This window comes from Varibaculum sp. (genome assembly GCF_008661855.1).
GTDB classification, from domain to species: Bacteria; Actinomycetota; Actinomycetes; order Actinomycetales; family Actinomycetaceae; genus Varibaculum; species Varibaculum timonense_A.
The window spans coordinates 1-115,343 of record NZ_RPZY01000027.1; the positions used below are offsets into that span (position 1 = coordinate 1).

Below are 115,343 nucleotides of genomic sequence, written 5' to 3' on the forward strand. Positions count from 1 at the left end.
CCCCCCCCCCCCCCCCCCCCCCACACTCACCCCCACCAACCACTACATACCACACCCCCCCACCCCCCTCCCCTACCCCCCCCCCCCCCCCCCCCGCCCGCCGCGGGGGGTGTCCGGGCTTTGCAAACCGCCAGTGGCAAGGGCGTTTAGTCGTCCCTCTGGGCGGTCTGGGAAATTTTTCCATTTAAATTGTGATTTTCACAAATTTGTCTTCTATATTCGCTGATTCTCGTTTATGCTGGGGGTATGGAACGGAGGTGTTAGAGATGGAAACCATTGGAGAGCGGATTGGAAGTGCTTGCAAGGATAGCGGTCTTAGTCAAAAGGCGTTGGCGGAGAGACTGGATTGGGATCAGGCGCGACTTAGCCGGGTGATTAGCGGTAGCCGCAAAGTTAGTGCTGGCGAGATTGCCGAAATTGCGACTATTTTGGACGTTTCTCTGGATTGGTTAATTACCGGCTCTGACCCTTATTGGGTGCCGAAAGATGTTGCTGCCCGCCACGATTGGGATGGGGAGACCAAAGAATACCGGCATAACCAGGAAGATCTGGATGTTTTCCGTTCTATCGCCTTGGTCTATAAGCAGGCATATGGATGAGCATTTTGGAAGGAAAGACCCCGGCGCAAGTCTTGGGGCTGCTTGGGGGGAGAATTGAGATTGACTTTTCTTCCCAAGTTGAAAAGTGCCTTGAGATCGACGTGGTGCAGATTGGACTCAAAGCAGGCGGTACCTGTTTATCTTTAGCTTCTCGCCCGGTCATTGTGGTTCCCAGAACCGATAACTGGTTTCGGCAAGTATTTGCGATTGCCCACGAAATCGGGCATATAGCTAACGACACTACGATTAAGTGGGACGACGAAATATCAGAGCAGGAACGGGGCGCTAATCGTTTTGCTGCCGACTTATTGATGCCAAAAGTACAGGTTGAAAGGCTGGTAGAGGACAAAGCTGAACCAGCAAGGTTCGCTAAGTTTTTGTGGGATTGGGGGGTATCAGTTGCGGCTTTGGTGAATCGGCTCAATAAGTTTGACTTACCTACCCCAGATTTTCTTTTCGAGGACGACAAAACAGTAGTTACCCAAAAATTCCTGGGTAAACATCTAAAAGAAATCGGGCTTACCTGGACTGATGTGCAACGGCGTGCCAGTTTATCGGGTGCGCAAAGATTTCCTGCGTATCTGCTTGCTAAGCTCTACGAACAAGTAAATAGTGGGAAAGCACCAGCTGGGACCTATGAGTGGGCTCTTGGGGTGAAAAATACAGCCACAACTGAGGAGGAATCTGTCCGGCAGACGCCCGAGTTGCTGTCGGCAGACGAGGTTCTTGAACTGCTGGAGCAATAAATCTTGGCTGCGCTATTTTTCCATGATGCCTGTACTGTTTATTCTTTAGCTTTGGTGGATCTACTCCCTCGTATAAAGCAGCTTTTTGGAGATAAGCTTCGCTTAGCGCCTACGGTAATGCGAGAAGTCCAGTATCTTTTGCGTAATCAGCAAGATTTATTATCGCAGGTGCAGGAGGTCTTCTTTACTGTTGATATGCCCAATCCCAGTGAGCTCGCTCAAACTCAGGTATTTAAAAGTTATTTCGACACCCCTGGGCATGACGGTAATACGGACAATCTAGGAGAAGCAGAAACCCTAGCGATTATTGTCTGTCGTTACACCTGTAGTGACAATGTTTTGTTCGTAAGCGACGATGAGGATGCGGTTGTAATTGCGCAGGAACAGGAAGTGGTAAAAGGCGCTTTCGGGACGAGGATACTTCTGGAGCTGTTAGAAAAGAAAAGGCTAGTTTCTTCGCAGGAAAGAGCAGATATTCTTGCCCAGCTTAGGGAACAGGGCCGCTATATTCTGTAACGTTCCGAGCCTTACTACTCGAATATAGACACTCAGTATTATTTCCGAGAGTGCAGGTGAGATGCGGTAAGGTCAAGAGCATGTCTAAGCGTAAGAACACTATTGATGATTTTTTGGTTTGGGCGGGGATTATCCTGGTCGCGCTCTCGGCTATTTTGGACTTCTTTTTGCTTTTTACTGCTAACTATCTGCGGAATATGCTGTTTACCCTTCCGATCTGGGTTTTAGGCTTTGCTTGTTTTGTGATAATTGGGAATCGGGAAAAGAATAAAAAGACCCGTGGCAAGAAAAATAAGCGATAGGGTGTCGGTGACAGGGCTTGCCGGTTGGGGTTACATCCCGAAGAGATCCGCGTGTGAGCCAGTTCGGTTTAAGAACAATATGAGGTCATCGCCGTCTATGCGATAGACCAATAGCCAATCTGGTTTTATATGGCATTCGCGAAAGCCTCGGAAATTACCTCCGAGGTCGTGATCTCGATGTTTAGGGGCGAGAGGTTTTCTTTGGGCTAGACGCTTGATAACGGAGTTCAGTAGTTCCAGATCCAAACCGCGTTTTTTCGCAAATTTCAAGTCCTTTTTGAAACGGTTGGAAAGAACAATGTTTAGCCTCATGCAAAAACGTCTTTCATTGCTTCTTCGAAGCTAGTATAGCGTGGGTACTTTTCGGGGTGTTCCTTCATTTCCTCGTATTCTTGCAAGGCAGATAGGGTCTGGGCATTGGGGATATCACGCGATATTTGAAACGGGATTGCCTGATCTCGTACGGTTTGCCGCAAGAATATGGTGACCGCAGTGGTTAAATCCATACCCAGGTCTTTAAGCAAGAGCTGCGCGGAGCGTTTGAGATCCGCGTCCAAATTGATGTTGGTACTAACTTTAGCCATCGTTACTCCTCCTGTTCTTACATAAATCCTAGAAATATTGGGGTTAAAAATCAATGGTTATATGCGTAATATAGGCGTGATACGCATATGTTTATTGTTCTTTGTGGTTCACGCCCTGGACACGGAAACTTTGGAACTGGATGAGGACGCCTGGGCGGTTGCCGCTAACTTACAGGCGCTGTTTTATTCTTGGGCGCGCGGCGGGGGCTTGACGGATGTCAGCCTCGGTAAGCTATTACCTACTTCTTTACCTAGGGGTGCTAGTGGCGGCATCAGATCAACGCGCTGATTTACACCGGTCGGTATGGAGGCTTGCCAATGATTTGCGTGGCAGCGTAGATGGATGGGATTTCAAAGCCATAGGTTTGACCCCACTGAGATAGCAGTGGCATACAGTGATATTTTCGCTAGTTATCATTCAGCCCATGTTCTCGGGTAGCAAGCACCCGTCTCCAATATGACTCGCGACTTATAATGTCTTCGACTTTTGTTTTTGTGTCGAAAATTTCCAGGATCGAATACTGGAAATTATCAATAATGTACTGGCTGCCTTTTTCAGCTTTAAGCTGCTTAAGTTTTTGATTTCCGCCGGTGAGGTTATTTAGGTCAGCATATGCAGCTCAGCGTTGCCACAGCCCTGTGTTTTTTCCGGAGGCGGAACCAATGTAGAGCTTTCCGGTATGGCGGTCAGTAATGACGTAGACAGCCTTGACGTTTGAAAGCGCTTGCTTCCAGTTTGCTTCCCCATTCTCGATGATTGTTCTTAATCTTTGTGTTTAAGTGAAACTTGGTCATAACCCGGGAAAGCACCGAGTTTAGTAGCTGGGGCAAGCTCATAAACCACAGGGTTCAGGCTGCTAGTTTGCAGAGTTCCATACCACTGGGTATATGTAGTATGCCTGATTGATTTTTCCAGTTTAATGATGAGCCGCTTACGGCATTCCAAACACTTATCCATTAGCTCAAGGCGGTAGCCACGCCCCTCGCTAATTTCAGGTTGTATTTTAGTTACTTGATACATTCCTCCAAAGATGTAGTAGTTCGAACCGTACGGATAATATTGCGCGAATGTGATTAGGTAATCGGCTTTATCTAAGTCGTGGTTGCTACCTCTTTTCGAGCGCCACTCATTCATCTCTAACCATCTATCAGAGTCATCAAGCAGGAGATCCCAGGCTGGCAATGATGGGTCATTCGGATGTACATTGAACTTTACTTTGGTTCTCGTGGGGTCTGGTGGAACGATACAGTCCGGAAACCGATTCTCGGAATCTTCTTTTTGGCTAGCATCATTCATTGCTTCCTCCTAATCGTAAATCACCTGTTAATGCGCGTTGGCAATAATCCTAATTTACTTTCCCAGATTCCGGGTTTAGATGATTGGGGTGTTAAAGCATAGGTGCGGGGAATGTTGTTTTCCCGTTTTATTTCTGAACGCATTAACAACTGGGTAAATAAGATACAGGCCGAGGGCGGGGAAGTAGTATTAGCTACGCCCGAAGATTAAGGTGAGCGGGAAAAATACGAATATTCCCCAATCTTCTAAGCGGAGCTACTTGCAGATTTTAAGTTTTTACGGGCGTTGAGGAGGGTGCGATAACACCCCATTTATTTTGGGAGCTGCTTGCAGCGTATCTTATTACCCCAGTCGTTAGTAGTAGCGCTTGTATGCAGTTACGTTTGCTGTATTGCCTATTTCTTGCGTAATGTACCGATGCGTGGCGATTAAATTCGCGAGGAGGTTTGTCAGCGGTCCATGGACGGAAAGTTTTATGAGCGTTCCACACTGGTAGCCAAGTTAATAGTTGTCTAAGACTTTCTGTCTCCGCATTTAGTGGTGCATCAGCTTCGGGTGTGTGAATAGTTATTTTTTTCCTGGAAGGTTTATCGGGTATGAGCTTGATAATCAACGAATCAAGAGTCACGGTAAGTAAAGCCTGTGCTGGCTGCGGGAGTTCAGCTCGGATAGACTTTATCGCTTCTAACACAAACTCAGATTCTGGTACTCTACTTTTAACATTCTCGCTACTAATTACTTTTTCGCAGTCATCAACTATTTGCTCGTAATACCTGTTGAAAAGTATGCGTCGTTCTGCAGTGGTATTTGACCTAACTAGCCTTACTAATATCGATGCTCGTGGCGCGCCATAAACCCCGATTACTTCATCATTGGCAAATTGTGCCAGTTCATTTATTGTTAGCTCGTCAAGAGCATCCACTAGGTTATTGGGGAGCCAGGTTCTGCGGATCTTATCAACATGATCTAGTGTCCGTTGCAGGTCTTTTAATAGAGGCTTAAATAATTTATTAAAATGCTGCTGATCTGCAGTAAAGATATCCAAAGTCTGAATTTTAAACTGCGGAATGGATATTTTAAAAGCTAGATTATTTGCTTGAGCCTTAAGAGAATCTATTGAGCTTAAAGCAGGAACTAATAATCTTTTAAGGGGTTCCATCGTTGAGATCTGTTCACTTAAAGCTTTAACCGCCGGAGTAAGTGAACACATAGCTGTGGCACGGATCGTTTGACCAACGTTCCCCAAAAGTTTATCGAAGCTATCATTTTGGGATTCTGCACTCATATCTACTATCTACTAGCTTTCAGCTCTAGAACTAGCATCTCCGTTCATTACAAGCTTGCCGGGTACCGCCGAGTTAGCCGATCCTTGCTCACTGTTATTCCTGTTCTTCATCGATAATGAATTCGGGGAGTGCGCGCGTTAGCTCGAGGGTGCGCATCGATACTGTGACTAATGCCGGGATTAGTTTAGCGATATAAGCAGGATCGTTTACTTCATGACAATAATCATTGGGGTCATTGACAATGCCGCTCTTGGTGTCAGTCTTGATGCGATAGCGATCCACCACCCACTCTAGGGGACTGCGTCCACCAATCTTGTATTCATTAGCTTGTTCAGGAATCCCCGTGAAGGTCAGATACTCGTTATACACCAAGGTAGTGTAATCTTTGGAACGTTTACCGGGCTTTTTCCCCCAGGCAAGTTGTTTTAGGTGATACTTCTGCCACTCATCAGGGGGTGCAATCAGACTGGTTTTTGCGGTAACTCCTGGATAGGGAGCTACTTCTTCATAGTTCACGTGTAGTTCCGCTAGTTCCCGCCCAATATTTGCGTAGCTCCAAAAATCCTGAACCTTCGGAATTCGGGGTAGCATCTTCTTTAAATCAGCTTCATAACGTTCCCGGAACTGCGGGTGGTGCAGCAGGGCATAGATATAAAAGAAAATATCTTCTTTGCTGATTGCCTCTTCCTGATAATGATAGCGATAGGAGCTAAGCGTGGCATCGGTAATGTTATCCCGGCGGCAGTAGCCGTCAATTTCTGTCGGTACCTGCGAGCTGATGGGCTTATTGAAATCAAATCTCCCAGAGAACTCCTCAGGTGTATCAAAATCTTCCCAGTTAGCGGTAGACGCAAATAGTGAATGATTGTTCTCAGTCTTGTCTGCTTTGTACCAGGTATAGAGGGGGAATACTTGACTAGTACCGACTAAATGCAAATCAGGTAGGTGCGCAACTAAGAAACCTACTCCCTCTTTTACCGCATCGCTGTCTATGGATATTCCTAGATTCGGCTGCTTCGGGGTCGGGAAAATTTGTGGCATTTGATAGACACGCTCATTAATAACTCGTTCAAAATAAACGCTTTGCTTTGTAAAAGGTCGATAAATCGATTGTTGTAAACAATTTTTCCGGAGCGCCAGCTGTATTCCTCTTTCCAGTCCTTTGTCAAGCTCTCCGCCCCAGGAAACCCAGGTTTGATCTTCATTTACCTGAGAACGATTATTGCCGGAAGACACCTCGTGGTTGTAGTTATCAATCATTCGTTGCATATTTGATTCCACCGCTTGGCGTGAGAAGTTGTAGCACCAGGCATCCCGAGTAGTGGCGAGTCCGCGGGAATAATTCTGGAAAATGGCGTGCGTATTGTCTTTACCTTTGGTGCGTCTGTCACCGATTTCCTGGAACTCTAGGTACTTTTCGTCGCGTTGATTAATCCAGTCTCCGTGGGCGTTGGGGATAATTTGCTCAAATTCAGTTTCGGCTATAGAGGTTTCCCGCGTTAGCAGGTCTAATTTTTCCTGTCGCGCCAGATAATCATCCACCTCGGCGTAATGAATACGGCAGGGGCGCGAAAGATCATTTTTCTTCTTAACCAGGAGGGTAATCGCCACCCCGGTGCGCGAGCCGCTACCAAAGATCTTGCCTCCTTCTTGTCGGGAGCGTTCTCCTTGAGTGCGCTGGTTACCTTTCAAATTGTAGATATAAATATCGCTAAATTCTTGCGCCCAACTGAGCCGAACCCCATCGGCGGTATTACCGTCAATAAAGGAACTATTGGATACGAAAGCGATAATTCCTTCTTCTCCAATCCGGTCACTTGCCCAGCGCAGCGCCCGGAAGTAGGAATCATAGAGGCTGTTTTTATTCGTGGCGCTAGAGAGCGCCGCATAAGATTCTTCTATCCGCCCATCCAGTTGGGGATACTTCAAATTCTGATTATTATCGTTCGCACTCTTTTGCCCAGCAGAGTAGGGCGGATTCATTACCACCACCCGGATGGGAGCTTCTCGCTGTCGCTTCACGCGCTCCAGATTGGCCTGAAAATCACCAATACCAGCAAGCTGTCCTTCGCCCTCGCGTAGTTGGAAGGTGTCGGTCAAAGTTATGCCCGGGAATTCCAGGTACCCTTGGTTTTGTCCGCGATCTGCTTGTATCTGGTGATAAACCTGCTCGATATTGATACTGGCAATATAGTAGCTGAGCAGTACGATTTCATTAGCAAAAATTTCGTGTAGATATTTATGCTCGAGCTGTTCTGGAGGAATAATCTCGGATTGCAGCAGGCGGCTCACAAAGGTTCCGGTTCCCAAGAAGGGATCAATAATCGATACTCCGCTATCACCCAGGCTCTTGCCAAAGTGTTTTTTCATGGCGTACTCCGCCGATTTTAGGATGTAATCCACCACCGGCACCGGGGTAAACACTATCCCGAGGCGATCTTTAATCGCAGGGAACGCCTTTGAAAAGAACCGATCGTAAAGAGTGCGCATGATTTCTTGCTTGCCAGCAAGATTATCGATGCTAGTAATCTTCTCGGCCATAGTGGCATAGAATTTTGCCAGCGGTTTCCGCTCCTTTTCGAAAACCTGATTGGTAGCTAGGCGATCCAAAATAGCTTGCATTGCCTGGCTAACCGGGTTTTGGGCGGTGAAGTCCTGATTTGGGAACATGGCGTCAAATAGCGGCTTAGTAATCAGATGCTGTGCCAGCATCTCCACCGCCTCTGCGTTGTCAATAGCCGGATTCAAAGTAGTTTGCAGAGATTCCACGAACTTAGCGAAGTAATCTTGATTTAGCGGATCTTCCAGAAGATGATCAATCAGGTTAATATAGCGGCTGGCAATATCGGCTATGTCCTGGCTCCAGTCATCCCAGTAAAGCCGGTTACCAACTTTCTTCACGATTTTGGAATAAACCGCATCTCTCCATTCGGAACTCGGAATGTTTAGCATGGCTTGAACTCCGCTGACTGCGTTATCCGCAGGGATCCCGCCATCAGCGCCAACTTCAGTTCCTTCGATGTCGGTAGGAGAACCGGAGCCGTGCTCTTTTGATCTAGCGAGATTTACTACCTCCACCATGATGTTTTCGGGAGGATTTTCGTTGTACTCGATGGCGTTTATCGTGGAATCAAAGCGTTCGTCATGAGCACGAATAGCTTGTAGTACCTGCCAGACAACCGCAAAACGCTTATTGTCATCCATTGCCTTTTCCGGTTCAGTGCCAATCGGTACTGCAACCGGCAAAATAATATAGCCAAACTCTTTGCCCTCGGCTTTGCGCATAACCCTGCCAACTGCTTGGATTACATCCACCTGCGACCTACGAGGATTGAGGAAAAGTACCGCATCCAGGGTAGGTACATCTACTCCCTCAGAAAGACAGCGAGCATTGGTAAGAATGCGACAAACTGGGTGATCATCCGAGGTTTCTGACTTTAACCAATCGAGTGCTTCGCCGCGCTCAATAGCGTTCATGGAACCATCCACATGCTTACACTGTACTTCGAGGTTATCGCTCTCATCGGTGTTACTGAGGTCTTGTAGGTGAGAGCGTACTAACTCTGGGAACTCAGCAGTTACCTGTTTCGAGGTCTTGATATCTTTGGCAAAAGCCACGGCTCGGCGCATCGGTGATTTATCTTCGCCATACTGCACATCAAATAGGTCATTTTTACGTTTGGCAAGGGCATTCCAACATCCCACAAGTTTCGCGGCTTCGGGAATCGTTAGTTCTCCCTCAGGGAGATCCTGTTGGAAAAACTGGGTAATCTGATCTTCCGGTATTGCCAGTACCACCACTTTATAATCAGTGAGCAATCCCAAACTTACAGCTTGGCCGAATCCGAGTCGGTGAAACACCTTGCCGTAAAGAGAATCATCATCCATCGAAGCAAGAATCGCATCCTTTTCCTTCGCTACGTTCTTGACTCGAGGCTGGAAAATACGTGGAGTAGCAGTCATGTAAAGCCGTTTTTCCGCGCGTAAATAAGTATTGTCGTGTACCCGGGTAAAAGCAGACTCGTCCTCACCCGCAAGAGTAACGCCTGTGGTCCTATGTGCTTCATCGCAAATAATCAGATCGAAGTCACGCCATTGCTTTCCCGCGAGTTCTTGCGCCTGATGCACGATATCAATCGATTGATAGGTACAGAACACTACTTGCAGTCCTTCATTATCTTGGTGTTTTAAGAGAGAATCTGCAAGTTTCTTGGCATCGGTAGTGGGGGGAGTTTTCAAATCAACGGTGGCGATATCCACCAGGTCTTCGTGTTTCCTACGTTTGCGGTTAACTTTGGTGTCCGAGCAAACACTCCAAGCGGAAAAAGGAACCTGCACTTCAGATGCCCATTCGCTGAGAGTCTGACTCATTAGAGACAAAGAAGGAACCATAAACATGATGCGAGCATTTCCGCCAAGATTGTCGGTAAGCTGTTCAGCGATTTTTAGCGAGGTGAAGGTTTTCCCGGTACCGCAGGCCATCACCAAGGTTCCTCTATCGTGAGACTTGAATCCCTCGAACACATCATTAATTGCATTTACCTGATGGTCGCGCAAAATTTTAGGTTGCCGACGCTGAGGCGCATCGTCAGGGGAGTTAAAAGAATAGGTAGTCCAGTCGATATTTGAATTGCGTAAATCAGTAAGCCCAATTCGAGTAACTGGTTTACTTTGCCCTTCGATAGCTGTTTCGGCGTTATCACTCCAAGGCACGCCAGTGGTTTCCACAAAAATGCGACGCTTAAACGGTTCCTTACCAGAATCGGAAAGAAACGAATCGAGATTCCCTTTTTGGATGGTGTGACCCTGGCGGTAAAACTTACACTGAATCGCCACCGCCGGGGTGTTTGCTGTCGGTTCTGAGCCATCGGCAGGCATATCTTCGGTCTCAATCGCCACCAGATCAATCCCGGTATCTGGTTTTCCAGCCAAGCCACCACCAGGCCAGTCCCTCCACAGATATACGGCACCGAACTGTGGTCCCATCTGCGAATCATTGAGTAGATACGAACGAATTAGCTGCTCGAACAAGTTACCTTTATTGCGTTCCGAATCAGCGATTTCGCGATATTCAGTCAGCAACGCTTCAAAAGCGGCAACGCTACGGGCTGCTTCTTGCTGGGTATCTACCGCATTTAAGGAATCCGAGGCGGAGATACCTTCACCTTTTGGAGCGACTTGCTCTGAAAAAATATCGGTGTCCAAGGTATTTCTCCTTCGTTGAATTTAGTTCATCGAGAATTTTTTAGGGGCGGCATCATCGCGTTATCGCAGATTTTTACGGATGCATAGCCGCTGTCTATAAATAAGATATCGCTTGGTGAGCGCTTACGCTTTAAGCCCCGCTGGGTAGTTTCGGTTTTGTTGTCAATAGTTAATTTGATCTTGGTAGTAAGAAAGCCTTCTTCAATCGTTTTTACACCCTCGGATAAATCTTTACCTGTAAAGACCACAAAACTTAGCTACTCTGGCAACTTCCCAACCACGCGGGCAGGGCGTGTTTTAGGATTCTATCTGCCGGTTCTAAGGGGGGCTACCTGGGGGCATTAATGAAAACATCTTCCGGATTTGTATACCGACTATTAAAGTCGAGTTATGAACGATTTCTTTGACCTTGACTGCTTTCTGCTGAAACCCGAACTTTCTGAAGAAGTAAGTGATAAACGCGTCCGCACGTGGCTTGAGTACAAAATTGATGTACTGAAAGATAATAAAGGGAGGAAAGTTAAGGATCCTGAAGCTTCTGAAGACGCTCGAGATTTTTACCAGACAATATGGGAAAAGTTTCTAGAAAAATCAGGTCTTAGCCTACGCCCAGATGCAAAAAGGTTCAGTAAAAATCCAGACCACTATGTTCAAGGTGATTGGATGTGCTCGGTGGCTACTACTTTTCGAAATGGGTTAATCCTTTTCGTTGAGGGCAATGATGAGTGGGAATTGGAATTGAATACATTGCGGAAAAAGTATCACCTAAAAAGAAGACCAAATGACGGTGTTGGTGGACCTAATACCTATGGAGAGATTCTCCTCGACGATATGAAATCTGATGAACAGAAGTTCCGAGAGTTCTGGGGAGATGAGGTAGTTCAAAATTTTGTCCGATCTGCCTACACTCCTGCGAATCTGATTATTGTGCCCGACGGATTTAACGGAGCGAGATACAATCCCACCAAGGACTACTGGGATCTAACTTTAAAGAAGTACTACCACTATAAAGAGCCTCTTACAGCTGGAGGATGTGACGTGGCTACGCCTTTTCGGAAGCTCCTTAAGAAAAACCGGGAAGAGGGCGATTCGCTTTGTCTTTCTCCTTGGATAGACGAACAAGGTAATCCGATTCTTTTGCCACATTCGCCTAATGATGATAAGGACAATAAGGACAACTGGCGTGACTTGATGGCAGAAATGACTAGACGCATTAAGTGTCGGCGTGAGCAAATGGCTCAATATATAGCGCAGCTACAAAACGAGTAGCCGATAAGAATCGTTAATCGTTTTCTTCCAAGGTTTATTACCCCTCCTAGCCCCGCGCAGTTTAGTACCGCCTGAAACCATATTCTCTGCTTTGGCTTTTCCCGTTTACCCATTTGAGTAAACGGGAATCCTGGGGGAGGTTTTACCGCAATTTTTGATTCATCTTTTTTACTTCAGCGCGACCCACTAGCCAATTGAATAGCCAAATCAGTAGATAGATAAGCACTATGGTGATGATTACCCCGAGCATATCGAAGCTAGAGCCCCACCATTTAAGGTAACTGCCAGCTGCAATCCCACAGATAAGTATGATTCCGAAATGCAGGGCGGTATTGAGGATAAGCGGGCGGGTTTCGTTACGGTAAAGCAGCCCAGCGAAGCTACTGATTATGCCGTAGGCTGCGTAAATAAGCCGCTCAATTAATACTGCCACGTTTTCATTTCCAAAACTGTTTAAGAATTCTGGAACTCCCGGGTAATAGCTAGAGGAGGAAAGAGAAGAAAAAATAAGTTCAATACTGGTGCCGATAGTGATCCCAATGCAAGCCCCTACCAGGGTGAGACCAACTATTTTTTTAGTTTCCATGGGTTTTATCCTTCGTGTGAGTTAGAGGTTTTCTGCGGGGTTAGATTCCGAGCTTGGACTTGAAAGCTGGAAGTTGCCGGCGGGAAACGTAATAACGAGAGCCATCTTTTAGCTGCACACTAATCGTTCCCGCGAAAGAAAGATCAAGTTTCTTGATCGCGGAAATATTGACAATTTCCGATTGTGAAATACGTACAAAATCGCCTGCAGGTAGAGATTCTTCGAGTTCGTACATTCGGGCTTTAATCCGCCAATCACCCTTACTGGTGTGGGCAAACACCGCTTTCTTTCTGGTAAAGAACGCGAGTATCGCGCGCACTTCCAACACCGTGGCGTCATTGCCGCTTGTCCCGATGAGACGGCGAAGCGGGCGCTCGACTGCGGGGGAAGAAGAGCTATCCAAGCTACCGGAAGCGAGCCTTTGAATCGCTTGCACCTCAGCATCGACCTCCCGCGCCGTTACCGTCACGATAGTTTCGATTACGGTGGGATCAATCGTGAGCGTGAATTTCATTCCGTTCCGACTCCTTTCCTCTCGCACTTACCGGCAATATTGCGCAAAACCAGGACGTTTGAGTATCTGGTACTTACAGTTAAAAGCCTCATCGCCGACAGTACAAATAATCTGAACTAAGCGGTATAAAACCCGCGCCAAGCGGGAGGATTTCGAGCCTCCCGCCCCTCCTCAAAGGTAGATTTTCTACCCTGAAAGTATCCCCAGAAAATGTCCGTGGTTGCTGCTGCCCTGGGAACTTGCGTGCAGTCGTTGTGGCGAAGACGCTACCGGGTCTATCTGTAATTTGTAAATACTAATTCTGTCATGAAAAGTATTGATTTATTCGTGCGTTTAGCATACTATGCACGTAAAAGGAGGTCTTTTATGGCTACAACAAATATCAGTATTCGTATGGATGCAGCCTTGAAAAAAGAGGCGGATCAGCTGTTTAGCGAGATGGGAATGAATATTTCTACCGCGTTTAACGTTTTCGTGCGGCAAGCTATCCGCGAGCGTGCCATTCCTTTCCAGATTCAACTAGGCAACCCCAATAGGGAGACGATTGCCGCCATGTTAGAGGCGGAACAGATTGCCAAAGACCCTCGCGTTCCCGGCTACGCAAGCGCCCGTGAAGCATTTGCTGCCGCTCTTAGCGAGGACGACTAATGGCGCGCTATGTCATCAAATACTCCTCGCAGTTTCGCAAACAACTGAAAGCTGCTAAAAAGCGGGGAAAAGATCTCGGAAAACTAGAGAGAATCGTTGACCTTCTGGCGAGCGATGCCCCTTTACCGGAAAAGTGTCGAGACCATGCACTAACGGGTAACTGGGTAAAACATCGAGAGTGTCATATTGAACCAGACTGGTTGCTGATTTATTACAAGCAAGACGACGTGTTGGTGCTTTCCCTAGTTGCAACCGGAAGTCACGCAGATCTCTTTTAGGGGCTGAACTACTTATCTGCATCTCTTAAAGTCAGGTTTTCTGCGCTAAAAGCTCTACAGGAAAAAGGGGTGACAAATCGGGGGGAGGGTTCCTATAATCGAACACATGTTCGATAAGTTGGCTCAGTTGCAGCGCCTGGAAAAGGCGCGCCGAGTTTTGGCGAACCGTCCTCGCCCGGTAAAGCCACTGGCCAGCGCCTATCAACAGGTAGCGGGCGGGGCGGGGCTGCTAGAGATGGCCGCTGAAAAAATGGGGGAGAGCGGCTGGGCAGTATTCCTAGACTTCCCCAATCTAGGCTGGCAGCGCGCCTGGCAAATCGGCTTGGACTTAGGGCGGGTAATCAGCATTCCCTATACCGGCGGCAGCGCCCTGGCGTGCGCCCAACTTTTCGTACCCTGCGCGGCAGTCCTGGCTATCGGAATGGTAGATTACGGTCCGCAGCAACAACGGATTCTAACCGCAAAAGCACGCCGCTCCGGCTGCGTAATCTTGTCCGCACCTGCCTGGGCAGGCGCTATCTCCCTAGCAGCTAACCCCCGGCACTCGGAAAGTTCCCCTGGGACAGTTTCAGTCATAAAGGTGAGTGCGTAATGGATTTTTTGTGCTCTGCAACCCCGCCACCGGCGTTATTATCTGCGTGCCTGCCCCATATGCTCCTCCTAACTAGCCCTACAAAGCCAGGAGGGCGAGGTGAACGATAGATTACTAGCCCTCTACATCCCCGCCTGGCCAGCCCAAGTTGCCAAGCTCCCTCTAGATGAAGCAGTGGCGCTGTGCAGCGGCGGGCGGGTGCAGGCGGTTACTGCCCCGGCGAGAGCCGCCGGAATCAGGGAGCAGATGCGGCTAAAGCAAGCGCGCGTCCTCTGCCCCTCCCTGAAAGAAAAACCCTATTCACCGGCAGAGGCAGAACTGGCATTCCAACCGGTTATCGAGGCCGCGGTCCAGCAGCTTTATTCCCCCAAGTGTTGGTTTCCCGGGCTGATAACCGCCACTTTAAGTCGCAGTCAGCGCCGCGTAGAATCCGCCCTGGCCGCAGAATTAACCGAAGACTTAGCACAGATAGGATACGCAGTGCAGATCGGGATTGCTAGCGGCACTTTAGCGGCGTGCCTAGCTGCCCGCGAGCAGCTACTGATTGCCGACCCTGGGGTAATGCCTTTCCTTGGCGCGCAACCCCTAAGTAGCCTGGGCTTTTTCTTACGTCCGGGGATAAAAATAAGCGGATTTGATTTCTCTGACCAGTACCTAACAAAAATGACGGACAGCCTAACCCATCTGGGAATCACCAGCCTGGGGCAACTTACCGCCTTGGGACGTCCGGCGCTGATTCGCCGGTTCGGCACCCTGGGGGCGCTTAGTTACGACTTAGCTAGCGGGGAAAATCTAGAGGACGCGGCCAGAGTAAAAACCGCGCCCGCCTCACCCGGTCTCTACCAATTCTTCACCCCGCCTGCCAGCTCCCTCACCCAGCTGTTACTGCCAGCCCGGGCGTTAGTAGTGGAAATGTTTGCCCACTTGCGCGCAAACGGACTGGTGTGCACCCAGGTGCAGTTTACTTGTCGCTGCGAAAATGGAAAAGTACTTAGTCGCAGCTGGAACCTGGGGGTAACCGTTAGCAGCAAAGATCTAGTAGAACGAATAAAACACCAGTTAGATACGGTTACGGTCGGAGGTAGCAGCAGCGAAGCTCTGGGGGTAGTTAGCCAGATAGAACTCCACCCCTTACGGGTGGTGGATGCCCGCCAGGCAATGACCCCGCTTTGGGGACGAAACGCCGATCCTCCCCAAGAACTAGATCAGGCAGCCCGCAATGCCAGCTCTTTATTAGGTAAAAACGGGGTACGGGTACCTCATTTAACCAGCGGATATGACCCGCGGTCAGTGATTGAACTAAAAACTTGGCAAGAGCGAGGTGCTCAAAGGCGGCCGCGCCCTAGAGTCGGGGCGCTTAGTGGGGTAGCGCCGGAAATAGTGTTCATGCACCCCAAACCGGTCGGAATTATCGATAGTCGTGGACGGAAAATCCTGCCCGGACGTGACGGACAGTTAAAATCCCCGGTCAAATGGGTGCAGGTGGCTGGACGGAAAATCGAGGTGCAAAAAACCGAAGGTCCCTGGCCTATAAATGGACAGTGGTGGCGCCAGGATGCTCCCAGTCGGCTAGGACCGCGAATCTTTCTGCGGGTTTACGGCGAAGAAGAATCCTTACTGCTGGTGTACCGCAAATCCTCCTGGTGGCTAGACGCCTGGGAGGGGCAAAAATGAGCGGCTATATCGAGTTGCACGCCCATTCTGCCTATTCCTTTGCAGTGGGGGCGTGTTCGCCGCGCGAAATGGTGCGCGGGGCGAAAAAGCTGGGGCTATCTGGTCTAGCGCTGCTAGATTATGACGGAGTTTACGGTTTGATGGAGGCGCGCGCCGCTGCCCGCCAAGCCGAACTGCCCTTCCTGCCGGGGTGCGAATTTACTTTAGAGGACGAAACCCATCTGCCAATTATTTGCCGCTCTAGCCAGGGATATTCCGCTTTAACCGGGGCAATCAGTAGCCATCACCTAGCTGCCGGCAGACGCGAAGCAGACCGGCAAAACCTAGCCAAACTAGCCCAGTGGGCAAAAGGGCAGTGGCTAGTATTAACCGGCACCCGCGCCGGGCCGCTGCGGAGCGTGCTTTACCGCTTTGGAATCGCGGCGGCTACCCGCTTCCTCGAGCAACTAAAAGAACTGTTCGGGGCAGAAAACATAGCGGTAGAGGCCGCCTTAGCTGGTTTCGATGGGGAAGAGCGCCTAGCGGCGCAACTAGCTTACTTGGCGCGCAAAACCAAGTTGCCCCTGGTAGCCACCAGCGCTGCCCGCTGTGCTAACCCTGCCAGTCAACGCCTAGCAGATGTTATGACCGCTACCCGACTGGCGCGTCCTCTCGATAAAATCCAAGACGACTTGCCGGCTTGCCATGCCATGTTGCGTAGCGAAGCTGAGATGCTTCGGATTCATCGGCAATTTCCGGGCGCAGTCGATAACGCTGCCCAGATAGGTAAAGACCTGATTTTTGATTTTTCTACTCCCGCGCCGCATCTGCCTTTTAGCCCGGGTGCCGCCCGGTTATAGCGCCGACTCCTACCTGGAGCAGCTTTCCTGGCAGGGAGCGCGTAGCCGCTACGGGGATCCGGTGCCAGGAAAAGCCGCAGAGACAATTCAGCAAGAATTGAAAGTGATTTTCCAAAAAGGATTCTCCGGATATTTCCTGATCGTAAAAGAGATAGTGGATTATTGTTTTTCCTCCGGTATCTATGTGCAAGGACGCGGCTCCGCCGCCAACTCCGCAGTCTGTTACTGCCTGGGAATCACCGCGGTAGATGCGGTACGCCACCAAATGCTATTCGACCGCTTCCTAACCCCAGACCGTAAAGATCTACCCGATATTGACCTGGATATTGAATCTAACCAACGCGAAAAAGTACTTCAGCACGTCTACGCCAAATATGGACGGGAAAATGCTGCGCAAGTGGCTAATGTGATTACTTATCGCCCGCGAGCCGCCCTAAAAGACGCCGCCCGCGTCCTCGGATATGACGCGAGAACTGCCGCCAAATGGGCACGACTAGACCGCAACTCCTTACCGGAAAACGTACAAAAAATAGCGGGGCAGCTACAAAAACTTCCGCGCCACCTGGGGATCCACTGTGGTGGAATGGTGCTTTCCGATAAACCACTCACCGAAGTAGCCGCGATTAACTGGGCAAATATGCCAGGGCGAACCGTGGTGCAATGGGATAAAGACAGCTGCGCCGAAGCCGGGTTAGTGAAAATCGATTTACTGTCCCTGGGAATGATGGGGGCGCTACGTACCGCGTTTGAAACTTTGCAGGCTCATGGCGAAAAATCGCCCTCCGGAAAGCCCTGACGCCTGCATAACCTACCTCCGGAAGACCCGCGCGTGTACCAGCTATTACAGGCAGCCGACACGGTTGGGGTTTTTCAAGTAGAGTCCCGCGCCCAAATGTCTACCTTGCCGCGGCTAAAACCAAAATGTTTCTATGACCTGGTAGTCGAAGTTGCTTTGATACGCCCCGGCCCTATCCAAGGGCAAGCCGTAAACCCTTATCTGGCACGCCGCTTAAGGCGCGAAAAAGTCACCTACCTGCATCCGCTGCTAAAACCCGCCCTGGAACGCACCTTGGGGGTGCCACTTTTTCAAGAACAGCTAATGCGGATAGCTAAAGATGCCGCCGGGTTTAATGGTTCCCAATCAGATAACCTCCGCCGGGCGATGGGACGCAAAAACCCGGGGGAGCACCTGGCCGATTTGCGCGCCGAATTTTTTCGAGGCATGGAAAAGAACCAGATCCCGCCGCCGGTACAAGAAAAAATCTGGGCACAAATGTCCGGTTTCGCCGAGTTCGGTTTCCCAGAGTCCCACGCTTTTTCCTTCGCCTACCTGGTGTATGCCTCCGCCTGGCTAAAAGCCTATTATCCCGCAGTTTTTTACGCCGCGATCCTTGCAACCAGCCTATGGGATTTTATTCCCCGCAATCATTAATCTCCGATGCTCGCCGCCACGGAATAAAAATCTTACGCCCAGACGTGAACACCTCCCAGAAAGATTCCGTTCCTGGAGAGGGTCTCACCTGTCTAAACCTGGGACTATCAGAGATCTGCGGGATGCGTCCGGCATGGATAGAAAGCATTTTAGATGCCCGCGAAGCTGCTCGCTTTAAAACCCTGGAGGACTTTACTTCCCGTGTACCTTTGCCCACTGCCGCCCTAGAGCTGCTGGCTGGCGCGGGCGCGCTTTCTACCCTGGGAGTCACCCGCCGCGAAGGGCTGTGGCGCGCGCCTCTGCTATCTGCCCCGCAAAAACGCTTTTACCAGCCGGAACTGCCGGGGCTCGCCCTCACCGAGGCAACCCCATCTTTTACGCCCTTAAGTACCGGGGAACAAGTAAAATGGGACAGCTTTGCCTTGGGAATTAGCCTGTGGGGATACCCCACGAAACTGCTCAGGCCAGAACTTAAGCGGCGCGGAATCCTCCCAGCCGCTCAGTTGCGCCCGCATTTAGCCGGCAAGCGTATCCGGTGCGCCGGGATAGTTACTCACCGCCAGCGCCCCCACACTGCCAAAGGAGTAGTGTTTTTATCTTTAGAGGACGAAACCGGGATAGTAAACGTGATCTGCCAAGTTGGTTGCTGGCAGCGTTACCGCCGCCTCGCCCTCAGTCAAAATGCCCTAATCGTGCGGGGAGTGTTGCAAGGCAAAGACGGAGCCTTAGCCCTGCTAGCCGATAAAATCGAGCCGTTAAATTTGCCAGTCCCCACCAAATCCCGAGATTTTCGTTAGCGGCGGCTGACCGGATTTAGCTAAGTGCTCTAACCAGCCAGCCGCGCTAAGCGAAAAGCTTATTTACCAGTACGAGCATGGCGCGAACGCCGCGCCCCATCTAGTTCTTCTAGTACCAGGCGGCGCAGCGCTTTATCGGCATCCGGGTTCTCTGTCATCCAACGCTCCGTCCGCTCTACCAGGTCAAATCCTTCCCGACTTTGGAGAGCTAAGGGGTACAGTCCGCCAACTAGAGATTCAGCCATATGCAAAGTGCGCTGATCCCAAATATCGCCCAGCGCCGCAAAATAAGGCTCGATAATATCGGCACCATCTGCCGGTTGCAGCCAGAGGGAACGCGCAATCCCGGCAGTCAAGGCATCAATCTGCCCATTGGTCAAAGAAGTGTCTTCCAGAACCCGCTGCGCCCACTGCGCCTTGTTCTCCCGACCCGGCAGGGCAGCGCGCGCCAAGAAAGCGTTCTCCCGGCCGGTAATCGTGTCGTCACTTTCTGTCATTTTGCGAATCATGTCTGCGCTGACCTGCCCATTAGCCGCCAAAGCGAAAATCATATCCCAACGCAAATCCGTATCTACACTAACGCCTTCGAAAACTTTACCTTCCTCATACCAACGCTCAATTTCAGGTGCCTCTTTAGCTCCCGCAACCTGCAAGAATGCCCGCACCAATTGGCGTTGGCGATCCGAGGCCGGCTCTGCTTCCTCTGCCAAAGCCAAAAGCGCCGGAGCCAGCAGACGATGAGCACTGGCGGGATCAGCAGCATAGTAGATCAAAGCGCCCTGGATATGCCGTAAAATCCCGTTCAACACCGAAGAATTAGTTTCGTGTCTGAGCGCCCCCAGCGCCATTTCAAGATATTTAGAAGCCGACAAGTCCCCATCACGCACCATATCCCAGGCGGCACACATCACCACTGCTCGGGGCAGAGAATCCTCAAAATCACCAACATGCGCATGAAGTAGATTCCAAGATTCCTTATCGAACCTAATCTTGGCGTACGCCAAATCCTGGTCATTAAGCACATATACGTCATGTTTAGTGCCAACTAGCCCCGGAACCGCAGTTACCTCACCTTTAACATCCACATCGGCGCGACGCGCAAGACATAGTTTCCCGTTAGCATCAAAATCATAAGCACCCACGGTAGTGGCATGAGGACGTAGACTGGTTCCCTCCTGAGGCAGGGACTGTAGGATTTTAAAACTGCTAACTTTACCGTCTTTATCTCGCTCAATGCGAGATTCAAGTTGTGTAATACCGGCTTGAAGTAGCCAGACTTTACTCCAATCCTTAAGGGAGCGTTCGCTGGTTTTTTCTAACTCACCCAAGAAATCGGCAAGGGTCGCATTGGAATACTCGTGCTGGGCAAAATAGTTGTGGAGGGCGACCAAAAAGTTCTGTTCACCAACATAAGCAACCAATTGGCGCAGCACGCAAGCGCCTTTGGAATAGGTGATGCCATCGAAATTGACTTCCACATCCGCCAAATCGGTTATAGGAGCCACAATCGGGTGGGTAGTGGGCAGCTGATCGCAATTAACCCCCCAGACTTTGCGCATCGTAAACCCGGTCCAAGCGTCACTAAAAGAAGTCCCTTCTGCCATGCACCAGTACGACATGAACTCGGCAAATGATTCGTTTAGCCACAGGTCATCCCACCATTTCATAGTGACTAAATCCCCGAACCACATATGAGCCAGCTCGTGCAAAATCGTATTGGTAAGCTGCTCTAGCTGCGCCCCAGAAGGTTTAGTGCGGAAAATGTATTCATCTCTAAAAGTAATGCAGCCAGCATTTTCCATTGCCCCCGCGTTATATTCGGGAACAAAAATCTGGTCATATTTACTGAAAGGATAGGGGCGAGCAAAGCGGGATTCGTAAAAACGGAACCCCGCAATGGTTTGCTCGAATACAAAATCCGCGTCCAGATATTTAGCTAGCGATTGCCGGCAGTAAACCCCCAAGGGAATAGTGCGCCCATCAATACTGGTAAGTACCGATTTCACGCTATGGTAAGGACCGGCAACCAGGGCGGTAATGTAGCTAGACAGTAGGGGGGTGGGGGCGAAGCGGAAGAGATTTTTCTTCTCCTCTCCTGCCCGCTCTACTTTTAACGACTCCGGTTCGGGAGTGTCCATATTGGAAAGCACCGTCCAGCTTGCCGGTACGCTCACATTGAACTGGTAGGTAGCTTTCAGGTCGGGTTGTTCAAAACAGGCGAATACCCGGCGGGCATCGGGTACCTCGAACTGGGTATAAACATAGGTGAGGCCATCGGCCGGATCGGTAAAGCGGTGCGCGCCCTCGCCAGTATGCATATAAGCGCAGTCAGCCACCACTTCTAGATGGTTTTCCGCCTTCAGGTCGCTAAGCTCAATCCGGCTGTCGCGATAACAATCAGTCCCCAAATCTTGTCCATTTAGCTGGATGGAGCGCACTTTAGGGGCAATTAAATCCACGAAAGTGCTTGCGCCCGCTTCAGCTTCAAAATCAATCACGGTGCGGGAGGGAAAAGTTTCCCCATTTTCCGATAGCTCTACCTGGACGGTGTAAGCCACTTTCCCGATAACGTTCTGGCGTGTTTGTGCCTCAATTTTTGTCAGGTTCTTCCCCGGCATTTCCTCTCCTGTTTTTGAAACTATTGTATGGCTTGATTTTACGGGTTGATTGTATGAGTGGCTATTCCCAAATTCTTACCCGCTCGCCTGGCTCCATCCAGAGTTTATCGGTGGGCGTGGTCTGGAAAGTCTCGTGGAAAGCATCCAAGTTACGTACCACCCCGTTACAGCGGAATTCGGCAGGTGAATGTGGATCAATCACCAGGCGTTGGCGGGCAGCTTCCGGGCGGATAGCGGTGCGCCAAACCAGCGCCCACGAGAAGAAAAACTCTGGGGCTAGATTACCCTCGTCCGGATGGGCATTCTTCCAAGCCTGAAAAGCTATCGCTAGTCCTCCCAAATCACCGATATTTTCCCCAATGGTTAAAGCCCCATTTACGTGTACGTCCTCTCCAATAAGTTCCGTGGGGGTGTAACGGTCATATTGAGCAATGAGGGCGCTGGTCCGTTTGGTAAATTCCTCCCGGTCAGCTTCGGTCCACCATTCATTAAGTTTCCCGTCCCCGTCATAGTGAGAGCCTTGATCATCAAAACCGTGACCGATTTCGTGACCAATTACCGCGCCAATACCTCCAAAATTGGTAGCCCACGAAGCCTCCGGGTCAAAAAATGGAGGCTGCAATATCGCGGCAGGGAAAACGATTTCATTAGTGAGCGGCGAATAATAGGCGTTTACCGTCTGCGGGCTCATATGCCATTCTTCTCTATCAACCGGTTGCATTATTCGCCCGAGCTGAAAATCGGTTTCAAAAGCGCTAGCGGCGCGAATCATATCGACCAAAGTATCGCCGTCATTGAAGCTAAGACCACTATCGTCTCGCCAAACGGTGGGGTATCCGATTTTCGCAGTAAACTTTTCAAGTTTTTCAAGGGCGCGCTCGCGGGTTTCTTGCCCCATCCAGTCCAGTTTTTGAATCGCGCTGGCGTAGGCTTTTAGCAGTTCATCTACCAGTTTTTCCATTGTGGCGCGGTGTTCGGGCGGGAAATGATAGGTCACCCAGGCGCGCCCTAATGCTTGGTCGAGGACGCTCTCAACCGTACCAACAGCGCGTTTCCACAGCTCCGGGCGCTCAGGAGTGCCAGAAAGAATAGTTCCGTAGAATGAAAAACGCAGTTCTTGCAAGGTCTCAGTTAGATAGGGCGCAAAGGCGAGCACAATCTTCATTTCCAGGTAGTGCTTTAGGGTTGTTAAATCAGTTTTGGCCCATAAGCTCGAAAATCCTTCCTGGTAGGAAGGCATATAAAGATTAATTGGGGAGGCTTTATTTTCGAGTTTAAGACCAAGCCCCTGCGCCCAAGCAGCGTAAGCGAACCCGCTATTTTTATCGCTAAATTCCTCGAAAGTAGTGGGGTTATTGGTAGCTTGCGCGTCCCGGCTACGCACACTGTCCCAATGATGAGCCGCTAGCTTAGTCTCAAAATCGAACACTTCCTGCGCAAAGTCGGTTTCTTCCCCGCTTTGGCAAACTTTGCTTTCTAAGGCCATTTTAGCCAAAAATTCCCGGTATTTTTCCCGAATTTCCTGGTGTTCATCCTGATGGTAATAGGATTCATCGGGTAAGCCGAGGCCGCCCTGGTAAAACTGTGCAATATAGCGAGAGGGATTCTCGGCATCTACGCTGACCAAGAAAGCCACCGGGGAGTCAATTCCCTCTCGTTCCAACTCACCTAAGATTTTGGCTAGTTCATCGTGACTGTCAGCTGCTAAGAGTTTTGATAATAGGGGGGCGATGGGCTCTGTCCCTTGGGCGTTAAGGGAATCTAAATCCTGGTAGGCAGCAAACAGTTTCCCGATACGCGCACTATCAAAGTCCCAGCGTTCCTGACTGATTTCGCTGTTCTCCAGGCGAGCTAGCGTTCCTAAAGCAGCTTGTTCACATAGTTTGCGACACTTAAGCAGCGAATCTTCAACCAGGTTGCGAAAGGCACCATCTACTGCGCGGTCAGGTGGAATTTCGTAAGTGTCTAGCCATTTTCCATTTATATAGCGGTATAGGTCGTCTTGCACGAGAGGGGTTTTCCCCAGGGTAGTTTCACTCATGTTTTAAGCCTAAATAATTCAAGCGGTTTGGCAAACGGAAGCTGACAGGAAAGAATCATAATATGCCAGAGGGACATTCTATTCACCGTTTAGCCATCGCATTTACCGAGCTATCGAAACTCGGTATCGTGCGCGCATCTTCCCCGCAAGGACGCTTTTCTGAGGGTGCAGCTGCCCTCGATAACGCAATAATTACTCGCCCCTGGGCGTGGGGTAAACACCTGTTCCTAGATTTTGAGGTTCCGCAGCCAGCGACTTTACATGTCCATCTGGGGTTATATGGTTCTTGGAAGTTTCAGGCAGGGCAGGGGATAACCCTACCTGGCCATATCGGAGCGCCCCGGATGCCCGGCGAACACCCCGGCGATACCTATTCGGAAGTTAAAGGAGATTTTAAGCCTTTACCTCCCGGCGAAAATGTGCGGCTGCGGCTAGAGTTTTCGCGAGCGGTAGCCGATTTGTCTGGTCCTAACCAGTGCGAACTGCTAGATAAAGAGCGGGTAGATAAAATTTTAGCCCGCCTCGGCCCTGATCCGCTGGTGGATTCTTGCACAGATGAGGATTTTATTGAGCGTGCCCGCAAAACTGCTCGCCGGATAGGCGAAGTAGTAATGGATCAATCCTTTATTGCGGGCCCGGGCAATATTTACCGCGCCGAATGCCTGTTTCGTTGCCGGATTAACCCGAACCGGCAGGCGGCTAAAGTCTCGGTCAAACGATTGCAAGCTCTATGGGAAGACCTGCGTTCCCAAATGCGTAGGGGGTTAAAAGAGGGATTAATTTGTACTACTGATGATCCCTCTCAAGGGCGTTTTTGGGTTTACCAGCGTTCGAGGCAGCCCTGTCGGCGTTGCGGAACAACAATTCGCGAACAGGTTCTAGCAGGTAGACGCAGCTATTGGTGCCCGAAGTGCCAAAAGTAGGCAAGGTTTCTTCTTCTGGTAAATCGTCCTCGAATGCGGTTGCCTGCAAATGGGTTTAGCTATACGAAAATAGCCTAATCTGTGCGCAAAAACGCAGGGCACTCCCTATCTGTAGGCACGCCCTATTCAAAAACCACGGTGCGGTTACCGTTTAGCAGGATTCGCCGCTGGGAATACCAAGTCACTGCCTGAGCCAACACCCTACGCTCTACATCCTGCCCCTTTTGCACCATGGAAGCAGTAGAGTCCCGGTGCGAAACCGGAATCACCTCTTGGGCAATAATCGGGCCTTCGTCTAAATCGGGGGTTACGAAATGAGCAGTTGCCCCAATCAGTTTCACTCCCCGCTGATGCGCCTGGTGATAGGGACGTGCTCCCTTGAAAGAAGGCAAGAAAGAGTGGTGGATATTGATTACTTGGCCGTGCAGGCGCTCGCAAACCTTATCGGAAAGAATCTGCATATAGCGAGCCAGCACCACCAGTTCCACATTTTCCGCATCGATGAGGGCGAGCAGTTCTTCCTCTGCCTTTGCTTTAGTGTCTTTTGTCACCGGGATACACAGGAAGGGCGCATCATAGAACTGGGCGAGAGGCGCCAAATCCGGGTGGTTACCGATTACTGCCACCACTTCGAGCGGTAGATTCAGATTGCGGCGGCGATATAGCAGGTCGGACAGGCAATGCCCCTCTTTAGAAACCATAATGATGGTGCGAACCTTCTTGCCGACCTCATTGACGGACCAACGCATCGAGTACTGCTGCGCCAAGGGGGTAAAAGCCTCCCTAACTTCCTGGACGCTACACCGGGTGTGGATTTCTACCCGCATAAAGAAACTTTCGGTTTCGGGATCATCGAACTGTTGAGAATCGACAATGTTGCCCTCTACCTCGACAATCACTTTCGTTACGTCATGGACAATTCCAGGACGGTCAGGACAGGACAAGGTTAAGACCAGATGCGATACGGGTTCGTTCATGGCGCAAACTATATCAGCGACTGGGTGCTTCCTGCTTTTTGACACCAAAATTTTCGTTATCAAGATGTGATAAAGCGGTGACGTGAATGAAACTTTGCGCTAACATTGAAAGGTCTAAGTGGCAATCTGACCACCCGAACGATTCCAACAGGAGAACTCCATGAGCGAAAACAACTTGGCAGATCCCATAACCACCGCCGTTATCGGCGCCATCAGGGATGATGACCTGCCAGGTAACAGTTCTCTGTCGGAAGATGCCCGTAAAACAATTGCGGAGCTTCCTGAGGGGTCGTCCCTGCTGGTAGTAGTACGCGGGCCGAACCTAGGTGCGCGTTTCCTGCTTAACTCCGAGAAAATCTCGGTAGGACGCAAACCCAAGTGCGATATTTTCCTAGATGACGTGACCGTTTCGCGGAAACACGCCAACTTTGTGCGCGAAGGTAACGGTTATGCGGTACGGGATGCTGGTTCTTTGAACGGTACCTACGTAAACCGGGAGCGGGTTGAATCTGCTCAGCTAACGACCGGCGATAGTGTACAGATAGGCAAGTACCGGATGGTTTACTATGCTTCACGGAGGGACTCCTAAAGTTGCAGTCCCCAGCGTCCCAGCGTCGCTTAGAGCCAGAGCCTACCACCGGTATTTGGCCGGTCGGCGTATCCACTAAACCGGTGTTTTCTATCGGTAAAGTGGTTGAGCAGGTAAAGGGCGAGTTTCCTACCGTTTCGGTATCGAAACTGCGGTTCTTAGAAGATCAGGGAATAGTTTCCCCAGCCCGAACCGCCAGCGGTTACCGAAAGTATTCTGCTGCCGATATCGAGAGAGTTCGCTACTGTCTGTCTCGTCAGCGTGATTCTTTCTTGCCGCTGCGTCTGATTCGGGAACAGCTTGCACAACTGGATGCGGGGCGAACCTTAAATGAGGTGGAACCAGAACAAAAGGTTGCGCGCCTGATTGCTTCCGAGGGTAAATTTGTTGCTGCTACCAGCATGGATGGAACTCTTTCCGCCCGAGAACTTCTGGATTTAACCGGGATTTCTACTGCTGAGCTTGATAGTTTCGTACAGGCTGGTTTAGTAGCCCCCGATCTTTCGGGGCGTTTTTCTGCTCGCAGCCACCAGATTGTCAAACTTGCGAGTCTTTTAGTTGATGAGGGGATTCCTCCGCGCCAGTTGCGATTTTTGAAAACTACGGCTCTGCGTTTGCTTGACCTAGTAGAGAGGGCGTCTAGCCCGGTGGGTTATCGTGGGGGTACAGTGGCTAAGGCGCGACATTTAGCACAGACCCAAGAACTTTCTGAAGTAGCAGCTCAACTATTCTTGCAGATGGTACGGCTTTCGGCAGAAAAACTTAACTAAACCTCAAGTAAAGCTTGAGACTTTCCGAAAAAGGTTCTTGACCGGTCAGGGGAAAGAAAATACCGTTAGTTACAGTAGTTAATCAATCGTCAGGGAGTTCCCCCATGGATAGGCATCCGCGCCCGCAGCGTTCACAAGGAATGCTATTTGGAGATACCTTAGCAGATCTCGATACCGAGACCGGATACCGCGGGCCAATTGCCTGTAAAGCAGCGGGCATCACCTACCGGCAGCTTGACTACTGGGCACGAACCGGCTTGGTGGAACCCACAATTCGCTCTGCAAAAGGCTCAGGCTCTCATCGCCTCTATTCTTTCCGCGATATTTTGGTGCTAAAAATCGTTAAACGGCTGCTAGATACCGGGGTATCTTTGCAGCAAATCCGGATAGCGGTGGATGCGCTTTCTAAACGAGGGGTGGAATCCCTCTCGGCAATTACCCTAATGTCTGATGGGGCTTCCGTTTACGAATGCACTTCCACTGACGAGGTAATTGACCTGGTACAAGGGGGACAAGGGGTATTTGGAATCGCGGTAGGTCGTGTCTGGCGGGAAATCGAAGGGACTTTAGCAGCCTTACCGGTAGAATCCATTAAGGATGAACTGATAGTTCCGGATGAACTCGCTGCTGCGCGGGCGCGGCGAAACGCCGGATAGTAAATCTACTACTCCTAGGAGCCATCTAAAGCTAATAAAGTAGATGGATTTATTAGCTAAGGGGTTAGGCAAGTATATTTAAGGAAGTTTCGCTGTCTTAGGCGCTATTAGATATTTGCAGCTAGACCAGCATCCTAGATAAAGGAGTAGTACGCTATGCCGATTTTTACCTCTAAAGAGTCTCTAAGTACCTTTGAAAAGGTAAATGAAACTATCTCTGCCGTTTTGGACACCATCTACGCAAACTCACTGGTATGGCTACTGATGGTCACCTTGCTGGGAGTGGGAATCTGGCTCACTATTTGCACTAGGGGTATGCAGCTGAGCATGTTTTCTCAGATGCTGAAAGTTGTTACTCGCTCTCGATCCGGTAGCGAGGGCGGGGTTTCCTCTTTCCAAGCGTTTGCGATTGGGCTAGCTGACCGGGTAGGTACCGGTTCTATTACCGGGGTAGCTCTCGCGGTGGTGGCGGGCGGTCCCGGCTCTGTTTTCTGGATGTGGGTGGTCGCGCTAGTCGGAATGGCTACTGCCTTTATAGAGGCGACTTTGGCGCAGATGTTTAAGGTATGCAATGGTGACGGCACTTTTAGGGGAGGACCGGCATTCTATATTCAGCGCGGTCTCGGCTCTCGTGCCTGGGGGATTGTATTCGCGGTACTGCTTATTTTTGCTTATGGTTTCAGTTTCGAAATGATTCAAGCGAATTCTATTTCTCAGCTTGCCAGCTCTGATTATCTAGGTTTTCCGGTTTGGGCAACTGCGTTAATTCTGGTGCTTTTAACTTTGCCCCTAGTGGTCGGTGGGGTACGGAAAATCGCTAAACTATCCGAATATCTCGCTCCTGCTATGGCGCTGCTATATGTAGGTATGGGAATTTTAGTTATTATCCTGAACTACGAGCGGATTCCCTTTGTCTTCCGAGAGATTTTCTTAGGAGCCTTTGGGCAAAGCAATACTTATCTTCCCCCGGCAGTAGCCGGAGCTGGGGGAGCGTTTATTGCCGCGATTACCACCGGAACTAAGCGGGGGTTATTCACTAATGAAGCCGGCATGGGTTCAGCTCCTAACGCCGCCGCGATTGCTACGGTGCGCCACCCCGCCACCCAAGGCATGATTCAAGCGCTGGGGGTATTCGTAGACACGATGTTGGTATGTACCTCTACTGCGTTCATTATTTTAATGTCGGCACCGTTTTGGGATAGACAAAGCCAGGATGATGGGGCAGTGCTGACGATGGAATCGATTATTACTTCTCTAGGCTCTAATAACACCACCCAAAACGTGGTGTTTGTGTTTGTAATGTTGATGATGGTTTGCTTTGGCTATTCCACCATTTTAGGTAACTATACCTACGCGGAAACCAACTATAAATTCATTGTTGGTGTGGAGCGTTCAGCTTTACCATTGAAACTGTTGGTGATTGCCTCTACCGCAATCGGAGCAGTCTTGCCCTTGAAATCGGTGTGGTCTATTGCCGATTGGGCGACTGCGCTAATGGCGGTGGTAAATCTGGTAGCCCTGCTATTCCTAGGTAAATGGGCAGTAGGAGCTTTGCGGGATTACCGTGCCCAAATGAAGAATCCAGATATTCCCGATCCGATATTTTGCTCAAAAGACAATACTTATCTGCCGGGGGAGCTTCCCACTGAGGTGTGGACCACTCCTGGCGGTTATGATGCGAAATGGGATAAATCGCCAAAATCTTAGTGTTTAGCTAGCTCACCACCCTCGAATAGGGAAATAAAAAGGCAAGCAAAAAGAACAGTATTTACGCGATACGAAACCAAAACTTCCGGTAAATGTAAATGTTAAATCCTGGGGAAGCACTAGGCGCTTCCCCAGGATTTAACACCGGTTAATCAAGTTGCTCGAACTTACGGCTCCAGGCCGATCGAATCGGGTTCGCATCCGCCATCATAATCTCGAAACGATCATTGGCGATTTCCACCACCTGCCCTAAAGCAACCACCCGCTCTAAGCGCGGAGAGTTCTCTAGGCGGCGCAGCCCGTCCTTAATAATTTCCTCTACCGAGCCCATCCGAGAAAGTAACGCCACCAAAGGTAGATTGAATTTCTCGTGGTAGGAAGTCTCTAAAGTTTGCAACTGGCTGCGCTGGTGCTCAGAGAGCTCTCCCAGCGCTAGCGAGCCTACATCTTGAGAAATCTTCTTGGCATCATGATCGCTGACCGTAAGCATCATGGTGACATCGGGATAAGCTGAAATTAGCTGGTTTTGTAGCTCTTTGTCGGCTAGCAGCACCGCGTCTTGCAAGGCTTCTTTGAGCTCGCCCGTATCCCTAAAAGGACGCATTTGTGCTGCTGAAAGCAGCGGCCAGGTAACCCCATTAAACAGACCCGAGAAGGTCTTAACAAAATCTTGGTCGCTCATGGCATTAACTTCCTGTAGCGAACGCCGTTTACCACTAGCCCCCAGTGCCACGTCCTCGCCCTTAGATTGTGGTCCAACATGGAAGAATAACAAGTTCAAAACAATCGCGGTGATTGAACCAACGGTTACCCCCGAGGCAAAGAAAATCTGTGCCCAAGCCGGAAAAGCCCCGGCAATCGCTGGTTTGAAAGACACCAGCATGGCAAGACCGATAGAGGTAGTCAAAATAATCGCGTTGCGGGTATCGGATAGGTCTACCCTTGACAGGGTTTGAATTCCGACCAAAGCCAGGTTGGCAAATAGCGCCAAGGAAGCTCCACCCAGCACCGGAGAGGGGATAGAGGCAACGATTGCTCCCGCCTTCGGGATAATCCCTAGTACAATCATGATTACCCCGGCACATGCTACTACCCAGCGGGAATGAACCTTAGTTAAACGCACTAAACCAATGTTTTGAGCAAAACAGGTGTAGGGGAAGGAATTTAGAATTCCCCCCAAAGTGGTTGAAAGCCCATCGGCGCGCAGAGCAGCCGAAATCTCTTTTTTACCGGTGCGTTTACCGACAATCTCCCCGGTAGCAAACACGTCCCCGGTGGTTTCCACCATGGTGAGCAGCATTACCACAATCATGGAGATACAGGCGGTTAAAGAAAACTTTGGCCAACCAAAATAGAATGGGGTAGTAACTGCTACCCATGAAGAGTTGGAGACTTCGCTGAAAGAGGCATCTCCTAAGGCTACCGCCACCCCGGTACCGATTATCAGACCGGCAAGTACGGCCAGCGTCCCCATAAAACCTTTAAAGAAACGCTGAATTAGGACGATTATCGCTAAAGTACCTAAAGCGTAAGCCAGGTTTCGTAAGGAAACCGGCAGGGGAGGAACCTGCTCGTCGGCGTGTCCGATAACGTCAGCTGCCGATACTCCCAACAAGGTGGTACCCATAGTGGTAAGCACAATCCCGATTACTAAAGGTGGGAAAAATCTAATCAGCCTAGCGAAAATGGGGGCGGCGAAGAAAGTAAATAGACCAGCAACGATTACTGCACCATAGATGGTTGGCAGCACCGCTACGCCGCCGCCTTGATTTACTGCCAGACCGATGGCAATCATGGGGGAGATTGCCATCGTAGTTACCCCTTGAATGATTGGCAGGCGCACACCAATTTTCCAAAAGCCGATTGACTGAATCAAGGTCGCGATGCCGCAAGTAAATAAATCAGCGTTAATCAGATGCACAGTAGTGGTGGGGTCTAATTTTAATCCGCCCGCAACCACCAAGGGAACTACCACTGCACCGGCGTAAAAAGCGAGTACATGCTGCACTGATAACAGCGCGGTTCGCGGCGGCGAGGGCATCTGGTTTACTGGGTGTTTTGCGCTAGTTCTTTGCTTATTTTTTAAGGTGGAATCTGCTTGGGAAGCATTAAGAGGTGGGTTGTGTGGATTGCCAGCTGCCATGGCAGTTTTCTCCTTTAATACCGAGAAATGTTTCTGTCGTTATTCAAACTCTTAAGGGGTAGAAACTGCAAACTACGTAGTTATTTAGCATAAGCATTTTGGGTTTTCACTGCTGGCGAGGGCGTAGAGGAGTGGGCGCTTGAGTGGCGGAACAAAAGGTAAGGCTACTTCATCTCTTTACTTGACATAATGTACATTATCGGATTGAGGTTTGGGGGGGTTAGAACAAATGCGTCACCAAATTTACTTATCTGCACTTTTGCTACTGGAGGCTATTTAGAAGTATTTTCGTTTTACAAACTGTTACCATCAAAGACGGAGAAAAATCCACGCGCAATAATGTCGGAAGGGACAGACAACGAATGGCACTTCAGTGGAACAACCTGGATCAAAAAGCAGTCGATATGGCGAAAATATTGGCTGGTGACGCTGTAGAAAAAGCCGGTAGCGGACATCCGGGAACTCCGATTTCTTTAGCGGCCGCCGCCTATTTGCTCTATCAACGCCATCTTCGTTTTGACCCGCAAGATTCACGTTGGCTAGGGCGAGATCGCTTTGTACTTTCCGCTGGTCACGCCTCACTTTTGCAATATATTCAGCTCTATCTGGCTGGTCAAAGCATGGAGCTAGAAGATTTGAAAAATTTCCGCACTTTTGGTTCCTATACCCCAGGTCACCCCGAGTATGGGCACACAAAAGGGGTGGAAATCACTACCGGGCCACTAGGTTCTGGTTTTGCAGCGGGTGTCGGATTCGCTATGGCTTCAAGGCGTGCCCACGGGATGCTGGATCCGCAAGCGCCTCTTGGTGAGAGTCCCTTCGACTATAATGTTTATGTTATTGCTGGTGATGGCTGTCTCCAGGAGGGTATTTCCGGGGAAGCCTCTTCCCTAGCTGGTGTACAGGATTTGGGTAACCTTATCGTTATCTGGGATGACAATCATATTTCTATTGAAGATGACACTAATGTTTCTTTCCAAGAGGACGTGCTAAAACGCTATGAGGCTTACGGGTGGCACACTCAGCGGGTTGATTGGCTGAGTGCAGATGGTTCTTACCAAGAAGATGTTAATGCCCTAGATGAAGCGATTTGTGTGGCTAAAGCCGAGAAAACCAAGCCCTCTATTATTGCTTTACGGACCATAATCGGCTGGCCCTCCCCCTCTAAACAAAATACTGGAGTAATTCACGGAGCAAAGCTGGGGGCAGAAGAACTCAAGGGATTAAAGGAAGCCTTGGGTGCTGACCCTGAAAAGATGTTTGTCGTTGATGAGCAGGTCTTAAAACATACCCGCGAAAATGCTGCCTCACGCGCGGAAAACGCTCATCTAGATTGGGATAAACGCTTTGCAGAATGGAAACAAGCAAACCCGGATAAGAATCAGCTTTTAGAACGTATTTTAGCTGGAAAACTACCTGATGAAATTGAGGCAGTTCTCCCCGTGTTTCCTGCCGGGCAGGCGCTGGCCACGCGGGCGGCTTCCGGAAAAACTATCTCCGCCATCGGTTCGGTTATGCCGGAATATTGGGGCGGTTCAGCTGATTTAGCGGAATCAAATAACACGGTTATTGCCGGCTCAACCAGTTTTATCCCAGAATCTGCGCAAACTGGGAAATGGAAGGGTAATCCCTATGGTCGGATACTGCATTTTGGGGTGCGCGAACACGCGATGTCTGCGGTAATGAACGGGATAGCCGTTGATGGTTTAACCAGGGTTTTTGGAGGTACGTTCTTTGTATTCAGCGATTATATGCGCGGAGCGGTACGCCTTTCAGCCCTAATGAACATTCCGGTAACCTATGTGTGGAGTCATGACTCTATCGGGGTTGGCGAGGATGGGCCAACTCATCAACCAGTTGAACACTTAGCGTCCTATCGGGCTATTCCTAATCTGGCGATTGTTAGACCGATGGATGCTAACGAGACCGCAGCCGCGTGGCTTGCGATTTTGCGGCAAAGAGGACCGGTAGGGTTAATCCTTACCCGCCAGGTTGTTCCCACCTATGAACGCGAAGATATGGAGGGTGCGGGAAGCGATGCCTTGGCTAGCGCTGAAAACGTGGCAAAGGGGGCATATATTCTAGCTGATACCGATGGGCAGCCTGATGTTATCCTGATGGCTTCTGGTTCTGAAGTTCAACACGCTCTTACAGCCCGTAAAGAACTAGCTAAAGAAGATATAGCAGCTCGCGTAGTATCCGTTCCCTGTATGGAATGGTTTAAATCTCAGGATGCTTCCTATCGGGAACAGGTGTTACCGTCGGCAGTTAAAGCTCGAGTTTCGATTGAGGCAGGGATAGTAGATTCCTGGCGGACCTGGGTTGGCGATAATGGCGAAAGTATCGGGATAGACGGTTTTGGTCTGCCGGGCGCACCCGGTGAACTGTTTGAGCATTACGGTTTAGACAGTTCACAGGTGGTTGCGGCGGCTAAACGTTCCCTGGCGCGGGTACGGTCCTAAACATTTCCGAAAGAAGCTTTTGTAGACAAGCAGAACCTTAAAATATCCACCGATTTTTCGATGCCTCTATCTTCGGTTTCCTGTCTCGCTATGGGAAACAAATGGTTGCAACGAAGATGGTGACTAATTAAGTCTGTTTTTCAGCTATGCGAACACGCGCAATCTGAAACATAATTCTTGAGATTTCTTCTAGTATTCAAAAGGAAATGAACAGGGGTACCCAATGACCAAATTGTGCAGGTAGTCAGAGTGAAGAAAGCTAAATCGCCGTTAAAAGGTATTCCTAAAAGCAAATCTTTAGTTAAATCGGCGATGGCAATACCGGTGAAAATTTCAATAAATATAATGGAAATGAATTTGATAATAAAACCTGCAAAAGTTTCGCTAATTAAAGCAAAACATAACTAATAACTAGCGCCCCAAAATATTGTTATTAAAAACCAAAATATAGTGTTTGTATGCATTCCTATTAAATCGGGAAGATGGTAACGTAATCCGAAAAATACTCCCAGTATTACAATAATTCCAGAAACGAGCCAACCGATATTTATTTTTGCGTTCATGAGTACATCCTTGCTACATTCCTTATAGGATGTCTGCTATTTAGATATGGGAAACAGGTGACACGATAATTCTAGCAATAGCAAGTTAGCTGGTCTAGCATTTTAAGAAATATGTAGCTAAGATATTTTCTTTTCCGGCGTAACGGTGTCGAACTCTATTAGCTCTCCTGTTAGAATAGGGCAGGTATATCGGCTAGCACTTTGGCTGAGCAGCAAGGAGAATTATTTACTATGGCAGAGCGGGCACTACGCGGCACAAGTATCGGTTCAAAAAGCCTAGAGACAGAGGACGGCGTAGTATTCGCCCAAAGACGCGAAAGCCTCTATATATGCCCTAAAGGACACCGCTACCACATGACTTTTGCTGCCGAGGTAGCAGCTCCTGCCCAGTGGGAATGCAAATGCGGAGAAATGGGTGAGCTTCAATATGAAGAACCCGCCGAAGAAGAAGATTCTAAACCGCTGCGTCCCCAACGTACCCACTGGGATATGCTCATGGAGCGTCGCAGTGAAGAAGAGCTAGAAATACTATTAAAAGAACAACTCGAAGTACTTCATTCCGGAGCACTAATGGACGGGGTACATTACCGCTAGTCTTTGGGTATTAACCCTACCCTTTAGCGCCAACCATTTTGACTTATCGCGCACAAAACAAAGCAAAATAGCGGAGGAGCTCTCCCGTCTTATGGCTCTAGGCTTCGCTTTGCGCTCGTCCTAAGGCACTTAAACGGTCGTTGATTCCCCAACGGGTAACTTTAGTGAGCGCTTCTAGAATAATTGCGCTAGACATTTTCGACGATCCGGCCGCGCGTTCTTGAAAAGTAATCGGCACCTCGACAATATCTCCCCCACAGCGTACCGCCCGGCGGGTCATATCAATCTGAAAACAGTAACCACGAGAATCCAAATCCTCTAAACCCAAACCGGACAAAAAATCTAGACGATAAACCCGAAAACCAGCGGTAGCATCCCCGATGCCCAGATTTAACCAAGCCGCGATATAGGCATTGCCCGCTCTGGATAGGGCTTCGCGCATACGCGACCAGCCCTCAAGTCGTCCTCCCCGAATCCAGCGTGAACCAATCACCAAATCTGGCTTGCTCGGCCAAAACCGGCGGGCAAGCAACTTGTGTAAATCCCGCACCCGATGAGAACCATCTGCATCCATTTGCACTACCCAGGTATAGCCCGCTTGCTGCGCCCAGGAAAAAGCAGCCAAATATGCCCGGCCTAGACCAGCTTTTTCCGGTCGGTGCAAAACTCGCACTCCCCTGTCTTTAGCGGCAATTTCATCAGCAATCTGACCGGTACCATCCGGGGAATTATCGTCAATAATTAGTAAATCTACCTGGGGTACATTACGGCGTAACTTCTGTATCTGTTTAGCTAAGGTTGCGGCCTCGTTATAAGTGGGAATCGCGATTACTGTATCCTTCATTTCTTGCCTTTCCCTTTTGGACTTTTCTGTAAGCGTCCTCTGCGCCCTTTACCTGAATCTTTCGTATCATGAGCGCAACTATTTGCAGAAACAGATCGATAGCGGCCTCGCCAAAAGCGCAGCCCAAACCCGAAACTGAGCACGAGCACAGCTCCTAAAAACCCCCAACGAACCAAAGCATCTTGGAGCGCGCCAAAACGAGCCTGAAAAGTAAGCGTATCGCGCAGAGGCAGGGCGGCTTGCAAAGTATCGGTCCGAAAAAGCCCTGACTGAGCCAAAACTTTTCCCTCGGGGTTAATCAAAGCACTCACTCCCCCAATCGCAACCTGGGCTACGGAGCGATTATATTCGAGGGCGCGAAAGCGAGCTATTTGTAGCTGCTGGCGCGACTGGTAAGAGTAACCAAAAGAAGAATTATTAGTTGGGAAAAATAAAACATTAGCGCCGGAATTGACCGTCTGGCGTACCAGAGAATCTAACGCCACCTCAAAACAGATGTTCGTACCCAAACGTGCCTTACCCACCTTGGCTATTCCCACTCGGTTACCCGCCACCATATCGCGTGGCAACATTTTTACTTGCTCGGGGAAGAGTTTGGAAACCAGGGTTCTGCCGGGAAGGAACTCGCCAAAAGGAACCGGTTTACGTTTGGTATAAACCGGTTTAATTTCGCCGTTATTAACCTGTAATACCTGGTTAGAGGTATTTTTTTCGGAATAAGAGAGCATACCAAAAACAATTGGGACTTTTAAGGATTGCTGTAGTAGGTGAAGATCATCTGCCCAAGCGGAATCTTTACCCAAATCAACATCTGCTGCCTGCTCTCCCCATAAAATCACCTCAGTAGGTTGCAGTTTCGCCTGGCGAGCTTGCCTAATATGCCCAGATAAAATAGTTCCCGGGTGGGCATAAACCTGTTCAATCGGCCAAGAAACTCCCCCCTGCATGGCGGCAACCCTAATCTGAGCAGTGTCCCGGCTGTCCCCTAAGGCTGTAAGACCCATTCCAGATGCGATTATCACCGCCAAGGCCAAAGCAAGGGCCACCAGATTAGGCATAGTCACATTCCAAGTCACGCTAACTAGAGCGGCTAGAATAAAAACCATTAAGAAAGCCATACCGCTTTCCCCTAGCAGAGGAATCCAGCCTTTAAGGGGACTGTCTACCTGCGAAAACCCCAGTAATCCCCAAGGCATTCCCGTCCAGGGAAAACTCGCCCTCCAAGCCTCAAGACCGGCATAGGAAAAAGCCGCCCACAACGACCATAAGGGGCTAGACAAATGCCGGAGTGCCAGGGTCGAAGCCGCCCAGGTCGTTAAGAATAAAGACTCACAAAAGGTCAGTGCAATCCAAGGGGTATTAAACCCAAGTGAAGTTGATACCCAACGGAAAAGCAGCAAAAAGAATAAGAAAGCCACAAGCCCCGAAATCGCTAGTGCGTACTTTTTGTCTGCCCGGCGCAACACCAATAGCCACGCTCCCATAGCTAGCCAGGGCGCAAACCAATGACTTCCCCAAGACGAAGGAAATGCCAATAGTAAAGCGGCAGCAATAGCGACGGAAGCAAAAAAAGTCCAAAAACCGCGAACTAGAAATCGGACCACGCCACCACCCCTCGCAAAATCAGCTTTTGGGCTTTACGGGCGCTAGCAGAGGTTTCCACACTTCCAATCGTCTCTAATTGTCGAAGCACATCCAATAACTGTTTCATCGCCCGCACAAAATCACCAGCTTCCAAGCCGCCCGCTTCGATTGCCACTGCGAGCGGCTTACCCTTAGCCCAGGCATAGGTGGCAGCCACCAGTGCGCACGAAGATTGCGGAATCTTAGGCGCCCCCAACTCGCTTTGAATAGCTCGCAGATTCTCGGCCAAGGCTTCAATCCGATTAACCACCGGTTTAAGCGAGGACGGAACCGGAGCCCCGGACACCTCCCGCCGCGCCTCATAACTAGCAGCGCTGCAAGCGGCTGCCAGACGCGCCGGAGACAATCCCGCAAACACGTCTTGAAGCACGCATTGAGCAATCAATAAATCATATTCACTATAGATACGAGCAAGAACCTGCCCAGCTTCGCTAACCTTTCCATCAGCCGATAAATAATCCAAACGCTTCAAGACCGCCACAACCCGGTCAAAAGTATTCACCAGTTTCCCTTCGGAAATCTCAACCTGACGTCTGAGCTTAATGGCCTGCCGCTCGAGGCGAACCCACCGGGAAGCCTTCTTCAAATGCTCTCGCACCTTTGGGCAGTGAGCAACCTGGTGAGAAACCACCATCTCCTCTAAACGCTGTTCACTCAGATTACTAAGCTCGGTATCGATTATTTTCCCCTGAGTACCGGTGTTAGCCCCCAACTTATCCACCTGAGAAGAAGATGAAACTGCCGATGAGCCAGCTAAGGCTGGAAGCGATGGTAAAGAAGCGGAAGAAGTAGGCGGATCTGGAAACAAATTATCGCGCACCGCTAAACGCAGCTTCGATGCTAAGCGTTGCCGATCACGAGGTTTACGCTCCGAATAATCCTCGACCAGCATTTGCCCCACTAACGCCAAATCACCCGCCAGATAGTTACTAGAAAAATCTCTAAGCTTCGCGTTATCTTCAAGCACCCGCAAACTAATCTCCCCGCTGCGGGTAAACGATTTCTTCATCACTACCCCGTGGCGAGTTCTTTGACCATTGGGATAGACCAGAACATCTCCGCGTTTTAGACAGCGAAATAACTCATTGCGCTGCCTCAGCTGCTCGCGGGCAAGAGCTCTAGCCCGGTCAGCGTCCCGGGATTGCAATTCGGAATGTAGCCTGACGTATTCGTAAATATCTCCCTGGGAACACTCTAAAGTTCCCGAAGCAATAATTTTATCGGCTTCCTTTTGTTTTTCCTTAGCCTGCTGCGCTTTACCCACCAGGGAGCGGTCTGCTTGGAACTGTGCAAAAGAGCGCCGCAAAATATCGCGAGTTTCGCTTATCGAACCGCGACTTAGCAGATTAACCGCCATATTATAGGTGGGAGTAAAAGCCGACTTCAAGGGATAGGTACGTCTGGAAGCCAGACCAGCCACGATAGCCGGATCTATACCGGGACGATAAATAACAATCCCATGCCCCAAGGTGTCAATGCCGCGCCGACCTGCCCTTCCGGTTAGCTGAGTGTATTGCCCCGCTGTGAGCATTTGGAACTCATGCCCATCCCATTTGCGTAGCGATTCAATCGTCACCGAACGCGCTGGCATATTGATTCCTAGGGCGAGGGTCTCGGTTGCTAGCACCACTTTTAGCAGACCCGCTGCGAACATTTTCTCTACGGCCTCTTTAAGTACGGGTAGCAACCCGGCATGATGAACGGCAATTCCGCGTCTGAGACCAGCAAAAAGAGGGTCTAAACCTAAAGCAAAAAAATCATGCCCCGGAATATTTTCCGCAATATCGTCCAGATAGCTTTGGATTTGTTGCTTTTCCTGGGGATTAGTTAAATCCATTCCTGCTGCTATCAGCTGTTTTTGTCCCTGATCGCAACGAGAACGCGAAAAAATAAACACGATTGCCGGTAAGAGATTACTTTCCTGGAGCTGCGCTACTGCTGCCGGTAAACTGGTGTGACTTCCTGCCCTGCTCTCCCCTAGGCTCTGGCGGGTCTGGGCAAGCAATGCCGGGTTTAGCCGGCTTTTACCGCCTTTAGTTTTAGTTTCGAGGTCGAATAGACGTCCTCCCACAAACATATGTTGATAAAGTGGCACGGGACGTTTTTCGGAAACCACAATCTCAAGGTTCCCGCGTACTTCCCGTAACCACTGCCCGAATTCTTCCGCATTAGACACTGTGGCAGATAGGGCAATCACTTTGACCTGGCTGTCAAGATGTAAAATAACTTCTTCCCATACCGGACCGCGATAACGGTCAGCTAAGTAATGAACTTCGTCAAGAATAACGAAACCTAAATCCTCTAGGCGTTTATCTTGACGGTAAAGCATATTACGCAGCACTTCGGTAGTCATTACCACGATGGGAGCCGCGGGATTTACCGAAACATCTCCAGTCAGCAGCCCCACGTTTTCACTACCGTAGCTGGCAGAAAAATCCCGGAATTTTTGATTAGATAGCGCCTTGATTGGAGTGGTATAGAAGGCTCTCAGCCCCCTTTTTAACGCTAAAAATAGGGCGAAATCCCCTACCAGGGTTTTTCCTGATCCGGTGGGGGCGGCAACTAACACTGATTTGCCTGCCTGTAGAGCATCAATAGCGCGCAGCTGAAAATCATCTATAGGATAGTCGAAGCGACTAGCAAAGTCATTGACTTCCCCTCTTATTTGGTTGCGTTTAAAACTAGCTAGCTTTTGAGCCGGTGAAAGCTGCTCCCAATCTTGGGTCGGTAAGGAGGAAGAATGATTTTTACGCCTACGCTTGCGGGGCATCTATATCAGCCCCAGTTTCTCCCAGCGCTCCTTAGCGGAATCTAGGCGCCGGTAACGCCGAACCTGGCGGCTAAGTGCTACCTGCTGGCGAACTTGATGGGCTTGAGCTAAGGTGGCGGGGTCGCCGCTAGCTCCGGGGGCGCGTAGCGGGGTAAGCGGAGCTGCCTCCTGTAAATCATTTAGGGGATCAGATAGCCTTGATGCCTGTTCTCCAAATACCCGGAAAGTTGTATTGACCTTGCGGAACAGCCAGATAAACATGACGATTGGGCAGATTATCGCTGCCAGAATTCCGAGCGTCCACAACGCAAATAGTAACCAATACACATATATAAGCCTACCTGTTTATTATCCACGCGGTCACCTAGACTTCGCTTAGGATAAAAATATGATGCTACGTGAGGGACAGGTGGAAGCTGTCCATGACTTTAAGGGGTCTCAAGAGCTGACGGTGACCATAACCGCTTGCCCCGATAATGCGGAACAATTTTTTATAGGACAAAAAGTGCAGGTGCTTTCCTACCCGCAGCTAATCGGAAAAATTCTTTGCGGCGATAGGGTGCGTTTTGACTGTTCACCATTGCAGAGAAACCTGGGGACTGGTGGATTTGGACTGGTAACCTCCCTTTGTGAGCGTCTGCCCGCTGATGAACTTCCCGCCAATGACGGTCACATTATGAAAGCGCGCTATAGTCCCAGTCAATACCTGGTTTCGGCGCTGGAGGAGCAACAATCTCCCTGGCATGAATCAATGAGCCGGGCAGAAAACCTTGAGGGGATGCCGGTGGTGGGGATTGATTTACATTCCCAGTTACCGGCGGTAATCGCCGGAATCAGAGCAGAAAATCCCGGCGCAAAAATCGTCTATGTATATACCGATGGCGGCGCGCTTCCCGCATTTTTTTCGAGAAACATTTCGCTCTTACGCCAAAATCAATGGCTAGCCTCAGTAATTACTGCTGGGCAGGCTTTCGGTGGCGACTTAGAAGCAATCAATACCTTTTCCGCCCTCTTAGCCGCTCAGCACGTCGTAAACGCCGATAATGCGATTGTGGGGCAAGGGCCGGGTAACGCCGGTAGCGGCACTCCCTTTGGGTATTCCGGTTTCGACCTTTCTGCTTTCCTCACTCAGGCTGCTTTAGGAGGAGGGCGTCCTATCTGTGCCTTGCGGATTTCTAAGGCTGATGCTCGTCCTCGCCATCAGGGAATCTCTCATCATAGCCTCCGGATTTTGTCGGGGTTTGTGCCGGTTGCTCTCACGGTGCCATTTCCGGTGTTTTGTGGCGAGGGCGGGGGGCAAGCCGAACTGATTGAAGCGGATTTTTCAAAGCTACTAGAACAGCAAAGTCGGCTTATTAGCTCCCATCATGAGTTAAAACGGTGTTCTACGGTTGGGCTTTACGCAGCGCTATCGACCTGTCCGGTGAATCTTTCAACTATGGGGCGGTCACTAAATCAGGATAGCGCTCAGTTTTTATCGGCGGCGGTTGCCGGGCGAGTGGCAGCGCAAATGCTGTAATTGGCTCTTAGGCAAAGGTTATTGCTTTAGAAAACCCGCTACCCAAGGCGAAGCAAAACTATATTTAGATACGGGCGGAAAGTAGCTGGGTAACCAAAATCCCCTGTGCTCCTAAGGCGGCCAGCTTATCAACCACCCCATGTACTTCACTACGCTTACACATAGCGCGTACCGCTAACCAGTGAGAATCTTGCAGAGAAGAAATCGTAGGGGAAGAGATTCCGGGAGTAAAATATACTGCCTGTTCTAACTGATCCCTTTGTACATTGTAGTCAAGTAACACGTAGTTGCGGGCGGTTAATACCCCGCCCAGACGCTGCCGGAGAACCTCTAGACCTCGGCGAGTTACCGATTGCGGATTGGCAATTAGCACCGCCACCGACTTCATTACTGGTTCCCCAAAGACTTCCAGCCCCGCAGCTCGCAAGGTATTGCCAGTTTCTACCACATCAGCAATCGCATCTGCCACCCCCAAACGCACCGCTGACTCTACTGCTCCATCTAGATGAACAGTAGTTGCCTCCACCTGATGTTCAGCCAGGTAGTCTTGCATAATTCGGTCAAAAGAGGTGGCAATCCGTTTGCCTTGCAAATCGTGGACACTGCTCATAGTGCCTTTAGGGGCTGCTAGACGGAACGTAGAAGCCCCATAGCCCAGTTCGCACACCTCGGTAGCTTTAACCCCAGAGTCTGCTAATAAATCCCGTCCCGTGATGCCAGCATGGATATATCCAGCACCGACGTATTGGGCAATATCACGCGGCCGGAGGAAAAAAATCTCCACCTTATTGTTGTGATCAACAATATGTAGTTCCCGACCGCGTCTGCGGGTGCGATATCCGGCCTCGGAAAGAAGCTTTATTGCTGGTTCGGACAAACCACCCTTATTTGGGACAGCTATACGTAACATATTTTCCCTAGAGTTTACGGTAGACATCTTCGAGGCTAACCCCTTTAGCAATCATCATTACTTGCGCGTGATAGAGCAGCTGGGAAACTTCTAAACAAAAATCATCCCGGCTTTCATATTCGGCTGCCATCCAGGTTTCAGCGGCTTCCTCTACCAGTTTTTTGCCGATTGCATGTACCCCGGCATCGAGTTCTTTAACGGTTCCAGAACCTTCGGGACGTTCATTAGCTTTCAGTTTTAGCTCGGCAAATAGGTCTTCAAAACTTTTCATATCTTCAAGGTTAGTTGGTTTCTAAAAATAATGCGCAAACGATTCATTATCGTAGGTGAATAAGCGCTGTTCTAGTTTTCTAAACCGCTTATGTCGGATGCTTTACTTTAGAATCGTTAAAGAATAAATGTTTGATGCCCGTTAAGTTTATACCGATAAACCATTCCCAGCTTTAATGATTTATATGGTGATTAGCGATTTGACGCAACTGTTCGACCTCGTTAAAAGCATCATCAGCCTTATATACCGCTGAGCCAGCCACAAATACATCCGCCCCGGCTTCGGCGGCTTTAGTGATGGTTTCCCGATTGATTCCCCCATCTACTTGCAAAGCTACCTGCAAATTCGCCGCAGAAATAGCTTTGCGGGCACGACGTACTTTGCCCATCATGGATTCTAAAAAGGCCTGTCCCCCGAAGCCCGGCTCTACGGTCATCACCAAGAGCATATCCAGTTCACTAAGCAAATCAATATAGGGGGTAATATCGGTAGCGGGTCGCAGCGCCATTCCGACTTTCGCTCCCTGGGCACGAATTTCCCGAGCTAAACGGATAGGGGCGATAGCGGCTTCGGCATGAAAAGTAACCGAGGCACAGCCAGCCTCGGCATAGGCAGGAGCGTAGCGATCGGCGTCCTCAATCATTAAATGCGCATCTACCGGCAAAATATTTTCCCGAATAACTGCCTCTACTACCGGAAGTCCCCACGACAAATTAGGAACAAAATGGTTATCCATCACGTCCACATGGGCATAATCGGCGTTCCTAATTTTTTTGATTTCACTTGCCAGATTGGCGATATCACAGTTAAGTATTGATGGAGAAATAGTAACTGCCATAGTTAAACCCCTTTTCGATTTTTCGCGATTACCACAGCAAACATCGCGTCACTGCTGTGAATATGAGGCCAAAGTTGCAGGTATTTATCCGCGCACCCGAGCGAGCTTGGCCAGGCATCAGCTGCAATCAGCTGACCTATAGCATCCCCTAGATCTAAAAGTTGCCCGTCACCGCGTTCTTTCAAAACTCGCTCTACCAGGAAAGTGGTTTCCGCCGGATGCGGAGAACAAGTAGCGTAAATAACCAGGCCGCCCTCACGGCATACGTCCAGGGCACGACCAAGTAGTCGTGCCTGCAAGGCGGTGATTTCGGGAATCGTTTCATTGCGGGAACGGTAACGTGATTCTGGGTGACGGCGCAGCGCCCCCAATCCGGTACAGGGAGCATCCACGAGAACCCGGTCAAATCCCCCCTCACGGGAGGGAAAATCTGTACCATCTTTACATACAACTTCGACGTTATCTAGAGCCTTAACCGAATCTTCCACCAGTTTTGCGCGGTGAGGACTGATTTCGTTGGCGAAAACCTTTGCCCCGCGTTCTCGTCCTAAAGCCGCCATTAATGCGGTCTTACCACCCGGTCCGGCACATAAATCCAGCCAGATTTTATCGCGACCGCTCAGCGGATATTCAGCAGCTAAACCGGCTATTAACTGAGAACCCTGGTCTTCTACTGCTGCCTGTCCGTTAATAACTGCCTCTAAATCCGCTGGGTCTCCCCCGGACACAATTAACCCCCAGGGGCTAAGAGTAGAATAGGCTACGTCTTGTTCGCTTTCTTCAACCCTATCCGCCAAGTCTTCGCGCGCAATCAGTCCTGGTCTAGCCACTAGATTTATATAGGGAGGACGATTATTGGCTGCAAGCAGCGCCTCAAGGCTAGCGTCATCAGCGGGAATCTCGGCTCCCAGCTTCTGATGCTCGCTGAGCGCGGCGCGGTAGGCGGCGATAATCCAAGCTGGATGGGAATAGCGCCTTGCTAAGCGAGCAGTAGGACTTAAGGAATTGAGTCGGCGCTGCAGCTCGTCCTCGCCCAGGCGTAGAGCCCCCCGTAAAACCCCGTTTACCAGTCCCGCTGCTCCCTGATTGACTTCTTGTTTCGCCAAATTAACCGATTCACTAACCGCAGCATGGGTGGGAACTCGCATATTTAACAATTGATGTAGGCCCATTCGCAAAATCACCAATACCGGTTTTTCCAGTGCAGCTACTGGGCGCGAGGAGCATTGTTCAATTATCCAGTCATAGTAGCCCTGACAACGCAGAGTTCCATAGGTCAATTCGGTAGCAAACCCGGCATCTCGCCCGCCAATCTGGGCACGGGTTAGCCTGGGCGGAAGTAACAAATTAGCGTAGGATTCCCGGGTCTCGACCGCCAGTAACACTTGGTAAACCAGGGTACGTACCCGGTCGGTTTGTGCTTGCCATTGCGTTGAATTACTCGCTTTTCTTTGCGGGCGTTTGACATACCGATTGCCCCGCGAGTTGGAAGATTGGCGTTTTTGAGGATATTTTTGCCTCACAAATCCCCCTCTGAACAGCTCGGTAGGGCGAAGAAAAATTCGTTGCCGTAATGCTGCCCGCGTCCCCAAGCATCTGCAGCCATTTCTTTTTTCCCGGCTGGAGTCACAAAAGTCAGTTTCACATCGTTAGTTGCTGTCCCTACCGTGACCTCGTGTTTAGTTATCTGTACCTGTCCAGGCGATAAAGTATTGTGATCTTTCATTTCAATTGCCGGATAAATAGTAATCCGCTTGCCATCAGGCAATACCGTCCATGCCCCCGGTTGAGAAGTAAAGGCACAAATCATATCTAAAACTGCCCCTGCCTCTTTATTCCAGGGAATCTGGGCATCGGCTTTGCTGAGCAAAGGTGCATAGCTGACCCCTTGACTAGATTGGGGGTGAGCTTTGGGAGTTCCTCCCTCTAAAGCCTTAAGTACGTGCGGAAGCAATTTAATTCCACTGTCGGTAAGGCGTTGTAAAAGCAGGTCGGCAGTAGTTTGCGGAGCGACCCTAATCGGATCGACCGCGTAGATAGGGCCGGTGTCCATGCCCTCATCTATCTTGAAAATGCTGACCCCGGTTATTTCTTCCCCCGCAATTCTTGAATGTTGTACCGGGGAGGCTCCGCGCCATTTCGGTAGCAGGGAATAATGCAGGTTTAGCCATCCATAGGGAAAAACTTCCAGCAAATCTTTAGGAATCAGCAGACCATAAGCCACTACCACCGCCACATCTACCTGCATTTGCGCAAAATCGGGACGCTGCTGAGCGTCTTTTAGAGAGGAGGGGGTGTAGACCTTTATGCCAGAGCGTTCGGCTAACTGGGCAACCGGAGAAGGGGTGAGTCTGCGTCCTCGCCCCGATTTAGCGGGAGGACGAGTTAGCACTGCAACCACTTCATGCTCGCTGGAAAGCAAATATTCCAAGACAGGTACTGCACTGGCGGGAGTACCGGCAAATAAGACACGCATATTCTTAATGCTATCAGTTAAGAAACTTCCTCAGGACATAGGGCAAGGATGTTTGCAAGGGAAAGCTAGAAGTCATACGGATCAACCTGTACTTTGACAGGCTCCCATTTTTTTCGGGAAGCCAGAGCCTGTAGGCGGCTAAGCTCGGCGCGTAGCTCTTCGCCTTGGTCTAGACGGGCGCGCACTATTACCTGCCAATCATTTCCAAAGCGAACTGGCTCTATAACTTGCATATCCGGAAAGTTTGCGCAGGCTAATAGCTGATTAAGGGTGTCTTTACTGGCGCGAATGGCTGCCATAGCTGCGGTGGGAGGGATTCCCACTTCAGCTCGTTCTTGAAGTTCTTTACTTGCCCACTCGCGAAATGTTCGCCGCTTAAAAGTGGTAGCAAGATACTCCCCTGGGTCGCCGCTGAGCATGATTTTGCCCTTTGCTGCCACTTTAGCTCCCAGATTTGCCCAGCGGCGCAGGGTTTGTTCCCCCGCCCAAATACGGTCAAGACTTATGAGCATTCCCGCATCTAATAGCAGCGCTCCCGCGTATCCGTTGCTGGCAACCGGTTCTTGATCCACCGTGGCCACTACCAGGGTCGGTTTAGTCCCAATGGGAGGTAAAGAATTATCAGCGTCACAATTGATAACTGGAATTTTGGGGAACGCAGCGGCGAGTTCCCTGCCGATACGCTGATGCCCGCGCACAGCTGCTCGAGCTTGCTGCGCCCCGCAGTTAGGACAGCGGAAGAAGAATGAATGACCACAACTGGGGCACAGGTAGTCATCCCCTCTTTGTTCTACCTGCCCCAAGCATTTTGGACAGCGCAGCGGAGCTGAACAGCGGGCGCAACTTAAGGCTTTTCGTCCTCCTCTTCGCCCTACCTGCACTAAAACCGGGCCATTTTCCAGGCAGCTTCGCAAAAACTGGATAGCGGTGGAGGAAATAGGGGTACGCCCGATAGATAAATCATCGCGTTGTTCATAATCAGGGGTAAAAATCTTGGGGAGCAGCACTGGAGTATTATTCATAGCTAGCTCACTAGCCCAAGAAGATAGCACTAAGGCTTGAGCTTGGGGAGAACGAGAGTAGCTACCTAATATCAGTGAACATTTTTCACTGTTTGCCCTCATCATTGCGACTTGGCGGCTATGCCAGTAGGGCGCGGTTTGCTCTTGATAGGTTTGCGCATTCTCGTCCCAAATCAGTAGCAGCGAAATCCTTTTGAGGGGGGCAAAAATGGCTGAGCGGGTTCCTACCACTAGGCGCGGATGGTTAAAACGGCACTGAAGATATGCCTGGTAGTGCCTGCCGCTAGATTTTTCAAAAAAGTATTTTAGGGGTGAGGGCGCATTAGCACCCTGGCTGGCGCTCCAATAGGAGCAAAACTCGCTAGCTTGGCGAGCAGTAGGGAAAAGACACAGGACGCTTCCCTTCGCTTTCAAAGCCACGCTGACTAGCTCACTAATCTGGTTAAAAGGAGCTACCCTATTAGGTTCGGGAATCGCCGACCAGACTACTCGTGCCAGGCGTTTATTTGCCAGCGAATCTAGCAATCCTTTTCCTTGGGGATAGTTTTCTATTTTGGGTTCGTCTCTTACGCTAAGGCAGTTAGTCTCCTGGCAGGGGGCTTCTCGGCTGGTCAGCGGCATTACCGGGGCAAAGTTGTTAGTAAAAAACTCTTTTTCTATCCCTGCCCGGCGATTAGGAATCGCCTGGTTTAAGACTTGAGAGATATTTCCCGCGTAACGGCTGACCACCTGCTGAGCAAGCTGGAAGGTTTTAGGTGAAACTAGCCCTCTGTCGCTAAGCACGCGACTAATAGGACGCAGGCGTTGCGAGGTTGCTTCTGGAGGTCGAATGTCCTTTACCCAGGCGTGCACCAGTTTTTCTCCAATCTTCACGCTTACCAGGCTGCCAATACGGGTTTTGCCTGCTAGGCGGGGCGGAATGGTGTAGTCAAGACCAATTGCGAGATGAAATACGGGAGTATCAGGGATTACTCTGGCAATGGAATCAGTGTTTTTCCATTTCCCAGCGGGTTTATCCGGTAAAGGAAGTAGCTCTTGCTGGTGACCGCGCTTGGTTTTACCCTCCTGGCGACTGCGTATCTGGGCGAGGGGGTCAAGGCCGCTCCAGCGCGGCATTTGATCTTTCACTGGCTATGCTGACCAATCAGGGACACAATCTGCGGGGCTATCTCAGATTTTTCTCCCCGGAACTGTCCGATTTCATTGCCTAGTTGATCAACTGCGCTAACCTGGGTGGCGGTGTCGCCAAATCCAGCTGTTTGACCGACTTTGTTGATAAAGAGAATATCGGCTCCTTTACGGCGAGCCTTTTCTTTGCCTAAATCTAAAACTGTTTCCCAAGATCCGGTCTCGGCGGCAAAACCGGTAACTATTTGTCCTGGCTGTTTATGTTCTGCTAGGTAAGCCAAAATATCGACCGTGGGACACAGGGTTAAAGAAAACTCGCCTTTTTCAGGTGTTTTCTTGATTTTTTGGGTTTGAAACTCTGCCGGTTTATAGTCAGCTACCGCGGCCGCCATCACCACTACCTGCATATTGGGTAAATACTTTGTAGCCGCGTTATACATTTCGGTGGCGGTGGGGGTGGGTAGAACTCTCACGCTATTGGGTAAAGCAGCCAGCACCTGAGGCTCTATATTAGCGGCCAACAAGGTAACGTTCGCGCCTTGCAGTCCAAAATGGCGAGCAATTTGAACCCCAAAAATCCCGGAGGAACGATTACCTAAGAAACGTACGGGATCTAGAGGTTCGCGGGTTCCCCCAGCGCTAACTAATACGTTCTTTCCTTGCCAGGGTTTAGGTGAAAGCAGGGATAAAATCTGCTCTACTATGCGATCTTCGCTAACCAGCCTGCCTAAACCGACATCCCCACTGGAAAGCTCTCCTAGGTCTGGACCAATGAAATGGACTCCGCGCCTCTTTAACAACTTCACGTTTTCTTGGGTAGCCGGATTATTCCACATATTGGTATGCATGGCGGGAGCCAGCAACAAGGGACAATCAGCAGCTAAAACCACGTTAGTTAGCATGTCATTGGCTAGACCGTGGGCTATACGTGCCAAAACATTAGCAGTGGCTGGAACCACAGCAATTAAATCCGCGTCCCTGGCAAGTTCTATATGTCCAACCCCTGTGCCCGGTTCATTAACTTGAGTGTAAACCGGATTTCCCGAAAGCGCTTGCCAGGTGAGCGCTCCTACCATTTCGAGAGCAGCGGGCGTGGGTATCACCCATACGTCAAATCCGGATTTACTGAGGGCACGCACAACATTAGTTGCCTTATAGGCAGCGATTCCTGCTCCGACCCCAATAATAACCCGGCGGCGCTTAGACATAATCTAGCTCGTCCTTTTAGGACTCGTCATGCTCTTTCAGGTTGAGTGCACCCTTGTCTATTTCCCGCAGGGCAATACTTAAGGCTTTATCTTCGGGATTGCAATCAATCAGGGGACCGGGAGTAGAAAACATTCCATCAGCAATCTCGAGATTGTAGGTGTTAATCTGGCGTGCCCGCTTGGCAGCATAGACCACCAAGGCATATTTGGACTCAACCTTTTCCAATAGGTCATCTATTGGGGGGTTAGTAATCCCCTCCGGGCTAGCAACAGTACCCGACATATTGTCCTCTCATTTCTTAACTTCACGGCTAAGCCGCATCTTCACAAAAAATCTTACGCTATTCCCATCAGGGCTGCTAGTTCACGCGCCGCCTGTTCGGGTTGATTATTAATCACAATGTGTTCAAATTCGCCTGCCGCCGCCAATTCGGTTTTTGCGGTTTCAAGCCGACGAGCAACTTCAGCTTCATCTTCAGTACCTCTACCGCGGAGCCGCTCTTCGAGGACGTGCTCATTGGGTGGGCTAAGGAAAATGAAACAAGCCTGGGGATAGCTTTGGCGTATCTGGCGGGCACCCGCCAGGTCTATCTCTAAAATAACGTCCCGTCCCAAAGCGAAATGCCGGTTAATCTCAGAACGTAAAGTTCCATACCGCGCCTTACCGTGAACGGTGGCCCACTCTAAAAAGCCGTCTTGGGCAATAAGCTCCTCAAAACGCGCATCCGATAGAAAGTGATAATCAATGCCATCCGTCTCCCCGGGGCGGGGCTGGCGGGTTGTAGCAGAGATTGCCACCTGAAGGTGCGGATAAGCCTTCCTTAGCGCTTTGAGGACGGTTCCTTTCCCCACTCCGGACGGGCCGACCAATACATATAACTGAGAATTTGCCATAGCTGTCTGTTCCCCTGGTTTCTAACATAAGAGTGTGGGACCCAAAATATTTTTGGATCCCACACTCTTATTTGCTTTAGGGCTGTTCTTAGCCGAAGCGGCGAACTAGCTCAGCGCGCTGGTGCTCACCTAGACCGCGGATACGGCGAGACTTGGCGATACCAATCTCTTCCATGACGGCGGCAGCGGTGGTAGCGCCCACGCGAGGCAGAGCTTCAAGCAGAGCCTGAACTTTCATCTTGCCCAAGTAAGGATCATCTTGAGCTTTTTTGATTACTTCAGACAGGGTTAGTTCCCGGTTCTTCAGCTTCGCCTTCGTTTCCGCACGAGCTTTACGAGCCATAGCGGCTTTTTCCAAAGCCTGTGCACGCTGTTCGGGAGTTAAAGAAGGAAGTGCCATTTAGTATTTACCTCTTCATCTAGATTTATGGGATAACAACACGAAAAAGATTAGTTGTTTCTATCTATTTAAGCCAAACCAACAAGCGAGTTTTGCCAGTTCACTTGCGAAAAATATCACTCATTTGCTCGGTTATTTGTCTTGCAGCCGCCTGTAAAGCGGGAACTTTAGGACCGGCGGAAGATATTCCCCGCGAAGTCGATGCCAGAACGCGATAGGCGCTATCGCCGAAAATTCTTTGTATATCTGCTGGTTGTGCCCCTTGTGCTCCGATTCCAGGCGATAAAATAGATCCAGAAAAGGAAGAAAAATCTATTCCTAAATCTTTGGCAGCTTCTCCGGTGGTAGCGCCGACAACCAAACCAATATCCTCAATGTGACCTTGATTACTATTGAGGATATTTGTCTGTTCAGCCTGTGAAATTATGTCCGCCGCCACGCTTTTACCAGTGGCACACCTGGCGTGCTGCACTTGGAATCCCTCGGGATTAGAGGTTAGAGCGAGCACATAAACTCCCCGGTTATTTTCACGCGCTAACTCTAAAACCGGAGATAAAGATCCATAACCTAAATACGGAGAAACCGTAATCGCATCTGCCGAAAGCGCCGACCCGTCCTCTAAATAAGCCCTGGCATAACCGGCCATCGTAGAGCCGATGTCTCCGCGTTTAACATCTAGAATACTAAGCAGGCTCGCCTGCCGACAAGCTGCAAGTACCTCTTCAAGAACCGCGATTCCCCGCGAACCAAAGCGTTCAAAAAAAGCCGATTGCGGTTTAACCACCGGTACCTGCCCCGCCATCGCTTCCACCAAGGTTAAAGCAAAAGTACGCAGCCCCTGCACGTTATCTGACAAACCCCATGCTGCTAACTGGGAAGGGTGAGGATCAATCCCCACGCAAACATTACCTAACCTGGTCATTGCCTGCTCTAGGCGAACTCCATAACGGCTCATGTCTCCTCCTTAAAACTGTAACTGTCCGTTAGTAACTGTGAGTTTTCCGCGATAGCAGGTGTGCTGGATAGCCCCCACCAGTTCTTTACCTGCAAAGGGGGTGTTATTTGAGCTAGAAACCTGGCTATCGCGGCTAACCTGCCAGGAGGTATCCGGGGAAATAAAACACAGGTTTGCCCGTGAACCGGTCGCTATCATTTCACCTTGACCTAGAGCCTTCCCCACTTTTGCGGGAGTAATAGACATTACCCGAGCAACATCTGCCCAGGTCATTTGGTTAGTGTGTACCATCAAAGTCGATATCACCGGCAAGGCGGTTTCCAGCCCAATCATTCCGAAAGCGCCACATTCAAAATCGCAGTCTTTAAGCCGATCCGGATGCGGGGCATGATCGGTACCAACCAAATCAATAGTGCCATCAGCTAAAGCAGTGCGCAGCGCTTGAACATCACTTGCAGAGCGCAGAGGGGGATTAACTTTGAAAAGCGCCGCTCGCCCTTTTAGCTCATCTTCGCTAAGGAATAGGTGATGCGGGGTGACTTCCGCCGTAACCTTGGCTCCCTGTGCCTTACCCCAACGCACCAGCTCCACCGCGCGGGCGGTGGAAAGGTGGCAAATATGTACGCGAACATCCAAATAAAGAGAAAGCAAAATATCGCGGGCAATAATCATTTCTTCCGCTACGCCCGGCCAGCCTTTCAAGCCTAGTTCTTTCGCCAGGTAAGACTCGTTCATTTGAGAATCTTCCGTTAAACGTGGCTCTTGACAGTGCTGGGCGATTACTCCATCAAAATCGCGGAGAATCTCTAGAGCCTGACGCATCAAAAGCGGATCAAAAACGCATTTCCCATCATCACTAAAAACATTTACCTTTGCTCCGCACTCATGCATTGCTCGCAGCTGGGAAAGCTCTTTACCTGCCAAATCCTTGGTAACCGCTCCTACCGGATGAACGTCTACTCTACCCGCTTGCCGACCCAGGTTAAGAACCTGTTCTACAACCTGGGGACAATCTTGGGTGGGAGTGGTATTGGCCATAGCAAAAACGCAGGTATATCCACCTTTAGCGGCCGCAGCCGTACCGGTATCTACGGTTTCAGCATCTTCTCCGCCTGGTTCGCGCAAATGAGTATGTAAATCCACAAGTCCCGGCAGAGCAATTAGACCGTTGGTATCAATCTCTAGCGCAGTCGATTCTTTGGGCAGGGACAAATCGACACCTACCCGGCGGATTTTATCACCCTCCACCAAAATATCGGCGCGGTCTTTGCCCAGTATGCTTGCCCCGCGGAAAACTATTGCGCTCATGGCAACCTCCTAAAATCTATTCTCCCAGGTAGGTGAGGACGGATTCAGGTAGCTAACCGATAAGAAAGCCAATCACCTCAGCCGGTTTCACTGGCATGCCCGATCGCATCAAGCACTGCGTTGATAAAAGCCGGAGAGTCCGGAGTTGATATTGCCCGCGCAGTACCTACCGCCTCGTCTACCGCAATCTTCCAGGGTACATCGTCATTGTAGAGGATTTCCCAAACTGCACAGCGTAAAATCGCCAAATCCGGTTTAGGCATCCGATCCAAAGCCCAATCCTTTGAGTATTGGCTGAGGGTCATATCAATATCGAAAAGCCGATCAGCCACCCCATTAACAATTTCCGCTGAATAGTCAGGCAAGGTGGTTTGTGCCGTGCTTAGCTGCCTACGTTCAGCCACTAGCTGACGTAAATCTTCCGGGTCTTCATCAAGACCTTTTAGATTCGCTTCATAGACGGTATCAACTGCCCGTCGGCGCGCTTTAGTACGCCGAGATAGTCGATTCTTGGACACTGGCTGCTAGTCCTTGACCCGGGAAATGTAATCACCGGAACGAGTATCGATTTTAATCTTTTCGCCCTCTTCGATGAACAGAGGAACTTGCACTTCGTAACCGGTTTCTACGGTAGCTGGTTTAGTTCCTGCCGAGGAACGATTGCCTTGCAGCCAAGGTTCGGTGTGGGTAATTTGCATGACTACCGATGCCGGTAGCTCTAGGAACAGAACCTGCCCGTCATGGAAGGCCACTACTGCGCGTTGGTTTTCAATCAGGAAGTTCTTCGCATTTCCTACAATTTCAGTGGAAATCATTACCTGTTCATAGGTGTCATCGTCCATGAACACGAAATCGGTTCCATCTTGATACAGATAAGTCATATCCCGGCGATCAACGGTCGCGGTTTCTACCTTTACCCCGGCATTAAAGGTGCGATCTACAGTTTTACCGCTCAGTACATTCTTAATCTTGGTACGCACGAAAGCCGGACCTTTACCCGGTTTTACATGCTGAAACTCGACAACCTGCCACAACTGGTTATCAATTTTTAGTACCAGACCATTCTTCAAATCATTTGTTGTCGCCAACTTAACCCCCAAAAAGTCTCAATAAATCGTTTCTACTCTACTTCAGGAGGGCGGTTGATAAAAAATAGATACCTCTAGAAGGGTTTTTACTCCTTTATACCTAGGGCGGCAAGCACTTTTTCAAGCACCTGTTCAACTGATAAATCGCTAACTTCCAGGGGAAGGGCTTGCAATCGCTGCCAATTTTCGCGGCGAGCTTGTCCCATTTGCCTCAGCCAGGTTCTAGGCATCCCCAGTCCTAGGGAACGAGGACGATTCAGACCCGCTCTATCAGCCATAGTTGCTAAATCAATCACCAATTCGAGTATTTCCCGCCCCGGTAGCTCCTGTAGCTCGCGTAAAGTGAGGGGGTTGTCCAGTGCTCCAGAACCGCAATCTACGATGATATCTTCTCGCCTGTTCTCAGTTAATAGGGCGTGCATTATTTCTCGTTCTACCTGACGGAATCGCTCTTCTCCAGCTGAAATTAGTGCTGAGTGCCGGGGTAAACCCAGCTGGGCAGCAACTAAAGTATCAGTAGAAACCAGTTTCCACCCGAGTTTATCTGCCAAAAGACAAGCAATAGTGGATTTGCCGCTACCCGGTAAACCAATTAGGAATACTTTTCTGCCCACGGATTCCCCTATTTAGATACGACTGTGAGCGGAACACCGGTCGAGAAGTTCTGATTTACGGCATTGAATGCTGTTTGTAACAGCTCATAGTCGCGCAATGGTCTAACGTGCACTAGAGCGTCACTGCCGGTTAGCACCATTCGGACTACTCCCCCGCGGACTTTTTTATCGGAGGCCATGATTTTAACTAGCTGGTCGAAAGAATAATCTGGGCAACAAGTCGGTAATCCCAGAGCAGCTATTTGGCGGCGTTGCTCCTGCCCTTCCCGAGCTGACAGTAAACCTAATTCTTGGGCTACCTGGGAGGCAAATGCCATCCCGATAGCGACTGCTTCCCCATGTAACACCTGGTAGGAACTAGCTTTCTCGATAGCGTGAGCTAGGGTGTGCCCATAGTTAAGACATTCGCGCATTCCGCTTTCTTTCAAATCTTCGCTAACAACCTGGGCTTTGACCGAAATAGCTCTGCTAATAACCTCTTCAAAAACATCTGGTTGGCGGATAAGATTCTCAACTGAGTTTTCGCTCAATAGCTTCAGAATCAACTTGTCAGCAATGAAACCGCATTTAATTACCTCCGCTAAACCGGCACGCAGTTGCCGAGGAGGTAAAGAATTCAAATAATCTAACTCGCAAAGGACAGCGCGCGGCGGATAAAACGAACCCACCAGATTCTTACCCACCGAAGTGTTAATCCCGGTTTTTCCTCCAACCGCGGCATCAACCATTGCCAGCAAGGAGGTGGGAATGTTTATCAGGTCAATACCGCGCAGCCAGGTCGCCGCGCCAAAGCCTCCCATATCGGTGGTTGCTCCTCCCCCCAAAGCCACCACCGCGTCCTCACGCGAAAAATGGTTTTCCCCCAGGCAGCGCCAAACATCTTCAACTACCCGAATATTCTTTGCCCCCTCCCCATCAGGGTGTTCAAACATAACTACCGAGTGTCCCTCCTGAGTAAGCGCATTTTGGAGAAGACGGGCGTTAGCAGAAAGTGGGGGCGGAAACAGTAAAAAGACCTTACGAGCAGGATTTTCCAGCACTTGGCGAATCCTAAAGATAGCCCCGTGACCTACCGTAACCTCATATCCGTTAGCGGAAGTTACCGGGATTATGCGCTGACCATTTGCTTTAAGCGGTAGCAAATCTCGGGAAGACGATAAATCGTAATGGCAATCGGTGTTTGTATCGGTGGCGAGCCCTAAAGCCTTAATCACCTCATTAGCTACTTCCTCGATACTTCCATCAGCAAGAATCGTGAAGGTGGCAGTAGCTAAGTAGGTCTGCCGACGTTCATCTTGCAGTTTTGCTATCTTGGTGGCGGTATCAGCTGCGTGTGCTAATAGGGGACGTTTTGAATCTTTTCCGAGGCGAGCTGCTGCCTGCTGCGGGCTTACGTCTAAGAAAACTACCACTTTGTTTTTCAGGGCGTTGCAGGTTTCGCTGCGAGTAAGGGCTCCTCCCCCTAAGGAAACAACTCCGGTATCACTGCCTAATATCTGCCCGGTAACGGTTACTTCTAAATCCCGAAACCCCTCTTCGCCCCGCGAGGCAAATATCTGCGGAATCGACATCGATAATTGCTGGGAAATAACTTGGTCTACGTCCTTAAAAGAAAGCCCTAAGCGGGTTGCTACTGCCTGACCAACCGAAGTTTTTCCGCTGCCCGGCAGACCGGTAAATACTATTTGCTTTGGGTTGCTCATACTCTGGCCTCCACTCGCTGGCGGTATGCCCGCAGATTCTCACGAACTTGCTCCAGGGAATACCCGCCTATATGCTCTAAAAGTGCATCTGCAAGCACCAATGCTACCTGTGCCTGGGCGATTACCGCCCCGGGAACTACCGCGCAAGTATCGGAGCGCTGATGAATCGCTTGACAGGGCGTTCCGTTTGCTAAATCAACAGTGTTCAAAGCCCTAGGAACCGTCGAAATTGGTTTAAATTCGCAGCTAACGCGAACTATCTGTCCATTGGACATTCCGCCTTCAATTCCGCCGGCATGATTCGAGGTGCGGGTAATTTCGCCGGTTTGTCCCCGTATTATTTCGTCATGAGCCTCAGATCCCAGCAGATACGGCTGCGTACCATCCCCGATTTTCACAGTTTTTACAGAGGGAATCGACATTAGCGCTCCCGCAATGCGGGCATCTAGGCGACGATCTGCTTGTACGTGACTACCTAAACCTACCGGCACGGCGTAGGCGGCCACCTCAACCGTTCCCCCAATGGTGTCCCCATTTTGCTGTGCCCCATCTATCTGGGCAATCATTTCTTTACTGACCTGCGGGTCGGGGCAGCGCACCGGGTTATCTGCCAGCAGCGCGGCTTCTTCTACGGTTGGAATTGGGTGTTTAGCTGCTAGCGAGGCTTTACCTATCGAAGACACATAGGAGACCAGTTCAATCCCGGCTGCCTGTTTCAAAAACTCTTGGGCGAAAGCTCCCAGCCCTACCCGCATTGCGGTTTCCCGGGCACTGGCTCGTTCTAACACCGGTCGGGCATCATTAAGATCATAGGCGAGCATTCCCGCAAAATCGGCGTGTCCGGGGCGAGGGCGAGTCAAAGGTTTATTGCGGGCTATCTCGCGCTCATCGCCCTTTCCAGCGTCAATAGTTAGCGCTTGCGCGGATACCGGATCCGGGCTCATCACGGTTTCCCATTTTGGCCATTCGCTATTTTCTATTATCAGCGCAATCGGCGCACCAGTAGTTACTCCCCGAATGACTCCCCCTACCATCTGCGCTTTATCTTGCTCAAACTTTTGACGTGCACCCCGTCCGTATCCTGCCCGGCGAGCCGCCAGATAGTTTTGCACGGTGGCGGTAGTAATTTTTATCCCCGCGGGTAATCCGTCCAGGATTCCAACCAGGGCACGTCCATGGGATTCTCCCGCACTCATCCATCGCAACATGCCCCTATTTTGTCACGGAAGCTGCTATGCGAGCTTCAGCTTTCCACCAATAGGGAAATCATGGGAGCTATCCCCTTACAAACTGGGTCTTTTTTAATGAGGAATTAGCAGTAACGCAATATAGCTAGCGGTCAATACCCACGGGCCGAGCGCTAAACGCGTGCTAGCATTTGCCCCTCTTCGTAGCACCAGGTATATTGCCCAAAGTCCGCTACCAGCAATCGACAAAATCCCCATCAAGAGCAGACAATGCCAGGAAACGCAGGTAACTAAACCTACCAATACCGGAATAAGTCGCAAATCTCCTACTCCGATTCCGCGACGCACAAAAGTTCCCGGTAACAGCAGAATAAATGAACCTATAGAAACGATAAGAGCATATGCAGGTTTTTCCCACTGCCCCGTCATGAAACCCGACAAGATTACTGCCCCTATCGATAACGCCAGGAAAGCTATAGTCATCGAGCGGGGTAGCTTTTGGGTGGCAGCATCAATTACCAAAAGGACCGGACCGAGAGTTAAAAGAGGAAATAGCAGCAGCAGGTTAATCGAACCGAAACGTAAAATTACTGCGCTTCCTACGGCAACCGCGGATAGTAGACCGATTACCCAGGGTTTATTCCAGAATGCTCTCGCTCGCCCAGAAAGGCGAAAATACTTTTCTACCTTGGGTAATCCATAAGCTAGATTTCCAATTCCCGCACAGATTAGTGCCAATATGAAAACTAAAATCTGCATCTGTTCCCTTTCATCCCTAAAAGATTGCCTTTCGCATAGCTTCCAGGTTCGGGGTACGGGAGGTAAATAGTTTAACCTGCATTAATGCTTGATGTAGCAGCATTACTTTTCCTGATACGGTGCAGGCTTTGGCGCCTGAGGCTCTTTTCATTAGGAGCGTAGGAGACGGGTCGTAGACAATATCTAGCACGGTTTGAGCGGGGTTAAAAGTAACCGTTTCATAAAACTCATCTAGCACTTCGCGAGGAGTAGTAGAAATAATTAAATCTGCATTTTCAATGGTTTCGCGGGCTTTAGCCTTCGCGGATAACGGAATATAGCCAGGATTTATTCCCAAGCGGGTTGCTGCTTGCAACGCGTTACCAGCCTTGGATATTCTGCGGGCTAGTAGGTTAATCTTGGTTGCTCCCAGCTCTACTACTGCTGCAAGGGCAGAGGACGCGGTTGCCCCTGACCCCACAATTACGGCTTTTTCGGGGCTGAAATCTGGGCCCTTTACCTCTTTAATCGCTGCCACCAGACCATACACATCGGTGTTAAATCCGGCGGTGATTCCTCCGGGGAAAGGCACTACGGTATTGACCGCACCTACCGCTTTCGCCAGCCCATCAACTTGAGATAACAAGGGTATAACCGCCTGTTTCAGGGGCATAGTTACCGACAGCCCCACCAAGTTTCCTGGCCAGGGAGTTAGGAAAGATTCCAAGCTATCCTTAGTTATTTCCAAGCGGCGATAATCAATATCCAGCCCCAAATCTCGATAGGCAGCCAAATGCAAATTGGGTGAAAGTGAATGTTTAATCGGAGAACCGATTACCGCTGCCCAGGGACTTAGCGTTTGCATCTATCTGAGTTTTGGTCACACCACTGCTTGAGTTGCTCCACATTCTTGCGTTGTTCATCCAAGGTGAGAGCGAACTTGGTTTCTCCGGTATCTAGATTAACCGTGGCGAAATATAGCCACTTGCCGTCCGCTGGTTTCACCGCGGCTTTCAAGGCGGCATCGCCCACTGTGCCGATTGCACTGGGAGGAAGACCCTTATGCTTATAGGTATTGTAGGGCGTATCTTTAGCTAGGTCTTCTTTATTGGGAATACCGCCGGAGCGTCCTAGTCCGTAAACTACGGTCGAATCCATCTGTAAATATCCGTGGGTATCTGGGTTATCTTGCAGGCGGTTATCGATTACCCGGGCAACCTGTGCGTAATATTTTTCAAGATTTACTTCTTTTTCCAAGATTGAAGCTTTTATCAACACGGTGGCGCGTTCCTCGGGCGCTACCCCAGCAGTATCAAGCCGTTTAATCTGGGCTTTTACCATAATTGCGACTAAGTCTTTAGCGCTTTGATTAGTAGCCACAGTGTAGGTATCGGGAGCTAACCAGCCTTCAAAAGACTCTTCGCTTTGACCGGGAATCCCGTAATCTGCGGGATTAGCAAATGCTTCCTGTATTTGCTCGGTGCTAAAACCAGCGGTCTGTTTTAGTCGGGCTTTAATTTGTTTGAGGGTAAACCCGGGAGGAATTGTGACCTTAACATCGGCTTTTGATGCGGGATCCAGTAGCATAGCTAAAGCTTCCCTAGCAGACATCCGCTTGTGCATACGAAAACGTCCGGCCTGTACCCCTTGCGCTAGCGAGTTCTTCTTAAAAATACTCGCAAATACTTCCGCGTCTGCAATTACGCCTTGTTTTTGTAGAATTTGCCCGATGGTTTTACCGGATGCGCCCTCGGGAATTTCGATGATCACTTCCCCAGATCCCTTGCCTTCGTAATCCTCCCCACTGGAGAATATCCCGGAAACTCCCCCTAATTCTTGGGCAGCAATCACCGAAGCTCCCGTAATTAAACCGATAATCACTAAAATTACCGCGATAGTTATCGTGCGCTTCTTACGTTTAGCTTTACGCCTGGCGCTGCGACCCGAGGGCGGGGCGGGATGATTTGCCTGGTGCTCGGGTTCTTGCTCCCAATAGCTATCGAGCTCTGCGTCAGGCGCAGCTGTAGATAAAGAAGACCCTGTCGATTTTTCGGCACGACGGGAGGGAAAGTGCCGCGTTGGCGGATTAGGTTCTAACTCCCGACTCATTAGGCCTCCTCGCATTCGGGTACGCTACCGAGTGGCTTTCCGGGAGCTTTCCCGGTTTGTCGCTCGATATTTAGCGCTTGTTCCAGTATCACCACCGCAGCCTGTTGATCAACGACGCTCCGCTGTTTGCGTCCTCTCATGCCAGCAGACTGTAACTGTTGATGAGCACTTACGGTGGTGAGTCTCTCATCTACAAGTCTTATATTACAAGTCGGTAACAACTGTTCCAACTCGGCACCCCATGAGCGCACGTCAGCGGCATTTTTACCCTCTTTTCCGCTGAGTAAGCGAGGCAGACCAATTATGATTTCCTTGGCATCATATTCCGTTGCTAGCTGGGCAATCCGAAATAGTTCTTGTCCACCGTCACGGTAAACAGTCTCCACCGGCAATGCCAAGATACCTGCCGCATCGGAGCGAGCCACCCCGATGCGGTTAGTACCTAAATCAATCGCAAGTCTAACACCCGGCCGCATCAGCTATTGGCAATCTCGCGTTCAATGGCTTGCAGCGCCTCACCAAGTTTACCAGCATCTTTACCGCCACCTTGAGCCAAATCGGGGCGTCCTCCTCCCCCGCCTCCCATGGTTTGAGCAGCGACCTTCACCAAATTTCCGGCTTTAAGTCCCTTCTCCCGGGCACTAGGGGTAGTAGCAACTACCACTGAGGGACGGTCTTTAAAGATGCCTCCCACTGCCACTACCGCATTTGCGTCATGTAGATGTTGGCGCAGCGCTTCGGCTAGTACCCTCAGGGCTTCCCCCGGCACGTGACCGGCATTGAAGCTGATTACTCGCTTTCCTGCAATCTCTTTGGCAGAGGCTGCTAATTCCCCTACCCGCGATAAGAGATTTTCTTGCTGTAAGCGGTTTAGTTCTTTCTGTGCGTGGCGTAAGCGAAGTAGCGCATCATCAATTCGAGCCGGAATCATCTCCGGTTTAGTACCCATAATTTTGGCGATTTGGGTAATAAGTTCATGCTCTTTTGCCTGAAAATCAGCGGCTTTATCTGCTACTAGCGCCTCAATTCGTCTCACCCCTGACCCGATAGAGCTTTCAGACATGAGAACTACCTGTCCCAGGTATCCGGTGGTTGGCATATGGGTACCGCCGCAAAGCTCGCGATCCCAACCGTTGCCAATATCGACTACCCGCACTTCTTGACCATATTTTTCCCCGAATAACGCGGTAGCACCCGACTTTTTCGCGTCCTCTAAAGACATAATCTCGGTATTAACCGGCAGGTTCTCACGTAGCTGATCATTAATCCGGTCAAAAATCTGCTCGGTTTCACCATCGCTTAGAGATTTACCATGGTGGAAATCGAAACGTAGCCGGTTTTCGTTATTTTCACTGCCTGCCTGGGTGGCTTGAGCACCTAAAGTCTCTTGCAGAGCTTTATGGAGCATATGAGTTGCGGTATGGGAACGGGCAATGGCTTGACGGCGAGCGGTATCAATCGCGGCCACTACCTCGTCGCCCACGGTGAGCTGTCCCGAAACTAGCTGACCTCGATGTACCCGCAGACCCGCAACCGGGCTTTGCACGTCCTCTACCTTGAATTTTGCTCCTTGGAAAGAACGGATCGTGCCGTGGTCAGCAAGCTGTCCCCCCATTTCCGCATAGAATGGGGTGGCATCCAAAACGACTTCAACATTGCTTCCCGATTCGGCAGTCGGAACCGCCTGTCCATCGGCTAAAAGCCCGATAATTCTGGCGTTACAAGTGTCTTCTGAGTAGCCTACGAACTCTACTGCGTGCCCTAGTTCGTTTTCTAACTCGTGGTAAATACGAGCATCGACGTGACCGGTTTTCTTGGTACGGGCATCTTCGCGCGCCCGGTTCTTTTGTTCCTGCATCAAGGCAGTGAACTTCTCGCGATCGACCTTGATACCTCGCTCTTGCGCCATTTCGATGGTCAAATCAATCGGGAATCCATAAGTATCATGCAAAGTAAAGGCATCTTTACCTGAAAATAGCTTTTCGCCACTTTGTTTAACCTGGGATACCGCTTGATCAAAAATCATGGTACCCGATTCTAAAGTGCGCCTAAAAGCGTCTTCTTCCTCGTAGGCAACGGTAGAAATAGTTTTCCAGTCGCTGTCTAGATTCGGGTAGGATGACGCCATTACCTGCTTTGATACTGGCAGAAGCTCGGGGAATACTGGTTTTTCTACCCCCAAAAGGCGCATAGCCCGTACCACCCGGCGAATCAGGCGACGCAGCACGTAGCCGCGTCCATCATTTCCGGGACGCACCCCATCCCCAATCAGCATCAAAGCGCTGCGTACATGGTCAGCAACTACCCGCATCCGAATATCATCAGGGTTTTTAGAGGTTTCCCCTTGGGTGTATTGTTTCCCCGACAACTGTTGCGCCTTTTCAATCACCGGGAATACCTGGTCAATCTCGTACATATTGTCTTTGCCTTGCAGCAAGAACGCGAGACGTTCTAGACCTAACCCAGTATCAATGCATTTCTTATCTAGTTCACCCAGCAGCGGATAATCTTTTCCCGCTCCTTCACCGCGCAGGTATTGGTCAAATACCAAGTTCCACAGCTCTAGATAGCGATCGCCACCGGTATCAACTTCTGGACCGCCCTCGGGACCATAAGCGCTGCCTCGGTCATAGTGGATTTCTGCACACGGACCGGCAGGACCGGGCTGTCCGGTATCCCAGAATATCTCCTCTCGCGGAAGTTTTTGCAGGTGAGCGGGATCAATGCCGATTTGTTTTAGCCAAACGTCCTCGGCTTCGTCATCCTTTTCCCAAATCGTGACCCAAAGTTTGTCGCCATCTAGACCGTATTTTCCTTCGGCAACCGACCCAGTGAGCAAATCCCATGCCATTTTGGAAGCGCCCTGTTTGAAATAGTCGCCAAAACTAAAGTTGCCACACATTTGGAAGAAGGTGCCATGCCTGGTAGTTTTCCCAACTTCTTCAATGTCGTTGGTGCGGATACATTTTTGTACGCTGGCAACCCGCGGCCAAGGAGCCGGCTCGGTGCCCACAATATAGGGAATAAAGGGAACCATCCCAGCGATAGTGAACAGAATCGATTTATCTGGGGACACCAGGGGAACGGAATCTGCTAAATGATGATTTTGTTTTGCGAAATAGTTGAGCCAACGGGAACGAATCTCAGAAGTTTGCATTATGCCTCGTAATCTAGATAGGGAGGACGATTTTTAATATAAAACCAAATTTAACTAAGCGGAGTGGTCTGCGGCATTAAGGCTTCGCGCAGCTGGAATTCTCTGCCTTTAAAATCTTGCTGGAAGTTTTCATACGCGGTTTGCATCCGCTGACGTACCGGCGGAATCGAGTAGGCTATAGCTCCGAGCACCGCCACCGTAATTCCCAGTTTTACCAGTTTTTTCATTTCTTATTTGCCCTTCCGGTTGAACAGTTTGCGAGTGGCGTAGGAAAAGGCTGAAAGTTTAATTAGCGGTCCGGCAAAGGTGGAAGAAACCAAAGTAGAAACCGCCGACACATCTTGAGCAACCTGCGCCGCTGAAGTAGTGACGGCATCGACCCTAACCAGTTGGGCGTTGGCATCGCGCACCGTTTGAGTTACTTCTTTTACAGTGTCACCAGTATCGTTAGCGACCTGTTTGATTGAGCCTTGTAACTGGTCAAACACCTTTCCCAGTTTCCATAGCGGTATCGCTAAGAACAGCACTAGCAGCAAAAATGCTAGAGCGGCGATTAGTGAAGCAATCTCACCGATGCTCATAGTTTTCCTTCCGTAAAAATCCTTATATCGCTAAATTTTACCCTATCGAGCACCCAGCCTAGAACCAAGCCAGATATGCGAGATGCCTCCCGATAAATCGGGAGGCATCAGGCTGAAAGATATTTTGATTAACGCGAGTAGTGCTCAACAACCATCTGCAGGTCGCAGACCACGGGAATTTCTTCGCGCTGAGGCAGACGCACATAGGTCGCTTGGAGCTGTTCTAAGTTCACATCCAGGTAGCCAGGAACATCGGGCAATACATCGCGGTGGGAACCGGCAGCAGCCACAATGAAAGGATCCTTGGTTTGGGACTTCGGACAAATCTGGATAACCTGTCCCGGCTTTACCCGGTAAGAGGGGCAATCAACCGGTTTGCCGTCTACCAGAACGTGGCGATGTACCACGGTCTGACGAGCCTGAGGCATGGTGCGAGCAAATCCAGAGCGCAATACCAGGGCATCTAGGCGGGATTCTAGCAGCACAATCAGGTTTTCACCGGTCATGCCTTTCATCCGCCGGGCTTCCTCGAACAAGCGACGCATCTGAGCTTCGCGGATATTGTATTGGGCGCGTAGACGCTGCTTTTCCTTTAGACGAATGGCGTAGTCGGATTCGCTGCGGCGGCGAGCCCGCCCATGTTCACCCGGCCCATAGGGGCGACGTTCAAAGTAACGCTGTGCTTTAGGGGTTAAGGCAATCCCCAAAGCCCGAGATAGACGAACCTGCTTACGTGCACGCTTATTTCCCATTTAGTTTTCTCCTGTATGTTTCCGATATTTATCATTTCACCGGTCAGACCGGTGGGGTCACCACGCGGGCTAAGACCCCAGGGTTGTCTGGAGACAACTGTCTTAGGTTAGCTTATTTTTGTTCCCCATTGCCATTGGCCAAAATGCCACGAATGGTATGCAAACGCTTAGACACCAAATCTTCGTACCCGTTATCACTGGGGTGATAATACTGAGTACCAACTAAAGATGCAGGTAGATAAGTTTGCTTTACGATGTGGTGCGGATAATCATGCGCATATTTATATCCGGACACTCCCAATTTGCTAGCTCCAGGGTAATGAGAATCACGCAGCGGAGCAGGAACGCTGTCACTTTTTCCGGCGCGTACATCTTTAATGGCGGCTTCGATACCCAGATAGGAGGCATTAGATTTTGGGGCGGTAGCAACCGCGATAGCGGCCTGCGCCAAAATAATCCGTCCCTCCGGCATTCCGACCATCTGGACAGCCTGGGCAGCTGCTACCGCGACTTCCAGAGCCTTAGGATCTGCCATCCCTACGTCCTCGCTGGCGCAAATCATTATTCGCCGGGCAATAAAACGCGGATCTTCTCCCCCTTCAATCATGCGCGCCAAATAATGCAAGCTGGCATCTACATCTGAGCCCCGCATCGATTTAATAAAAGCACTAATCACGTCATAATGGTCATCACGGTCATATTTAACTACCGCAGCATCGGCGGCTAGCGAAACATCGTCAATGCTAATAGCGCTGCGGTTTTGCGCTAAAGCTCCCTCTGCCGCTGCCTCAAGTAAAGTAAGTGTCTTTCTGGCATCGGCTCCCCCCAAATCTGCCAGCGAACCTAAGACTTCTTCGCTAGCAGTAACTTTCCCGTCAAGACCGCGTTTATCTATTAGGGCGCGGCGGGAAAGCTCAATAACGTCCTGTTTAGTTAAGGGATTTAGGGTAAGCAGCAAAGAACGTGACAATAGCGGCGACACTATAGAAAAGGCGGGATTTTCAGTAGTAGCTGCCACCAGAATTACCCAAGAGTTTTCTACCGCTGGAAGCAGGGCATCTTGCTGAGATTTAGAAAAACGATGTACCTCATCTACAAACAATACGGTTTGCTTACCGGTGGCTCGTAGCTGCTGGCGTGCCTCCTTTATTACTGCCCGCACTTCTTTAACCCCGGCCGAAACCGCGCTTACCTCCACGAAATTTCGCTGCGAGGCGGTGGCAACCAGGTAGGCGAGTGTGGTTTTCCCAGTACCCGGCGGCCCGTAAAAAATAATCGAGCTAACCTGTCCGGAGCTACCTTGGGGTTTTAAAAGCCGCCGTAAGGGAGATGCCGGTTCTAGCAGGTGAGATTGCCCCACGACCTCGGCAACTGAAGTGGGACGCATTCTCACCGCTAAGGGCGCCGAGGACGTATATACAGGAATCCCCTGTTCGCTGTAAGAGGTCTGCTGGAAAAGATCCACTAGAGCATTACGTCCGAAAGATCACCGGCACCCTGGCGCACTACCTCGGGCACTTCTCCAGTGAGGTCAATAACCGTCGTAGGTAGGGGTTCTTCTACCGGTCCTTCAATAACTGCATCTAGCAGGTAACCGATTTCATCGCGAATTTCCCAGCCGTTAGCTTCTGGAACTTCCTTGTCCGGCAAAATCAAAGTAGAGGACATTAGGGGCTCCCCTAGTTCTTCTACCAGAGCCAAAGTAGTTACATGATTAGGAATTCGTGCCCCCACGGTTTTTTTCTTGGGATTAACCATAATCCGTGGCACCGCCTTGTCGCCCTTCATAATAAAGGTAAACGGCCCGGGGGTAAGCCGGTTTATCAGCTTAAACGCCGAATTATCAACGATTACCAGCTTGCCCAGTTGCTTAAAATCGTGGCAAATAAGGGTGAAGTTGTGGGTCTTGGGTAGCTTGCGGATAGTTTGAATCCGTTCCAGCCCCGCTTTATTTCCCAGTTTGCAGCCAAGGGCGTAACCGGAATCCGTGGGGTAAGCAATCACGCCTCCATCTCGAATAATGTCAGCAGCTTTCGTGATTAGCCGCGCTTGAGGATTTACGGGGTGAATATCTATATAGGCAACCATGTCTTTAGTCTAGCAACCTTAGAAAAATCGTTTGCCTGCCGTCCTATACAGCTGCCGATAAATCGTTGCCACAATGCTCTATTTTTCGTCTCCTTAACACTCTTAAAACTTTTAGCGTATTATTGACCAAGATCAGCCGGCCGGGCGGCCGCGGCTAGTGATAGTCGAGGAAAGTCCGGGCTCCATAGGACAGGATGATGGCTAACAGCCACCCGGGGTGACCCGCGGGCTAGTGCCGCAGAAAACAAACCGCCACGCCTCGCGTGGTAAGGGTGAAAAGGTGGTGTAAGAGACCACCAGGGGTCGAGGTGACTTGACTCGCTAGGTAAACCCCATCCGGAGCAAGACCAAGCAGCAAGCCAGGTTGTCCGCCTTTAGCTTGCGGGTAGGTTGCTTCAGGCGTGCGGTAACGTACGTCGTAGATAGATGGTCGCCACTGGCTTTGCCAGTACAGAACCCGGCTTATAGGCCGGCTGATCTACTATTTTTGTTCCCTCTTGGTAAACAAATCCTCGATTTGTTCCGCATAGGCAGCTCGAATCCGGTCGCGTTTGATTTTTAGCGAGGGCGTAAGCATCCCATTTTCGATAGTCCAATCGGTGGTAAGCACCTTGATCTTACGGATAGATTCCGCCCTTGATACCGCCCGATTGGTACGCTGAACCGCCCGCTGCAAGGCTTCCAGTACCCGGGTATCTCGAGCCGCGCGGGTAATGTCCATCTGCTCGATTCCATGATTCTTTAACCAGGTAGGAAGCATTTCTTTGTCGATAGTGACCAAGGCAGCAACGAAAGGTTTATTATCGCCAACTACCATAACCTGTGAAATCAGCGGGTGTCCTTTAAGACGTTCTTCTAGGACGGCGGGGGCAACATTCTTGCCGCCAGCAGTAACAATGATCTCTTTGGCGCGCCCGGTAATTTTGACATTCCCATCTGCATCGATTTGCCCAAGATCTCCGGTTTTGAACCAGCCGTCCTCGGTAAAAGCTTCCTTGGTGAGTTCTGGTTCCCCATGATAGCCCCGCATAATCGAGCCGCCCCGGGCTTGCAGCTCTCCGCCCTCTCCTAGGCGTACTTCGTTACAAAGAAGCGGCTGCCCCACATACCCGGTTTTGTTCCCTATCCGCTCGGACATGGTTAGCGGACCGGTGGTTTCCGTAGCACCGTATCCTTGCAGGACTTCGATTCCACATCCGATAAAGAAGCGACCGAGACGTTCAGCCATGGGTGCACCTCCAGAAACGATTCCCTGTAGGTTGCCCCCTAGCAGTTTACGGATTTTATTTAGAACTAGCTTACGTGCCAAAGCTATCTTTATTTTGTGAGCGAAAGTGATCTCTTTACCCGATTCTTGCAGGCGCGCCCAGTGTTCCGCAGTGCGGGCAGCCAGGCGGAAAATCCTAAGCTTAATTCCCGAACCAGCGGTGGCATCAGCAGCGTTATAGACTTTTTCTAAAACGCGAGGCACTACTAGCAAAGCATTGGGCTTAAAGGTTTGCATATCCTGGACGATGGTTTTGGAATTGGGCAAAAATGCGCCAGTTCCATGACCAACCAGCTGCTGATACCCCAAGAATCGCGCGAGTACATGGGCTACTGGCAGGAAGTAAATAACCCGCGCCCCCGGATCAAAAACCCATTCATTCCAGCTACGCTTTTCGATTACGGAATTCATAGGGCGAAGGAAGTTAGCGTGAGTCATTTCAACGCCTTTAGGACGTCCGGTTGTCCCGGAAGTAAACACAATCGTGCAAAGATCCTCTAGCTGTATCTGTTCCAGGCGCTGATCTAACTGGGCAGGGCTAAGCGCGCGACCGTGTTCCAATAATCTAGTTAAACCAGAATCATCTAAAGAGAAAACCTCCGAGATTTGTCCGGCAAGTTCTGGTTCTTTAGCTAATTGGCGCACCATTACAGCTTGCGCCGTAGTATCGGTAATTACCGCCTTTACCTGTGCTTTTTGGGTAATCCATTTGATTTGTTCATAGGAGTCAGTTTCATAAATGGGAACGGTAACTAGACCGGCAGCTTGGGCTCCCAAATCCATAATCATCCACTCGTAGCTGGTTGAACCTAAAATAGAGACCGCTTCTCCGGGTTTAAGCCCCAAGCCTATCCAGCCAAGACCGGCGGCACGAATATCGCTGGCTAATGCGGAAGCAGATATTTTTTCCCAGGCAGCCCCTAGGGCTGAGGGGCGCTCTACCGCAATTTCACGAGGGCGTTTGCGCCCACGGTCTAATACAGCTGCGACCACCGAGGTGAATTGCATTAAATCGATAAGCGGTGCTCCCATTGGCGAATCTCCAATTCATAATAGATTACGCTTCCGTAGGCTAGCATAGGAAACTTCATTTAGCCGCCTAAGTAGGTAGTTTACGGGACTTTTTTACCTTGCATATCCCAAAATACCTGCTAATCCTGTAGCTGCAAGAGATAGGATAATCATAACGTTTCTTAGGTTTCCTTCCTTAAGTAAAGAGGAAATAACTAACGATTGCTATCAAGAAATCGTCGGCGGTTTGTTAGGAAGCCTGCTAAACAGGTAATCAGACAGCTATTCCAAAACCTTAGAGAAGTTGCCGAAGATATTGCCCGGTGTAAGAAGTCTTCACTTTTGCTACTTGTTCCGGGGTTCCTTGGGCGACCAAAGTTCCCCCGCCGTCTCCGCCCTCGGGACCTAAATCAATTACCCAATCGGCACACTTAATCACATCCAGATTGTGTTCGATTACGATAACCGAGTTGCCCTTGTCCACCAAGGACTGCAGAACCAGCATTAATTTGCGAATATCTTCCAGGTGTAGCCCGGTGGTGGGTTCATCGAGGACATAAATAGTGCGTCCATTGGAGCGGCGCTGGAGTTCACTGGCTAGTTTTACCCGCTGGGCTTCCCCACCGGAAAGAGTGGTGGCGCTTTGTCCGAGACGCAAATACCCTAATCCCACCTCAACCAGGGTGTTCAAATGTCGGGATATCTTGTTGATTGGCGCAAAGAATTCTGCCGCTTCGCTGATTGGCATATCGAGCACTTCGGCTACTGATTTACCCCGGTATTTGATCTCTAAAGTTTCCTGGTTATAGCGCGCCCCCTCGCAGACTTCGCAAGGTACATACACGTCCGGCAGGAAGTTCATTTCAATCTTAAGCGTGCCATCTCCTTTACAAGCCTCGCAGCGCCCTCCTTTGACGTTGAAGGAAAAACGGCCCGGACCGTATCCGCGCAGCTGCGCCTCGGGAGTTTGGGCAAAGAGGGCGCGCACCGCGTCCCACACCCCGGTATAGGTGGCGGGGTTAGAACGGGGATTGCGTCCAATCGGACTTTGATCTACGTGCACCACCTTGTCCAAGTGTTCGATACCTTCAATTCCTTTATGGCGACCGGGAACTACTTTTTTGCGTTGCAACTTTGCCGCTAAAGCCTCATACATTATCTGGTTAATCAAAGTAGATTTTCCAGAACCAGATACCCCGGTGACCAGTACTAACTTACCTAGAGGGATCGAAACGTCGAGATTTTTCAGGTTATTTTCCCGCGCCCCAATAATTTTTATTTGTCGATCTTTTTCAATCTTGCGCCGTTTTTTGGGGACTGCAATCTGCTTTTTACCGGTTAGATACTGTCCGGTAAGAGAGCGCTTACAGTCAGCAATCCCCGCTACCGGCCCCGAGTAGAGAACCTCTCCCCCATGTTCTCCGGCAGCCGGACCAATATCGACTATCCAGTCGCTAGCGCGGATAGTGTCCTCGTCATGTTCTACCACCAATAAAGTGTTTCCGAGGTCGCGGAGCTTCTTTAGGGTTTCGATTAGCTTGTGGTTATCGCGCTGGTGCAAACCAATTGAGGGCTCATCCAGCACATAAAGTACCCCTACCAGGCCGGAACCAATCTGGGTAGCCAGGCGAATCCGCTGGGCTTCGCCCCCGGAGAGCGTGGCTGCTCCCCGCGCCAAAGTTAAATAGCCTAGGCCCACGTCTTTTAGGAACTGTAACCTGGCTTTTACCTCTTTAAGAATCGGTTCGGCAATCTTCTTCGCCGCCCCCTGTAAGCGCAATTTAGATAAGTAATCACTGGAGGCAGTGATAGACAGCTTCGTCAATTCTGCGATATTCAGGTCTCCGATTCTCACCGCCAATACTTCCGGCTTTAGACGGTCACCGTGACAGGTAGAGCAGGGAACTTGGCGCATATAACCCTCGTAACGCGCACGCATTACCTCGGATTCGGTTTCCTCCCGTTTGCGCATAATCCAAGGAATCGCGCCCTCGAACCCGGAAGAATAGGTGCGCATCCTGCCCCAACGATTCTTAAACTTTACTTTTACCTGGTAGTCGCGTCCTTTTAACAGTGCTTTCTTTTGGGAGGACGAGAGGTCGCGGAAAGGGGTGTCTAGGTCGAATCCAAGCTCTTTCCCTAGCGCGGAAACCATGCTGAGCAGATACTTATTCTTGGTGGACCAGGGGGCAATCGCGCCCTCAGAAATTGAAAGCTCCGGGTTGGGAACCACCAGTTCCGGATCAACTTCCAGGTGAGACCCTAGCCCTGAACAGTCTGGACACGCTCCATAGGGGGCATTGAAAGAGAAGGTGCGGGGCTCTATTTCTTCAAGCTGCAAGGGGTGATCATTGGGACAGGCACGATTTTCAGAAAAACGCCGATAACGATTTACATCCGTCTCCTCCAAGTCTACAAAATCGATTACCACCAGCCCTTGCGCTAATTTAAGCGCGGTTTCTATCGAGTCGGAAAGCCGGGTCCGCACCCCTTCTTTTATAACCAGGCGATCTACGCGCACAAAAATATCGTGCTTAATTTGGCGTTCTAGCTTGGGGGGCTGGGTCAGACGCACGGTTTCCCCATCCACCACTGCCGCCGAGAACCCCTGGGTTACCAAATCGGCAAATAGCTCGCTGTATTCGCCTTTGCGTCCGCGTACCAGTGGAGCTAAGACCTGAAATCTGGTTTTTTCCGGCAAAGTCAGCAGCTGATCAACGATTTGTCCCGCGGTTTGTGCCTGAATCTTTTCCCCGCACACCGGACAGTGGGCTTGCCCAGCGCGCGCATACAGCAAACGGAGATAATCATAGACCTCGGTAATTGTACCTACGGTAGAACGCGGATTACGGGAGGTGGATTTTTGGTCAATAGAGACTGCGGGGGAAAGACCGCCGATAAAATCCACATCCGGTTTATCCAGACGACCTAAAAACTGGCGGGCATAGGAGGAAAGAGATTCCACATAGCGGCGTTGTCCCTCGGCAAAAATGGTGTCAAATGCCAGCGAGGATTTCCCCGAGCCAGACAGCCCGGTAAACACCACCATCTTGTCACGCGGAATCTCAATGCCTACATTGCGCAGATTGTGTTCGCGTGCCCCTTTAACTACCAGTTTTTCATCCACACCTCTATCCTACGAACAAACGTTCTATTTTGCATTTTTGCAGATAGTTAAGCTTCCTTTTCTTTGGTGACGTCCCAGCTGGGATCAGATTCGATCCCTTTTTCGACGAGCTTGGGGTCAGCTGAAAGCGGAGTGCGCGGTTTCGGATAGCGCTTGTCCTGTTTCCACCAAGGCATCCACCCGACATATCCGTCTACTGGCGGCTGCTGCGATTCTGGTTCGAACCCCAGCTGGGAGGGGGTTTCGGGAATGAAATCAGTCAAGAAATACTTATCCTTATCATCCGCGTAGAGTTTCACCACTTTCCTAAAGGCTCCCAACTCGAAGAACAGGCAGTTTGTCCAGGGGTTACGGTGATGTTTCTTCATCTTGTAGAGCCAATAGACAAACAGTGCCACATTAGAGAGCAATGCCAACCAGGCACATACGATATTAGCCGTCGGGTTCATAGTGGCGTAGTTGGTCATGATAGAGGGGCGCACCAAGAGTTCCGGGAAGATATTATTAGCCGCAATCCAAAACATCAAAGTGAAACAACGGAACCAAATCCATTGCCCTTTCGCCCAGGTAAAGGCGGGAACCGTACAGGCGAGCAGTAACGCCAAAGTGCAATACCAGGTGTAATCCGCGAGCGAGTTGTACAGGAAAGAATGATTCCACAGGTCATAGGCAATAATCCACGGCCAGGCCATATCTGCCCAGATAAGCCCCTGTACTTTTCCTTTCTTCGACGAGGAAATAAAGATTTTACCCAGCCCGGTAATGGTGATAATGTTTAGCACTCCGGCGGCGGCTGATAGTAGGTTCCAGTAACCGCCGATGGTGCGGAATCCGGTGGAAGGATCGATTCCGACTCCGCTGGCTTTAAAGGCGTCGGCGGCGGCTTGATACCAGGCAACAGAACCACTAGCAGCGGTAATGTCACGGGTTTCTGGCAATCCTTCAATCATGGAGATCGAGCGGGAGGAATCAATATCCATTAGGCATTGGAAGTTGGTGGCGCAGGCGCGGTAGGTGTCGGCTTCAAAATAGATGGTGAGGTCGCGAATATTGGCTTCCATGATGTTTACTGCCAGCCCAATCCAGAGGGCTACCCCGAACCAGATGGCGTAGCGGCGAGCTTTTAGGGGGTTGTGTTTTCCCCAATGCAGCAGGAAAGCGGTCATAGTCGCGGTAGCGAGCATGATGATGAATTTTCCAAAGGGGAACCAACCCACCATGGGAACCCCATGGATAATCACGTAGGGAATCAGGAGGACACCACCAATAGTCCAGAGGGCAAAAGCAGTCAATGTCCAGCGGCGATGCATTTCTGCCACCAGCATTTGGAGAACGAATATTAGAATCCAGAACAGGTAGACCCAGATTGATCCTACTTCCCACAAAAATCCCATGAGAGTTCCTTTTGAACCGGGCGGCACTGCCTGGTCACTTTGAGCTTACTTATTACCTTTTATATTTGCCACTAGCTGCGAGTATGGCTTTTGGATATTCCTTTTCAAAAGACGTTACTATTCATCAGAAAGTGGTAAATTTAATGGTAACGCAGGACTGACGAAGATGTTACCTGTTTGGAAAAGTTAAGCTACGGAGAAGAAATATGTCTGTTTTTAACGCTCGTATTGGAAGTATTTTGCGCCTAGGCGCAATTGGGGGCAGTGTCGTCCTCGGCGGAATGCTCGGCTTCAGTCAGTTTTCGGGCAAAGCTACCAAAGAGGAAAATGAGTGGCACTATCCTTCCGATGACTTGATTGACCGCTGTTATTCCAATGGTCGCTCCTCCACTTACGCGATTAATATCGATGCTCCCGCCTATGCGGTGTACCGGCACCTAAAACAGCTAGGTTGCGACAAGGCGGGCTCTTATTCTTCCGAGTTTTTGGAACGTACTTTTGCCCGGCTACCTTTCTTTAATTCCTACGAAATTCAAGAACAGTGGCAAGGGTCAGACGCTTTAAAACCGGGTGATATAGCAGCTTTTGACTTCACGGGTATGTCTATGGAGTGGGCAGACGTAGTCCCTGGTAAATATCTTTCCCAGTGGGTAGATACCAAGCATCCACCGCGGGCACCGGGCTCTTTCGCTTTCCGCTACCCGGGAATGAAACACTATGCGGCTGCCTGGTGCTTCTATCTGATTCCCCTCCAAGGTAATCGTTGCCGGTTAATCAACCATTGGCGGATCGGATTTGAACCCGACACCAAGTTCGCAGCTGCGATTAACTGGATAAATATCGAGCTTATCGGGGGCTGTATGGCGCACCTACAGAACCTATATGTAAAGCGGGTTGCCGAGTTCCGTAAAAAGCCGCAGTGGCAAGGACGGATTAAGCGGGCAGTGCTGGGAGGTAAGCTCTTCGGCTACGACACTCCGGCAGGACGTTGGGATGGCACCGAACTTTACGAAGGTACTCACAACCAATGGCTGCGCTATGGACGGCAAGACCCGGCAGTGAACGAGGTACGTCCTCCAGTAACCGATAATCCCGCCTGGCCACCCTCTTCCGCTGACTCTCCCTGGGCCAAGGTAGTAGATAGTGACTATTTCACAGATTGGGAAGAACCAGAGTTCTCTTGGGAGGAACAGATTCGCCAAAAGAAAGAGAAAACTTATCTTCCCAACTGGGGTAAAAGGACGGCGAAATAACTGATGAAACCGGATTATCCTACCCTGTTCTTTTTTGAACTGGGGCAATGGTATGACTATTTGATGCTAGTGGTGGTGATTGCCGCCTTGGCGGTGATGGCCTGGTTGGCTATTCGCTATAAATGGGTCGCGATTGCCGTATTTATCGTGATTCCGGTGGCACTGACAATTTTTTGGTGGCCTACTTCGCGCGCCGGTACTAACTCGGACGGTTGGTTTCCGATAGTAAAACAGTACTCAGCGCTAATCGGCTCCCTATCACTGGTAGCGTTGCAATATTTCCCCAAGCTACGCACTAAACGCTGGTATTTATGTATTCCCCCGCTGATTTTGGCGGTGAATATTATCGAGGCCGTAATCCGCGATTTCCAGTGCTATTCGATTCACGGGGTGGATCCCTCCCAAGGAATGGTTACCTGGGGCGGACCTTGGAACATTATGAACGGAATCGCGGGAATCCTAAATTTCCTCATGATTTCGGGCTGGATGGGAATCTACGTATCCAAAGGTAAAAATAAGCAAATTATCTGGGGCGATCTGACTGTTGGTTGGATTATCGCCTACGATTTGTGGAATGTTGCCTACGTATATAACTGTCTAGCTGACCGCGCCTGGTATTCGGGGGTAGCTTTGCTCGCCGCTTGCACAATTCCCGCTTTCTTGCCCTTTGGGAAAGGGGCTTGGATTCAATACCGAGCCTATACCTTGACCTTCTGGTCGGCGATAGTGCTAACTTTCCCGCACTTTATGCAAGATTCCATGTTTGCTCACCGCAGCGCCCACAACCCGACTGCGATGCTATTGCTCTCGGCAGCAGCTTTAGTGGCTAATGTGGCGGTGTTCGGATACCACATTTATAAGGTACGTTCCACCAAACGTTCCCCTTTCACCCAGGAAGTTTATTGGGACACCCCCTACAACTTGCAGATTGCCCGCGAAAACGGAGGTAGAACCGAAAACTAAAAAACTTCTCCTCCCCAGGAGGATACCGTAGAGCCTGCCACTTCGATTATCTTAGCCATTTAGCTGATTTTAGTGGCAGGCTCTATTTATATATCCAACGGTTTATCTGTCTCAAGGAGGGGGAGGTATTTTTGAGATTGCCCTAGCAAACCGAGTAGTTTAGTAGGGTAGGCAAGCACCAGTTACCGCGCCCCCTATTAGCTCAAGCGCCGGTAGTTTGGAAATAATGAAACAGGAGATGGCCGATGAGTAATCCCCAAAACCACCGGGATTTAGAAGATATGAACTTACCTGCACCAAAAGTTCCTAATCGTGTAAGCGTTGATGGCCTTGAAGAACGCTGGGAACAGACCTGGGAAGAGCAACAGGTCTATGCTTTTGACCGCACGGCGCAGCGCCAAGAGGTGTTCTCAATCGACACTCCCCCGCCTACGGCTTCCGGCTCTTTGCACGTAGGGCACGTGTTCTCCTATACCCACACCGATTGCCTGGCTCGCTACCAGCGAATGCAGGGCAAAGCAGTGTTTTACCCCATGGGCTGGGACGATAACGGGCTACCTACCGAGCGGCGCGCCCAAAACTATTACGGAGTCCGTTGCGATCCCTCGCTGCCCTATGACCCAAATTTTGAGCCGCCTCATCATGGCGATTCCAAATCGGTTAAAGCCCGCGATCAGGTTCCGGTTTCCCGCAAAAACTTTATTGAACTGTGCGAACAGCTAACTAAAGAGGACGAAAAATCCTTTGAAGCGCTCTGGCGGCGCCTGGGGCTCAGCGTAGATTGGAAGCACCAATACCAAACTATTTCTAAAGACTCCCAAAAAGTGGCTCAAACTGCATTTTTACGCAATCTTAAACGCGGGGAAGCCTATCAGGCAGCAGCACCGGGGCTGTGGGATGTAACTTTCCAAACTGCGGTAGCGCAGGCCGAACTAGAGGCTCGTGACTACCCCGGTCTTTACCATGCCTTAGCTTTCCATCTTCCTGATGGGCAGGACGTAATTATTGAAACCACCCGTCCGGAACTATTGGCTGCTTGCTGCTGCTTGGTGGCTCACCCCGATGATCAGCGCTACCAGCATCTATTTGGTAAAACCGTGACCAGCCCGGGCTTTAACGTAGAGGTTCCGGTCTTAGCGCACCCAGCGGCCGAAATGGATAAAGGCGCTGGCATTGCCATGTGCTGTACTTTTGGTGACGTTACCGATGTGGAATGGTGGCGGGATTTAAACCTACCCACCAGGGTGATTTTAACTAAGGATGGTCGTATTACCCACGAAAACACCGATTGGATTACCGATACTTCCGGCAAACAGCTGATGGACGCTATTCGCGGAAAAACCACTTTCTCAGCACGGCAAATCGTAGTTGAGGCGCTTAAAGAAAGCGGAGAGCTAAAGGGCGAACCGCAAAAAACTATGCGGCAAACCAATTTCTTTGAAAAGGGAGATAAGCCGCTGGAAATAGTAATGTCGCGCCAATGGTATATCCGCAATGGCGGCAGTGACTATACGCTACCGGAACATCAAGAAAACCTTAATACTGAACTCCTCAAACGCGGAGAGGAATTGCGTTTCCACCCCGATTTTATGAAAGTACGCTATGCCAACTGGGTACATGGTCTGCATAATGACTGGTTGGTTTCTCGCCAGCGTTTCTTCGGGGTACCGATTCCGCTGTGGTACCGCATTAATCAGAACGGCGAAATCGATTACGACCAGGTGTTAATGCCTTCTGAAGAATCCTTGCCGATTGATCCCAGCAGTGATGTACCTGAGGGATTTACCGAAGATCAGCGGGGCAAAGCCGGCGGATTTGCCGGAGAAGTCGATATTTTAGACACCTGGGCAACCTCTTCCCTGACTCCCCAGATTGCAGGCGGTTGGCTGCGAGACGAGGATTTATTCCAGCGAGTATACCCCATGGATGTGCGTCCCCAAGGTCAAGACATTATCCGTACCTGGCTGTTCTCGACCGTGGTGCGTGCCCACCTAGAATTCGGCGCCCTTCCCTTCAAAAACGCCGCGATTTCCGGTTGGATTCTAGACCCCGATCGCAAAAAGATGTCCAAGTCCAAGGGGAATGTAGTAACCCCGATGGGACTGTTAGAAAAACATGGATCCGATGCAGTTCGTTATTGGGCCGCAGCTGCACGGCTGGGAACCGATACCGCTTTTGAAGAAGCCCAAATGAAAATTGGACGCCGCCTAGCGATGAAACTGCTAAACGCTTCCAAATTCGCACTTTCAATGACCGAGGACGCTGGTCTATGCCTAGATCCCGCAAAAGTAATCATTCCTTTAGATAAAGCGGTTATTGCCCGCCTCAGTGAGGTTATTACCGCTGCTACAGACGCATTTGAACGGTATGACCACACCCGCGCTCTAGAGCAAACCGAGTCCTTCTTCTGGGATTTTTGTGACAACTACCTAGAGCTAGTAAAAGACCGTGCCCACAATTTTTCCGGAAAATGGCAAGAGGACGCCCAAGATTCCGCTCGCTGCGCCCTCGCCATAGTGGTCGATAACGTAACCCGACTGCTAGCTCCGTTCCTACCTTATTCAGCCGAGGAAGTATGGTCTTGGTATCGCACCGGCTCCGTCCATATCGCGCCCTGGCCAAGCGTCTCCCCCGAGCTAAAACAGGTGGCAGGAGATAGCCAGCTCCTTAAACTCGCGGGCGACACGCTGAGCGTACTACGGAAAGTAAAATCCGAAGCCAAAGTAGGTCAGCGCACCCCATTTGAGCAGGTAACTATGGTTTACGCTGATGATTGGTCTGCCAATAATCTTCCGGCAGTTCGCGCCGATTTAGAGGCTGCTGCCTCACTCAACGGGACGGTAAATATCGAGGTAGATGCGGATGCCTCTGCTCCGGTATCTACCCGAAATGCGGTGCTGGGAACTCCTCCAGCCAAGAAACCCCGTAATTAAAAGTATAGGGTAGGCTAACTATCATGATGGACTGGTTTAAGGACAAACAAGTAAAGACCGAACCCGTTATCGGATTTCCCCCCGGAACAGTGGCGGTAGCAGGTAAAGCTCCCGGAACGCTTAAGGAGTTCTCAATGCCCGCCATCTCCCAGTGGGGAGAAAACGAAAACGTTGTCTCTCTATTTCGGCGGCGAGTAACTCAAGATCCCTCCCAGACCGTTATTGAACAAAAAACCCTACTCGGGGAACAGTGGAGAAAACTGTCCGCCGGAGAATTTTGGGATGAGATTAGCTCAGTGTCTCGCGGTCTGCTAGGGATTGGTCTAAAACCGGGAGATTGCTTGGCTTTGCACGGTCCAACTTCCTACGAGTGGACGCTAATCGATATGGCTTGCCTAGCTATTGGGGTCGTGACTGTCCCGATTTACGAAACTGACTCGGCAGCGCAAATCGAATGGATTTTACAGGACGCCGATATTCATTACGCAATCGTCTCTACCCAGTCCTCGGTGGAACTAATGCACGCGGTTGCTGGTCGCGCGGAACATAAATGCAAAATCTATTCCTTAGCGGCTGGAGATTTACTTTCTATTATCGAGGCCGGACGGCAAATAGCTCCGGCAGTTATCGATTCCTATAACAATCAGCTGACCGCCGATAGTGTCGCCACCATTATTTATACTTCTGGAACCACTGGACGCCCTAAAGGTACAGTAATAACCCAAGGTAATGCGACTTCCCTATTGCCTAATCTTTTAGACTATTTGACAGAAATCGGAATGCAAAAGACTACCCGCTGTTTATTGTTCTTACCGGTTGCCCATGCCTTGGCGCGGCTGGTGTCCTGGGGGGCGTTGCTAGGACCTGGGGTTCTCGGATTAGTACCTGACACCAAGAATCTATTAGCGGATTTAGCTTCCTTTAAGCCCTCATATATTTTGGCTGTACCGCGCGTCCTCGAAAAAGTTTACAATGCCGCCGATGCTTCTGCTGGACACGGCTTGAAGCTGCGGCTATTTAGACTAGCGGCTAAATCTGCCATCGACTATTCAAAAGCGCTCGATACGGCAGAAGGGCCGTCCCGAGCCCTCAAGGTTCGCAGACAAGTGTTTTACCAATTGATATTGTCGCGCCTGACCAACCTATTGGGCGGAAACGCGAAATATATTATTTCCGGGGGCGGCCCCCTATCGGTACGGCTAGGACATTTCTTCCGCGGGATTGGAGTCACCGTTTGTGAAGGCTACGGCTTGACGGAAACACTAGGGCCGGCAACAGTCAATGTTCCCCACCGGGCAAAAATTGGTTCTGTTGGGCAGCCGGTACCAGGAATTGCGGTTAGAACTTCTGACGTTGGTGAAATCCAGTTTAAAGGTAATCCCATGTCGAAGGGTTACCTGAATATCGACTCTAAAGACAACCCCCTCTACACCGAAGATGGTTGGCTACGAACCGGAGATAAAGGCTGGATTGATACCGACGGCTTTGTTTATATAACCGGTCGCATGAAAGAAATCATTGTTACTGCGGGAGGCAAAAATGTCTCTCCAGAAATACTAGAAGATGGGCTGCGCGGACACCCGCTAATCTCGAATGTGGTAGTCGTAGGCGATAGGCGTCCCTTTATCGCAGCATTAGTAACTTTAGATTCAGAAATGCTCCCCGGTTGGCTACGCAATCACAACCTACCTCCGATGGATATTTCAGATGCGGCGCGTCACCCGGCTGTACTAAAAGCCTTAGAGCGCGCGGTGGGCAGAGCTAATCAGAAGGTCTCGCGCGCCGAATCCATCCGCAAGATTCGCGTCCTCACCACCGATTTTTCTTTAGAAAACGGTACGATGACGCCCTCACTAAAGGTAAAACGTTCGGTAGTAATCAAACGTTTCGAGAACGAGATTAACGCCATTTACGGCGGTCCGCTGGAACAAGAATAGGGATAGTTATTATTTTTTATCTAGCCGATTCTTAAAAAGCTAGGCTCGCGGTATCCAAACGGTTCTCCCTCTAGAGGGATATAGATATTAGGATAGCTAGAGGTACTTTTGGCTATTCATTCCGATTTTTCTGCTCCGCTATTCCAATATGATGCCGGATAACTTCCTCCACAATAAATTTAAGGAACTTTTCGGCAAATACCGGATCAAGACCGGCTTCTTCCGCCAGATTACGTAGTCGCTTTACCTGCTGTTTCTCTCGGTTTTTATCTTCAGCTTTAAGCCCCAGTTCCGCCTTTAAATAACCAACCTTTTGAGTACATTTGAAACGCTCCGCCAAAATATGGATAAGCGCCGCATCTATATTGTCGATAGTGGCACGCGCCTTTAGTAACTGAGGGGGAATGTCCGGAAGATTATTATCCTGCTTGTTGTCCATGCCCTAAGGATAAAGCACTACAGCAGGGCTCAGCTATAAGTGTCCAAGCTCAGCACTATTACAGTTTTCCCTTAAAACCTGACTGCCTGGGTGTATTCACCTTTGCTGATAGCAGATGTTAGGCGGTCTTTGAACGGGGAATAGATTCTAACAAGGTGGGTTTAGCCCCCTGGTTCACCACTTCCTCAGTGATGGTAACCGAACGTACGTCCGGCTGGGAGGGAACCTCAAACATAGTTTCTTTAAGCACTGCCTCCATAATGGAAGAAAGCGCCCTGGCTCCCGTGCCTCTTTCCTTGGCCATCCGAGCCATAGCTCTGATAGCCCCATCGGTGAAATGTAAATCAACCCCATCTAGTTCAAACAGGGAACAATACTGGGTAACCAGGGAGTTTTCTGGCTCTACCAGTACCCGCACCAAATCTGATTCACTAAGTTCCTTAACCGAAGTTAGCACCGGCAAACGTCCAATAAACTCGGGGATAAGCCCAAAACGGTGCAAATCATCGGCACTGACCTGTGCGTAAAGATCCCCGTGTTCGGCAGAAGATTTAAGGGAAGAACCAAAACCGGTGGAATGTTGCCCGAGCCGGGACTTAACAATGTCATCTATACCGGCAAAAGCACCGGCAGCGATAAATAGGATGGAATTGGTATCAATCTCTAGATAGTCCTGGTGGGGGTGTTTGCGTCCGCCCTGGGGTGGTACCGAGGCTACCGTACCCTCTATAATTTTTAAGAGTGCCTGCTGAACGCCCTCCCCCGACACGTCCCGGGTAATCGAGGCATTCTCGGCTTTGCGGGAAATCTTATCAATCTCATCAATATAGATAATCCCGCGCTCTGCCCGTTTAATATCCCCATCAGCTGCGTTAATCAATTTGAGCAGAATGTTCTCTACGTCCTCACCTACGTAGCCCGCTTCAGTTAGCGCCGTAGCATCAACAATCGCAAATGGGACGTTAAGCAGTTTAGCTAAAGAGCGCGCCAAATGAGTTTTACCGCAGCCGGTAGGTCCGAGCAGTAAGATATTAGATTTGGTGAGCGACATATCAATGTTTTGACCGCGCTCTTTTGCTTGCACCCGCTTGTAATGGTTATAAACAGCAACGGAAAGCGCCCTTTTGGCTTGGTCTTGCCCAATAACGTAGTTATTAAGGAAGTCGTAGATTTCCTTAGGTTTAGGCAAAGGCTTGGCTTTGGAACGAGAGTGCTTTGCAGAGTCCTCTTCCATGATTTCATTGCAAAGATCAACGCATTCGTTGCAAATATAGACCGCCGGCCCGGCAATCAGTTTGCGTACCTGTCTTTGCGTTTTTCCGCAAAACGAGCATTTAAGCAGCTCGGCCTCTTCCTCCACCAAGGCTTCCTCCTAAATAAAATCCGCTTTTCTTAGCCTAAACGTATTTTCTAGCTTGTAGGCATCAACACGCTGACTGGCAGATTCTACTTTTTAAGGGAGGTTTTACGGGACTGTAAAACCTGGTCGATTAAACCATAGTCCTTTGCCGCCTGGGCAGTCAGAATCTTGTCTCGTTCGATATCTTTACGCACCTTTTCGGCGGTCTGACCGGAATGTTCAGCTATGGTTTCTTCTAACCAGGTACGCATCCGGTCAATTTCTTCCGCAATAATCTCGATATCGGTGGCTTGGCCTTGCGATCCCTGCATAGAGGGCTGATGAATCACGATACGTGCGTTCGGTAAGGCAAGACGAGAACCCGGTGAACCCCCAGCTAGCAGTACTGCTGCTGCCGAAGCAGCCTGACCCAGGCAGACCGTCTGAATCTGGGGTTTAACGTACTGCATAGTGTCATAGATTGCCGTCATGGCGGTGAAAGAGCCACCCGGAGAGTTAATGTACATGGTGATTAGAGAATCGGGGTCTTGAGATTCCAATACCAAAAGCTGCGCCATAATATCGTCAGCCGAAGAATCATCAACCTGCACCCCTAAGAAAATGATGCGCTCATCAAATAGCTTGGTATAGGGGTTTTGACGCTTAAATCCATAGGACGTGCGTTCTTCAAATTCGGGAAGCACGTAACGATTAGTAGGCATAGCTTTAGGTAAACGGGGGTTACCAGCCGGGTATAGCGGGGAAAACATCGGGTTAAAGTTCCTTTCCGTCGCTGCCCAGATTCCGAGCAGAAGTTATGACATGATCGATGAAACCATATTCCAAAGCTTCTTGAGCTGTGAACCAGTGGTCACGTTCGGAATCTTGGCGAATCTGTTCCACAGATTTACCGGTACGCTGGGCGATAATCTCGGCTAATTCCTTTTTCATTTGCAAAATCAGATTAGCGTTAATGCGAATATCGGAAGCAGTTCCCCCCACTCCTCCGGAGGGTTGATGCATCAAAATCCGAGCGTGTGGGGTCGCATAGCGTTTACCGGGAGCCCCGGCAGATAGTAGCAATTGCCCCATAGAGGCAGCCATCCCTAAGGCTACTGTAACTACCTCGGGTTCAATGTATTGCATGGTGTCGTAGATAGCCATGCCAGCTGTCACCGAGCCACCAGGGGAGTTGATATATAGGAAAATCGGCTTTTCGGAATCTTGGGCTGCCAATAACATCATCTGGGCACAAATCTGGTTAGCGTTTTCTTCGCCAACTTCTGACCCTAACCAAATAATCCGTTCTTTTAACAGTTTGTTGAAAACATGATCTCCTAAAGCCAAGGAGCCAGGGACATCTCCCTCATTTCTTACTGTCGAAGTTTGCACGTGTTTTTCCTTATCTGTGGAACTAAAACGATTCTCTATCAAACTACCGTCTTTAAGATGACTTTTCTTCTCTGCCATGCCCTTTTACGCTTTCAGCGCATGAAAACTTGTTTATCCGGATATGCTAGCCAGATTTGTAGCCGGTATATGTTGTTGGGGCGGGAAGCCAGTCCTTCCCGCCCCAACAAAACTGCTTCACCGCTGAGATACTTTCAGCTAGATACCCAGCAGAAATCTAGTCTTCGCTACCAGATACTTCCTCTTCGCTAGGGGCAGCTGTCTGTTCGGCGGCAGCCATAGCTGCTTGTTCCGCACGTGCCTCGGCCGGATCCTTGGTGAACTCCGAAAGATCAATTTCGGTGCCCTCTTCGTCCTTTACCGTTACTTCCCGCAGAGCCGATACCAGCGCACGGTTGCGACGCAAATCCTGCCCCATGGCAGCCACTTGACTTTGATCCTTAATCAGCTGCATCGGATCAACCCCATACATTTGCGCAATCTCGAAAATAGACTGGTAAAGCTCGTTGGGGTCGATTTCTACGTCACGCTCATTCGCAATCCGGTCTACAATAATCTGCTGTTTAGTTTGCTTCTTAACCGTCTCCGCTAGTTCGTCACGATCAGCCTCTTCTTTTCCGTCTGCCAGGCGATCGACTTCAGAGTCAATAAAGGCTTGCGGAAGCGGGAAATCAGTATTATCTACCAGGTAGTCCTGGAGCTTTTCACGGGCTTCCAAAGCCTGCTGCTGACGGCGCATCTTCTCTACATTAGCGCGCAAATCGCTGCGAAGCTCTCCGATAGTGTCGAACTCGGAAGCCATCTGGGCGAAATCATCGTCAGCTTCCGGCAGTTCCCGCTCTTTTACCTTATGGAGAGTAAGGGTGACATCAGCTTCTTCTCCCTCGTGGTCTCCACCCTTCAAAGTGGATTTAAACTCGGTGGTTTCCTCGGATTTCATGCCATTTAGGGCTTCATCCATCCCCTCTAGCATGGAGCCAGAACCAATCTGGTAGGAAACCCCAGAAACCGAATCGATTTCCTCGTCCCCAATCTTGGCAACCATATCAATCGAGGTAAAGTCACCATCTTGAGCCGGACGGTCTACGGTCTTTAGGGAAGCAAAACGATCACGCAGCTGATCAAGTTCTTTCTCTACGTCCTCGTCCGATACTTCCAGTTTAGAAACCTCTAAAGAAAGACCCTCAAGGGAAGGTAAATCGAAATCAGGAACAATATCAACCTCGGCAGTGAACTTTAAATCGCCACCGGGCTTACCTTCAACGGCGGGAGTTTCAACTACTTCAACCTCGGGTTGCCCCAGAGGAGTCAGGTCTGCTTCCCCAAGAGCGCGCCCGTAATAGTCTCCTAGACGTTCGTTAATAGCCTGTTCTAGTACGTAGCCGCGTCCGATCCGCTGGTCGATTATCCTCGTCGGTACATGACCAGGACGAAAACCAGGAATCGAAACCTGCTTTCCAACCTGCTTATAAACCTTATCTATTTCAGGTTTGAGATCCTCGTAAGGCACCTGAACGGTTAGTTTAGCCCTGGTTTCTTCCAGCTTTTCCACGTCTGTTTTCACGAAATACACTCCTGAAGCAGGTTGAACAACACTGACAAATAAATACTGCCATGCTGATTAGAATTACTTGCAACGTTGCTAATCTTATGGCACTAAGCGGGTTTGCGGAAATGCTAGGCACACAGTGTGAGGTAGCAAACTATGTACGCAATAGCAAGCATTATTGCTAATACTTCCCGATAGCTAAACCAGGTTAGCAGTTTGATTTTCCAGGTTTAGCTATCGAGGTATAACGCTATGAAGTCTTGCGTTTGTGACTTTGATATTTCAAGATGCTCAATCCCCCGGTAACTAATCCGACCGCGAGCACAATCCCCCATGACCAAAGAGTATTAGCGCCGGTATTTGCGATTGAACTAGAGGTCTTTCTCCCTGTATTGCTAGCTGAACTGCCAGAAGGGGGCATGGTAGTGTCTTGTCCGCCAGGTTTGGTTGCTAGATTAGTATCTTTACCAGGCTTGGAACCCGGGTTTGGATTCGTACCTGGATTAACCTGTGAATCTCCCCCAGGCTGCTGGGAAGACCCGGGGTTTTTCTTTAGCTTGATTTGGTATTGAGCACTCAACTGACCTTTGTGAGTATTGATGCCACTTACAGTGACCATCGCGGTACCTACCTGAGTATCAGCCACGTAGGTTAAACGGTAATTTACGCCCTCAATCAGGGTTTTGCCCTGTTTGTCTTTTACCGTGACCGTCTGAGGACGAGCCGGATGAGCAGCATCTACAGCATCGACTTCAATAACTGTGGGCTTAACGCTCACGCTATAACCTAGGGTGTCATCACTGAGGTCGATCCGTGGTTTCGGTTGTCGCAAACGCAGTTCAGCTGCACTTACAAACATATTTGGTTTCGTGTCGCTTACCGAGGAGGTAGGAACAAGTTTCACATATTTAGCGGTATGTACTTTATCGAATTGCGCGAGCTTCCAGTCGGAATTATCGTCCCACGAGCCTTGAGATACTAAAGTATATTGGTTCTCGGCGGGAAGTCGCACCCCGTCAGGGCGGGTAGAGCCCTGGGGATTGTCCGTGTTACTAACGTAAACTTTGTAACCGGTAATAGTACCGTTGTTTCCATCTTTGCGGGGAAGATACCACAGAGCCTCTAGGTCGGTGGGCTGTTTTAGAATCAATACTGCCCAACCGGCGCTTGCGAAATTATCGGCATTGCCATTAATCGGGTTGTCCGCCCCCCAAGGGGTATGCCAGAGCGTATTTGCATCGTTATCTATGGCGCTACCTTTGGAGTTGTTTCCTGTGGTTTTAGCTTGGCTTCCGACCTCAATGTTTAGCTGATTAACTGGTAGGTCTCTGCTAGCATCATCGGCAGGCTCTGGTTGTTCCTTCCCTAGATAAATCTTGAAAATATTAATTGTTTTGTGGTCTTCCGATTCGATAATCACCCGGGCTACGCCCTCGTATTCAGGAAGTACAGTTATCGCCGCGTTATCTTTCGCTAGTGCCTTTATCTGCGTTATTTTCTCGGCTGGGGTGGCATATTCAAAGGACTTAAGCACTGATTTCGAAAGGTTTTCCCCATTTACTTGCAGTGACGCTAGCTTAGCGGTACTGAAGGTAGAGGTAGTGTTGGAAGCGGTTTTTAATTCCACTTCGGTAATCCCGGTACAGGGATTATGACCACTAAGCTGTTCAGACTTATTAATTACTTCAAGTTTTACATAGGTGGCATTTACCGGCTTTTTCAAAGCATAGGAATACTTTTTAACGTTTTCAGGATGTTCGCTAGTGGCAATACTTTCGGTAGTTTCCACTGGTTTCCATTGGTCACCAGCGGCTTCTTTTACATAAAACTTGGTGGTTCCCCCATCGGGATAGCGGGCAGAATAAGAATCCTTAAAGAAATAAACATTGAACTCACCAAAAGTTTGCTGAGTAGCATATTTGAATTCTATAGCTGCACTGTTATCACCAGCTTGGGAATTAGTATAGTTTGTCCAGGCAGTTGGATTTGCCCCTCCCTGGGTATTTGAGCCTACTGCGGTATTACCGTCTTTAATCGCATCGAGGGTATCTGACTGTTTATCAGCAGGAATATCCTGGGAGAGAGTAGCAGCTCCACTGACACTATCTCCTATCTTCACTACTGCTTCTTGCACCCTGATGGTGGCGGTGACCGGAAGTTCTTTATCTAGGAACTTAGCTTTACCTTCAATAGTTACCGTTCCTGCCTTGGAATAAACTTTTTCGTTTGGTTTTTGCCAGGTAACGTCAAACTGTACATCCAAAATAGTGCCATCCGGTAAGACCGCCGGGCGGGTAGCGGGAATAGTGGGGACTATCCCCACCGGGGTAGTTGCTGAGTAGTTCAAAACCGCACCTACGCGGTTGAGCATCGTGACATTAGCGCTGACCTGATGACCGTGCTTAGTCTTTCCAAGGACAGTGAAAAATCCTGCCTTAGAATACTGTTCCTTGGGTACTTGATTCCAAGTAACTTCTACCGCATCTTGGCTGCCATCGGTAAAGATAGCATCGATTTTATCGGGGAAGCGCGGCTGGGTTCCTACCTGAACGTAGTAGTTTCGAGGATACGAGTAAGCATCAATTGCTCGGTCTTGGGAAGCGTTAGGCGCGGGCGTGACCGTAATGGTCTTCGTAACTTTGGGAAGGTTAGTCCCGGAAACGTTTATAGTGCACTGTCCAGCTATCTTTTTAGATTTAACAATTCCTAAAACCTTACCGTTATAGGTGTTGCGACTACTCGATAGATAGGAGGTGTGATCGTCTTGTTTGCCAGCATCTGTGCCCATCATTTCGCAGGCTCCGCTAGCATTAAAATCTACTTTTAGGTTGGCATCGGGTACGGGAGTCCCGTTATCATCTATGACTGTTACCTCGACGTATGCCAAATCTTGGTTATTCGCGCTTAGCTCAGTTCTGTTTAGGCTAACGTCAAGTTTCGCAGCTTTCCCGGCGGTGCTAACTGTGTCGCGACCTTGAGTATTAGTAATAACATTTCCGGATTCATCATAGGCAACTGCGCTCAACGTACCGTCTGCATATTGCACGTTCCAAGAAAGATACAGGTTTTCGGATTCGATGGAGCTCTTATCGCTTCCTTCATAAAGCTGATATTTATATCCTGCAGGAGTAGTTTTTTTCGCGAAAGTTTTCTTACCGAGAGATTTCTTTTTACCGTCTGTACCGGTAAAGAAAAGCTCTACTGCACTGGCATCCGAGTAAACAACAACTTTTTGATTTCCATTTCCTTGATTTTGCAGGATACTCCGGTTCCAGGCCGGTAAAACGTGGAGAGTGGTAACTTTGTCATTCCACTGACTTTGATACAGGTAATAGGAATCCTTGGGAAAACCAGCAGTATCGATAATACCGAAATAGGAATTCTTTGGAGATGGCCATTGTCCTTGCGGGCCGGGTGAAGTCCCATTCCAAAAGGTAGGCTCGCCCAGGTAATCGAATCCTGTCCAGACCGCAGTTCCGGCTACGAAATCTCGCTTAATCACGTCTAACCAGGCTTGAGCGGCGGTAGCTCCCCAGTTCACTTTAGAATTATCGTATGAGGTAAGCTGTTTATCCGCGGTTTGACGGTTATCGGTAGTTCTGGAATAAACTCCCCTACTGTTTACTGATGAGGCGGTTTCCGCTCCGTAGAGCATAGCTCCCGGAATCTGCCTATGGATAGAATCGTACTGTCCGCCATTGGCATAGTTAGCCCCGACCGCGCCAGTGGTACCAGATGTTTTCGCGGTAGATACCAAAGATTTCATAACGTTTATAGCCGAGTTATTATGCTTTATTGCATTATCACCCCGGGTAAGAGGGCGGGTATTGTCAATTTCCGCTGCCCACTTAATTAGATTTGTCTGCGGGCTTAAGAAACTGTCGATGCCACAGGTAGTACCCTCCTGGATTTCATTTCCCAGTGACCACATGATGATACTGGGGGCATTGATATCTCTGCGCATAGTTGTTTCTAAATCGAAACGTGCCCAGGTGCTACCAGCAGTAACGTTTTCTAGTTTGCTGTCTTTTGGTACGAGCTGATTGAAAAAGCGGGCATAATCCATCTGGTTACCATTTTTCGTACAATGCAAACCATCGAAGATTTCTTCAATCAGGAGCATTCCTTTTTGATTCGCTAAATCAATCAAATCTCGCGAAGCGGGATTATGGGTAATCCGAATGGTGTTAGCCCCCATTTTCTTGAGGATATCTATCTGCCGCGCGATAGCATCTCGATAGGCTTTTGCTCCTAGCGCCCCTTGGTCATGGTGCATAGAAACCCCTTTGAGTTTCATTTTCTTACCGTTTAGGGCAAAGCCGGTATTTGGATCAAAAGTCAGTTGGCGGAAGCCAGTATTAGTTTCGAGGGTATCTAGCAGTCTACTACCCTCAAATACTTCGGTTTTCACCAGGTACTGCACCGGTTTTTCTATCGTCCACAGCTGTGGAGACTGAGCAGAAAGAGCAGTTGAATTGGTTAAAGATTTTCCCGCTTCCACTGTTATAGGGGTACTTGTTACCGTACCGATACTGTTGCCCCCGGTTTTAGGGGAAATTGTATGTCTTAAGGTTATGGTCTTTGGGGAAGCAGCCGCATTGATAATCTTCGTGCTTAGATCGAGATCGAGCGACCCAGCTTCCGTATAGGTATCGATATTCTTGGGCGTAATTTTTACGCCACTAGAAGCAATGTGAATTGGGTCAGTTATCACTAAATCTACGTCGCGATAAATACCAGAACCTGAGTACCAGCGACTCGAAGGCGTTTGGTGGTTCACTTTAACAGCAATTACGTTATTTTCACCGAACTTTACGTTATCGGTGATGTCTATAGAAAAAGGCGTATATCCATATGGATGATTGGCTAGCTCAGTTCCGTTTACATAAATCGTGGCATCCATATAGATGCCGTCAAAGCTGAGTTTTATCCGTTTATGCTGTAGTTCAGAAGGAAGATTGAGGCTCTTGCGATACCAGCCGACACCTCCCGGCAGGTATCCACTTTCTCCTTCCATAGATTTAGAAAAAGGTTGTTCGATGCTGTAGTCATGAGGAATATCTACAGTTCGCCATTTTGCATCGTTATAGGCCGTAGCCTGAGCACCGGAAATATCTCCAAGATTGAATTTCCATCCGTTATTCAGGCTTTGGAATCTGGATTTTCCATCAATCGTGGTCAAAGGAACGCTCTGTGCACTAGATACCATCTGGGCGGAAGTGTTCAAATGTGAATAATCAGTATTACCAGCGGCAATAGCTTTAGGTAAGACCCCTAAAATACCAAGACTACCAGCCATCGTGACCACCAGGATACCTTTAATAATACTTTCGCATTTTTTGTTCATTATTTCCCCTACACATCATCGTGCTACCGCAATCATTATGCCATAAGAGACCTGATATATTCTTGCGGATTCATAATAGGTAGGTTTTATCTACTCATTAGCTTCTAAGATTTCTAATTTAGCAATACTCTACGAATAATTAGGGCGCAATCCCCCACTGAAATAGCGACTAGCTGAACAGGAAAATCACTGATTAAGTAATCGGAAATGTTAATTAGCTGTTAAATAAAGATACCTAAAGCAACCAATAATCTAGTTGATGAGGGTAATAGTGGTAATTGAATCGGCAGGGGGCGCGTCTTTTAGTTCAGTTGCTTGCGTCTCCGTAACTTTGCGCACATGAGCTAGATATTTTGCAGCAGTTGCCGGTGATAACCGAGTTCCGGTCTTACTGCCATTTTCATACAGATAACCCGGTAATACCTGGACGGTGGATCTATCAAGTACCAGAGGAATCCATCCGGCTTTGGAAACATAAGGACGGCCTTCGGCAGGAACAGTAATTGTAGGGAAAGCAATTTGCCCCACTTGACTGCCTATCCCATTTCTGGTGGGAGTCATGGCAGAAAGCAGATTACCAATGCCGTAATATACCCACATGCCTTGATTATCTACACCACCGGGTAGTTTACGGATTGGCTGGGGAACATGGGCATGATGCCCAATATATAAATCGACCTCACCGGAGCGAGCCAAGTTATGAGCTATCCGGTCTTGCTCTGTGGAGGGAGAGGAGTTGTACTCGATGCCGGAATGTACCGAGGCAACTACGAAATCGGCACCATCGGCGCGGGCTTGACGGGCAATATCTACAATAATTTGACCATCAGAACTAAGATTAACCCACCAGGGATTCTTGATTACCTCTGCTACCCTTCCCTGATTAAGCCCGTAAGCAGTGGAAATATGAGCTAATTTGAAGGAACGTCCCTCTTTATTCACCTCATACATTTGATAGCGTTTTTCGTCTGCGCTGGAGGCTGAGCCAGTAACTCCCAGACCTTGCGCTCGCAAAGTTTCGTTAGTGTGCTTGATTCCCTTAGTCCCCTGATCAATTGTGTGATTGGAGGAGGTAGAACAACCGTCATATCCCAGGGCTTTGGTATCGGCCGCCCAACCAATATGAGCTTTAAATACGGGGTAGCCCTTAGAATCTTTATCGGACTTTCCAAAAGGAACTTCTTGGTGGAAAAAAGCTATATCCGCCCCAACTATCCAAGGACGTATTTTTTCTACCATTGGCTTAAAATGAGAGCCTAATCCGTGACGCCAACTTTCTTTTACTATTGCGTCATGTGGTAATACATCTCCGGTAGCCGCTAAAGTTATCTGAACCTCCTTTTTAGGAGGAGGGGTAGAGGTAGTTTTAGGGGTAATTGGACTGGGGGGAGCCACACTAGCTTTAGGCTGATTGACTTTTCCCGCCTGATACATTGAATAACCAATCGCCCCTCCAACCGCAATCAATGCCAGGAGACAAGAAATACCTAAAGCCCCGAGAAGAATCTTCCAAGAAACCTTATACCCAGATTTTTGTGACTTTGAGGCATACCTAGCGCGCATCATGGGAAGTGCTATCGGTTAAGCCATGACCTGAAGATGGAGCTACGCAAACATACGAGGTAATAAGCCCAAAACAATTACGCTGATTAACCAAACAACTGCGGTAACGACAGTTATCCGGTTCAGGTTACGCATTGCCACCCCAGATGAGCCGGCGCTGGAGGAAAGACCGCCACCGAACATATCAGACAGACCCCCGCCTGATCCTTTATGCATCAAAATGGTAAGAATCAGAAACAAACTGGATAGTACCAGCACTACTTCAGCAATGATTTCAATTACGGTTTGCACTAAATTCTTCTCCCAATAAGTATGTTTACTGACTACTATAACCTATTGGCGGCGGGTCTATTGTGACCCGCCGCCAATAGTTAGGAACTTCACCGCTGAAAGCGGATTGAATTACCTAGTAAAATGCTAGCCATCAAAGCGAACTATCTTGGAGAATTCCTCGGCTTTCAGAGAGGCTCCGCCAACCAAAGCACCATCTACATTAGGTTTAGCCATGATTTCAGCTACGTTCGCCGATTTAACGGATCCTCCGTAAAGAACGCGAATCGACTCGGCAACATCGGCTGAATATAGCTGCGAGAGTTTTTCTCGAATTGCTGCACAAACCTCTTCGGCATCCTCGGGCGTAGCGGTTTCACCGGTGCCAATAGCCCAAATAGGTTCATAAGCAACTACGGTATTAACCGCATCATCAGCAGAAATGCCTTGATATGCGCCTTCAATTTGTTTTACAACATGATTTACATGCTCACCGGCTTTACGAACCTCTAGTCCTTCCCCACAACAGATAATTGGGGTCATACCAGCTTCTAAAGCCACCTGAGCTTTCTGCCCAACGAGCTCATCACTTTCGTTATGATATTCCCGTCTTTCAGAGTGACCGACAACCACCCAGGAGCAGCCCAGTTTAGTTAGCATCGAAGCGGCGATTTCACCGGTGTAGGCACCGGATTCGTGTACGGAAACATCTTGCGCTCCGTAAGTAATCTTCAGGTTGTCGGATTCCACCACGGTTTGTACCGAACGAATATCGGTAAAGGGCGGAACCACTACCACATCGTTATGGTAGTCAAAATGATGATCTTGCAAATCTAAAGCAAGTTCTTGAACCAGACGAGTTGCCTCTAGGTGGTTCATATTCATTTTCCAGTTGCCTGCTAGCAGTGGGGTACGAGTCATAATTAATCCTCCAATACGGCAATCCCCGGCAGGGTCTTGCCTTCCAATAGTTCCAAAGAAGCTCCGCCACCGGTAGAGATATGGCTAAACTTATTTTCATCAAATCCCAGGGTACGAACTGCGGCTGCGGAGTCTCCCCCACCAATTACGCTAAAGCAATCAGAATCAGCAAGAGCTTGCGCAACTGCCTTGGTACCAGAGCTGAAAGCCTCAAATTCAAAGACCCCCATCGGACCGTTCCAAGCAACCGTCTTGGCGGAACGAATCTTATCGGCAAATAGCTGAGCGGTCTTTGAACCAATATCTAGTCCCATCTGATCGCTGGGAATAGCGTCACAATCAACCAAAGTAGCCGGGGCATCAGCAGAAAACTCTGGTGCTACCAGGGTATCTACCGGCAACAAGAGGTCTACTCCCCGTTCGGCTGCTTTTTGGATATAGCCTTTGACCGTCTCAATCTGGTCAGTTTCCAGTAGCGAAGTACCTACCTCGTAGCCTTTAGCAGCTAGGAACGTGTAAGCCATCCCCCCGCCAATCGCCAGGAAATCTGCCTTTTCAAGTAGATTCGCAATTACCCCCAGCTTGTCAGAGACTTTGGAACCACCCAGGATTACCCCATAGGGACGTTCCGGATTATCAGTTGCCCGCCGTAAAGACTCAATTTCTTTATTAACTAAATATCCGGCAGCTGATGGTAACAACTTCGCTACATCGTAAACCGAAGCCTGTTTGCGGTGAACCACCCCGAAACCATCAGATACGAAGCAATCAGCCAGCTGCGCATATTCTTTAGCTAAAGCCTCACGCTCACTATCGTCCTTGGAATTCTCTCGGGAATCAAAACGCACATTCTCTAGCAGTACAACCTGACCGTCTTCCAAAACAGAAGCCAGCTGTTGAGCGTCCTCACCAACAGTGTCTTTAGCTAAAGCAACATCTTGCCCCAGCAGTTCCCCCAGCCGTTTCGCTACCGGCGCCAACGAAAACTCCGGATTCACCTGACCTTTAGGACGTCCAAGATGCGCCATTACTAGCACCTTAGCTTTTGCCTCTATCAGGGTTTTTAAAGTGGGAAGAGCGGCGCGAATCCGCCCATCATCAGTAATCTTGCCGTCCTTTAGCGGCACATTAAAATCGGAGCGCACCAGGACTTTTTTACCGGCAATATCTCCTAGGGACTTAATATCTCGTAGCGCCATTATTTGCTATACCTTTCTGCGGTTAAATGCTGAATGAACACCGGCATCAAGTTGTGCCCGCCTACCTGAAACAGGCAGGCGGGCACAACTTAAGCGTCAGTTCGCATTATTATTTACAGGTTCTCTCCAACCAGTTTAGTCAAGCTAACTAGGGAATTGGAGTAGCCCCATTCATTGTCATACCAAGAAACTACCTTGACCTGACCGTCGATTACCTTAGTCAAAGCGGAATCGAAAATCGAGGTGTGCGGATCAGTAACAATGTCAGTAGATACTAGCGGTTCATCGTTCGAGTAAGCCAGCACGCCCTTTAGTTCACCCTCGGCAGCCTCTTTCATAGCGGCATTAATTTCTTCCGCTGTGCAGGGCTTGGAGGGGGTAAAGGTTAGGTCGGTTACCGAACCGGTCGGTACCGGCACGCGCAGAGCATAGCCGTCCAGCTTGCCCTTTAGTTCCGGCAATACCAGAGCAACCGCTTTAGCAGCACCAGTGGTGGTAGGAACAATGTTCAGAGCAGCAGCACGAGCGCGACGCAAATCCTTGTGCGGAGCATCATGCAGACGCTGATCGCCAGTGTAGGCGTGAATAGTGGTCATCAAACCACGTTCAATCCCAAACTTGTCATTGAGCACCTTTGCCATCGGAGCAAGGCAGTTAGTGGTACAAGAGGCGTTAGAAATAACGGTGTGCTTTTCAGGATCGTAATCAGTGTGGTTTACACCCATTACGAAAGTGGCATCAACATTCTTGCCAGGAGCGGAAATAATAACTTTCTTTGCCCCGCCCTCTAGGTGAGCTTTTGCCTTGGTAGCGTCAGTGAAGAAACCGGTAGATTCGATTACGATATCTGCTCCAACTTTACTCCAAGGTAGGTTGGCAGGATCGCGCTCTTCAAAGGTAACAATCCGGTGATCACCAACGGTGATAGATTCTTCGTCATAAGTTACTTCTGCATCTAGACGACCCAAAATAGAGTCATATTTTAGCAGGTGAGCAAGGGTTTTATTATCGGTTAGGTCATTTACGGCTACAACTTCAATATCAGCGCCCTGAGCACGAACGGCCCGGAAGAAGTTACGGCCAATACGGCCAAAGCCATTGATTCCAACGCGAATGGTCACTGTTATCCTCCTGAACTGCTGGTTTAACCAGCGGAGTCTGCTTACTGGTCAGAGCTTACCGCCGCCTGGAAACCCGGGCAGCCTTAGCCCTGGGGACGATCATCTTGAGCCGTCCTCTTAAAGACCACTCTACACGGAATGCCTGATTTACGCTTAGGTCTATTGTCGTTATTTAGCAATCTTTTTCGAATAGCTACGCGATAGTTAGAATCCGCCCTAGATAAGCCCATCGTCTTCATCGACTGCTGCCTGGGTAGAGGGGATTCCCTGCTCGCGAGCAGCCTTATCCGCCATTGCCAGCAGACGCCTAATCCGACCGGCGACTGCATCTTTAGTCAAGGGCGGATTTGCCTTCTGCCCCAGCTCCTCTAGGGAAGCTTCCTTATATTGAAGTCGCAACCTGCCGGCTTGTAAAAGATGAGCGGGAATATCCTCTCCCAAAATTTCAAAGGCTCGACGCACCCTCGCTCCCGCTGCTACCGCTGCTCGGGCGCTGCGACGTAAATTCGCATCATCAAAATTCGCTAAGCGATTAACTGAACCTCGCACTTGATTGGTTTGCCGATTCTTATCCCATACGGCTTGTGCCCGGCTTGCTCCCATAACCTCCAAAAGTTTTGAGATTTGTTCCCCGTCGCGAACCACCACTCGGTCTAAACCTCGAACTTGCCGGGATTTGGCATTTACCCCGAGGCGACGGGCCGCTCCTACCAGCGCTAAAGCCGCTTCTGGACCGGGGCAGGTTATCTCTAAAGATCCGGATCGTCCGGGCTGCGCCAGGGAACCACGTGCCATAAACGCCCCTCGCCAGGTAGCCTTTGAAACCTCCAAAGCGCCCGATACCAGTCGGGGAGACAGTCCACGTACCGGCCGACCTGCACGATCAATTAAACCGGTTAGGCGAGCTAAAGTAGCAGCATTTTCCACTACCCGCACCACATAGCGATCATCACAGCGAATCCCGCTAGCCCCTACCCGCACCACATCCGGGTTGGCGTCGAACAGCTGCTGTAGACACGTAACCAGGTTTTGCATTACCGCAACATTGTCTACTTCCACCTCTACAACGATGCTGCGATTAATCAGGTGAATACCGCCCGCAAACCGCAAGATGCTGGCGGTTTGCGCCTGCGCCTCAGACTGCTTAGCGAGGATTTTTTCCGCTAGCTCATCTTTTATATCTGAGGTCAAAGACATTTACTCTTCCTTTCGCCGCCAAATTTCAGCTATTTTAATGCCATCGAGTTTTTCTTTTAACTAGCCAATATTGTAACTAAAGCTCGAAAACTCCCACTTCTGACAGGTATCCGTCAAAGGCATCTCTGAGGGCAGCTGCCAGGCGCAAGGGGTCGTGTTTTTCCGAGGCCGAACCCGCCCTCACCTGACGCATAATTAGTTTTGCACCTACCAAATCCGCAGCGCGTTCCAAATTATCGTCATCTTCTATAGCGGTGGGATCAACTATGATGACATCAATTTTCAAGTCAGGCGCAAAATGACGGAAAGCCTCAATATGTCCCGAGACCGTCAAATCCTCGGTTTCATCGGTATGGGGTTGCAAATTCATCACCATCACTTTTCCAGCTGGTGATGTTTGCAAGGCCTCGGCAAGCTCGGGTACCAGCAAATGCGGAATCACCGAGGTAAACCAGGAACCAGGCCCGAGCACAATCCCCTCTGCCTGACCAATCGCTTTAATAGTTTGAGGACAAATTTTCGGGTGAACCGGGCTAAGACGAACATCAACTACTTTTCCGGGAGCTTTGGCAGCTTTAGCTTGCCCATAAACAGTGCGTTTTTTCCCTGCGCGCACCAAGTCTGCTTCAATTTCCATTGGCTCTGCACACATGGGCAATACTTTGCCTGAGCAGTTGAGCAATCTTGCCACCCAATCAAGACCCTCCACCACATCGCCTAACAAATCCCACATGGTGACGATTAACAGGTTTCCAAGCGCATGGTTATCTAAAGGACCATCAGAGCTGAAACGATGCTGCATAGCATCCCGCCAAGTCAATCCCCAATCAGTATCGTCACATAGAGCCGCTAGCGCCATCCGTAAGTCCCCGGGAGGAAGCACCCCCAGTTCTTTGCGTAAACGCCCCGAAGAACCCCCATCATCAGCTACGGTAACCACAGCGGTAAGTTCGCGAGTTATATGTCGTAAGGCGCGCAAGGTAGCAGACAGACCATGACCGCCCCCCAGTGCCACAATTTTTGGCCCAGCTTGCCCTCTGGTTACCCAACCATCGGAATCTAGTAGCGTCCTCATTCCAACCCCATATCTCTGTGTACGGTACGAACCGGTAATCCTTGGAGGCGGAAAAGTTCACTGATTCTTTCAGCTAAAGCTACTGAACGATGCTGTCCGCCGGTACAGCCAACCGCGATAGTAACAAAGGGTTTTAGCTCTGTTAAATACCCCTCAAAAATAGGGGTGAGCATATTCACTATATTATTAACAAAGTCCTCGGCTCCGGCTTGTTCGAGAACATATTTCGCTACCGGCTCGTCACGCCCGGTTAAATGTCTCAGCTCACTAACCCAATAGGGATTAGCTAAAAAGCGCACGTCGCATACCCAATCCGCGTCCAGAGGAATACCGTTCTTAAAACCGAAAGACATTACGGTGAGCTTCATCGGGCGTTCACCCTCACCGGCTACTACATCGCGCATATGTCGGTTCAAATCATGCACATTCATATTAGTGGTATCAATTAGGGCATCGGCACGGGCTCGGATAGGAGCTAATATCTGTCGCTCTAAGCGAATTCCGTCAAGAATTCGTCCTCCTCCCTGGAGCGGATGAGGACGCCGGTTCGATTCATAGCGGCGCACCAATACCCCTTCATCGGCATCTAAAAACACCAACTGGTAGCGAATATTCCTAAGCGAAAGCTCATCTAGGGCTCGTTGAAACTTAGAGAATAAATCTCCGCTACGCACATCCACTATCGCCGCCAAACGATGGATGCCTTCTCCCTGTGGGGTCATCATGTCGGCAAATGGCAAAAGCATTGCGGGAGGGAGATTATCAACCACATACCAATCAAGATCTTCAAGCGCCTGACCAGCCCGGGAACGCCCTGCCCCTGACATACCGGTAATGATTATCATCTCGGGCACATGGGCATTTCTAGGGGGTGCCGCCTCGTCCAAAAGAGGAACACCTTCAGGTACGGTTGGCGGAGACGATTGGTAGTGAAAATCTTCATTCATGTTTTAAGTATGCTACGAAGATGCCAGCCTTACCGGCTATCGGCAAAAGATTGAAATATCTGTTTGGCTATTGCCGAACCGATTCCCTCGACCTCGGCTATTTCCTCTATGGTTGCTGCCTTTAAACGTTTTAGCGAACCAAAGTGCTGCAACAGTGCTTTTTGACGTACCTTCCCCAGACCGGGGACTTTATCGAGAGCTGAGCGGCGCACCGATTTTCCGCGTTTCTTTCGGTGAGCACCGATAGCAAAACGATGGGATTCATCACGCAAATACTGTAATAGGTACAGAGCCGGTGAGGTACGGGGCAAAATTACCGGAAAATCACTGCCGGGAATCCAAACTTCTTCCAGGCGTTTCGCTAAACCGATAACGCTCACATTTGCTCCTACCTCTAATAATGCCTTATGGGCGGCATTAACCTGGGGAGCGCCTCCATCAACAACCACTAAATCGGGAGGATAGGAAAAACGTCTCGACTTTAAATCTTTAGGGCTTTCAGCGCTATTAAGCTCATCTTGTGCCTCTTGTTCTTCTTGTTTTAGGCGCAGGAAGCGCCGGGTAAGCACTTCATTCATAGCTTTAGTGTCGTCTGAAGAATCATCGGGGGTGGTTTTGATATTAAAGGTGCGATAGGCGCGTTTTAAGGGCGCTCCGTCCTCGAAAACAACCATTGACCCTACCTGGTTAGTTCCTTGGGTATGGGAAATATCGTAGCCTTCTATTCGTAAGGGAGCTTCTGGTAAGTCCAAATATTCTTGCAGCTGCCGCAAGGCTTCAGAACGCTGAGTCAAATCCCCTACCCGTTTACTTTTATGCAGGCGTAATGATTGCTGGGCATTTTCCGCAGCGGTTTGCATTAAAGAATACTTCGCTCCCCGCCGGGGTACCTTAATTTCTACCTTTTTCCCCCGTATTTGGCTTAGCCAAGCCGCCAGCACCGGCGAATGAGCTGGCAGAAGCGGCATTAACACCTGTGCCGGAATCGCCTGGATTGGGGTATGTGCGATATCATCAACGCTCATTGCGGGGGCAATTTGGCCATCCATTGCTTGATATTCGCCGTAAACTTGCTCTAGGAAAGCCTCTAACATTTCCGGTAGCTCAGTATTTTCTGAAGTGTCTACTACCCAGCCGCGCTCTCCCCTGATTCTGCCAGCTCGCACGTAAAAAACCTGCATAATCATTTCGAGTTCATCTTTAGCGAAAGCAAATACATCAGCGTCAATACTTTCATCCAAGACCACCGCGTTTTTTTCTCTCACTGTTTCGAGGGCGCGGAGCTGATCACGAGTTTTCGCTGCCTGTTCATAGTCAAGCCTAGCGGCCGCTTCGCTCATCTCTTGACGCAATTGAGAGGTAATCGGCTCCGTTTTTCCATCTAAAAACGCTCTCACTTGCTCGGCTAAGTGGCTATACTTAGTCGAGCTGATCCGTCCCACGCAGGGAGCGGCGCATTTATCGATATAACCTTCTAGGCAGGGACGTCCGAGTGCTTGAGAGCGGTTGAATACTCCCTTAGTGCAGGAACGTAAAGGAAATGCTTTGCGCAGTAAGTCCATGGTTTCGCGAACTGCCCATACCTGGGTGTAGGGACCAAAATAACAGGTGTTCGCGCGTTTCCTCTCTCGAGTAATGTGAATGCGAGGATATTCTTCTGCCATCGTGAGCGCCAGGTACGGATAGGATTTATCGTCGCGAAACATCACATTAAAACGCGGAGCAAACTCTTTTATCCAGGAGTATTCCAGCGAAAGTGCCTCTAGCTCATTAGCTACCGTTATCCATTTAACCCCGACAGCGGTGGTGACCATTTTCCGGGTACGGGGATGTAAAGAATCAAGCGGCTGGAAATAGTTTGCTAACCGATTGCGCAGGTTAATTGCTTTTCCCACATAGATAACCCGACCGTTTTTATCTAAAAATCTATATACCCCAGGGCTGGTAGGAATATCACCCGGAGCAGGGCGGTAAGGTACGCAATCAGCCATAGTTAAAGGATACCCGGCAGTGACAAACTATTTAACCACGGGTTTTCTGCAGTCTTCATCAGAAAATACCGAGCTATCAATAGCAGGCTCTGACCGAACCATCCTTCCTCTAAATTGTGAGAAAGGTAAAATTATTTAACGCTTTAGTCAAAATGTGGATTGCAGTGGTAACGTTTCGTCGGAAAATGAAAACCTAAAGAAGTAGCGTACCTCGTTCGGATAAGGAGAATGAGGTTAATAGACAGCGAGGAGCCACTATGAGCAGTGTTGTGGAAGAGGTTTATAACGAAGTCCTAGACCGTAACCCCAATGAACCCGAGTTTCACCAGGCAGTTAGGGAAATTCTGGAATCGATAGGGCCGGCGGTAGAAAAACATCCCGAGTTTGCAGAAACTAAGCTGCTTGACCGTTTAGTTGAGCCTGAACGCCAGATTCTGTTCCGGGTTCCCTGGGTTGATGACAATGGAGAGGTGCAGGTAAACCGGGGATATCGCATTGAGTTCAACTCAGCTCTAGGACCATATAAGGGCGGTCTGCGTTTCCACCGTTCCGTGAATCGTTCAATCCTAAAGTTCTTGGGCTTTGAACAGATTTTCAAAAATGCTCTAACTGGGCAAGGTATCGGAGGCGGCAAGGGCGGATCTGACTTTGATCCCCACGGACGCTCCGACACCGAAGTTATGCGTTTTTGCCAACAGTTCATGACTGAGCTTTACCGTCACATTGGCGAAAACACCGACATTCCCGCTGGTGACATCGGGGTAGGAGGACGTGAAATCGGCTACCTATTCGGGATGTATAAGCGTCTGACCAACCGTTTCGAGACCGGGGTTCTCACCGGAAAATCCCTATCTTGGGGTGGTTCCCAAACCCGCACCGAGGCTACCGGTTATGGCACGGTACTATTTGCGCAGCGTATGTTGCAAACCCGGGGCATGGATTTGGAAGGGCAGCGGGTCATGATTTCCGGTGCTGGTAACGTCGCAATTTATGCAGCTGAGAAAGCTGAGCAGCTGGGTGCAAAAGTGGTTACCGTTTCGGATTCGTCCGGTTGGGTGCTGGATGAGGACGGTATCGACGTTGAACTGTTGAAACAGGTTAAAGAGGTCGAGCGGGGACGTTTGACTGATTACGCTAACCGTAAAGCTGGGGTCACCTATCATTCTGGTTCTAAGCCTTGGGCAGTCGGGGGAACGGTGGCTCTACCTTGCGCAACTCAAAATGAATTGACTTCCCAGGATGCTAAACGGCTCCTTGATGGCGGCGTAAAAGTGGTAGCAGAGGGCGCAAATATGCCTTGTACCCCCAACGCCACCAGTTTGTTCCAAGACTCCGGGGTGCTTTTTGCTCCCGGCAAAGCCGCAAATGCCGGCGGGGTAGCAACCTCGGCTTTGGAAATGAGCCAAAACGCTGCTCGTTCCTCCTGGAGCTTTGAAAAGGTTGAAACGGAGCTAACGAAAATCATGCACAACATTCATGATGAATGCGCCCAGACCGCCGAAGAATATGGACATGCCGGCAATTATGTGATTGGAGCTAATATCAACAGCTTCCTGAAAGTCGCCCATGCCATGACGGAACAGGGCATCGTCTAAATCCTCAGCTAAATAAGCGAATAGCGACTACTGCGGGCAGCGAATCAGCAGATAACCTTCGTCCTCGGAGGTAATAACTTCTTCTGGTTTAGCTGCCCGCAAGCGCGCAGTCTCGGCTACTGAGAACGAGAGATTGTAACCAACGGGACATCCGGCAACAACTTTTATTGCCCCTACCCCACCGGTTTGCAACTTTATATTCTCGTATAAATCTAATAAATCGCTATCGATGCCGGCTACTCGCTGCTTACGCTGGTTTTCTAACTCCTTTAGTTCCTCTCCTATTTGAGAGTTTTCCCCTTCAACTTCTTCCTTCAGACTGATGGTTTCCTGAGCGTATTCTGCTTGTCGCTTAGAGATTTTTTGCTCAACAGCGTCCAACTGTTCAACTTCGCTCATTACGAGGATTAACTGTCCCTCTAAATCCTCTACGCGCTTATTCATTTGCTGGATTTCTGTTTGCAATCTCAGCAACTCTTTTGGTGAGCCCTGCCCGCTATCTAGCCGATTTTGCTGGGTTTTTCGGCGAGTCTCAATCCCGGCTACCTCATTTTCTAAGGCGCTGATTGCCCGTTTCTTATCGGTTTTCAGCGTTGAAAGCTCAGTTAGTTTAGCTGCCAGCTGTTTATTGCTTTCAGTTAGTTCTGTTAGCCTCGCTAATTGGGGCAGCTTTTTTCGCCGCGAAACCAGCTTGGTAATTTTCGTGTCTAGCTCTTGCAAATCCAGTAATGCCAGTTGATCTTTCCAGGGAGCTTCCATCAAATCTCCTTTCTATTAGTCTTGTTCTTCAGATAGAATCCGCTTAGTCCACGGATCGGTGCAAATGGTTGAGGCAATAACTTCCAGTTGAGAGGGAAAACTTTCTTTAAGTATTTGGGAACATTGGGGTACCCACGGCCATTCACTGGCCCAATGAGTTGCACAAATCAGGTAAGGCTTTCCCGCTTCTAGATGTTCTGAGGCAGGATGGTGGCGCAAATCCGCACAAATATAGACATCAGCACCCTTTTCGCGGGCAGCGCTCAGAAAAGAATCTCCACTGCCACCGCTAACGGCTACCGTTTCTACCGAGGCATCTAGGTCGCCACCTACTAATATCCCCGCTGGACACTTGGGTAATCGGGACGATACCTGTTTCGCAAAGTCTCCCAGAGTCATAGCCTGAGGAAGTTTCCCAATCCGACCACTTCCAGTATTTTCACTGACAGGAAGCAGAGGGCGAGTTTTCGTAAGACCTACGGCGCGCGCTAAACAATCAGCTACTCCCCCGTTGGCGGAATCAGCGTTAGTGTGGGCGTTAAAAAGTGCTATCCCATTTTCGATTAGCCGATGCACCAAAACGCCTTTGGGGTTGGTGGCTGCCACAAAAGAGGTTCCTCTTAGATACAGCGGATGATGGGTAACAATCAGCTGAGCTCCCAATGCGATTGCCTGATCTACAACTGTTGCTACCGGGTCTACTGCCACCAGCACTTTATCTATTTTTGAATCGAGGTGACCAGTGATTAGACCTACCCGATCCCATTCTTCAGCTAACTCGGGCGGATATATTTCCTGAAGTAGCCTAATTATTTCGTTTAACTCTACGCTCACATCTTGATACTAATCGAGATTTTAGGCGCGCAAATCCACCACCGCGCTTGACCCTGATATTTACTTGCGATATTCCCCTGTCCTTAAACATCCGTCATTTTAGGCAAATCTAGCTCCTAGTTCTTTGTTTTTCCTCAGGGTTTAACGCTTCGGGGTTCACCTACTATTATGGGTAAGGGCGCTTGTATCCCCCACAGGATTTAGGATATGAAAGGGCTCCAATGCGAATTGGTTTTGATTCTGAACGTTATATTTCTTCGCAATCGAAGCATATTGATGAACGTCGCCAGCAGATAGGCGGCAAACTCTATTTAGAGATGGGGGGCAAACTATTTGACGATTTCCATGCCTCCCGGGTTCTTCCTGGTTTCACTCCTGATAACAAAATTTCGATGCTGGAAAGACTCCGGGACGAAATGGAAATCGTTATCGCGATTAATGCTAAAGACCTCAGCCGCAAAAAGATGCGAGCAGATTTAGGCATTCCCTATGAACAAGACGTTTTCCGTCTCGTGGACGTATTTCGGTAGCGCGGGTTTTTGGTGGAAAACATTGTCCTTACCCAGATGGAGGACGATAACCATATCGCAAGTTTATTTAAAGAGCGGCTGCAACGTTCCGGGTTAAAGGTTGCTCGCCACCGCACAATCCCCGGTTATCCCTCGAACACGGATTTGATTGTTTCCGAGGACGGGCTAGGACGAAATGACTATATCGAAACTACCCGGGATTTGGTGGTGGTGACCGCTCCCGGACCTGGTTCCGGAAAGCTAGCAACCTGTCTTTCCCAGATATACCACGAATATAAACGGGGCATAAAAGCTGGTTACGCCAAGTTTGAAACTTTCCCGATTTGGAATCTTCCCCTAGATCACCCGGTCAATCTTGCCTATGAAGCCGCCACCGCTGACCTTGATGACGTAAACATGATTGATCCTTTCCATTTGCAGGCATATGGAAAACAGGCAGTGAACTATAACCGCGATGTGGAAGTGTTTCCACTGCTACGTTCCTTGCTACAGCAGTTAGCCGGTTCTTGCCCCTATCAGTCCCCAACCGATATGGGCGTTAATATGGCTGGTTTTTGCATAAGTGACGATTTAGTCTGCCAGGAGGCAGCAAAGCAAGAGGTAGTACGGCGTTACTATCACGCTTTAGGTACTGAAGCCGCTTCCCAGGCTGATCCAATTGAATCTCACCGCATTGCCATGACCATGGCAAAACTGGGAATCACCAAGGATTACCGCACTGTGGTACATCCATCTCTTAGTTTAGAGTCCGAAACTGGCGCTCCCGCAGCCGCTATGCAGCTTAGTGATGGCACGATTGTGATGGGTAAAACCTCTCCTCTATTGGGGTGCTGCTCGGCTATGCTATTAAATGCTCTGAAACTGCTGGCCGGAATCGACAATAAGGTTCAATTACTTGCGCCGACTTCAATTAAGCCGATTCAAACCCTAAAGGTTGACCATTTGGGTGCGCAAAATCCCCGTCTGCATACCGATGAAGTCTTGATTGCGCTTTCAGTTTCTGCCGATACCGATGAAAATGCGCGCAAAGCTCTAGAGCAACTGGTTAATCTTAGAGGTTGCGAAGTCCACACCACCACGATTCTCGGTTCAGTCGATACCCACATTTTCCGCCAATTGGGATTGCAAGTAACCTCTGAGCCGGTTTATGCCCGCAAAACCCTATTCAAGAAGTAAGGTTCGGGAAGCAATCCATAGGTAAATCGCTCTTAGTTAGTATCGGGGTTGAGTAAACCAAGTTTACTCAACCCCGATAAACGTTTATGCCACTACTTGCACTCTCTGAGGCGAAAAATTTATAACGAAAAATCTATTAGCAGAGTAGACAATAATAACCTAGCTACCTATCCTGGCTCGCTCTAAAAGCCCTGACCGAAAAGCTAACTGATAGACAGCTAAATAACTGACTATTCTTCCTCGGGAGTTACTTTCCAGATTTTTTGCTTGGTTTTTGCTTGCACCAACTGTTTACCTACCCCCATAGTGGTTAGGAACATTGCCATCCGTACCAGAACCCCATTATCTGTTTGCTTAAAAATCGACAGACCGGGCAAACAGTCCACGTCAGTTGAAAGATCTAGCGCATTAGGACGCGAATCACGAGGCAGCGGGTGACAGATAATAATATCTTGGGCAACACCCGCTTGTTCAAGCATGGCTTTATCGAGTAAGCAGCCTTGCAGCTGTTTTGATTTCGCCAGTTCTTCAGTCATCCGTTCGCGTTGGACTCGGGTAGCGTAAACCGTATCTGCGCCCTCTAAAGCCTCAATCTGAGTGCCACAGGTAACTACTCGTCCTCCCCGTTTAGTAGCATAGTCAGCAATTTGTCCCGGTAGTTCCAGGGAGGGAGGAGAAAACAGCCTAAAGGTGACATTCTCATAGAGGCTCATTAGTTTCATTAGGGAATGAACAGTGCGACCGTACTTTAAATCACCCATGATAGCGATAGTGCAGCCATCCAGGCTCTTACCTCTTTTATCGAGTTCCTTGCGCATCGTGAACACATCTAATAACGCCTGAGAGGGATGCTCGCCAGAACCATCTCCCGCATTCAGTACCGGCACTATAGAGTGGCGGGCAAACTCAGCTACCGAACCAGCATCGGGGTGGCGAACTACTAAAACATCGGTGAACCCGGACACCACGCGCGAGGTATCGGCGATTGATTCCCCTTTAGCCATAGAAGAAAAAGTGAAACCGGTAGTGGTTTCGACTTCTCCCCCGAGACGCAAAAAAGCAGATTCAAAAGAAAGGCGGGTACGGGTAGAAGGCTCAAAGAACAGGGAGCAAAGAACCGCCCCATCAAGTACGGTACAAATTTGTTTACGCTGCGCAATAGGACGCAAAAACTCGGCTAGGTCAAAGAACTCTTGCAGATTCTCGTGATCGAACTGAGACACCGAGATCAGATGTTGCCCTACTCCAAAACGCGGAAAATCATAGTGATCCTGCATATTTACGCCCTTTCCTGTTAATAGTTTTTGATAAAAAAATACCCCGCCACAGCGGGTTTGAATTGGGAATAGGAACACCAGTTAGATGCGATAGCTTCCTGGTTTCCATCACTCTCCTAACGTTTACCTGAAGGGAAGAATAGCATAAAATAACCAGCTCTCGCTTGAGGTGCTCTGATAGCCAGCCCCAGCTACCTGCCCGATTTCTAGGGGGTGCTAGAGTACACACCGTTCCAAATAGAATTCCTTACGAGGGCGGCTCTAGAATCGAGTGATGATTAAATCCAACCAGGTTTATTTTAAGGGACTTAACCGCTACTATCGACAAAGTTTAGCGGTATGTGCGCTGCTAGTTGCGACCACTGTTTGGGGATCCACCTTTTTCTTGATTAAAGACCTCTTAAGCGATATGAGCACCTTATCGTTCCTAGCGATTCGCTTCTTAGCCTCAGGAATTCTGGTTGGAATATGTTTCTTTTCCCGCCTGCGCCGCGCCCCCAAAGAAACCTGGATTCACGGCTTCGGCTTAGGTTTTGTCTATGCCAGTGCCCAGATTTTTCAAACCAAAGGGTTAGAGAGCGCCGATGCATCGGTAGTAGGGTTTATTACCGGTCTATATGTGGTGCTCACTCCCCTGCTGGTATGGTTACTTTTCCGCGAAAAAATCAAACCGGTAAACTTGGCGGCCGCCATAATCGCCCTGGCAGGATTGATGGTATTGAGTCTGAAGGGGCTATCAATCGGGATTGGGGAAACAATCACCTTAATCGGGGCGATTCTCTTTTCATTACATATCGTGTTGACGGCTCGCTGGGCTACGAGAGATAACCCCTTAACCTTAGCGGCGGTACAGCTAATCGCTTTAGGCTTATTTTGTCCCCTCGCGGCGCTCCCATTCGGTATAACTTTGCCCCATACTGTTTCGGCGTGGGTGGCAATCGCCTACACAGTAGTGTTTGCCGCTATCGGCGCCCTTATCTTGCAAACTTGGGCACAAAGTCAGCTACGTCCTACTAAAGCCGCGGTAGTTATGACCATGGAACCGGTGTTTGCCGCTTTCTTTGCGGTATTCTTCGGCGGCGAGGACGTGACTTCGAGAATGCTTATCGGGGGCGCTTTAGTGCTGGTGGCAATGCTAACAACCGAGCTAATCCCCGCCTGGCAGGCGCGCGATAAGATTCGCTTAACCCGGAAGAAAACTAGCGAGACTTATTAGAAAAGTCGCTTTGAATCTTCGTCATAGTTTCAAGGTATTCTTCCTCGTAGCTACCAAGACCCGCCGGGTAATGCCCGGCAAATGAATCCATACACAAACCACCATAAGGTCCGGGAAGATTCAAACCTACCGATTCAACCAGACCCGCAACCGACAGGTACGCCAGAGAATCTGCTCCCAAATGGGCACCCAGTTCATCGACATCCATATGGGCACTGATTAGTTCAGCGGAATTAGAAACATCAATACCGTAGAAACTAGGAAAAATAAACTCAGGGGAAGCAATCCGCACATGTACCTCGCGAGCCCCAGCATCTTTTAACAGTTTCACGATTCTTCTAGAGGTAGTGCCACGCACAATCGAGTCATCAACCATCACTACGGATTTACCTTCTACGATTCCTTTGACCGCAGACAGCTTCATCAATACGCCCTTTTCCCGCAATGATTGCTTTGGTTGAATAAAAGTGCGAGTCACGTACTGGTTCTTTATTAATCCCATTTCATAGGGCAGGTGTGCAGCTTCCGCATAGCCCGAGGCGGCAGAAAGTGAGGAGTTAGGAACGCCGATTACAATATCCGCGCCCGGTGTGGGCTGTTCTTTAGCGAGGGCCATCCCGCACTGTTTACGCACCGCATGAACATTTTTCCCCAAAATATTGGAATCTGGTCTAGCGAAATAAATATATTCCATGGCGGCAACGCAAGTATCTTGTTCCTCGCAGTAGCGCTTAATCTTAAGACCGTCCTCGTTGATAATAGCGATTTCCCCACCGCGCAAATCCCGGTAGAAATCAGCCCCAATCAAATCTAGAGCGCAACTCTCACTGGCTAAAACCCAGCCTCCCCGAGTCTTCATCTTCCCAATTACTAAAGGACGCAGACAGTGCGGATCCACAATTCCGTACATGGTGTCATCGGTCATAATCAGGTAGGTGAATCCGCCCCGCAGTTTATTCAAGGCTGCACATAATTTTTCATAGAAGGTGCCTTGTTCATGCATTATTAAATGCATAAGAACTTCCGAATCTGAGTTGGAGTTAAAGATAGAGCCTTGCTGCTCTAGCTGCGCTTTAAGCTGCGGAGAATTTACCAGGTTTCCATTATGTGCTAAAGCAATATTGCCTTGATGGAGATGGAACACAAAGGGCTGTAGATTGCAAGACCAGTTATTTCCAGAGGTTGAATACCGCACATGGCCAATCCCGCGCGAACCACTCAGTTTAGTGAGGCGCTTAGGGTCATCAAAAACTTCGGTTACCAGCCCTTTGGCTTTTTTAACTCGGATAGTTTCGCCATCGGAGACCGCTATACCGGCTCCTTCTTGACCGCGGTGCTGGAGGGCGTGCAGTCCGTAATAAACAAGACTAGAGGCATCGGGAGAACCATATACTCCGAAAACCCCGCATTCTTCTCCCAGGTTAGTTACCGTTTGTGCCTGCAAGCTCGTCCTCCTAAATAATTAAAAACCCTAAGCGATAGGACTGGTTTATTAAATAGCGTCGCTACCTATATCTTTACGATAGGTTTTACCCGCAAAATCTACTATTTCAGCATTCTTATAGACTATATTTCTGGCTGCCTCTAGAGTGTCGGCTTGTGCCAAAAGGTTTAGCACCCGCCCACCATTGGTGTAGCTTTTACCGTTTTCATGGCGCACTCCCGCCTCTAGATAATCGACTCCATCCAGACCGGTAATTTCTTTACCTTTCTGGTAATCTCCGGGATATCCCCCTGAGGCTAATACCAGACAGATAGCTTTTTGATTACGTATTTTAATATCTTCCTGGGTAAGTGTCCGCTGCATACAGGCAGTTAAAAGTGAATATAAATCGCTATCGAGGAGTGGCAATACAACTTGGGTTTCCGGGTCGCCAAAGCGCATATTGTATTCCAAAAGGTAAGTGCCATTATCAGTGAGCATTAAACCAAAGAATATACAGCCCGCAAATTTTAGCCCCTCTGCCTGGATACCTTTCAAAGTCGGAGCCAAAATGTCGCGTTCAAACTGGGCTTGCCGCTCATCGGTGTAAAACGGATTGGGAGCAAAAGTTCCCATTCCACCAGTATTGGGACCAGTTTCTCCTTCGCCAATCTTCTTATGATCCTTGGCAGAAACTAGCGGAAAGATACCTTTTTCATTAGCGAGACTGAGAATAGAGGCTTCTTTGCCGACCAGGTATTCCTCTAAGATAACCTGTTCTCCGGCTTTGCCGAATCGTCCCTCAACCATGATTTCCGCAATCGCATCACGAGCTTCATCTGCGGTTTCGCAGATGATTACCCCTTTTCCGGCTGCAAGTCCAGAAGCTTTCACCACTACCGGGAGGTTAAAATCCACCAGTCCCGCAATCGCGGTCTCGTAGTCGCTGAAAGTTTGGTAGCGGGCGGTTTTTACCCCGTATTTTTTCATAAAGTCTTTGGCATAGGCTTTCGAGCCCTCTAGTCGGGAAGCCGCCCTACCCGGCCCAAACAGCTTCATTCCTGCCTGGCTAAATAAATCTTCAATTCCGGCAACTAGCAGGTCTTCGCTGCCCACAATGGTTAAATCAGCGGAGAAATCGCGCGCCGTCTGCAAGATTTCTTGCATATTAGAGGACGTGGTTTGGGCAATTTCGTGAGCACTCAGGGCGCGCTTAACCGCGTTTTCGCGTCCCCCGTTTCCAACTATCAGAATCTTTGCCATCAGCTTTTATTCTCCCCTTTTTCCGCTAACGATTCCAAAAGATTTGTGTCTGCTACCTAAAGCAATAGCTGATTATCGCAGGCATATTTTATTGCCTTGCTGCTCGGGAATTTGTGCTTTTATTTCTCCTATTTCGTAAGCATCAGGCACTATGGCTTGTATTTGTGGCAGTTCTTCCGGGGGAACCACTAGCACAAACCCCACTCCCATATTGAAAGTTCCCCACATTTCCGGTTCGCTAACTGCGTCGAACTCACTGCGCCTAAAAATATCGAGAATACGAACTTTGGATTTTTCAATCTGGGCGGTGAGCCCCTCGGGAATAATCCGAGGTACGTTTTCTTCCAGCCCCCCGCCAGTGATATTCGCTAGGCCATGAAGTTTAACTTTTTTGTCTAGTAAAGCCAGAATTTCAGGTACATATATTCTGGTGGGCGTAAGTAGCTCTGGCGAAAAGTCATCTTTAAATAGTGCTCTTACCAGGGAGAAGCCGTTGGAATGTAGTCCTGAGGAGGGAAGTGCTATCACTCGGTCGCCGCTACGGATAGCCGAGCCGTCTATAATGGCATCTTTTTCTACCACGCCGACGGCAAAACCGGCCATATCGTAGTCTCCGGGTGCATAAAATCCGGGCATTTCTGCGGTTTCGCCCCCCACTAGGGCAGCCCCGGCTTGTTTACAGCCAGCAACTACCCCGGAAACCAATTGGGCAGAAACGTCGGCGTCTAGCTGGGAGCAAGCCAGATAGTCGAGGAAGAATAGCGGGCGCGCCCCATGACAGAGCACGTCATTTACACACATTGCCACCAGGTCAATACCTACAGTGTCGTATTTTTCGAGGGCGAAAGCGATTTTAAGTTTTGTTCCTACCCCGTCAGTGCCGGAAACCAGGACTGGATTGCGGTAGTTTCCCAGCTCATACAGAGCAGCAAATGAGCCTAGCGATCCCAAAACCTGTTCATTTTGGGTGGAGTCTACCATTTTCTTCAGCCTGCGCACATGCTCATAGCCTGCTTCTTTATCGACACCGGCATCTTTATAGCTGACCATAATCTGTTTTCCCTTGCCCTCAGTAGCGCTCTACATTGTGGCGCTTTTCCTGGGGGCGCAAGCGAGGTTCCGCCCCCAGGAAAAGCGCAATTAGTTATTTCTTGGTAATGCGGTGCAGGATTTCCTTGTAGGCTTCTTCAATCCCGCCCATATCTCGCCGGAAGCGATCCTTGTCTAGTTTCTTCTTGGTTTCTGCGTCCCAAAGCCGGCAGGTGTCTGGGGTGATTTCGTCTGCTAACAGCAGATTCCCGTCCTTGTCGCGACCAAACTCGATCTTGAAGTCCACTAAGAGGATGCCTTCTTTCTTGAAAGCATCAGAAAGAATCTGGTTAATCTTAGCGGTTACCTCCAGGATTTCGGCAACTCCTTCTTCGGTCGCTGCCCCGATGGCAATCGCATGATCAGAGTTAATCAGGGGGTCACCCAAGCTATCGTCCTTATAGGAGAACTCTTGAATCATTTTCTTCGGGATAGTTCCCTCTTCTAGACCTAGGCGTTTAGCCATAGAACCCGCAATAATATTGCGGGTAATTACCTCTAGCGGAACAATATCTAGCTTGACGCACAATTGTTCGCGATCGCTGAGTTTCTCAAGGAAATGGGTTTTCACCCCGTGGGAAGCCAGCATTTCAAACAGGTAACTGGTTAGCTCATTGTTAATTACACCTTTATCTTTAATGGTGCCCTTTTTCTCTCCGTTACCGGCAGTAGCATCGTCTTTGTAGTAGACGATGACTTTATCAGGGTCGTCGGTAGCATAGATTTTCTTGGCTTTACCCTCGTAAAGAAATTCTTTCTTCTCCATTATTTTGCCTTCTCTTTTATTGTATTTTTATTAAAAATTAATCGGTTCGGCAGTGAATTTTTTCTTCATATTTTCGCGGTATTCTTTTAGCTGCGCAGCTACCTGCTGGTTGCTGGTACCGATGATTTCAACCGCAGTCATAGCAGCGTTATAGGAGTTATTGATTCCCACCGTCGAAACCGGGATTCCTTTGGGCATTTGCACGATTGAATAGAGAGCATCTTGTCCGCCCAAAGCCGCATCTAAGGGTACCCCGATAACTGGGATAGTGACTTTAGAAGCGATTACTCCCGGCAGGTGTGCTGCCAGTCCGGCTCCCGCAATGATAGCTTTCGCCCCCGAGTCCACGGCTTCTTTTAGAATGGTCTCTAATAATTCTGAAACCCGGTGCGCAGAAGCGATAAATGCTTTGTATTCCAGCCCGAATTCATCTAAACATTTAGCTGCGCCTGCCATTTTTTCTTTATCAGAGGCAGAGCCAAAAATAATTGCTACATCCATCGGAAATAATTAACCCCGTTTCTAAATATGTTCTGTTCTATTTCGGGACAGTAGTTGCGGTATAAGCCGCTACCGCTGCGTTCGGAATGACCCATTTTCCCCAGGATTTGCCCCTGATGAGCCAAGAGTCCTTCAATTTCATAGGACGATCCGTTGGGATTTTCCCCAATATATTTGGTGGCGATTTGCCCAGCTGCTAGATATTTATCGTAGTCTGCCGAGCTCATCACTATCCGTCCTTCTCCATGAGAAATAGGTATGTGGTGTACCTCGCCTACATCGAAGGAACTGAGCCAGGGTGAAGCTACCGATGCCACTTGGGTACGTACGATTTTGGCTACGTGATGCTCGCTGTCATTTTGTGCCAAAGTTGGCGAATTTGCATCTAAATCCCGAATCTTTCCGTAGGGAAGTAAACCAGATTTGATTAATGCCTGGAAACCATTACAAATTCCCAGAATCAAGCCCCCCTTGCGCAGCAAGGAGTGTACGGCTTCTTTAACCTGGGCTTGGCGCAGCACCGAAACAATGAACTTTGCCGATCCGTCGGGTTCGTCACCGACTGAAAATCCTCCGGGAATTGCCAAAATGTCTGCTTGCTCGATTTGCCGAGCATAGGAAGCAGCATCCCGATACACTTCCGTTACTACCTGCGCTCCCTCGCGAGTAAAAGCTCTGGTCATGTCATATTCGCAGTTAGTACCGGGGAAGATTGGAATAAATACCTGCGGATTTTCTTTTCGATAGGGCGCATGTAGGGTTTTTGTTAGACAGCTTCCGTCTACGCGCAAATCATCAGTGGGAATATGGCTACCGGCGGTTGGGAAAATCTCTTGTAGGGGTTCTTCCCAAGCCTGTTGTAAAGCAGCCAAATCAATACGCTGACCGTTAATGCTGGTTTCTTGCCAGCTGCCGGTGTATCCCAGTAATGGTAAATCTAGTGGCTGGTCGCTCTCGATAATGAAACTGCCATAACGGGAAGCAAATAAATCCGCTTCAGTATCTATGGCAAAACCTATCCGATTTCCAAATGCCATTTTAGGCAGTGCTTCGGCGATTCCGCCATATCCCAAGGCGTAAACCGCGTGCGGGTTAGTATTTACCAGCAGGTCGAGTGCAGATTGGAAAGAATCTAAATCTACCGCCCCCAGCTCATCGTTTTCCACTTTCAGCAGGTAAATGCGGTGATTTCGGGCTTTGAATTCGGGGGTGCGCAGTTTATCCGCTGCTTGCATACCAATCGCGAAACT

The 115,343-nt window shown here is 49.6% G+C and carries 97 protein-coding genes, 1 other RNA gene and 1 pseudogene (1 of these 99 running past the window's edge); 30 read left to right on the plus strand and 69 right to left on the minus strand.

What is annotated here, in order from left to right:
- The first annotated feature begins 266 nt into the window (after positions 1-266).
- The 4 genes from QZT94_RS03140 (at position 267) to QZT94_RS03155 (ending at position 2,163) form a co-directional block, all read left to right on the plus strand.
- Positions 267-599 (plus strand): helix-turn-helix transcriptional regulator, encoded by a 333-nt coding sequence (locus QZT94_RS03140; RefSeq protein ID WP_072509685.1) that lies wholly within the window; start codon positions 267-269, stop codon positions 597-599.
- On the plus strand, positions 596-1,345 hold the full coding sequence (locus QZT94_RS03145; protein WP_296762051.1) for an ImmA/IrrE family metallo-endopeptidase: 750 nt from the start codon (positions 596-598) through the stop codon (positions 1,343-1,345). The genes QZT94_RS03140 and QZT94_RS03145 overlap by 4 nt, the downstream gene beginning before the upstream one ends.
- 3 nt (positions 1,346-1,348) lie before the next feature.
- Complete coding sequence (locus QZT94_RS03150) at positions 1,349-1,861, plus strand: hypothetical protein (protein WP_296762053.1); 513 nt, start codon at positions 1,349-1,351, stop codon at positions 1,859-1,861.
- Between the two features lie 80 nt (positions 1,862-1,941).
- Complete coding sequence (locus QZT94_RS03155) at positions 1,942-2,163, plus strand: hypothetical protein (protein WP_296762055.1); 222 nt, start codon at positions 1,942-1,944, stop codon at positions 2,161-2,163.
- Positions 2,164-2,193: 30 nt separating this feature from the next.
- Here QZT94_RS03155 and QZT94_RS03160 read toward each other — a convergent pair whose 3' ends face one another.
- Positions 2,194-2,475 (minus strand): type II toxin-antitoxin system YafQ family toxin, encoded by a 282-nt coding sequence (locus QZT94_RS03160; RefSeq protein ID WP_296762057.1) that lies wholly within the window; start codon positions 2,473-2,475, stop codon positions 2,194-2,196.
- Positions 2,472-2,747, minus strand: coding sequence for a type II toxin-antitoxin system RelB/DinJ family antitoxin (locus QZT94_RS03165; RefSeq protein WP_296762059.1), 276 nt, complete (start codon positions 2,745-2,747; stop codon positions 2,472-2,474). The genes QZT94_RS03160 and QZT94_RS03165 overlap by 4 nt, the downstream gene beginning before the upstream one ends.
- Before the next feature lie 61 nt (positions 2,748-2,808).
- On the opposite strand from QZT94_RS03165, the gene QZT94_RS03170 reads away from it, so the two are divergent.
- Entirely contained in the window at positions 2,809-3,036 is a 228-nt protein-coding gene (locus tag QZT94_RS03170; RefSeq protein WP_296762061.1) for a hypothetical protein, read from the plus strand.
- Positions 3,037-3,510: 474 nt separating this feature from the next.
- Here QZT94_RS03170 and QZT94_RS03175 read toward each other — a convergent pair whose 3' ends face one another.
- The 3 genes from QZT94_RS03175 to QZT94_RS03185 form a co-directional block, all read right to left on the minus strand.
- Positions 3,511-4,044 carry a hypothetical protein gene (locus QZT94_RS03175; protein ID WP_296762063.1) on the minus strand — a complete coding sequence of 178 codons (534 nt, stop codon included), beginning with the start codon at positions 4,042-4,044 and terminating at the stop codon, positions 3,511-3,513.
- Between the two features lie 268 nt (positions 4,045-4,312).
- Positions 4,313-5,329 carry a hypothetical protein gene (locus QZT94_RS03180; RefSeq protein ID WP_296762065.1) on the minus strand — a complete coding sequence of 339 codons (1,017 nt, stop codon included), beginning with the start codon at positions 5,327-5,329 and terminating at the stop codon, positions 4,313-4,315.
- A gap of 94 nt (positions 5,330-5,423) precedes the next feature.
- Positions 5,424-10,535, minus strand: coding sequence for a type ISP restriction/modification enzyme (locus QZT94_RS03185; protein ID WP_296762067.1), 5,112 nt, complete (start codon positions 10,533-10,535; stop codon positions 5,424-5,426).
- A gap of 390 nt (positions 10,536-10,925) precedes the next feature.
- On the opposite strand from QZT94_RS03185, the gene QZT94_RS03190 reads away from it, so the two are divergent.
- Positions 10,926-11,804: a hypothetical protein gene (locus QZT94_RS03190; protein WP_296762069.1), complete on the plus strand. Its 879-nt coding sequence runs from the start codon at positions 10,926-10,928 to the stop codon at positions 11,802-11,804.
- 142 nt (positions 11,805-11,946) lie between these two features.
- Here the strand turns inward: QZT94_RS03190 and QZT94_RS03195 are convergent, their stop codons facing one another.
- Positions 11,947-12,390 (minus strand): DUF3021 domain-containing protein, encoded by a 444-nt coding sequence (locus tag QZT94_RS03195; protein ID WP_296762071.1) that lies wholly within the window; start codon positions 12,388-12,390, stop codon positions 11,947-11,949.
- Between the two features lie 40 nt (positions 12,391-12,430).
- Complete coding sequence (locus tag QZT94_RS03200; RefSeq protein WP_296762074.1) at positions 12,431-12,904, minus strand: LytTR family DNA-binding domain-containing protein; 474 nt, start codon at positions 12,902-12,904, stop codon at positions 12,431-12,433.
- Between the two features lie 366 nt (positions 12,905-13,270).
- Between QZT94_RS03200 and QZT94_RS03205 the strand changes: the two genes are divergently transcribed.
- The 8 genes from QZT94_RS03205 (at position 13,271) to QZT94_RS08910 (ending at position 19,164) form a co-directional block, all read left to right on the plus strand.
- Positions 13,271-13,552: a type II toxin-antitoxin system RelB/DinJ family antitoxin gene (locus QZT94_RS03205; RefSeq protein ID WP_215523194.1), complete on the plus strand. Its 282-nt coding sequence runs from the start codon at positions 13,271-13,273 to the stop codon at positions 13,550-13,552.
- On the plus strand, positions 13,552-13,830 hold the full coding sequence (locus QZT94_RS03210; RefSeq protein ID WP_296762078.1) for a type II toxin-antitoxin system YafQ family toxin: 279 nt from the start codon (positions 13,552-13,554) through the stop codon (positions 13,828-13,830). The genes QZT94_RS03205 and QZT94_RS03210 overlap by 1 nt, the downstream gene beginning before the upstream one ends.
- 106 nt (positions 13,831-13,936) lie before the next feature.
- On the plus strand, positions 13,937-14,422 hold the full coding sequence (locus QZT94_RS03215; RefSeq protein ID WP_296762080.1) for a hypothetical protein: 486 nt from the start codon (positions 13,937-13,939) through the stop codon (positions 14,420-14,422).
- Between the two features lie 99 nt (positions 14,423-14,521).
- Entirely contained in the window at positions 14,522-16,096 is a 1,575-nt protein-coding gene (locus tag QZT94_RS03220; protein WP_296773165.1) for a hypothetical protein, read from the plus strand.
- On the plus strand, positions 16,093-16,935 hold the full coding sequence (locus QZT94_RS08895) for a PHP domain-containing protein (protein ID WP_363928426.1): 843 nt from the start codon (positions 16,093-16,095) through the stop codon (positions 16,933-16,935). Before QZT94_RS03220 ends, QZT94_RS08895 begins: the two co-directional genes overlap by 4 nt.
- On the plus strand, positions 16,877-17,731 hold the full coding sequence (locus QZT94_RS08900) for a hypothetical protein (protein ID WP_363928427.1): 855 nt from the start codon (positions 16,877-16,879) through the stop codon (positions 17,729-17,731). The genes QZT94_RS08895 and QZT94_RS08900 overlap by 59 nt, the downstream gene beginning before the upstream one ends.
- A gap of 33 nt (positions 17,732-17,764) precedes the next feature.
- Positions 17,765-18,367, plus strand: a complete 603-nt coding sequence (locus QZT94_RS08905; protein WP_363928428.1) for a hypothetical protein — start codon at positions 17,765-17,767, stop codon at positions 18,365-18,367.
- Entirely contained in the window at positions 18,340-19,164 is an 825-nt protein-coding gene (locus QZT94_RS08910) for an OB-fold nucleic acid binding domain-containing protein (RefSeq protein ID WP_363928429.1), read from the plus strand. The genes QZT94_RS08905 and QZT94_RS08910 overlap by 28 nt, the downstream gene beginning before the upstream one ends.
- Before the next feature lie 59 nt (positions 19,165-19,223).
- On the opposite strand, the gene pepN is transcribed toward QZT94_RS08910, so the two are convergent.
- The gene (pepN, locus tag QZT94_RS03230; protein ID WP_296762084.1) at positions 19,224-21,782 is read right to left on the minus strand and encodes an aminopeptidase N; all 2,559 of its coding nucleotides are present in this window, start codon (positions 21,780-21,782) and stop codon (positions 19,224-19,226) included.
- 61 nt (positions 21,783-21,843) lie between these two features.
- The gene (locus QZT94_RS03235) at positions 21,844-23,823 is read right to left on the minus strand and encodes a M13-type metalloendopeptidase (RefSeq protein WP_296762086.1); all 1,980 of its coding nucleotides are present in this window, start codon (positions 23,821-23,823) and stop codon (positions 21,844-21,846) included.
- 62 nt (positions 23,824-23,885) lie between these two features.
- Here QZT94_RS03235 and QZT94_RS03240 point away from each other — a divergent pair, with 62 nt between their 5' ends.
- Positions 23,886-24,746 (plus strand): zinc finger domain-containing protein, encoded by an 861-nt coding sequence (locus QZT94_RS03240; RefSeq protein WP_296762088.1) that lies wholly within the window; start codon positions 23,886-23,888, stop codon positions 24,744-24,746.
- 122 nt (positions 24,747-24,868) lie between these two features.
- Here the strand turns inward: QZT94_RS03240 and purU are convergent, their stop codons facing one another.
- A complete protein-coding gene (purU, locus tag QZT94_RS03245; RefSeq protein ID WP_296762091.1) occupies positions 24,869-25,723 on the minus strand; it encodes a formyltetrahydrofolate deformylase in 855 nt (284 codons plus the stop codon).
- A 160-nt stretch (positions 25,724-25,883) separates the two neighbouring features.
- Between purU and QZT94_RS03250 the strand changes: the two genes are divergently transcribed.
- The 4 genes from QZT94_RS03250 (at position 25,884) to QZT94_RS03265 (ending at position 29,445) form a co-directional block, all read left to right on the plus strand.
- Positions 25,884-26,312, plus strand: coding sequence for an FHA domain-containing protein (locus tag QZT94_RS03250; protein WP_072509669.1), 429 nt, complete (start codon positions 25,884-25,886; stop codon positions 26,310-26,312).
- Between the two features lie 2 nt (positions 26,313-26,314).
- Complete coding sequence (locus QZT94_RS03255; RefSeq protein WP_296762095.1) at positions 26,315-27,082, plus strand: MerR family transcriptional regulator; 768 nt, start codon at positions 26,315-26,317, stop codon at positions 27,080-27,082.
- Positions 27,083-27,222: 140 nt separating this feature from the next.
- Positions 27,223-27,738: a MerR family transcriptional regulator gene (locus QZT94_RS03260; RefSeq protein ID WP_296762102.1), complete on the plus strand. Its 516-nt coding sequence runs from the start codon at positions 27,223-27,225 to the stop codon at positions 27,736-27,738.
- 156 nt (positions 27,739-27,894) lie between these two features.
- Positions 27,895-29,445 (plus strand): alanine/glycine:cation symporter family protein, encoded by a 1,551-nt coding sequence (locus QZT94_RS03265; protein WP_296762097.1) that lies wholly within the window; start codon positions 27,895-27,897, stop codon positions 29,443-29,445.
- 148 nt (positions 29,446-29,593) lie between these two features.
- Here the strand turns inward: QZT94_RS03265 and QZT94_RS03270 are convergent, their stop codons facing one another.
- Positions 29,594-31,486 carry a solute carrier family 23 protein gene (locus QZT94_RS03270; protein ID WP_296762104.1) on the minus strand — a complete coding sequence of 631 codons (1,893 nt, stop codon included), beginning with the start codon at positions 31,484-31,486 and terminating at the stop codon, positions 29,594-29,596.
- Positions 31,487-31,950: 464 nt separating this feature from the next.
- Between QZT94_RS03270 and tkt the strand changes: the two genes are divergently transcribed.
- Both tkt and QZT94_RS03280 read left to right on the plus strand, forming a co-directional pair.
- Positions 31,951-34,050, plus strand: coding sequence for a transketolase (tkt, locus tag QZT94_RS03275; RefSeq protein WP_296762100.1), 2,100 nt, complete (start codon positions 31,951-31,953; stop codon positions 34,048-34,050).
- A gap of 794 nt (positions 34,051-34,844) precedes the next feature.
- Positions 34,845-35,207 carry an RNA polymerase-binding protein RbpA gene (locus tag QZT94_RS03280; protein WP_072509662.1) on the plus strand — a complete coding sequence of 121 codons (363 nt, stop codon included), beginning with the start codon at positions 34,845-34,847 and terminating at the stop codon, positions 35,205-35,207.
- Between the two features lie 97 nt (positions 35,208-35,304).
- On the opposite strand, the gene QZT94_RS03285 is transcribed toward QZT94_RS03280, so the two are convergent.
- The 4 genes from QZT94_RS03285 to QZT94_RS03300 are packed head-to-tail and all read right to left on the minus strand — an operon-like array spanning position 35,305 to position 40,792.
- Positions 35,305-36,051: a polyprenol monophosphomannose synthase gene (locus QZT94_RS03285; protein WP_270625736.1), complete on the minus strand. Its 747-nt coding sequence runs from the start codon at positions 36,049-36,051 to the stop codon at positions 35,305-35,307.
- Positions 36,048-37,655: an apolipoprotein N-acyltransferase gene (gene lnt / locus QZT94_RS03290; RefSeq protein ID WP_296762334.1), complete on the minus strand. Its 1,608-nt coding sequence runs from the start codon at positions 37,653-37,655 to the stop codon at positions 36,048-36,050. The genes QZT94_RS03285 and lnt overlap by 4 nt, the downstream gene beginning before the upstream one ends.
- Positions 37,640-40,465, minus strand: coding sequence for a DEAD/DEAH box helicase (locus tag QZT94_RS03295; RefSeq protein WP_296762336.1), 2,826 nt, complete (start codon positions 40,463-40,465; stop codon positions 37,640-37,642). Before QZT94_RS03295 ends, lnt begins: the two co-directional genes overlap by 16 nt.
- Positions 40,466-40,792 (minus strand): hypothetical protein, encoded by a 327-nt coding sequence (locus QZT94_RS03300; RefSeq protein ID WP_296762338.1) that lies wholly within the window; start codon positions 40,790-40,792, stop codon positions 40,466-40,468.
- Positions 40,793-40,853: 61 nt separating this feature from the next.
- Here QZT94_RS03300 and QZT94_RS03305 point away from each other — a divergent pair, with 61 nt between their 5' ends.
- Positions 40,854-41,984 carry a DUF3866 family protein gene (locus tag QZT94_RS03305; RefSeq protein WP_296773167.1) on the plus strand — a complete coding sequence of 377 codons (1,131 nt, stop codon included), beginning with the start codon at positions 40,854-40,856 and terminating at the stop codon, positions 41,982-41,984.
- A 64-nt stretch (positions 41,985-42,048) separates the two neighbouring features.
- On the opposite strand, the gene hisG is transcribed toward QZT94_RS03305, so the two are convergent.
- From hisG to QZT94_RS03440, 27 genes are all read right to left on the minus strand, one after another.
- Positions 42,049-42,894 carry an ATP phosphoribosyltransferase gene (gene hisG / locus QZT94_RS03310; RefSeq protein WP_296762342.1) on the minus strand — a complete coding sequence of 282 codons (846 nt, stop codon included), beginning with the start codon at positions 42,892-42,894 and terminating at the stop codon, positions 42,049-42,051.
- 7 nt (positions 42,895-42,901) lie between these two features.
- Positions 42,902-43,165 (minus strand): phosphoribosyl-ATP diphosphatase, encoded by a 264-nt coding sequence (locus tag QZT94_RS03315; protein ID WP_296762344.1) that lies wholly within the window; start codon positions 43,163-43,165, stop codon positions 42,902-42,904.
- 172 nt (positions 43,166-43,337) lie between these two features.
- On the minus strand, positions 43,338-44,003 hold the full coding sequence (rpe, locus tag QZT94_RS03320) for a ribulose-phosphate 3-epimerase (protein ID WP_296762346.1): 666 nt from the start codon (positions 44,001-44,003) through the stop codon (positions 43,338-43,340).
- 2 nt (positions 44,004-44,005) lie between these two features.
- A complete protein-coding gene (locus QZT94_RS03325; protein ID WP_296762348.1) occupies positions 44,006-45,526 on the minus strand; it encodes a transcription antitermination factor NusB in 1,521 nt (506 codons plus the stop codon).
- A complete protein-coding gene (gene fmt / locus QZT94_RS03330) occupies positions 45,523-46,479 on the minus strand; it encodes a methionyl-tRNA formyltransferase (RefSeq protein WP_270625752.1) in 957 nt (318 codons plus the stop codon). Before fmt ends, QZT94_RS03325 begins: the two co-directional genes overlap by 4 nt.
- A 65-nt stretch (positions 46,480-46,544) precedes the next feature.
- Positions 46,545-48,629 (minus strand): hypothetical protein, encoded by a 2,085-nt coding sequence (locus tag QZT94_RS03335; protein WP_296762351.1) that lies wholly within the window; start codon positions 48,627-48,629, stop codon positions 46,545-46,547.
- Positions 48,626-49,837 (minus strand): bifunctional phosphopantothenoylcysteine decarboxylase/phosphopantothenate--cysteine ligase CoaBC, encoded by a 1,212-nt coding sequence (coaBC, locus tag QZT94_RS03340; protein WP_270625756.1) that lies wholly within the window; start codon positions 49,835-49,837, stop codon positions 48,626-48,628. The genes QZT94_RS03335 and coaBC overlap by 4 nt, the downstream gene beginning before the upstream one ends.
- Positions 49,838-49,853: 16 nt before the next feature.
- The gene (gene rpoZ, locus QZT94_RS03345; protein ID WP_072509650.1) at positions 49,854-50,120 is read right to left on the minus strand and encodes a DNA-directed RNA polymerase subunit omega; all 267 of its coding nucleotides are present in this window, start codon (positions 50,118-50,120) and stop codon (positions 49,854-49,856) included.
- Between the two features lie 53 nt (positions 50,121-50,173).
- Complete coding sequence (gene gmk / locus QZT94_RS03350; RefSeq protein WP_296762354.1) at positions 50,174-50,731, minus strand: guanylate kinase; 558 nt, start codon at positions 50,729-50,731, stop codon at positions 50,174-50,176.
- 88 nt (positions 50,732-50,819) lie between these two features.
- A complete protein-coding gene (gene mihF / locus QZT94_RS03355) occupies positions 50,820-51,131 on the minus strand; it encodes an integration host factor, actinobacterial type (RefSeq protein ID WP_270625764.1) in 312 nt (103 codons plus the stop codon).
- A 100-nt stretch (positions 51,132-51,231) separates the two neighbouring features.
- Positions 51,232-52,086, minus strand: coding sequence for an orotidine-5'-phosphate decarboxylase (gene pyrF / locus QZT94_RS03360; protein WP_296762356.1), 855 nt, complete (start codon positions 52,084-52,086; stop codon positions 51,232-51,234).
- Between the two features lie 9 nt (positions 52,087-52,095).
- Positions 52,096-53,394, minus strand: a complete 1,299-nt coding sequence (locus QZT94_RS03365) for a dihydroorotase (RefSeq protein ID WP_296762358.1) — start codon at positions 53,392-53,394, stop codon at positions 52,096-52,098.
- Between the two features lie 77 nt (positions 53,395-53,471).
- The gene (gene nusB, locus QZT94_RS03370; protein WP_270625770.1) at positions 53,472-53,912 is read right to left on the minus strand and encodes a transcription antitermination factor NusB; all 441 of its coding nucleotides are present in this window, start codon (positions 53,910-53,912) and stop codon (positions 53,472-53,474) included.
- A 6-nt stretch (positions 53,913-53,918) separates the two neighbouring features.
- Positions 53,919-54,482 carry an elongation factor P gene (efp, locus tag QZT94_RS03375; RefSeq protein ID WP_270625772.1) on the minus strand — a complete coding sequence of 188 codons (564 nt, stop codon included), beginning with the start codon at positions 54,480-54,482 and terminating at the stop codon, positions 53,919-53,921.
- 86 nt (positions 54,483-54,568) lie between these two features.
- Complete coding sequence (locus tag QZT94_RS03380) at positions 54,569-55,096, minus strand: shikimate kinase (protein ID WP_296762361.1); 528 nt, start codon at positions 55,094-55,096, stop codon at positions 54,569-54,571.
- A gap of 8 nt (positions 55,097-55,104) precedes the next feature.
- Entirely contained in the window at positions 55,105-56,799 is a 1,695-nt protein-coding gene (gene aroB, locus QZT94_RS03385; protein WP_296762363.1) for a 3-dehydroquinate synthase, read from the minus strand.
- On the minus strand, positions 56,796-58,007 hold the full coding sequence (gene aroC / locus QZT94_RS03390; protein ID WP_296762365.1) for a chorismate synthase: 1,212 nt from the start codon (positions 58,005-58,007) through the stop codon (positions 56,796-56,798). The genes aroB and aroC overlap by 4 nt, the downstream gene beginning before the upstream one ends.
- Before the next feature lie 93 nt (positions 58,008-58,100).
- The gene (locus tag QZT94_RS03395; RefSeq protein WP_270625777.1) at positions 58,101-58,745 is read right to left on the minus strand and encodes a prepilin peptidase; all 645 of its coding nucleotides are present in this window, start codon (positions 58,743-58,745) and stop codon (positions 58,101-58,103) included.
- 16 nt (positions 58,746-58,761) lie between these two features.
- Positions 58,762-59,589: a shikimate dehydrogenase gene (locus QZT94_RS03400; protein ID WP_296762368.1), complete on the minus strand. Its 828-nt coding sequence runs from the start codon at positions 59,587-59,589 to the stop codon at positions 58,762-58,764.
- Positions 59,577-60,833 carry an endolytic transglycosylase MltG gene (mltG, locus tag QZT94_RS03405; RefSeq protein WP_296762370.1) on the minus strand — a complete coding sequence of 419 codons (1,257 nt, stop codon included), beginning with the start codon at positions 60,831-60,833 and terminating at the stop codon, positions 59,577-59,579. The genes QZT94_RS03400 and mltG overlap by 13 nt, the downstream gene beginning before the upstream one ends.
- Positions 60,833-61,309 carry a Holliday junction resolvase RuvX gene (gene ruvX / locus QZT94_RS03410; RefSeq protein WP_270625784.1) on the minus strand — a complete coding sequence of 159 codons (477 nt, stop codon included), beginning with the start codon at positions 61,307-61,309 and terminating at the stop codon, positions 60,833-60,835. Before ruvX ends, mltG begins: the two co-directional genes overlap by 1 nt.
- A complete protein-coding gene (gene alaS, locus QZT94_RS03415; RefSeq protein WP_270625786.1) occupies positions 61,309-63,990 on the minus strand; it encodes an alanine--tRNA ligase in 2,682 nt (893 codons plus the stop codon). The genes ruvX and alaS overlap by 1 nt, the downstream gene beginning before the upstream one ends.
- Before the next feature lie 50 nt (positions 63,991-64,040).
- On the minus strand, positions 64,041-64,217 hold the full coding sequence (locus tag QZT94_RS03420) for a hypothetical protein (protein WP_270625790.1): 177 nt from the start codon (positions 64,215-64,217) through the stop codon (positions 64,041-64,043).
- A 3-nt stretch (positions 64,218-64,220) separates the two neighbouring features.
- Complete coding sequence (locus tag QZT94_RS03425; RefSeq protein WP_072509636.1) at positions 64,221-64,571, minus strand: DUF948 domain-containing protein; 351 nt, start codon at positions 64,569-64,571, stop codon at positions 64,221-64,223.
- Between the two features lie 128 nt (positions 64,572-64,699).
- Positions 64,700-65,323 carry a 30S ribosomal protein S4 gene (gene rpsD / locus QZT94_RS03430; RefSeq protein WP_072509635.1) on the minus strand — a complete coding sequence of 208 codons (624 nt, stop codon included), beginning with the start codon at positions 65,321-65,323 and terminating at the stop codon, positions 64,700-64,702.
- Between the two features lie 112 nt (positions 65,324-65,435).
- On the minus strand, positions 65,436-66,788 hold the full coding sequence (locus tag QZT94_RS03435; protein WP_296762375.1) for a replication-associated recombination protein A: 1,353 nt from the start codon (positions 66,786-66,788) through the stop codon (positions 65,436-65,438).
- Positions 66,788-67,411: an L-threonylcarbamoyladenylate synthase gene (locus QZT94_RS03440; protein WP_270625794.1), complete on the minus strand. Its 624-nt coding sequence runs from the start codon at positions 67,409-67,411 to the stop codon at positions 66,788-66,790. Before QZT94_RS03440 ends, QZT94_RS03435 begins: the two co-directional genes overlap by 1 nt.
- 132 nt (positions 67,412-67,543) lie before the next feature.
- Between QZT94_RS03440 and rnpB the strand changes: the two genes are divergently transcribed.
- Positions 67,544-67,892: RNase P RNA component class A (rnpB, locus tag QZT94_RS03445), an RNA gene on the plus strand.
- On the opposite strand, the gene QZT94_RS03450 is transcribed toward rnpB, so the two are convergent.
- The 3 genes from QZT94_RS03450 to QZT94_RS03460 form a co-directional block, all read right to left on the minus strand.
- Entirely contained in the window at positions 67,893-69,710 is a 1,818-nt protein-coding gene (locus QZT94_RS03450) for an AMP-dependent synthetase/ligase (protein ID WP_296762378.1), read from the minus strand.
- Positions 69,711-69,984: 274 nt separating this feature from the next.
- The gene (gene uvrA / locus QZT94_RS03455; RefSeq protein ID WP_296762380.1) at positions 69,985-72,816 is read right to left on the minus strand and encodes an excinuclease ABC subunit UvrA; all 2,832 of its coding nucleotides are present in this window, start codon (positions 72,814-72,816) and stop codon (positions 69,985-69,987) included.
- 47 nt (positions 72,817-72,863) lie between these two features.
- Positions 72,864-74,210 carry a DUF5692 family protein gene (locus QZT94_RS03460; protein WP_296762382.1) on the minus strand — a complete coding sequence of 449 codons (1,347 nt, stop codon included), beginning with the start codon at positions 74,208-74,210 and terminating at the stop codon, positions 72,864-72,866.
- Between the two features lie 281 nt (positions 74,211-74,491).
- Here QZT94_RS03460 and QZT94_RS03465 point away from each other — a divergent pair, with 281 nt between their 5' ends.
- The 4 genes from QZT94_RS03465 (at position 74,492) to QZT94_RS03480 (ending at position 81,296) form a co-directional block, all read left to right on the plus strand.
- Positions 74,492-75,463 (plus strand): hypothetical protein, encoded by a 972-nt coding sequence (locus QZT94_RS03465; protein WP_296762432.1) that lies wholly within the window; start codon positions 74,492-74,494, stop codon positions 75,461-75,463.
- A gap of 3 nt (positions 75,464-75,466) precedes the next feature.
- The gene (locus tag QZT94_RS03470) at positions 75,467-76,426 is read left to right on the plus strand and encodes a DUF5692 family protein (RefSeq protein WP_296762384.1); all 960 of its coding nucleotides are present in this window, start codon (positions 75,467-75,469) and stop codon (positions 76,424-76,426) included.
- Positions 76,427-76,671: 245 nt separating this feature from the next.
- Positions 76,672-79,359: a valine--tRNA ligase gene (gene valS / locus QZT94_RS03475; protein ID WP_270625805.1), complete on the plus strand. Its 2,688-nt coding sequence runs from the start codon at positions 76,672-76,674 to the stop codon at positions 79,357-79,359.
- Positions 79,360-79,382: 23 nt separating this feature from the next.
- Complete coding sequence (locus QZT94_RS03480; RefSeq protein ID WP_296762386.1) at positions 79,383-81,296, plus strand: AMP-dependent synthetase/ligase; 1,914 nt, start codon at positions 79,383-79,385, stop codon at positions 81,294-81,296.
- 112 nt (positions 81,297-81,408) lie between these two features.
- Here QZT94_RS03480 and QZT94_RS03485 read toward each other — a convergent pair whose 3' ends face one another.
- The 15 genes from QZT94_RS03485 to uvrC form a co-directional block, all read right to left on the minus strand.
- Positions 81,409-81,735 (minus strand): chorismate mutase, encoded by a 327-nt coding sequence (locus QZT94_RS03485; protein ID WP_296762388.1) that lies wholly within the window; start codon positions 81,733-81,735, stop codon positions 81,409-81,411.
- 118 nt (positions 81,736-81,853) lie between these two features.
- Positions 81,854-83,098: an ATP-dependent Clp protease ATP-binding subunit ClpX gene (gene clpX, locus QZT94_RS03490; RefSeq protein ID WP_296762390.1), complete on the minus strand. Its 1,245-nt coding sequence runs from the start codon at positions 83,096-83,098 to the stop codon at positions 81,854-81,856.
- A gap of 83 nt (positions 83,099-83,181) precedes the next feature.
- Positions 83,182-83,844, minus strand: coding sequence for an ATP-dependent Clp protease proteolytic subunit (locus QZT94_RS03495; RefSeq protein ID WP_296762392.1), 663 nt, complete (start codon positions 83,842-83,844; stop codon positions 83,182-83,184).
- Positions 83,845-83,848: 4 nt separating this feature from the next.
- Positions 83,849-84,544: an ATP-dependent Clp protease proteolytic subunit gene (locus tag QZT94_RS03500; protein WP_079985850.1), complete on the minus strand. Its 696-nt coding sequence runs from the start codon at positions 84,542-84,544 to the stop codon at positions 83,849-83,851.
- Between the two features lie 157 nt (positions 84,545-84,701).
- Positions 84,702-86,048 carry a trigger factor gene (gene tig / locus QZT94_RS03505; RefSeq protein ID WP_296762396.1) on the minus strand — a complete coding sequence of 449 codons (1,347 nt, stop codon included), beginning with the start codon at positions 86,046-86,048 and terminating at the stop codon, positions 84,702-84,704.
- Positions 86,049-86,283: 235 nt separating this feature from the next.
- The gene (locus QZT94_RS03510; RefSeq protein ID WP_296762398.1) at positions 86,284-91,380 is read right to left on the minus strand and encodes a sugar-binding domain-containing protein; all 5,097 of its coding nucleotides are present in this window, start codon (positions 91,378-91,380) and stop codon (positions 86,284-86,286) included.
- Between the two features lie 252 nt (positions 91,381-91,632).
- Positions 91,633-92,946: a CapA family protein gene (locus QZT94_RS03515; protein ID WP_296762400.1), complete on the minus strand. Its 1,314-nt coding sequence runs from the start codon at positions 92,944-92,946 to the stop codon at positions 91,633-91,635.
- Between the two features lie 39 nt (positions 92,947-92,985).
- A complete protein-coding gene (gene secG, locus QZT94_RS03520; protein WP_270625819.1) occupies positions 92,986-93,234 on the minus strand; it encodes a preprotein translocase subunit SecG in 249 nt (82 codons plus the stop codon).
- Positions 93,235-93,360: 126 nt separating this feature from the next.
- Entirely contained in the window at positions 93,361-94,134 is a 774-nt protein-coding gene (gene tpiA / locus QZT94_RS03525; RefSeq protein ID WP_072509620.1) for a triose-phosphate isomerase, read from the minus strand.
- 2 nt (positions 94,135-94,136) lie between these two features.
- Positions 94,137-95,333, minus strand: a complete 1,197-nt coding sequence (locus QZT94_RS03530) for a phosphoglycerate kinase (RefSeq protein WP_270625820.1) — start codon at positions 95,331-95,333, stop codon at positions 94,137-94,139.
- A 113-nt stretch (positions 95,334-95,446) separates the two neighbouring features.
- A complete protein-coding gene (gene gap, locus QZT94_RS03535; protein ID WP_072509618.1) occupies positions 95,447-96,454 on the minus strand; it encodes a type I glyceraldehyde-3-phosphate dehydrogenase in 1,008 nt (335 codons plus the stop codon).
- Positions 96,455-96,670: 216 nt separating this feature from the next.
- On the minus strand, positions 96,671-97,651 hold the full coding sequence (gene whiA, locus QZT94_RS03540; protein ID WP_296762405.1) for a DNA-binding protein WhiA: 981 nt from the start codon (positions 97,649-97,651) through the stop codon (positions 96,671-96,673).
- A 76-nt stretch (positions 97,652-97,727) separates the two neighbouring features.
- Complete coding sequence (yvcK, locus tag QZT94_RS03545) at positions 97,728-98,726, minus strand: uridine diphosphate-N-acetylglucosamine-binding protein YvcK (protein WP_270625822.1); 999 nt, start codon at positions 98,724-98,726, stop codon at positions 97,728-97,730.
- A complete protein-coding gene (gene rapZ / locus QZT94_RS03550) occupies positions 98,723-99,673 on the minus strand; it encodes an RNase adapter RapZ (RefSeq protein ID WP_072509615.1) in 951 nt (316 codons plus the stop codon). The genes yvcK and rapZ overlap by 4 nt, the downstream gene beginning before the upstream one ends.
- 29 nt (positions 99,674-99,702) lie before the next feature.
- Entirely contained in the window at positions 99,703-101,664 is a 1,962-nt protein-coding gene (gene uvrC / locus QZT94_RS03555) for an excinuclease ABC subunit UvrC (RefSeq protein WP_296773170.1), read from the minus strand.
- A gap of 257 nt (positions 101,665-101,921) precedes the next feature.
- Here uvrC and gdhA point away from each other — a divergent pair, with 257 nt between their 5' ends.
- Positions 101,922-103,259: an NADP-specific glutamate dehydrogenase gene (gdhA, locus tag QZT94_RS03560; RefSeq protein WP_072509613.1), complete on the plus strand. Its 1,338-nt coding sequence runs from the start codon at positions 101,922-101,924 to the stop codon at positions 103,257-103,259.
- A gap of 27 nt (positions 103,260-103,286) precedes the next feature.
- Here gdhA and QZT94_RS03565 read toward each other — a convergent pair whose 3' ends face one another.
- Together QZT94_RS03565 and QZT94_RS03570 are read right to left on the minus strand one after the other, a co-directional pair.
- Positions 103,287-104,018 (minus strand): hypothetical protein, encoded by a 732-nt coding sequence (locus QZT94_RS03565; RefSeq protein WP_072509612.1) that lies wholly within the window; start codon positions 104,016-104,018, stop codon positions 103,287-103,289.
- A 15-nt stretch (positions 104,019-104,033) separates the two neighbouring features.
- Positions 104,034-104,852 (minus strand): Nif3-like dinuclear metal center hexameric protein, encoded by an 819-nt coding sequence (locus QZT94_RS03570; RefSeq protein ID WP_296762412.1) that lies wholly within the window; start codon positions 104,850-104,852, stop codon positions 104,034-104,036.
- Positions 104,853-105,073: 221 nt separating this feature from the next.
- On the opposite strand from QZT94_RS03570, the pseudogene QZT94_RS03575 reads away from it, so the two are divergent.
- A pseudogene (locus QZT94_RS03575) lies at positions 105,074-106,558 on the plus strand (DUF1846 domain-containing protein).
- Positions 106,559-106,788: 230 nt separating this feature from the next.
- Here the strand turns inward: QZT94_RS03575 and pyrB are convergent.
- A complete protein-coding gene (gene pyrB / locus QZT94_RS03580; protein WP_072509831.1) occupies positions 106,789-107,835 on the minus strand; it encodes an aspartate carbamoyltransferase in 1,047 nt (348 codons plus the stop codon).
- 274 nt (positions 107,836-108,109) lie between these two features.
- Here pyrB and QZT94_RS03585 point away from each other — a divergent pair, with 274 nt between their 5' ends.
- A complete protein-coding gene (locus QZT94_RS03585; RefSeq protein ID WP_270625835.1) occupies positions 108,110-109,051 on the plus strand; it encodes a DMT family transporter in 942 nt (313 codons plus the stop codon).
- Here QZT94_RS03585 and purF read toward each other — a convergent pair.
- From purF to QZT94_RS03615, 6 genes are all read right to left on the minus strand, one after another.
- Positions 109,035-110,495 (minus strand): amidophosphoribosyltransferase, encoded by a 1,461-nt coding sequence (gene purF, locus QZT94_RS03590; RefSeq protein ID WP_270625837.1) that lies wholly within the window; start codon positions 110,493-110,495, stop codon positions 109,035-109,037. The two genes, QZT94_RS03585 and purF, sit on opposite strands and share 17 nt — an antisense overlap.
- 48 nt (positions 110,496-110,543) lie before the next feature.
- Positions 110,544-111,737 carry a phosphoribosylamine--glycine ligase gene (gene purD / locus QZT94_RS03595; protein WP_296762417.1) on the minus strand — a complete coding sequence of 398 codons (1,194 nt, stop codon included), beginning with the start codon at positions 111,735-111,737 and terminating at the stop codon, positions 110,544-110,546.
- A 72-nt stretch (positions 111,738-111,809) separates the two neighbouring features.
- Entirely contained in the window at positions 111,810-112,787 is a 978-nt protein-coding gene (gene purM / locus QZT94_RS03600; protein ID WP_296762419.1) for a phosphoribosylformylglycinamidine cyclo-ligase, read from the minus strand.
- A gap of 94 nt (positions 112,788-112,881) precedes the next feature.
- Positions 112,882-113,592: a phosphoribosylaminoimidazolesuccinocarboxamide synthase gene (gene purC, locus QZT94_RS03605; protein WP_296762421.1), complete on the minus strand. Its 711-nt coding sequence runs from the start codon at positions 113,590-113,592 to the stop codon at positions 112,882-112,884.
- Between the two features lie 30 nt (positions 113,593-113,622).
- Entirely contained in the window at positions 113,623-114,093 is a 471-nt protein-coding gene (gene purE / locus QZT94_RS03610) for a 5-(carboxyamino)imidazole ribonucleotide mutase (RefSeq protein WP_296762423.1), read from the minus strand.
- On the minus strand, positions 114,084-115,343 hold the end of the coding sequence (locus QZT94_RS03615; RefSeq protein WP_296762425.1) for a phosphoribosylformylglycinamidine synthase. The gene runs 2,187 nt beyond the window's last position; 1,260 of the gene's 3,447 nt are visible here — the last part of the coding sequence; its start codon lies beyond the right edge, outside the window; it ends in the stop codon at positions 114,084-114,086. The genes purE and QZT94_RS03615 overlap by 10 nt, the downstream gene beginning before the upstream one ends.

Coding starts and splice junctions, on each gene's coding strand:
- QZT94_RS03140 (WP_072509685.1), top strand. CDS start 267: ATGGAAACCATTGGAGAGCGGATTGGAAGTGCTTGCAAGGATAGCGGT.
- QZT94_RS03145 (WP_296762051.1), top strand. CDS start 596: ATGAGCATTTTGGAAGGAAAGACCCCGGCGCAAGTCTTGGGGCTGCTT.
- QZT94_RS03155 (WP_296762055.1), top strand. CDS start 1,942: ATGTCTAAGCGTAAGAACACTATTGATGATTTTTTGGTTTGGGCGGGG.
- QZT94_RS03160 (WP_296762057.1), bottom strand. CDS start 2,475: ATGAGGCTAAACATTGTTCTTTCCAACCGTTTCAAAAAGGACTTGAAA.
- QZT94_RS03165 (WP_296762059.1), bottom strand. CDS start 2,747: ATGGCTAAAGTTAGTACCAACATCAATTTGGACGCGGATCTCAAACGC.
- QZT94_RS03170 (WP_296762061.1), top strand. CDS start 2,809: ATGCGTAATATAGGCGTGATACGCATATGTTTATTGTTCTTTGTGGTT.
- QZT94_RS03175 (WP_296762063.1), bottom strand. CDS start 4,044: ATGAATGATGCTAGCCAAAAAGAAGATTCCGAGAATCGGTTTCCGGAC.
- QZT94_RS03180 (WP_296762065.1), bottom strand. CDS start 5,329: ATGAGTGCAGAATCCCAAAATGATAGCTTCGATAAACTTTTGGGGAAC.
- QZT94_RS03190 (WP_296762069.1), top strand. CDS start 10,926: ATGAACGATTTCTTTGACCTTGACTGCTTTCTGCTGAAACCCGAACTT.
- QZT94_RS03195 (WP_296762071.1), bottom strand. CDS start 12,390: ATGGAAACTAAAAAAATAGTTGGTCTCACCCTGGTAGGGGCTTGCATT.
- QZT94_RS03200 (WP_296762074.1), bottom strand. CDS start 12,904: ATGAAATTCACGCTCACGATTGATCCCACCGTAATCGAAACTATCGTG.
- QZT94_RS03205 (WP_215523194.1), top strand. CDS start 13,271: ATGGCTACAACAAATATCAGTATTCGTATGGATGCAGCCTTGAAAAAA.
- QZT94_RS03210 (WP_296762078.1), top strand. CDS start 13,552: ATGGCGCGCTATGTCATCAAATACTCCTCGCAGTTTCGCAAACAACTG.
- QZT94_RS03215 (WP_296762080.1), top strand. CDS start 13,937: ATGTTCGATAAGTTGGCTCAGTTGCAGCGCCTGGAAAAGGCGCGCCGA.
- QZT94_RS08895 (WP_363928426.1), top strand. CDS start 16,093: ATGAGCGGCTATATCGAGTTGCACGCCCATTCTGCCTATTCCTTTGCA.
- QZT94_RS08910 (WP_363928429.1), top strand. CDS start 18,340: ATGGGATTTTATTCCCCGCAATCATTAATCTCCGATGCTCGCCGCCAC.
- pepN (WP_296762084.1), bottom strand. CDS start 21,782: ATGCCGGGGAAGAACCTGACAAAAATTGAGGCACAAACACGCCAGAAC.
- QZT94_RS03235 (WP_296762086.1), bottom strand. CDS start 23,823: ATGAGTGAAACTACCCTGGGGAAAACCCCTCTCGTGCAAGACGACCTA.
- QZT94_RS03240 (WP_296762088.1), top strand. CDS start 23,886: ATGCCAGAGGGACATTCTATTCACCGTTTAGCCATCGCATTTACCGAG.
- purU (WP_296762091.1), bottom strand. CDS start 25,723: ATGAACGAACCCGTATCGCATCTGGTCTTAACCTTGTCCTGTCCTGAC.
- QZT94_RS03250 (WP_072509669.1), top strand. CDS start 25,884: ATGAGCGAAAACAACTTGGCAGATCCCATAACCACCGCCGTTATCGGC.
- QZT94_RS03260 (WP_296762102.1), top strand. CDS start 27,223: ATGCTATTTGGAGATACCTTAGCAGATCTCGATACCGAGACCGGATAC.
- QZT94_RS03265 (WP_296762097.1), top strand. CDS start 27,895: ATGCCGATTTTTACCTCTAAAGAGTCTCTAAGTACCTTTGAAAAGGTA.
- QZT94_RS03270 (WP_296762104.1), bottom strand. CDS start 31,486: ATGCCCTCGCCGCCGCGAACCGCGCTGTTATCAGTGCAGCATGTACTC.
- tkt (WP_296762100.1), top strand. CDS start 31,951: ATGGCACTTCAGTGGAACAACCTGGATCAAAAAGCAGTCGATATGGCG.
- QZT94_RS03280 (WP_072509662.1), top strand. CDS start 34,845: ATGGCAGAGCGGGCACTACGCGGCACAAGTATCGGTTCAAAAAGCCTA.
- QZT94_RS03285 (WP_270625736.1), bottom strand. CDS start 36,051: ATGAAGGATACAGTAATCGCGATTCCCACTTATAACGAGGCCGCAACC.
- QZT94_RS03295 (WP_296762336.1), bottom strand. CDS start 40,465: ATGCCCCGCAAGCGTAGGCGTAAAAATCATTCTTCCTCCTTACCGACC.
- QZT94_RS03305 (WP_296773167.1), top strand. CDS start 40,854: ATGATGCTACGTGAGGGACAGGTGGAAGCTGTCCATGACTTTAAGGGG.
- hisG (WP_296762342.1), bottom strand. CDS start 42,894: ATGTTACGTATAGCTGTCCCAAATAAGGGTGGTTTGTCCGAACCAGCA.
- QZT94_RS03315 (WP_296762344.1), bottom strand. CDS start 43,165: ATGAAAAGTTTTGAAGACCTATTTGCCGAGCTAAAACTGAAAGCTAAT.
- rpe (WP_296762346.1), bottom strand. CDS start 44,003: ATGGCAGTTACTATTTCTCCATCAATACTTAACTGTGATATCGCCAAT.
- fmt (WP_270625752.1), bottom strand. CDS start 46,479: ATGCGTGTCTTATTTGCCGGTACTCCCGCCAGTGCAGTACCTGTCTTG.
- coaBC (WP_270625756.1), bottom strand. CDS start 49,837: ATGTCTAAGCGCCGCCGGGTTATTATTGGGGTCGGAGCAGGAATCGCT.
- rpoZ (WP_072509650.1), bottom strand. CDS start 50,120: ATGTCGGGTACTGTTGCTAGCCCGGAGGGGATTACTAACCCCCCAATA.
- gmk (WP_296762354.1), bottom strand. CDS start 50,731: ATGGCAAATTCTCAGTTATATGTATTGGTCGGCCCGTCCGGAGTGGGG.
- mihF (WP_270625764.1), bottom strand. CDS start 51,131: ATGGCACTTCCTTCTTTAACTCCCGAACAGCGTGCACAGGCTTTGGAA.
- pyrF (WP_296762356.1), bottom strand. CDS start 52,086: ATGAGCCGTTATGGAGTTCGCCTAGAGCAGGCAATGACCAGGTTAGGT.
- QZT94_RS03365 (WP_296762358.1), bottom strand. CDS start 53,394: ATGAGCGCAATAGTTTTCCGCGGGGCAAGCATACTGGGCAAAGACCGC.
- aroB (WP_296762363.1), bottom strand. CDS start 56,799: ATGAGCAACCCAAAGCAAATAGTATTTACCGGTCTGCCGGGCAGCGGA.
- aroC (WP_296762365.1), bottom strand. CDS start 58,007: ATGTTGCGATGGATGAGTGCGGGAGAATCCCATGGACGTGCCCTGGTT.
- QZT94_RS03395 (WP_270625777.1), bottom strand. CDS start 58,745: ATGCAGATTTTAGTTTTCATATTGGCACTAATCTGTGCGGGAATTGGA.
- QZT94_RS03400 (WP_296762368.1), bottom strand. CDS start 59,589: ATGCAAACGCTAAGTCCCTGGGCAGCGGTAATCGGTTCTCCGATTAAA.
- mltG (WP_296762370.1), bottom strand. CDS start 60,833: ATGAGTCGGGAGTTAGAACCTAATCCGCCAACGCGGCACTTTCCCTCC.
- ruvX (WP_270625784.1), bottom strand. CDS start 61,309: ATGCGGCCGGGTGTTAGACTTGCGATTGATTTAGGTACTAACCGCATC.
- alaS (WP_270625786.1), bottom strand. CDS start 63,990: ATGCAAACTTCTGAGATTCGTTCCCGTTGGCTCAACTATTTCGCAAAA.
- QZT94_RS03420 (WP_270625790.1), bottom strand. CDS start 64,217: ATGAAAAAACTGGTAAAACTGGGAATTACGGTGGCGGTGCTCGGAGCT.
- QZT94_RS03425 (WP_072509636.1), bottom strand. CDS start 64,571: ATGAGCATCGGTGAGATTGCTTCACTAATCGCCGCTCTAGCATTTTTG.
- rpsD (WP_072509635.1), bottom strand. CDS start 65,323: ATGGGAAATAAGCGTGCACGTAAGCAGGTTCGTCTATCTCGGGCTTTG.
- QZT94_RS03440 (WP_270625794.1), bottom strand. CDS start 67,411: ATGGTTGCCTATATAGATATTCACCCCGTAAATCCTCAAGCGCGGCTA.
- QZT94_RS03450 (WP_296762378.1), bottom strand. CDS start 69,710: ATGGGAGCACCGCTTATCGATTTAATGCAATTCACCTCGGTGGTCGCA.
- QZT94_RS03460 (WP_296762382.1), bottom strand. CDS start 74,210: ATGGGATTTTTGTGGGAAGTAGGATCAATCTGGGTCTACCTGTTCTGG.
- QZT94_RS03465 (WP_296762432.1), top strand. CDS start 74,492: ATGCTCGGCTTCAGTCAGTTTTCGGGCAAAGCTACCAAAGAGGAAAAT.
- QZT94_RS03470 (WP_296762384.1), top strand. CDS start 75,467: ATGAAACCGGATTATCCTACCCTGTTCTTTTTTGAACTGGGGCAATGG.
- valS (WP_270625805.1), top strand. CDS start 76,672: ATGAGTAATCCCCAAAACCACCGGGATTTAGAAGATATGAACTTACCT.
- QZT94_RS03480 (WP_296762386.1), top strand. CDS start 79,383: ATGATGGACTGGTTTAAGGACAAACAAGTAAAGACCGAACCCGTTATC.
- QZT94_RS03485 (WP_296762388.1), bottom strand. CDS start 81,735: ATGGACAACAAGCAGGATAATAATCTTCCGGACATTCCCCCTCAGTTA.
- QZT94_RS03495 (WP_296762392.1), bottom strand. CDS start 83,844: ATGTTTTCCCCGCTATACCCGGCTGGTAACCCCCGTTTACCTAAAGCT.
- QZT94_RS03500 (WP_079985850.1), bottom strand. CDS start 84,544: ATGGCAGAGAAGAAAAGTCATCTTAAAGACGGTAGTTTGATAGAGAAT.
- QZT94_RS03510 (WP_296762398.1), bottom strand. CDS start 91,380: ATGAACAAAAAATGCGAAAGTATTATTAAAGGTATCCTGGTGGTCACG.
- QZT94_RS03515 (WP_296762400.1), bottom strand. CDS start 92,946: ATGATGCGCGCTAGGTATGCCTCAAAGTCACAAAAATCTGGGTATAAG.
- tpiA (WP_072509620.1), bottom strand. CDS start 94,134: ATGACTCGTACCCCACTGCTAGCAGGCAACTGGAAAATGAATATGAAC.
- QZT94_RS03530 (WP_270625820.1), bottom strand. CDS start 95,333: ATGGCGCTACGAGATATTAAGTCCCTAGGAGATATTGCCGGTAAAAAA.
- whiA (WP_296762405.1), bottom strand. CDS start 97,651: ATGTCTTTGACCTCAGATATAAAAGATGAGCTAGCGGAAAAAATCCTC.
- yvcK (WP_270625822.1), bottom strand. CDS start 98,726: ATGAGGACGCTACTAGATTCCGATGGTTGGGTAACCAGAGGGCAAGCT.
- rapZ (WP_072509615.1), bottom strand. CDS start 99,673: ATGAATGAAGATTTTCACTACCAATCGTCTCCGCCAACCGTACCTGAA.
- uvrC (WP_296773170.1), bottom strand. CDS start 101,664: ATGGCTGATTGCGTACCTTACCGCCCTGCTCCGGGTGATATTCCTACC.
- gdhA (WP_072509613.1), top strand. CDS start 101,922: ATGAGCAGTGTTGTGGAAGAGGTTTATAACGAAGTCCTAGACCGTAAC.
- QZT94_RS03565 (WP_072509612.1), bottom strand. CDS start 104,018: ATGGAAGCTCCCTGGAAAGATCAACTGGCATTACTGGATTTGCAAGAG.
- pyrB (WP_072509831.1), bottom strand. CDS start 107,835: ATGCAGGATCACTATGATTTTCCGCGTTTTGGAGTAGGGCAACATCTG.
- QZT94_RS03585 (WP_270625835.1), top strand. CDS start 108,110: ATGATTAAATCCAACCAGGTTTATTTTAAGGGACTTAACCGCTACTAT.
- purD (WP_296762417.1), bottom strand. CDS start 111,737: ATGGCAAAGATTCTGATAGTTGGAAACGGGGGACGCGAAAACGCGGTT.
- purM (WP_296762419.1), bottom strand. CDS start 112,787: ATGGTCAGCTATAAAGATGCCGGTGTCGATAAAGAAGCAGGCTATGAG.
- purC (WP_296762421.1), bottom strand. CDS start 113,592: ATGGAGAAGAAAGAATTTCTTTACGAGGGTAAAGCCAAGAAAATCTAT.
- purE (WP_296762423.1), bottom strand. CDS start 114,093: ATGGATGTAGCAATTATTTTTGGCTCTGCCTCTGATAAAGAAAAAATG.